This is a genomic window from Arthrobacter pascens, from assembly GCF_017052465.1.
Lineage (GTDB): Bacteria > Actinomycetota > Actinomycetes > Actinomycetales > Micrococcaceae > Arthrobacter > Arthrobacter pascens.
The window spans coordinates 397,185-510,203 of record NZ_JAFHKT010000151.1; the positions used below are offsets into that span (position 1 = coordinate 397,185).

Below are 113,019 nucleotides of genomic sequence, written 5' to 3' on the forward strand. Positions count from 1 at the left end.
CAAAACGGGCCGGCGTGCGCTGCTCCTTGCGGGCGACGGCCGGAGCGAAGACTTCAGCACGAAGATCGTGGATGACGCCGTGGCAGAGTTCGGGCGGCTTGACGTCGTGGTGCTCAATGCCGCTTACCAGAAGAACCGGGACAGCTTCGAGTCCCTGCCCACGGAGGAGTTTGACCGCGTCTTCCAGACCAATCTCTACTCCCTGCTGTGGACGGCACGCGCTGCCGTGCCGCACCTGACGGCGGGCGCGGCGATCATCACCACGGCCTCCATCCAGGCGTTCAACCCGTCGCCCGGACTGATCGACTACGCCATGACCAAGGCGGCGCAGGTGGCGTTCACCAAGGCGCTGGCACAGGAACTGGGACCCAAGGGCATCCGGGTCAATGCCGTGGCGCCCGGCCCCATCTGGACCCCGCTCATTCCCGCCACGGAATGGCCGGAAAAACTGCCCACGTTCGGCCAGGACACGCCGCTGCAGCGCGCAGGCCAGCCTGCAGAGCTCGCCGCGGCCTATGTCCTGCTGGCGTCCGACGCCGGCTCGTACATCTCCGGCGCGGTGCTTCCCGTCACCGGCGGCAAGGGGTTGTGAGCCGCCATTGAAAGAGCGCGGACCGGCATGCAGCTATGTCCGCCAACTGTATTGTCAGCCAACTGTATTTACGCCAACTGTATTTCGAGCCAATCAGGAGGAACACATGAGCCAGGACAACCAGCACGCAGCCCCTGAAGAGGAAGCGGGAGGTTACGGCACCCCCACCGTGGAGCAGGAGATGGGCGGCAAGCAGTTTGCCCAGCCACGCGAGGAGGAGGACTTCGACGCGGCGGGCCTGAACGAGAACAGCCCGGACGGGGAGACCTTCGGCACCGGCGCCCCGAACCTCAGCCACCTTGCGGAAGAGGACCAGGACAGCGCCGGCGAACCGGGTGCAGGCCGCTTTGGCGGAACCGACGAACAGCTCCACGCGGAGGGTGACTCCTCCGGCCCTGGCTTCGACCCGGTTCCCGGGGAGTCCCCGGTTCCCCGCGACGCCGATACCGAAGTGCCCTCGGCTGATGCCGAAATCGACGAGGGCAATGCCGATGAGTCGGATTCCGGCCAGTTCTCCTCGGAGCCGGGCCAGGAGGCCGCTGGCCTGCCGGACGGCAGCGGCAACGATTTGCCGCAGGAGAAGTCACCGAACGACGAGGACGAAACGTTCGACGCCGGATAATCCCATTTTCCCGGCCGCAGAGCCGCATTTCTGCACCACTTTAGAAGCGGCAAGGCCTTGGGCGCCCTTGGAATTCCGGGGCGCCGGGGGCTGGCCGGCACTGAAAAAGGTGCAAAAGTGCGGCCGGCTGAGCCCTGGAAGCCGGGCCTACCGCTTCTTGGAAGACCGCTTGGCGGCCGCGTTGATGGCTGCCTTGGCGGCCGGGGGCAGGTTGGGCTGCACCGGCCCCTCGGCCTCCGGCTCGGCCGCAGTGCCCCGGGCCTTGGCGATGGCTTTCATGCCGTGGTAGATCACCAGGGCGGCGGCGGATCCCAACGCGATGCCGGTGAACTTCAGGTCGCCGATGGTCCAGGTGTAGTCCGCGATGCCGATGATCAGGGCGACCGCGGCGGTGGTCAGGTTCACGGGGTTGGAGAAGTTCACCCTGTTCTGGACCCAGATCTTCACGCCCAGAATGCCGATCATCCCGTACAGCATGGTGGCGGCGCCGCCCAATACGCCCGGCGGCACCGTGGCGATCAGTTCGCCGAACTTGGGCGAGAAGCTCAGCACGATGGCGAAGACGCCGGCCACCCAGTACGCGGCCGTGGAATACACCTTCGTGGCGGCCATGACGCCGATGTTTTCCGCGTAGGTGGTGGTGCCCGATCCGCCGCCGAACCCGGCCAGCACGGTGGCGGCGCCGTCGGCAACGAGGGCCCGGCCCGAGACGCCGTCCAGGTTCTGGCCCGTCATCGCGGATACGGATTTCACGTGCCCGATGTTCTCTGCCACCAGCACCAGCACCACGGGGACGAAGAGGCCCACGACCCCCAGGTGGAATTCGGGCGTCTGGAAATGCGGCAGGCCGACCCAGGCCGCAGCGTCCATCTTGGCGTAATCCACCTCGCCCCGGACCATAGCGGCCAGGTAGCCCACCACCACCCCCACGAGGATGCTCAGGCGGCCGATGATCCCGCGGAACAGGACGCTCACGAGGATGATGGTCACGAGCGTGATGAGCGCGGTGACCGGGGCGGCGTCGAAGTTGTTCTTGGCCGCGGGGGCGAGGTTGAGGCCGATCAGCGCCACGATTGCGCCGGTGACGATGGGCGGCATGAGCCGGTTGATCCAGCCCGCGCCGAACTTCTGCACGATCGCACCAATGACTGCCAGCCCGGCCCCGGCCAGCACCACCCCGCCCAGGGCGCCCGGAACGCCAAACTGCTGCTGGGAGGCCATGATGGGCGCGATGAACGCGAAGCTGGAACCGAGGTAGCTGGGCACGCGGCCCTGGGTGATCACGAGGAACAGGAGCGTCCCGATGCCGGAGAAGAACAGCGTGGTGGCCGGCGGCATCCCCGTGATGATGGGCACCAGGAAGGTGGCGCCGAACATGGCCACGACGTGCTGCATGCCCACGCCGATGGTGATGGGCCAGGTGAGCCGTTCTCCGGGGGCCACCACTTCGCCGGGCCGGACAGCCTTGCCGTTGCCGTGCAGCTTCCATTTGGTTCCGAGCATGCTCATTGCCGGGGGCCTTTCAGAGGGGTAGCCCGAGAGAGGGCTGGGATCTTCCGGTGCAACAATACCGCGCTGCGCCCGCAGGCGAGAGGGTCCGTGCGGCTCAACCCGGGCGTCGCTGGAGGGGCACCGGGCACTGTGCCAAAGCTCACGCCCCGTAACGGGCCGTCACGGGAAGAGCATGGCTCCGCCCGGGGTTGCAACCATGGATAGCAGGAGTAGCTGCCAGCGCCCGGAAGGGACGGCGGCAAAGCGAAAGGAAACGAATGACCATCGCACATGAAGAAGCCGTGATCGATTCCGCTGCCGTGGATGCGATCTTCGCCGAAGCCCGCACCGCCAACGCCTTCACCGGCGAGGTCACGGAGCAGCAGGCCCGCGCCATCTATGAACTGACCAAGTTCGGTCCCACGGCGTTCAACTCCCAGCCGCTGCGCGTCACGTACGTGCGCTCGGACGAGTCCCGCGCCAAGCTCGTGGACAGCCTCTCCGCCGGGAACCGCGCCAAGACGGCCTCCGCCCCCCTCGTTGCGATCCTCAGCTACGACACCTCGTGGCAGGAGCAGTGGGATAACTTCCTGCCTGGCTACAACGCCCCCAAGGCCATGTACGACGCCTCCGCAGACCTGGCCGCGTCCACGGGAAACAACAACGCGCACCTGCAGGCGGGCTACTTCATTCTCGCAGTGCGGTCCCTCGGTTTCGCCGCAGGCCCCATGACCGGCGCGGACTTTGCCGCCATCGACAAGGAGTTTTTCCCGGCCGGAGACCAGAAGAGCTTCCTGGTGGTCAACATCGGCCAGCCCGGACCGGACGCCTGGGGCGAGGCCAAGCCAAAGTTCGCCTATGAAGACGTCGTCCGCACCGTCTGATTGGCCAGGCCTGGCTAAGGCCGGCAAAACCGCGCCAAGACGCGCGATTGCCTCCGGCAACATGGGGGACATTCCGGAGGCAATCGGGGCAGTATTTCTGCAGCCGAAGCTGCAAGGCATGCATCCGGGCCTAGTCCAAGTTTAGCCCTGATGCGCCCGGTTGACCCCTAGGAAATTACTCCGTCAACCAGCGCCTTGGCTTCTGCCTGGACCTGCTTCAGGTGGTCCGCGCCCTTGAAGGATTCGGCGTAAATCTTGTAGACGTCCTCGGTGCCGGACGGGCGGGCGGCGAACCAGGCGTTCTCCGTAACCACCTTCAGCCCGCCGATGGATGCCCCGTTGCCCGGGGCCTCCGTCAGCTTCGCGGTGATCGTCTCGCCAGCCAGTTCGGTGGCCGTGACGTCCGACGGCGAGAGCTTGCCGAGCGCAGCCTTCTGCTCACGGGTGGCCGCGGCGTCGATGCGGGCGTACACCGGGTCGCCGAACTGGTCCGTGAGCCCCTTGTACAGCTGGGACGGCGACTTGCCCGTGACCGCGGTGATCTCCGAGGCGAGCAGCGCCAGCAGGATGCCGTCCTTGTCGGTGGTCCAGACGCTGCCGTCCATCTTGTTGAATGAAGCCCCGGCGGATTCCTCGCCGCCGAACGCGCCTTCGCCGGACAGCAGCCCGGGAACGAACCATTTGAAGCCCACCGGCACCTCCACGAGCTTGCGGCCGAGGCTTTCGGCGACGCGGTCGATGATGGAGGACGACACGAGGGTCTTGCCGATCACCGAACTCGGGTTCCAGCCGGTGCGGTGGCGGTAGAGGTAGTCGATCGCGACGGCGAGGTAGTGGTTCGGGTTCATCAGCCCGCCGTCCGGCGTGACGATGCCGTGCCGGTCGGCGTCGGCGTCGTTTCCGGTCGCCACGTCGTAGTTGGCGCCATCGGACATCCGGTTGATGAGTGACGCCATGGCGGACGGCGAGGAGCAGTCCATGCGGATCTTCTCGTCCCAGTCCAGGGTCATGAACGCCCACTGCGGGTCCACGGTGGGGTTGACCACGGTCAGGTTCAGGTGGTGGCGCTCGCCAATCTCGCCCCAGTAGTCCACGGACGCTCCGCCCATGGGATCGGCGCCGATCCGGACGCCTGCCTCGCGGATGGCGTTCAGGTCCAGCACCGAGGGGAGGTCGTCCACGTAGCTGCTGAGGAAGTCGAACTTGCCGGTGGTTTCGGCCTCAAGGGCTTCGGCCACGGGAATCCGCTTCACGCCGCGGAGGCCGTTTTCCAGCAGCTCGTTGGCCCGGTTGGCGATCCATCCGGTGGCGTCCGTGTCTGCGGGCCCGCCGTGCGGAGGGTTGTATTTGAAGCCGCCGTCGGCGGGTGGGTTGTGGCTGGGCGTGACCACGATGCCGTCAGCCTGCGGCGCGCCGGCCGGGGCGTTGCGGTTGTAGGTGAGGATCGCGTGGCTGAGGGCCGGGGTGGGGGTGTAGCCGTGGCGGGCGTCGATGAGGACCTTCACGCCGTTGGCGGCCAGGACTTCGAGGGCGGAGTTCTGCGCCGGTTCGCTGAGCCCGTGGGTGTCCTTGGCCAGGAACAGCGGGCCAGTGATGCCCTGCCCCGCCCGGTATTCCACGATTGCCTGCGTGATGGCCACGATATGCGCCTCATTGAAGGACGCCTTCAGGCTGGAGCCGCGGTGTCCGGAGGTTCCGAAGGCCACACGCTGGCCGGGATCACCCAGGTCAGGCTGGACGTCATAGTACGCATCCAGAAGAGCGGTCAGGTCAACAAGGTCTTGGGGTTGGGCAACTGTGCCCGCGCGGCTAGCCATGGCACCAGCATGCCAGACGGCGGCGGGACGGCACACGGAATGTCCGAAATCCGGTCCCTGTGACGCCGATAAGTCGAAAACCACTGCGCGCTTACCGGAAATGCGATGCCGAAAACTGAGTAGTCGGCTCAAAAGTACCTATATACCGGCTCTTTAGCCGGCTGCTACGGTCAAAAAACAATGACGACGGCGGTTATTGCCGCGGACGCAAAAGCACCGGGGTGCGATAAGGAGTGCGATAAGGAGCACATCCCGGCAGCGGGCGTTTGCAGGCGTTTGAACGCCGCCCGTCCGGATTGCGAAGAACGGGGGTGGGCAATGGGCGCGGCAGACCGGGCATTTGAACAGTCGCGGTTGTCCCCGGAGCGGATTGCCCGGCTAAAACGGGACCTCGACACAGCAGAATGTGCCGCTGCAGGCTCTCACCGGCGCGTGGCAGGAGAGCTTGGCCGGCTGGGTCCCGACGGCTGGTTCCTCCTGCACGATGTCCATTGGCCCGGCCGGCCCCTGGCCCGGCTGGACCACGTGCTGGTGGGCCCCGGCGGCGTGGTGGTCGTCAGCACCAAGACCTGGAACGGGCACGTCGATGTCCGGGATGGGGTGCTGCGCCAGAACGGCTACGCCAGGAACCCGGTTATAGAAGTGGCGCTGGGGCAGGCCGCCGCCGTGGCCGCCCTGCTGCCGGCAAACCGGCGGCGCTTCGTCCGCTCAATGGTGTGCATGGCGTCGCAGCCGGACCTTTCCGGGACGACCCTAGCCGGCGTCGAGGTGCATGGAACCGAGCGGCTGGTGGCTGCGGTTGCCGGACTGCCAGGGGTGCTGGACCCGGATTCCGTGGTCAGGCTGTATGCCCTGCTCGGCCGGATGCTGACGGAGCCGCAGGCTCCGGAGGTGCCCGTGGTGCCTTTGCCGGCACCCCCTGTGTCCGGCGCGGCCGGGCGCCCTGCCAGGAAGCCTGCAGCGCCCGGTACTAGCGGCCACCGCTCCGGGCGGTACCCGACCCCATACCGGAGCCGGAGCCGGCGAAATGCCACCCAGGCGGGCGTGGCCTGGGTTGCCGGTACCGTGTCGGCTGCCCTGCTCGCACCCGCACTGTGGGTCGCATGGGAGTATCTGTCCGGATAAATCCGGATAGAACCGGACAAATCCGGATAGAGCCAGACAAAGCGAGATAACAGCCCCAGCAAAATCATCCGAACCGAATTCGGAGGCTGTGAAGGCACAGGGCGGCTGTAATGTTTTGCTTAGGACATTGCAGAGGGGATTCCCATGACAGAGCAGCGCCACAACGGAACGGACGGCGACCCAACACCGAGCGGCTACCAGCCGCCGTCGTATATTCCGCCGCAGGGTTCGGACATTCCCGCGCCGCCGCTCTACACGCCCTACGGCCGGCAGGGCCAGGAATACGGACAGCAGTACTACCCGCAATACGAGCAGCAGTACGCCGGACCCTACGGCCAGCCCCGCTACGGCCTGCGGGCGGAACCGAAAACGCTGAGCATCGCCAGCCTGTGCTGCGGAATCGCCGTGTTCGTGGGATTTGGGTTTATCCTCCTGCCGCAGATTGCAGCCGTCATCCTGGGCCACATGGCCTGGCGCCGCGAACCCTCGGGCCGCGGGCTCGCCACAGCGGGTTTGGTGATGGGATACCTCGGAATTGCCCTGACAGTGCTGGCCATTATTGGGCTGGCGCTGCTGTTCAGCGTCGCGGCCACCAGTTCCTACACCACCGCGTGAGGCTCGCCGGGGCCCAGCCGGAGCCTAGTCAGTCAGAGCGCTGACCAGGCGCCCGCTGTTGGCCTGCAGCCACGCCCGGCGGCGGCGGATCATGCCGCCCACACCGTCGGCCCACATCCTGGCCCAGCCGCCGCCGAGCGTGCCGGCGTTGTGCTCCATCCGTTCGTAGGACAGGCCGGCGGCGTCTGCGCCGAACTCCGGCAGCCGCCGTCGTTCCTCTGCTGTCCAGCCGCACGCGTCGGCGAAGATGCGGAGCCGCCGGAACGGATCAAGGGTTTCCCAGCCGGGCCACGCGTCAACAGGATCCCGTAACGGCACCCAGTGCATCGCCGTGTTGAAGGAGTCCCTGAAGGCGGTAGCAGGGCCGGCGAGGTCAAAATCGATCAGCCCCACGGCCAGTCCGCCGCGGACCACCACGTTCTGCGGGGTCACATCCAGGTGGCAGACCAGCCTGTCCTGCCCTGCGTGCAGGCGTTCCGCCGGGATGGGATGCCGCGGAAACGGATGCTCTGACGGGATGAACCCGGCCGAGGCGGCATGCAACCGGCGCAGCAGCAGCGCCACCGACGCCAGCAGGTCCTCCGACTGCACCCATTGCTCGGGCACTGCCGCGGAGCAGTCACCCGGCGTGAACGTCAGGACATCGCGGCCGGACGGGTCGCGGCCCAGGAACCGCGGAGAGCCTTCGAAGCCGGCATTCTCCAGCCAGTCCAGGTAGTCCGCCACGGCGAAACTCTGCGTCTGGTGGGGACGGCGGACGGTGCCGCCGACGCGCAGCACGCCGTCGGTGACGTCGCCCGCCGGCAAGAGTTCGACGTCGGACGCCTCGTCGGGGGAGGGGATGTACATGCGCTGCTCGACCGGGAAGCGCATCGCTGGTGTCACCGGGATAGCGTACGCCGTGCGGTTTCCCTGCCGCGAGGCAGTCCCCGGAAGCCCGCATTCCCCTGGAGGCCCATCTCCCTAGAACCCCAGTTGAGCCGCGACCTGCAGCAGCAGCGCTTCGGAACCCATCGGGCCGATGAGCTGTATGCCCATGGGAAGTCCGTTCCCGGGCCCGCGGAGGCTGGGCCCCTCGCCGGCCGATGCGGTGGTTCCGCCAGTCGCGGGCGTCCCTTCGGTCCAGTGCACCGGGATGCTGACGGCCGGCAGGCCGCAGACGTTCACCATCGAGGACCAGGGTGCGAACTCGCACTGCTTCCGGTAGTCGCCGTCGGCGTCACCGGCCCATTCCGACACCGGCCAGTGGCCGTCACCGTGTGCGGAGCCCGTGAACCAGCCCACCGGCCGGGGCGTCTGTGCGAGGGACGGCGTCAGGATCAGATCCCAGGCAGCGTACTGCGCCACTGTGTCGCGCTGGAACTGGCGAAGAAAGGCCAGCGACTCGTTCAGCTTTGAGGCGCTGCGCTGCTGTGCCCGGCGGCGGAAGGTGCGCGTGAGCGGCGCCAGCAAAGCCTCGCGCTGGGGCGGTATCCGGGCCGCTCCGACGCCTGCCGTCCAGGCGGTCGTGAAGGCGTCCGGATAGCGGTTGTCGTAGCGGATGGTGGTTTCGACGACGTCATGCCCGGCGGCCGTCAGCATCCGGGCACCGGTGGCCAGCGCGTCCAGCGCCTCGGGATCGGGTGCGAACGGAAAAATGCCGGCCCACGGGCTGTCCAGGCTCATGCCGATGCGCAGCCTGGGCGGGGCGTCCGCGACAGTCTCCAGGTATCCCGTGCCGGCTGGGCCGGCGCTCGCGGTGCTGGTGCCAGGGGGCTCGGCGGCCGTCAGCGCATCGAGCAGGAGCGCCGCGTCCGCGGCGGAATGCGCGAGCGGCCCGGCGACCACCAGGCCGGCCGGATCGCCGTTGCTTTCCCCGGCGGGAACCAGGCCGCGTCCGGGTTTGAGCCCCAGCAGTCCACATGCCGCTGCGGGAATCCGGACGGACCCTCCGCCGTCGGATCCCGGGGCGAACGGCAGGAGTTTCGCGGCCACCGCCGCGGCGCTGCCGCCGGACGAGCCGCCCGAGCTGCGGCTGAGGGCATGCGGATTGCGCGACGGCGGGGCGATGCGGTTTTCGCTGTACGCGGTGAGTCCGAATTCCGGGACCTGCGTCTTGCCCAGCGAGACGGTTCCGGAGGCCCTCAGGGCTGCCGCGAGTGCGCCGTCCACGGGAGCGGGGCGCCGGTCCAGGGCGGCGGAGCCGTGTGTGGTGACCACGCCTGCCACGTCTGTCAGGTCTTTATAGGCCACCGGCATGCCGTGGAGTGCGGGAAGCTCTTCCGGGCGAAGCCGGGCATGCCTCTGGTCCGCGGCTGCAGCCTCGTCCATGGCCATGTCCGCAGTGACCGTGATGAAGGCGCCCAGCCCGGGGTTGGCGGCCTCAATCCGCTGGAGGAAGTGGGCCGCGGCCTCCCGCGCGGAGATTTCCCCGGACCGCAGCGCGTCCCTGAGGCGGACGGCGGAGAGGCAGTGGATCTCAGTCAAGGGTGCTCGCTTCCTGCATGGTCCAAGAAGCGTAACGTGCCGCCCAGGGGGCGCGGCCCCGTCCGCTGGCGATACGCTGGTGCTGAGAGCTTGCGGCCAAGGAGAGGACTCCCATGAGCGACCATGAAACTGTCACCGTCAACGACGTTCCGTCGGACGCAGCCATCCTGGATGTGCGCGAAGACTACGAGTGGGTGGCAGGGCACGCCGAGGGCGCGCTGCACATTCCCCTGGACCAGCTGCCGGGCCGCCTTGAGGAGCTGGACCCCGACGAGGATCTGTACGTCATCTGCCGCACCGGTGGACGCTCCCACCGCGCTGCCCAGTGGCTGGTTGGCCAAGGGTACTCCGCCGTCAATGTGGCCGGCGGCATGGACCAGTGGCTCGAGTCCGGCAAGCCGCTGGTCTCCGACAACGGCCTCAAGCCCGTGGTGCTCTGAATCATCATTGACCGCCGGCACCGCAGCTCCGAAAACGTTCCGGACCTGCGGAGCCACCAGGCCTTTCCATTCATGACTAATAAGGAATACTGATGCCCGCCTCCCGCGCCACCTACACCTTCCTTGGACCCGAGGGCACGTTCACGGAGGCGGCGCTGATGCAGGTTCCTGATGCGGCCGGAGCCATCCGCATCCCGTCCTCCAACGTCAACACGGCGCTGGACAAGGTGCGCGACGGATCGGCCGATGCCGCCATGGTCCCCATCGAGAACTCGGTTGAGGGTGGGGTAACGGCCACGCTCGATGCCATCGCCACCGGCCAGGAGCTGCGGATCATCCGCGAGGCGCTCGTCCCCATCAGCTTCGTGCTGGTGGCCCGTCCCGGCGTCGACATCACGCAGATCCGCCGTATCTCCACCCACGGCCATGCCTGGGCTCAGTGCCGCCTGTGGGTCGACGCGAATATTCCCGGCGCTGAATATATTCCTGCCTCCTCCACAGCCGCCGGGGCGCTGGGGCTCCTGGAAGACGACGCGCACTACGATGCCGCGATATGCGCCCCCATCGTCGCAGCGGAACAGCCCGGACTCCATGTGCTGGCCGAGAACATCGGGGACAACCCCGGGGCAGTCACCCGCTTTGTCCTTGTGAGCCGTCCTGGTGTCCTCCCGGCAAGGACTGGTGCCGACAAGACCACCGTGGTTGTGCCGCTGCCCGAAGACCGCCCTGGCGCGCTCATGGAGATCCTCGACCAGTTCGCCACCCGCGGGGTGAACCTCAGCAGGATCGAATCACGCCCGACGGGACAGTACCTCGGCCACTATTTCTTCAGCATCGACGCCGACGGCCATGTCGCGGACGCCCGCGTGGCGGACGCCCTCGCCGGGCTGCACCGCATCAGCCCCGCCACGCGTTTCCTGGGATCGTACGGACGGGCAGACGCCCAAAGCCCGGTGGTGGCGCCGCACACCTCCGACGAAGCATTCCGTGCCGCGCATGCTTGGGTCGATGAAATTCTGGCTGCGGAAACTCTGGGGTCGGGAATGGCCGCAAATGCTTCGCCCACAGCGTAGACAAATGCTTCTGGCGGTACTTCCCTGCCCCTAGGACTGTGCGTATGCTTGCCTGATCAACAGGGGGGGGTGGCCCAAGCGAGAGGAGCGGGTCATGTCAGATAACGCCAGGACCGAAAATGACGGCCAGGGAATGATCGTCAACCCCAAGCCGACAGCAGAAAACCAGGACTGGGACGGGGACGACGCGGACCGGGCGGACCGCCTGCGCTTCGAAGAGGAGCAGGCCATGATCCGCGAGCAGTCCGAAGCCCGCGCGGCAGCCAAGGCGGCAGAGGCCGCCAAGCAAACAGGCACCGCCAAGTCCGCTTAGGCCACGCCGCCCGCGCCGATGCCGGGCAGCGCCCTGACCCTGATCAGCAGCGATCTGGGATCCACCTGAACCGTGACCTTGGTGGCTTCGCCTGTGATGTCGCCGTCCAGTTGGGTGGGCATTGGCTCCGGACACTTGATGACCACCCTGCCGGAGCGGTACACGCTCATCACGGGCAGGTGCCGCTTGTGCTTGAACAGGATCTTGGCATACATCGCCATCCACCCCACCGCGCTTCGCGGGCTCATGACCACCACGTCCAGCATCCCGTCGTCGATCATGGCCTGCGGAATCAGGTCGATGCCGCCGGGGACAAGTCCGCAATTGGCAAACAGGACACTGCGGATCTTGCGCGACTGTTCGGGCTGGCCGTCCAGCGAGATCGAGACCTTCTTCCTGCGCCCCTGCAGGTGACGGACTCCCGCTTCGGTGTAGGCGAGCCATCCCACGGCCCGTTTTAGGCCGTCATTTGTATCCCCCACCACCTCGGCGTCCATGCCGATGCCCGCAATCACCAGGAAGGCATGTCTCGACGTGCGGCCGGTCTGGGCGTTCTCGATGGCCATCCGTGCTGTATCGATGTAGCGCTGATGGCCGAAGAGCGCCGTCTGCACATTGCCCTGCAGGTCGTAGATGTCCAGGTCCACGTTGCGTGCCAACAGGTTTCCGGTGCCCAGCGGAATCAGGCCCATTGCGACGCCGGTGTGCGCCAGCGATTCCGCCACCACCCGCACCGTGCCGTCGCCGCCGCCCACAAGGACGACGTCGGCCCCGAATGCCAGCGCCGCCCGGACCTGTGAGTGGCCGGGGTCATCCGCTGTCGTCTCAAAGAACCGCGGAGCCTCCCAGCCGGCCGTGAGGCAGGCGCGCTGGATGGCGGCGCGGGCCTCGGCGGACTTTGCCTTTGTAGGGTTCAAAACCACCGCAACGCGCTGGCGCCCCAGGCCATGGGCGTGGGGATCCTCCTGCACCGCGCTTCGCGCGTGCAGGGCCTTGAGGCTGCGCACGCCCCACCAGCTGGAGACGGCGAATGCCAGGGCTCCAACGATCAGGACGTAGAGAAACAGGTCGCTCATGGTGCTTCAACACTATCCCGCCGGGGGATGCGCCGGGCTGCCCGCCGCATTCGATACTCTTGTGTGGTGATCGACGTAAAAGACCTCAGCGAAAATCCGGACAAGTACCGCGCCAGCCAGCATGCACGAGGGGCGGACGAAACCGTGGTGGACGCGATCATCGATGCGGACGCCACCCGCCGCGCGGCGTTGATCCGGTTCGAGAACCTCCGTGCGGAACAGAACGTGTTCGGCAAGAAGGTGGCTCAGGCCAAGGGCGAGGAAAAGCAGGCGCTGCTCGCTGAGGTCCGGGAGCTGGCCGGGGCCGTCAAGGCGGCCTCCGCCGAAGCGGACGCCGCGCAGGCCAAGCAGGAGGAACTGCTGCGCACCATGCCCAACCTCATCGAGGCGGGCGTGCCCGAGGGCGGCGAGGACGACTACGTGGTGGTCAGGAGCGTCGGCACGCCCCGTGAGTTCCCCGACTTCGAGCCCCGGGACCACCTGGAAATCGGCGAGCTGATCGGTGCCATCGACATGGAGCGCGGCGCCAAGGTCTCCGGTTCACGGTTCTACTTCCTGCGCGGCGTCGGCGCCCGGCTGGAGATGGCCCTGCTGCAGATGGCAATGGACCAGGCCGTCGAGGCTGGCTTCGTCCCCATGATCACCCCCACGCTGGTCCGCCCGGAGATCATGCAGGGCACGGGCTTCGATGTAAAGCACGACGCCGAGATCTACCGTCTCGCCGAAGACGACCTCTACCTTGTGGGCACTTCGGAGGTGTCCCTGGCGGGATACCACGCGGACGAGATCCTGGACCTCACGGCGGGCCCGATCCGTTTCGCAGGCCAGAGCTCCTGCTACCGCCGCGAAGCCGGATCGCACGGCAAGGACACCCGCGGCATCATCCGCGTGCACCAGTTCAACAAGGTGGAGATGTTCATCTACACCACCGTTGAAGAAGCGGCCGCGGAACACGAGCGCCTGCTCGCCTGGGAAGAGGAAATGCTCGCCAAATGCGAGCTCCCGTACCGCGTGATCGACACTGCAGCCGGCGACCTCGGCATGTCCGCTGCGCGCAAGTTCGACTGCGAAGCCTGGGTTCCCACCCAGGGCGCCTACCGCGAGCTCACCTCCACCTCGAACTGCACCACGTTCCAGGCCCGCCGCCTGAACATCCGTGAACGCGTCCTGAACGAGGACGGCGCCCCGAAGGGCACCCGTCCGGTGGCCACGCTCAATGGCACTCTGGCCACCACGCGCTGGATCGTCGCCATCCTGGAGCACCACCAGAACCCGGACGGCTCCGTGAACGTGCCCGCAGCGCTGCAGAAGTACCTCGGCGGGCTCCAGGTCCTGCCTGTCCTGTAGCCACGGCCCATAGCCAGGACGCGTACCAGGCGCGTATGTAAACACTCACACTGGGGACAGCCCTGTGAGTATTTACCCGGTGTTCATTCGCTGCTGTGGCCTGCGTCCTAGCGGGTGCCAGGGGTGTCTGGTCTACTAGGGAGCATGACTACACTGACTGAATCCTCAGCCGCTGGCATCGAAGACCAGCAAGAAACCGCACAGAAGCTCATGATTGCCCTGGACGTGGACGGCACCCTCGTGGACCACGACGGCCACATGTCCGCCCCCGTCCGTGAGGCCGCCCAGGCGGTGGTGGCGGCAGGCCACGAGGTCATGATCGCCACGGGCCGTTCGCTCAACGCCACCCTGCCGGTGATTGAGCAGATCGGCATCGACCGCGGATACGCCGTCTGCTGCAACGGCGGCGTCACCCTGCGCCTGCACCCCGAACTGCCGGACGGCTACGAAATCATCCACAAGGCCACGTTCGATCCCGGCCCCGCCCTCCGCGCCCTCCGCAAGCGCCTTCCGACCGCCAAATACGCGCTGGAGGATGAGGACGGCAACTTCCTGTCCACGGAACGATTCCAGGACGCGAGTTTTGGCGTCGAGGCCATCGGCGTCGACTTCCAGACCATGCTGGAGGCCACGGCCGTGCGTGTCGTGGTGTTCAGCGCCGAGAACACGCCGGAGGAGTTCAACGAGGCCATTGAGCACATCGGCCTCGCTGGCGTCACCTACTCGGTGGGCTGGACTGCCTGGCTGGACATCGCCGCGGCGGGGGTCACCAAGGCCAGCGCCCTTGAAAATCTCCGCAGCAGGCTCGGCGTGGAGGCGTCCAGCACGGTGGCCATCGGGGACGGCCGCAACGACATTGAGATGCTCACCTGGGCGGGCCGCGGCGTGGCAATGGGCCAGGCACCGGACGAAGTGGTCGCCGCCGCGGATGAGGTCACCAAGTCCGTGTACGACGACGGTGCGGCGCTGGTTCTGCGCGGCCTGCTGTAACGCGGGGGTGCCTGCGCCAAAGCGCTAGTTCACCTCTAGTACTAGTGCACCTCGAGTATGAGGGAGAGCAGCCGGGCCGCTGCGGGCCGGGCGGCGTGTTCCTCGTTCCACTGGGCGCGTGCCACGGCCTTGCTCACGGCCTGGGACGTGATGCCCAGTTCCTCAGCCACCGCTTTTTGCTGGCCGCGGACGCCGGGGGTCAGCAGATCCAGGACGCGCCATTCGGCCTCGCTCCTGTCGTGGACGATGTGGCCCAGCAGCCGGAGCACCGACTCGGCTTCCGCGGCCAGGTCCGCCAGCGGCCCCTCTACGGCCACAGGAACTCGCTCCTTGCTGTTGTGGAGCCGGTCCACCGCCCTGCGCGCGTAGATCAGCCCATGCCCGGAGGCGTCCTTGATCTGGTTGGGCAGCGGCTCGTTAACGGGCCCAACGCCGATGCCCACGTACCAGCTGCCGCACCGCAGCGCGATCATGGCGGCTTCCACCGTCTGGTGCGGGCACTCCAGGATCCCCTGAACCTCGTCCTCCACGGAGCGGTCGAAGTCCAGGCGCGCCGGGATATGCCGGAGGTCCTTCAGGAGGTGCGGGACCCGGTCGCCGTCGCGCCGGCTGTCTGTTTGGTTGATAGTCAGCGTGAACATGGTGGAAATCAGACTACCCGGTGGTAGCTCGGAGGCAAGATCTCCGGTCCGGGGACGTTACGGAACTCACGCCGGCCGCCGGATGCCTGCGTTATGCTGCCCCGGGCGGACGGCCCCGGTGCCGCCGCGGGTCGGGAAAGTGGGTCCGGAAAAACGCGACGGCGGCAGGTGCGGTTCACAAGGAACCGTACCTGCCGCCGTCGTAGGTGAAGCGGTGCGTCAGTGTGCCGCGGGCACGTAACGCTTGATGGACGCCTCGAGCTCGGCCTCCGCTGCGGCGCGGTCGGCCCAGCCCTCGGCCCTGACCCACTTGCCCGGCTCCAGGTCCTTGTAGCGGGTAAAGAAGTGCTCGATCTCCTTGATCAGGAACTCGTTGACGTCGCTGACTTCCTGGATGTGGTCGAACCGCGGGTCGGCCGGAACGCACAGGACCTTGGCGTCCCCGCCGCCGTCGTCGGTCATGTTGAAGACGCCGATCGGACGGGCTTCAACGATGACGCCCGGGACCAGGTCGAAGTCCTGCAGGAGCACCAGCGCGTCCAGCGGGTCGCCGTCTTCGCCGAGGGTGTTCTCGAAGAAGCCGTAGTGGGTGGGGTACTGCATGGACGTGAAGAGGACGCGGTCCAGGCGGACTCGGCCGGTCTCGTGGTCGACTTCGTACTTGACGCGCGATCCCTTGGGGATCTCGATGGTCACGTCATGCTTCATGGAAATGCTCCTTGACGATTGGTGTTCGCGGCACGCTGACGTTCAACAAAAAAGGGCAGTCGCTGCCGCCGACTACTATTGAGGATATAGCGAGAGGCCCAGGTTTCAGGAACTAATGGGGTAATTTCAGGACTTTGAGGATCAGCGGCATGAGGGGCACCACGGGCATGGCAACCAGCCGCGAAAGGCTCACAGGGCAGTTTCAGGCGCTGGTCCGGGCGTGGCCCACCCTGCTCCTCACGGTGCTTCTTGCCGCACTTGCCCTTCCTGCCGGGATGCTGGTCGCGCCGGGCCTGACCGGGACGGCCCAGTCGGCGCCGGGACCCGTGCAGACCCCCGCATGGCAGCTCGTGCCGGAACGGTTGTCCGTTCCCCAGGGCATCGGCCCATTGAGCACGACGGCGCCCGTTCCCGCACCTGCCGAGGTGGCCGCCCGGCTGGACCCGGTTCTCAGGACCGACGGCGGCGGCACCTTTACCGGGGTTGTCCAGGACGCCGCCACCGGCAAAGTGCTGTTCGACCGGGACGGCGCGGCCAACAGGGTCCCCGCCTCGAACATGAAGCTGCTGACGGCCGCCGCGGCGCTGCGGGCGATCGGTCCGGACGCGCGCTTCACCACCAAAGCTGTTGCGGGACCGGCAACCGGGCCGGCAGGCGCCACGTCGCGGACCGTGGTGCTGGTGGGCGGCGGGGACGTCCTCCTTGGCCCGGGCGAATCTGCAGAGGACAAGGTTCTCGGCCATGCCGGGCTTGCCACGCTTGCCAAACAGACTGCGGAATCGCTGCGCAAGGACGGCTTCGCCGGACCGGTGGAGGTGCTCGTGGACGACTCCCTGTTCACCGGCCCTTCCCTCAGCCCGGCGTGGAGTCCGGATGACGTCGCCGCAGGGGAGGTGGCTCCGCTGTTCCCGCTGGCGTTGAATGCGGCGCGCTTCGACCCCGCCGTCACCACCGGGCCCCGGCCGCAGGACTCGGCCATCTCCGCGGGGGAGGCGTTCGCTGCCCAGCTCAAAGCGGCCGGTGCCGCCGCGGGCCTCAAGGTGGCCACCGGCGTCGGACGCGTGGAAGGGAAGCCGGCGGCGGACGCCGCGGTGCTGGGCCGGGTGGAATCGGCAACAGTCAGCCAGCAGGTGGACCTGATGCTCCAGACCTCGGACAACTACCTCGCCGAAACACTGGGGCGGATGGCCGCGGTGGCCGCCGGGGGACCCGCAAGCAACGAGGGCGCCACTGCCGCCGTGCTCCAGCAGCTCACGGACCTGGGCATCCCCACCGGCGGCATGACGGTGGCGGACGTTTCCGGGCTGGCCCTCGCGAACCAGGTTTCCGCCCGCCAGTTTGCCGAAGTGGTCCGTGCCATCACCTCCGGGCCTGACGCCCGGCTGCGGGCCGCGCTGGGCGGATTCCCCGTGGCCGGCCTCACGGGGACATTGGACGACAGGTACATCGACGACTCCAGTGCGGAGGGTGCGGGGCTGGTCCGCGCCAAAACCGGCACCCTGAATAGCGTCATCGCGCTGAGCGGCTATGTGGTGGATGCCGACGGAAGGCTGCTGGTGTTCTCCTTCATCGGCAATGAACTGACACCCGGGGCGGCGGGCAACAAGCCGGCGCTGGACGCCTCGGCCACTGTGCTCGCGGCCTGCGGCTGCAGCTAGGCCCGGTATCAAGGGGCGTGCGCCGACGGGGAGCCCGCTGCTGTTCGCCAGTCGGCGAACTTAAGGCGCAGAGCCGGAAGCGTGTGGTGTGATGGAGCGTATGGAGTCAACAGCAGGCCAGACAGGGGCCGAAGGCCAGACCGCAGCCCAGACCTCAGCCCAGACCGCAGAACCGGCCCAGACCCTGATCAACTGGGAGCTGGCCGCGTCGGCTGCCGCCCGCCTGGCTCCCGCCGGCCCGCCCCTCAGCGCCCGGGAGATCGGCGAAGCCGTCGACCAGCTGCGCTGGGCCGCCGACGCGTCGGTTGCCCACGTGCATCACATCACCGGCCTGGACGCCGCACGGGATCTCCGGGATTCCTCGGTCCTCGTCGTTGACCGGGCGTCCTGGGCCAGGGCGAACACCCAGAGCTTCGCCGTCATGCTCAAGCCCGCCATCGAACGGATGCTGGAGAACCGCAAGGGCACCATCAGTCCCGGGGCCGCCAGCGTCAGCGGCGCCATCACCGGCAGCCAGCTTGGCGCGGTGCTGGCGTTCCTTTCCAGCAAGGTCCTGGGCCAGTACGACCCCTTCGCCGCCCTTGCCGAAGGTTCCACTGCGCCGTCGGGCGGCCGGTTGCTGCTCGTTGCGCCGAACATCATTGCCGTGGAGCGGGAGCTCAACGTGACGCCGGAGGACTTCCGGCTCTGGGTCTGCCTGCACGAACAGACGCACCGCGTGCAGTTTGCGGCGGCGCCCTGGCTGCGGCACCACATGCTCAACGAAATCGACAACCTCAGCAGCCATCTCCTCGGCAACGTCGACTCGCTGATGGAGCGGGCGACCGCGGCCGCCCGCTCCCTGAAGGACCGCACGGTGTCCGGCGACACCCCCGGCAGGGGCGCCATCCTCGATCTCCTGCAGAAACCCGAGGAAAAAGCTGCGCTGTCCCACCTCACCGCCGTGATGAGCCTGCTCGAAGGGCACGCCAACGTGGTGATGGATGCGGTGGACGCCAGCATCGTTCCTTCCGTGAAGACCATCCGGCAGCGGTTCAATGACCGGGGCAAGGACCGCGGCGTGATCGAAAAGTTCATCCGCAACCTGCTGGGCCTGGATGCCAAGATGCGCCAGTACAGCGACGGGGCCAAGTTCGTCCGCGCCGTGGTGGAAGTTGCCGGGATGGAAGGCTTCAACCGCGTTTGGGACGCAGCCGGGAACCTCCCCACCGAGCCGGAAATCCACGACGCGAAGATCTGGCTCGACAGGATGGGGCTCTAATTTCCGTGCAGGACGTTTCCGGCGGACCGGCCCCCGCCCCCGGCGGAGAGCCACACCCGGGCGGAGAGCCGCTCAAAAGCGGACGACGGCGGCCCGGCCGCCTGGCGCCGGTGGTTGGCACCGCGCGGAAAATGCTGCAGGACGCCCTGGCCCAGGCAGGCTACCCGGACAGGATCCTCGTGGCCTGCAGCGGCGGGCCCGATTCGCTGGCGCTGGCTGCCGTGGCTGCCTACTTCGCGCGCCGTGGCCATGTTGACGGGCATCCGGTGGCCGTGGGTGCGGTGGTGGTGGACCACCAGCTGCAGCCGGGATCCGCGGACGTGGCAGCCCGCACCGCCGAAACACTCAAGGAACTCGGTCTCAACCCTGTACTCGTGCGCGCGGTGGACGTTGCCGCCAGTGGATTCGGACCGGAAGCGGCGGCCCGGGACGCGAGGCACGCGGCGCTGGACGAGGCCGCGGCGGAATGGGACGCGGATGCGGTGCTCCTTGGGCACACCCTCGACGACCAGGCCGAGCAGGTACTGCTGGGCCTGGCCCGCGGTTCCGGGACCAGGTCCCTGGCGGGCATGAGGCCAGCGCGCGGGAAGCTGCTGCGGCCCTTCCTCGGGCTGCGCAGGGCGGACACTCTGGAAATCTGCCGGGCAGAGGAACTCGATCCCTGGCACGACCCCACCAACGCGGACCCCTCCTTTGCACGCTCGCGGACCCGGGTTGAGGTGCTGCCCCTGCTTGAGGAAAAGCTCGGCCCGGGAGTCGCGGAATCCCTGGCCCGGACCGCCGCCATTCTCCAGCTGGACGCGGACTATCTGGAGGAGGTGGCCAACAGCACGTTCAGTGCGCTCGCAGAGCGGTCCGGCCGGGACGTCAGCCTGTCGGAGGAAGCCCTGAACGGACTGTCACCGGCCATCAGGTTCCGGGTGATCGCCAAGGCAGCGGCCGACGTCGGCGGCCAGCAGCCCAGCTACCAGCGGCTCCTCGCGGCCGAAGCCCTGCTGCGGCGGAAGGGCTCCGCGGGCCCGGTGGAACTACCCGGCGGAGTGAGCGTCTACCGCCTGTCGCTGGCGCAGTTGCTGGCGGACGGGGCGGGCACCGAAGGGGCCGGGGTTCCCCGAGGGGGCGCCCGCTGTGGGAAGCTAGTATTCCGGCTTCATAAACCGACCCGTTCATAGCCGCACCAGCATCTCGGCACCCGCATCTACACAGGAGCATTTGGTGGATTCATCCGACGTCCAGGCAGACCTCAAGCACGTTCTCTACACCAAGGAACAGATCCAGCAGCGCATCACTGAACTCGCGGCGGAGATCGACAAGGACTATGAAGGCCGCGAACTCCTCATCGTCGGCGTGCTGAAGGGCGCGGTCATGGTCATGGCCGACCTCGCGCGTGCCCTCCACAGCCACGTGTCCATGGACTGGATGGCCGTTTCCTCGTACGGCTCCGGCACACAGTCCTCCGGCGTGGTCCGCATCCTCAAGGACCTCGACACCGACCTCATGGGCAAGGACGTGCTCATCGTGGAAGACATCATCGATTCCGGGCTCACCCTCTCCTGGCTCAAGACCAACCTTGAGTCCCGCGGCACCGCGTCCGTCGAAGTCTGCACGGCATTCCGCAAGCCGACGGCGGCCAAGGTGGAGATCGACGTCAAATACGTCGGCTACGACATCCCCAACGAGTTCGTGGTGGGCTATGGCCTGGACTACGCCGAAAAGTACCGCAACCTGGACTTCGTGGGCACCCTGGCACCGCACGTCTACGAGTAAGCTCTGCAATTCGCCGGGGCTCTGCATTTCTGCACCGCTTCGGTGACCGCGCCGCCGTCGAACCCTCTGTGTGAGGGCCCGCCGGCGGCGCGACTGCTTTAGGGCGGGGTTAAAGACGAGCAAAAATGTGGCGCCGGGGCCGACGCGTGGGCGGTGCCAGGCAGTCTGCGCCGCGCAAGAGGGCGCGCGGCGTCAGCGGGTTGACCGCGGGGGAGTGGCCAGAGTCAGCCGGATCTGTTCCAGCATCTGCTCGGGGCGGTGCAGCACGTCCTCGTAAAGGTATCGCAGCACCCGGTAGCCGGCTGCTGCGCCAACATTGTTCCGCCGGATGTCCTTCTTGAACTGGGCCTTGTTGAAGTGGAAGCCCACCCCGTCAATCTCAACAATCAGGCATCCGTTGATCAGGAAGTCCACGTAGCCGATGCCCTCAAGGAATACCTGCGTCCGGACCTCGAATCCGTGGCGTCGAAAGAGGACGCGGGCCACCGTTTCCAGCAGCGAATCCGCACCGCGCTCGGCAAGATTCAGAACAGCCCGAGCGCGGCCGTTCCGGTTGCCGGGCAGCAGCCGCCGCAGGAAATCGGGATCGGTCTCGCCGCGATTGTAGGCACATTCGACCATAACGAGGGCTTCCAGTTCGGGGAGGCACTGGAGTGCATGGACCAGGACGTCCCTCAACGGAAGCACCGGAGGCAGCAGCGTCGAGATATTTCCGTTGAACCGATGGGCCACGACTTGGGAGGGAAGGCGCCGGTGGTTGGCCGCCAGGTGTGGCCGGCCAGGATCCCTCAGCGTCCAGAGCGAATAGTGGCCCGCCGCCGACACGCAGGTAACGGCTGCGTTGACTTCGTAGGCGCGCACGAAGTCATCGCTGGCTCCGGGCGAGCGGTAGACACCGTGCCGGGGTTTCAGCACCTGCCCTGAGTTCACTGCCTGGCCTATTTGGCTCCGGGTGAAGCCAGCACTCCGGAGGTGCGCCAGCCTGGCCACGCCGCCCTGCCGGGTGAGGAAATCCGAAGGCTGCATAGCGTCCAGCGTGCCCGGCCGCACGGCCAACCCGGAACATGGACAGCACGCTATGTGGAGAACCTGCCGGGCAACGTGCGTGGCGGCAGCCAGGCGGCAGCCGTGACGCATTTCTGCACCACTTTGGCGGACCGCGGATAGGACGGACTCAGGGGTTACGCAGGAGCCGGATCTGGCGCGGCGCCAAAGTGGTGCAAAAATGACTTGGCGGCACCGGGCGGCTCCGGTAACAGCGGGCTCGAGGCCCCCGGAGACTACGCCCATAGGGAACTTTTGCTGTACACCGTGCGTGAATTAGGGCGGCGGTGTAATGCTAGAAGCTGAAGCAGCACCACACGCGCGCAGACCACGCGCCGTGCAGCACTACCAGGAGGGACGGGGCCAGCCCCGAACAGATGAAAGCTAAGAGTTTCTTCAAGGGCCCGGGCATCTGGATCATCGTTGTTGTCGGTATGCTCCTGCTGGCTTTTGCAACGTTGGCTCCGGGCGGTGCGACGCGGATCGACACCCAGCCGGGCCTCGAGCTGCTTGCCGAGAGCGGCAAGGTTGAACAGGCAAAGATCTTCGACGGCGAGAACCGTGTGGATTTGGTCCTGAAGGACAACCTGGTCATCGACGGGCAGGACAAGGGCAAAAACGTCCAGTTCTTCTTCGTCAACGACCGCGGGCCGGACGTGGTCAAGGCCGTCACCGACTCCAACCCCTCCAAGGGATACACGGACCAGCCCGTGGAGAGCAACTGGCTCTCCGGGCTGTTCTCCCTGCTGATCCCCGTGCTGCTGCTCGGTGTCCTGTTCTGGTTCCTGCTGTCCCGGATGCAGGGCGGCGGGTCCAAGGTCATGCAGTTCGGCAAGTCCAAGGCCAAGATGGTCAACAAGGACATGCCGCAGGTGACCTTCGCGGACGTTGCCGGCGCCGATGAAGCCGTCGAAGAGCTTCAGGAAATCAAGGAATTCCTGGCCGAGCCGGCCAAGTTCCAGGCTGTGGGCGCCAAGATCCCCAAGGGTGTGCTGCTGTACGGCCCTCCGGGCACCGGCAAGACCCTGCTGGCCCGCGCCGTCGCGGGCGAGGCCGGTGTGCCGTTCTTCTCGATCTCGGGTTCGGACTTCGTCGAAATGTTCGTCGGTGTGGGCGCCTCCCGTGTCCGCGACCTCTTCGAACAGGCCAAGTCCAACTCGCCCGCCATCATCTTCGTCGACGAGATCGACGCCGTAGGCCGCCACCGCGGTGCCGGCATCGGCGGCGGCAACGACGAACGCGAGCAGACCCTCAACCAGCTGCTCGTCGAAATGGACGGCTTCGACGTCAAGACCAACGTCATCCTGATCGCCGCCACCAACCGGCCCGACGTCCTTGACCCGGCGCTGCTGCGCCCCGGCCGTTTCGACCGGCAAATTTCGGTCGAAGCCCCCGACCTCGTAGGCCGCGACCAGATCCTCCACGTGCACGCCAAGGGCAAGCCGATCGCGCAGGGCGTGGACCTCAAGGCCGTTGCCAAGAAGACCCCGGGCTACACCGGCGCAGACCTTGCCAACGTGCTCAACGAGGCCGCGCTGCTGACCGCCCGCTCCAACGCCAACCTGATCGATGACCGCGCCCTGGACGAGGCCATTGACCGTGTCATGGCCGGCCCGCAGAAGCGCAGCCGCGTCATGAAGGAACACGAGCGCAAGATCACGGCCTACCACGAAGGCGGCCACGCCCTGGTGGCGGCAGCACTGCGCAACTCGGCGCCGGTCACCAAGATCACCATCCTGCCCCGCGGCCGCGCCCTCGGCTACACCATGGTGGTCCCGGAAAACGACAAGTACTCCGTCACCCGCAACGAGCTCCTCGACCAGATGGCCTACGCCATGGGCGGCCGCGTCGCCGAAGAGATCGTCTTCCACGATCCCTCCACCGGCGCCTCGAACGACATCGAAAAAGCCACCGCCACGGCCCGCCAGATGGTCACGCAGTACGGCATGAGCGAACGCGTCGGCGCGGTTCGCCTGGGCCAGGGCGGCGGCGAGCCGTTCCTCGGCCGCGACGCCAGCCACGAGCGCAACTACTCGGACCAGATCGCCTACATCGTCGATGAGGAGGTCCGCCGCCTCATCGACCAGGCCCACGACGAGGCCTACGCCATTCTCACCGAGAACCGCGATGTCCTGGACCGTCTGGCCCTGGAACTGCTGGAACGGGAAACCCTGAACCAGGCCGAGATCGCCGACGTCTTCCGCGACATCCGCAAGCGCGACTTCCGCGAAGTGTGGCTGTCCAAGGAAACCCGTCCCGTCCAGAAGGCCGGCCCGGTGGAGTCGCGGCTGGAGAAGGCCGAACGCGAGGCCCAGGAAGAAGCCAAGGAGGCCCGGCTGGAGGAGCCGCTGGACGCCCTGCCGCCGCATCCGCAGGGTGTTCCCGAGGATGCCACCTTCCAGGGCGGAGTCACGGAAGCGGGCCCGGACGGCCACCACGGCTAAGCTCTTTGCTGTGACTCACTTCGACGACGATGACTTTTCCGCCTCCGCCGACCACTCGGCGCACGGCGGATCCGGCAAGCACCACAAGGTGGACAGGCCACGGATTGAAGCGGCTGTGCGGGAAATCCTGCTGGCCATCGGGGAGGACCCGGACCGCGGCGGCCTGCAGGACACGCCCAAGCGTGTCGCCAAGGCCTACGCCGAGGTCTTCGCCGGCCTGCACCAGGATCCGGCCACCGTGCTGTCCACCACCTTCGACCTCGACCACGAGGAACTGGTGCTGGTGAAGGACATCCCGTTCTACTCAACGTGCGAGCACCACCTCGTGCCGTTCCACGGTGTGGCCCACGTAGGCTACATCCCGTCGCACGAGGGCAAGGTGACGGGCCTGAGCAAGCTGGCACGGCTGGTGGACATCTACGCCCGCCGTCCCCAGGTGCAGGAACGGCTCACCACGGAGATCGTCGAAGCGCTCGTCACATTCCTCAAGCCGCGCGGTGCCATTGTGGTGGTGGAATGCGAACACATGTGCATGTCCATGCGCGGCATCCGCAAGCCCGGGGCCAAAACCGTCACAAGCGCGGTCCGCGGGCAACTTCATGACCCGGCCACCCGTGCCGAAGCCATGAGCCTCATACTCGGAAGGTAAACAACAGACTATGGACTCCCTAGCTGCAGCACCTGGAACCGGACCCGCAACATCCCCGCTGCCCGTTCTGCGCAAACCGCGGCCGGCTGCCAAATTTGAAGACCTGCCCACCGGCCGGTCGCTCGTCATGGGCATCCTGAACGTCACTCCGGATTCGTTCAGCGACGGCGGCAAGCACGCGACGGCGGACAACGCCATTGCTGCCGGCCTCCGGATGTTTTACGCCGGCGCGGACATCATCGACGTCGGCGGCGAGTCCACGCGCCCCGGCGCGGAGGACGTCAGCCCCGAAGAGGAGCAGCGGCGCGTCCTGCCCGTCGTTGCCGCGCTGGCCAAGGCCGGCGCCCTGGTCAGCATCGACACCACCCACGCCTCCACGGCGGAAGCCGCCCTTGAAGCGGGAGCGGCGATCATCAACGATGTCTCCGGCCTGACCATCGAGCCGGGCATGGCCGAACTCGTGGCCAAGAGCAAAGCGCCGTACGTTCTGACCCACCGCCGCGGCGACGCGAAGACCATGACGTCCCTGACCGACTACCAGGATGTGGCGGATGACGTCGTCGCCGAGCTCAGCGGCGTGCGGGACAAGCTGTATGCCGCAGGCGTGCAGCCTGAACAGATCATCATTGACCCGGGCATCGGCTTCTCCAAGACCGACGAGCAGAACTGGGAACTCCTGGGGAACCTTGACCGGCTTGAGGCGATGGGCCACAAGGTGCTCGTCGGGGTCTCCCGCAAGCGCTTCCTGGGCACCCTGCTGACCGTGGCCGGCAAGGCGGCGCTCCCGGAGGAGCGTGACGCCGCCACCGCCGCCATCACTGCGATCACCGCCGCCCGCGGCGCCTGGGCCGTGCGCGTGCACGACGTCGGCCCCAGCCTGGACGCCGTCAAGGTCGCCGCCCGCCTGGGCGCACCGAATCCCGGCCGCTGACTAGGAGAGGCTGAGCAGGAAAACGATGGACAGGATCTCACTGCGCGGTGTCACCGCGACCGGCTATCACGGGGTGTTCGACTTTGAGCGCCGCGAGGGCCAGCCGTTCGTGGTGGACGCCGTCCTGCACCTGGACTTCGGCCGGGCTGCTGCATCGGATGACGTCAGGGATACCGCCCACTATGGGGAAGTGGCAGGGCGGATCAAAGACTGGATCACCGGTGAGCCCCTGAACCTGATCGAAGCCCTGGCTGTGAGAATGGCCGAAGGCCTGCTCAAGGAATTCAACATCGAAGCCGTGGAGATCACTGTGCACAAGCCGAAGGCGCCCATCGAGGTTCCTTTCGGCGACGTCGCGGTCAGCGTTTACCGGGAGCGCACATGAACACGGCCCCCACCAACGGCCGCTACACGCGGTCGGTCCTGGCCCTGGGCAGCAATCTGGGGGAGCGCAACGACACGCTGTCCGGGGCCGTTGCGGACCTCGTGGACCGGCCGGAAGTGCGTCTCCTCGCGGTCTCGCCGGTGGTGCAGACCAAAGCGGTAGGCGGGCCGGAAGGCCAGCCTGATTTCCTCAACATGGTGATTTCGGTGGAAACCTCGCTGGAACCCCTCGACCTCCTCAGGCACTGCCAGGCGGTTGAAAACAAGCACCACCGGGTCCGCGAGGTGCGCTGGGGACCGCGGACCCTTGACGTGGACATCATCGTCTACGGGGACCTGGAAAGCTCAGATCCCGAGCTGACCCTGCCGCACCCGCGCGCGGCTGAACGGGCCTTCGTGCTCTACCCCTGGTCGCTCATCGAGCCCACCGCAATCCTGAACGGGGAGCGGGTCGGCGCGCTGGCAGCCCGGGCCGCCGATTTCGCGGACCTCACCCCGTTTGACGGTTTCGGCGACTTCAACGGAATCCCCACGGCGGGGGCGGTGGAATAGCAGTGAAGCCCCTGAACCCGCTGCTGCTCGCGGTGGTCGGCCTGGCTCTGGCCATCGCCGGCTGGTCCGCGGCCGTGCTGGGTGGCCGGTACGGACTGGCCACCCCGGTGCTGCCTCCCACCGGCCTGGTGACGATGGGCGTGATCGTGGTCCTCACCCTGGTGCTGGGCATCCGTGTGCTGCGCTGGCGGAACGGCAAGAAGAAGAAAATGCTCAACCCGATCCTGGCCGCCTGGACCCTGGTCCTCGCGCAGGCCTGTGCCTACACAGGCGCCATGCTGCTCGGCTGGCACGCGGGGATCTTCGTTGAGCTGCTGCAGATCTGGAGCCTGCGGAACAGCCAGGAACTCACGTGGCTCGCTCTCGGCATGGCCGGCGGCGGGCTGGTCATGATCGTGGTGGGGCTCGTCGTCGAACGCTTTTGCAAGATTCCGCCGGAGGACGGCGACTCCGAGGCCGGGAACGGGCTCCCGGGCCGGCCGCGCCCAGGCAAGGCCAAGGGGGAAGGCGAATATGCCTACCGCGGCGATTGATCCCCCCGGGGTCGCGTGGCTGCGCGTTTCGCCCAAATATGTCACGGTCCGCGTGGTGGAATGGGCCGTGGGAAACCTGATCACGGTGGCCGTCCTGAGCCTGCCTCTGGCGTTCGTCCTGCTGGGCTGGTGGCGCTGGCCGCCGTTGTGGTTCGCCATCGCGGTGCCGGCGTTCATACTTGTCCTCGCGCTGTGGCGCCTGGTCCTGATTCCGCGGCAGGTCCGGGCCATCGGCTACGCCGAGCGCGACGACGACCTGCTGATCCGCGGCGGCATCTTCTTCCAGCGCGTCATGGTGGTCCCGTACGGCCGGATGCAGTACGTGGACATCAGCGCGGGCCCGGTCGAACGGAGCCTGGGGCTGTGCACGGTCAAGCTTCACACGGCGTCCGCCGGGACGAACGCCACGATCCCGGGACTGCCCACCGCGGAAGGTGCGCGGCTGCGGGAACAGCTCTCGGCGCGCGGTGAAGCCAGGCTGGCCGGACTGTGACCGCGGCCGGGCACCCTTCAGGAACGCCCGACGGCGAGTGGCTCCGGGTGCATCCGGCGTCCCCCTTCGTGCGGGGCTGGTTGGCGCTCGTGGCCATCGGGTACTTCTTCGGGCGTGACTCGTTCGAGAGGATGCTGCAGGGCGGCCCGCTCGTTGACGACCGGATAGCCGGCCGCACGCCGTGGCTCCTCGCCGGCGGTGCCGCCATGCTGCTGCTCGCGGTTTCCGGGTTCATCCTGTCCTGGTACTTCACCCGGTACCAGGTGGCCGAAGGCTACGTCCGCGTCAACACGGGCTTCCTGTTCAAGCAGCAGCGCCAGGCCCGGCTGGACCGGGTCCAGGCGATCGACATTGTCCAGCCGCTGCTGGCGAGGATCTTCGGGCTCGCGGAACTGAAGTTCGAGGTGGCGGACGCCGGCGAATCCGCGGTGCGGCTTGCCTATCTCCGCCTGGACGATGCCCGGCAGCTGCGCGCCGCCATCCTGGCGCGCGCCTCGGGCGTGCAGCTGGAGCCCGGGCAGGTCGAAGCAGCCCCACCGGAGGCGCCGGAGCACCAGGTGCTGCGCGTCCCGCCGTCGCGCCTCATCGGATCCCTGCTGCTGAGCGAGCAGAGTGTCTTCATCATCCTCGGCGGCGTGGCGTCCGTGGTGCTGTCCGCGATCACCGAGAACCGGGGATTTTTCCTCTACCTGATTCCCGCGGCGCTGGGCCTGTTCGCCGCGTACTGGGCATCGTTCCATAAGGGATACAACTTCACGGCTGCCATCTCCCCGGACGGCATCCGCCTCCGCTACGGCCTGCTGGACACCCAGGCGCAGACCCTGCCGCCAGGCAGGGTCCAGGCGCTGAGGGTGGTGCAGCCGCCTCTGTGGCGCATCTTCGGCTGGTACCGGATGCAGGTCAACGTGGCGGGGTACGGGGCCGTCGGGAACAACGGCGAGGGGGGATCGCGGACCACGCTGCTGCCCGTCGGCGGCATCGGCGACGTGCTGAACATGCTGGCAATGGTCCTGCCGGACCCGGGAACCGCCGACCCCGTGGGGGTTTTCCATGGCGGGCTGAACGGCCTGGATTCCGACGGAGGCTTTGTGACCACGCCGCGCCGCGGCCGTTTCCTCGCCCCGCTGGGATGGCGGCGGAATGGCTTCACCGCCACGGACACCGCCCTGCTCATGCGGTCCGGCCGCTGGTGGCGGCAGCTTGTGGTGGTGCCGCATCAGCGCACACAGTCGATGGCGCTGCACCAGGGTCCGCTGGCGCGCCGGTTCGGACTCGCGGATCTCGTCCTGCACACCACCGCCGGCCCGGTCACCCCGCGCGTGATCCAGGCCGACGTGGACGAGGCGCGGGGACTCTTCGACCAGCAGGCCGCCCGCGCCCGGGCCGCCCGGCGTCGCCAGACCAGCGAGCAGTGGCTGGCGCAAGTGGCCCCGCTGGTTGAGCAGCCGCCGCTGGTTGAGCCTGGGGCCACGACCGCTGGGTTCCCTGGCCGAGCTGGCGAGGTTAGGGAGCGGATGGGGAGCGAAACCGATCTCGACAAACTCAACCAGCAGACTTCTCCATCACCCCAACAGGAAGGCCCGCAACGTGGCTAAGCCCGGACGCCTTGGCGTTGGAATCATTGGGGCCGGCAAAGTAGGCGCCGTCCTTGGCGCTGCGCTGCGCGCGGCCGAACACGCCGTCGTCGGGGTTTCCGCCGTGTCAGAGGCCAGCCGGGAACGGGCGGAGACGCTGCTCCCCGGCGTTCCCGTCCTGGAGGTGCAGGACATTGTGGAGCGCTCGGAACTGGTGATCCTGGCCGTGCCGGACGACGCCCTGGGCGGGCTGGTGGAGGGGCTGGCGAAGCTCGGCGCCTGGCAGCCGGGGCAGCTCGTTGCCCACACGTCGGGCCGCTTCGGCGTGGGCGTCCTGCGTCCCGTCCGTGCCGCCGGTGCCGTGCCGCTGGCCCTGCACCCGGCCATGACCTTCACCGGCATGAGCCTTGACCTGACCCGGCTCCTGGACTGCACGTTCGGGGTCACGGCGGATGCGGTCATGCTGCCCATCGCGCAGGCATTGGTGGTGGAAATGGGGGCCGAGCCGGTGGTGATCGCCGAAGCGGACCGGATCATTTACCACGCCGCCCTGGCGCACGGCTCGAACCACCTGGTCACGCTCGTCGCACAGGCTTCCCAGCTGCTGAGTGAAGTGGGCGTGGACGCTCCCGAACGCATGCTCGGCCCGCTGCTGAGGGCCACGCTCGAGAATGCCCTCGCCTCCGGCGAGTCGGCGCTGACCGGCCCGGTGGCCCGGGGAGACGCGGGGACCGTCGCGGCACATGCGCGGGCACTTCGCGAGCAGGACGCCGGTGCCGGCGGCGACATCCTCGCCGCGTACCTGGCGATGGCGCGGGCAACGGCGCGGCGGGCCGAAAGCAGGGGGCTGCTGAAGGCTGACCAGCTGGACGACATCCGCCAAGCCCTCACCGCCACGGCTGAAGACGGACCAGACGAAGACGGCCCCGGGGCCAAGGGAGGACACTGACATGGCAATCCGACTCGTTACGACCGCGGCATCCCTGCGCGCCCAGAGCCGCCTGCTCCTGACCCAAAAGGAGGGTTCCTCCCAGGGACTCGTACCTACCATGGGCGCCCTGCACGAGGGCCACGCGCGGTTGGCGCGCACCGCCGTCGAACAGAATGACGTGGTGGTGGCGTCCATCTTTGTGAACCCGCTGCAGTTTGGCGATGCGGCGGACCTCGACCGCTATCCGCGCACCCTGCAGGATGACCTGGCGCTGCTCGAGGCGCAGGGGGTCGACCTGGTGTTCGCCCCCTCGCTGGAGGAGATGTACCCGGACGGGCAGCCGACGGTCCGGATCACGTCCGGCAGGCTCGGTGAAAAATGGGAGGGAGCGTCGCGCCCGGGGCATTTCGACGGCGCCCTCACCGTGGTGGCCAAACTGCTGCACCTCGGGATTCCGGCCACCGGACTGCCCGGGGCCAACGCATTCGTCACCGGCTCCGGGGGAGGCCTCCCCGCCTACCGCGCCTACTTCGGGCAGAAGGACGCACAGCAGCTGGCACTGGTCAGGCAGATGGTCGCGGATCTGAACTTTCCGGTGGAAATCGTCGGCGTTCCCACCATCCGGTCAGCAGACGGGCTGGCGCTGTCCAGCCGCAACCGCTTCCTGTCCGCCGAGGAGCGCGAGGCTGCGCTGGTCCTCTCCCGCGCGCTGCGGCTCCTCGAGGAGCGGGCCAATGCCCGCAAGCCGCTGGAGGTCGAGTCTGCCCTGGCCCTGATCGAGTCCCAGCCCCTGGTGGAGCTGGACTATCTGGAGGTGGTGGATCCCCGGACCCTGGAACCGCTGGCCGAGAACTGCCGGGAGACGCCGTTCCGGGGTGAGGCGCTGGCCATCGTCGCAGCCAAAGTCGGTCCGGTGCGGCTGATCGACAACCTCCCGCTGAGCTCCTAGGGCGGGCTTTCGGGCGCCCTTAGGGCCCCGTGCCCCGTGTACGGGAATGTCCGGGGACACTAGACTGTTGGAGTCTGCAGCGGCGCTGCCCGCCGGCAATCCTTTCCAACTCTCTGAGGGTCTCTCCATGTCTACCGAAGTCACGTCAAATTCGTACGGTGAGCCCGGGCGGGAGCCTTCCGGAACGCAGGCCGCCACTCAGCAGACGGACACCTCGACGGTCCGGACGCCGGAGGCCCACAGGCCTGCTCCCTCCGGCGACAAAATGTCACGCGAGTCCGTCACGGTCATCGTCACGCTGCTCGTGGCCACCTTCGTGGTGATCCTCAACGAGACCATCATGAACGTTGCCCTGCAGCGCCTGATGGTGGACCTTCGGGTGGACGCCCCCACGGTGCAGTGGCTCTCCACGGGCTTCATGCTCACCATGGCCGTCGTGATTCCCACCACCGGCTTCATTCTGCAGCGGCTGTCCACCCGTGCCGTGTTTTTGCTCGCCATGGGGCTTTTCTCCGGCGGAACCGCGCTGGCCGCGCTGGCACCCGGCTTCGGGATCCTCCTGCTGGCAAGGGTCATCCAGGCAGGCGGTACCGCGATCATGCTGCCGCTGCTGATGACGACCATCCTCACCCTCGTTCCGCTGGCCCGCCGCGGCGCCGTCATGGGCAATGTCAGCATTGCCATCTCCGTGGCCCCGGCGATGGGCCCCACGGTGTCCGGCCTGATCCTGGAACACTTCTCGTGGCGCTTCATGTTCGTCTTCGTCCTGCCGATCGCGCTGGCAGCGTTGGCGATCGGTGCCCGCTACCTGACGAACGTCGGCGAGACCGCCAAGGCCAGGCTCGACTTCCTGTCCGTGGTGTTGACCGTCCCCGCATTCGGCGGGCTCGTGTACGGACTCAGCCAGATCGGCGGAGGCCATGGTGCCGGCGGCGGACCCAGCACGGGCGCGCTGGTTGCCCTGGCCGTCGGCGTCGCCGGGCTCGTGGCGTTCGTGCTGCGCCAGCTGCGGCTGCAGAAGTCCGAGGCGCCGCTGCTGGACCTGAGGGCCTTCAATTTCCGGATGTTCACGGTGTCGGTGCTGCTGATGGTGGTGGCCATGATTGCCCTCTTTGGCGCCGTGATCCTGCTGCCGCTGTACCTGCAGGAGATCCGAGGCCTGAAATCCCTCGAGACCGGCCTCGCGCTGCTGCCGGGAGGACTCGCCATGGGCCTGCTCGGCCCGGTGATCGGCCGGCTGTTCGACAGGGTGGGGCCGCTTCCCCTCACCGTGACGGGTTCGTCCCTGATGGTTCTGGCGCTGTGGCAGTTTTCCATGCTCGACGCGGGCACAGCGGTGTGGTGGATCGTCACCCTGCACGTCGGGCTGAGTTTCGGTCTTGCGCTGCTGTTCACGCCGGCTTTCACCACGGGACTGAACCCGCTGCCGCCGCACCTGTACTCGCACGGTTCGGCCATCATGAGCACACTGCAGCAGGTCGCAGGTGCCGCGGGCACGGCGCTACTGGTGTCCATCTTCGCTGTGGTCGCTGCAGGGTCGGGGCTCGTTGCGGGAATGAGCGCCGCGTTCCTGACGGCAACAGTGATCGCCGTTGCCGCCGTCGTCCTGTCCGCCATGATGCGAAAGACGGCAGGCGCCGAAGCGGCCCCCGCCCCCACCCACTAAACCCCGCTCACTAAGCGCGAACTGGCAGGTAACGCCCTGTTTTCCCCTGCTTGGGGGCGTTATCTGCTTGTTCGCGCGGGGCCAGGATCAGCCGGCGAAGAAGTCGCTCAGCTCGGTGATGAGCCTGTCCGGGGCGCGGTTGACGCCGTCGTGCCCGAAGCCGGGGAGGATGGTGTAGCTGGACCCGGAGAGGACGTCGTGGATCTGCCCGCACGCCACACCGAAATAGGCCGGGCTCTTTTCGCCCACGATGATGAGCGTTTCGAGTGGCAGTTCCAGGAACGGTTCGGCGGGCATGTCCGCCGCGATGATCGCCTTGATCTCGCGGACGCCCGTGCGCATCATCTCGCGCTGCTGCTTTCCCACAGACGTTCCGGCCGTGAGCTTGTTGGCGAGGGTCAGCATGGACAGCGGCATGCGCGACGAGAAGGGCCCGCCCGCCTCCAGCCCCCGCTGCAGGACGGCGAGGGCGCGGTCGTCGTCTCCCGCCGCCGTCGCGCGCTCATATTCCGTGGTCCAGTCGGCCTTGACACTCTGGTTGACGGAGACCGCCGGATCGTAGACAGCGAGCCGCTCCACCGGCAGGTGGCGGGCCGCGTGAATCGCCACTGCACCGCCGAAGCTGTGCCCGAAGACGTCCGTGCTGGCGGTGTGCTTCATCACGGCTTCGAGGTCGCGGATGTCAACGTCCAGCGTGTAGTCACCGGGCTGCTCGGACGAACTGCCGCGGCCCCGCCGGTTGAATGTGTGCACCGGCCGGCCCAGTGAAGCGCTGAGTTTCTGGGCGAAGCGCGTGTAATCGGCTGCCGTGACCATAGATGCTGTCACCACAACCACGCCGGAGCCAGCGGAGGCGAGTTCAGCGCCCGTGCTGAACAACTCGAGAGTGCCGCCGTCGGGTGTGCTGATGATCTCGCGCGTCATGCTCCGAGCCTATCGGAGGTGGCGGTCCTCTGACAGCCAGGTCGCGTCCGGAAGCACTGGGAGATATCGCTCACGAACGAGATGGCGATTGCCTACCGGCGCCGGCGCCGCCTGCTGAGCGACTGGATGCTGCCGTCGGTGCCGTTCAGGAAGCGTGCCATCCGGACGGCCAGGCGTTTCCCGGGACGGATGGGACCTTCGTGCAGCTGCCCCGGCACCACAGCGAACTCGATCGCGGGAACGGCCGCGGCCAGCTGGCGGCCGGTATCGGCGAAGTATCCCGGGCTCCAGCCGCCGCTGAGCATCAGCGTGGGGGTGGTCAGCCCGGTGAAGTCGTTGAGCTCCGCGTTGGCGTCGAGCACCGCCCGCATTTCTGCGACGGCGGTGGGCAGGAGCTGCCGCATCTCTGCGCCGAGGTTGGTCCGGGCGGACAGGATGCTCAGCATCCGCAGGGCCCCCAGCGGCAGGTAGGACACCGGTCCCGCCGTGGCGAGTCCCTGCACCAGGTGCGCCCAGGCGTGGTTGAGCTGGCCATCGGTGACGGCCTGCTCCAGCTCCGGGCGCCACCGGTGGTCCAGGTTGCCGGACAGGGACACCGCGGCGTCGTACGTCACGAGCCGCCGGATCGGCATGCTGCGGGCAGCCTGCAGTGCCACGAAGCCGCCGTAACTGTGGGCCACCACATCCTCGGACCCGGTGGCCCGCATGACGGCGGCAAGGTCGCCCACCTCGGTGGCCGCCGAGTAGCCGTCCGGCTGCGGCGGGGATCCGGCCCGGCCACGGCGGTTGTAGCAGTGCACCGGGCGGCTGAGCAGGAGGCTGAGTTTGCGGGCGAACGGCCGGTACAGGGCATCGGTCACCAGGGTGCCGTGGATAACGACGACGCCGGGAGCCTCCGCCGGGGGCGCGTCACCGGAGGCGCTGGCGGCCTCGGGAGCGGTGCGGGACGCTGCCGGGCCGCCGTCAGCGGAGGTGAGCAGCCCGGGCCGGAAGGAATGCACCTCCAGCCGGCCGCCGTCGTCCGTTTCAACAGTCCAAGTCTCCACAGCCCGAGTCTATGCCCCGCCCCTGATGTGATTGCGGCAGCCGAACGGGTGCCGCGGAAGCCCGAAAGCCGCGCAGGCGAAGTCCCGGTAAACTTGATGCTTGTGACTTCCCAAAACACCCCCGCCCCCAAAAATGCCCCAGAGCCGCTCGACGCCAGCGAGCAGATGCGCATCCGCATGGAAAAGCGCGCCAAGCTGATCGAACGCGGCACCGAGGCGTATCCGGTGGGTGTTGAGCGGACGCATTCGCTCAGCGAAATCCGTGAAAAGTACGCACACCTGGAAGCCGACGACACCACCGGGGACGTCGTCGGCGTGACCGGCCGCGTGGTCTTCGTCCGCAACACCGGCAAGCTGTGCTTCGCCACGCTCCAGGAAGGCGGCGTTGACGGCAGGGGCACCCGCCTCCAGGCCATGCTCAGCCTGGCCAACGTCGGCGAAGAAGCGCTCGCGGACTGGAAAGCCCTGGTGGACCTCGGCGACCACGTTTTCATCAAGGGCGAGGTTATTTCCTCCCGCCGCGGAGAGCTCTCCGTCATGGCCGACTCCTGGTCCATGGCGTCAAAGGCCCTGCGTCCGCTGCCGGTGCTGCACGCCGAGCTGAACGAGGAAACCCGCGTCCGCCAGCGCTACGTGGACCTGATGGTGCGCGACGAGGCCCGCGAAATGGTCTACACCCGCGCAGCCATCACCCGCTCGATCCGCGAGAGCCTGCACCGCCACAGCTACGTTGAGGTGGAGACCCCCATCCTCCAGCTGGTCCACGGCGGCGCCCTGGCCCGCCCGTTCGAGACGCACATGAACGCGTTCGACCAGAAGATGACCCTGCGCATCGCCACCGAGCTGTACCTCAAGCGCGCGGTGGTGGGCGGCATTGACCGTGTGTACGACATGGGCCGCGTCTTCCGCAACGAGGGCGTGGACTCCACCCACAGCCCCGAATTCACCACGCTTGAGTGCTACGAGGCCTGGGCCGACCAGTTCGTCATGGCGGACCGGATCAAGGAGATCATCCTCGATGCGGCTGACGCCGTGGGCGCCGGCCGCATCCTGCAGACCGAAGCGGGGGAGATCAACCTCGACGGCGATTGGACCTGGCTGTCCGTGTACCCCGGGCTGTCCGAGGCCGTCGGCCAGGAGATCACCCCGGACACTCCCTTGGAGGAGTTGCGTGCGGTCGCGGAGAAGCACGACGTCAAGATGGACCCCAAGTGGGACGCCGAGAAGCTCGCCGTGGAACTCTTCGGCGAGATCGTGGAGCCCACCCTGCTGAACCCGACCTTCGTCTACGACTACCCGCCGTCGGCCCAGCCGCTGGCCCGCCCGCACCGTGAGGACGGCCGGCTGATCGAGGCCTGGGACCTCATCATCGGCGGCATGGAGCGCGGCACCGCCTTCTCCGAACTCATTGACCCCGTCATCCAGCGGGAACGCCTTACCGAGCAGTCCCGGCATGCGGCGGCAGGCGACGTCGAAGCCATGCAGCTGGACGAGGACTTCCTGCGGGCCCTTGAGTACGGTGCGCCTCCCATGGGCGGCATAGGCCTGGGTATTGACCGCCTCGTCATGCTCTTCACCGGCGCCGGCATCCGGGAGACCATCCTCTTCCCGCTCCTGAAGCCCGAAGGCCACTGAGCGTGGAGTACGTCGCGGTCCTGCTGCCCTCACTAGTGGTGGGCCTGCTGTTCTGGTTTGCCATGAAGGCGATCTTCAACGCTGACAAGGCCGAACGCCAGGCCGAGGCCAAGGCGCAGGCCGAAGCGGATGCGCGGTCCGCGCAGGCCGCCCCGCAGAATAAGTCGCAGCCCTCAACGCCGCCGAAATCGCCGCAGGACCGCCCGCAGGCATTTCCGCCGGCAGGTACTTCGGGCTCTCCGGACGAATCTGACAAATAGCGGCCGCCATTTCTTCTCCGGCTACGCCAAGGAACCAATGCGTGTTTTGACGCGTTGCCTTAATCGGGGAGATACTTTAGGTGGAAACATCCTGCTTATCTGATCACACGTCCCTTTCCAAAAGAGAGAATTTTGATGGCACAGAAAGTAAATATCGTCCTCGTTGACGATCTGGATGGGGGATCGGCGGACGAAACCGTCCGCTTTGGGCTCGATGGCGTCAGTTATGAAATTGACTTGTCATCGGCCAATGCTTCAGAACTGCGCTCGGCGCTGGAACGCTTTGTTTCCAGCGGACGCAAGACGTCCGGCGGCCGCCCTGCCCGTACCAGGGCAACCGGCGGACGCAATCAGGACTCTGCGCAGATACGCCAATGGGCCAGGGATCACGGCTACACGGTTAATAGCCGCGGCCGTATCCAGGCTGAAATCCAGGAAGCGTACCAAAAGGCAAATGCCTAGATTGCTGTGGCTCTGAGCATAAAAGGGCGGCGCCCCCGGTCTACACCGGGGGCGCCGCCCTTTAATCATGCAATCTCGCCGCCGGAGCCTTATTCCGCGGCCCGTTTTGTGGGGACGGATTCTTCCGGCGCGAAAAAAAACTCCTAACCCCCACGAATCCCATTGACCCCTCGATTCTCCTGAGAAGCAGGAATCGCGGCGGGTGGTCAAAGTTTTCGGCGGAATGGCCCGGCATGAATCCCTCGCGCCGTACGTGCCATTGGTACGGAACCGGCAGTTTCAGCCTGCTTCCAGCGGGCAGGGGAGCTGCTTCCAGCAGGCAGGATGCGCAGCCGTTCACTCGGTGCGGTTTCCCCTGTGGCGAACAAGCTCCCCAAGTCGCACCTTGCCCACGTAGCATCAAAGTACGTCGTAGCTAGGAGTGTGGCGAAATGTTTGAGCGATTTACGGACCGTGCCCGTCGCGTAGTTGTGCTTGCCCAAGAAGAGGCACGCATGCTGAACCACAATTACATTGGTACCGAACACATCCTCTTGGGTCTGATCCACGAGGGTGAGGGCGTTGCCGCCAAAGCTCTTGAGTCCTTGAGCATTTCGCTCGACGGCGTCCGCGAGCAGGTGCAGGAGATCATTGGCCAGGGACAGCAGGCTCCCTCGGGCCACATCCCCTTCACCCCGCGTGCAAAGAAGGTGCTGGAGCTTTCGCTGCGCGAGGCCCTGCAGCTCGGCCACAACTACATCGGCACGGAGCACATCCTGCTGGGACTCATCCGCGAGGGTGAGGGTGTTGCGGCCCAGGTGCTGGTAAAGCTCGGCGCCGACCTCAACCGCGTCCGCCAGCAGGTGATACAGCTGCTGTCCGGGTACCAGGGCAAAGAGGCCACCGGCGCCGGCGTTGGCCAGGGCCAGGCCGAGGGGACTCCCGCAGGCTCAGTGGTCCTGGACCAGTTCGGCCGGAACCTGACGCAGGCCGCCCGCGAGAACAAGCTGGACCCCGTCATCGGCCGCGAGCAGGAAATGGAACGCGTCATGCAGGTCCTTTCCCGCCGTACCAAGAACAACCCCGTGCTGATCGGTGAGCCCGGCGTCGGCAAGACGGCCGTCGTCGAAGGCCTCGCCCAGGCGATCGTCCGCGGCGATGTCCCCGAAACCATCAAGGACAAGCAGCTGTACACGCTGGACCTCGGGTCCCTCGTGGCCGGCTCCCGCTACCGCGGTGACTTCGAAGAGCGCCTGAAGAAGGTCCTCAAGGAGATCCGCACCCGCGGCGACATTATCCTCTTCATCGACGAGATCCACACCCTCGTGGGTGCCGGTGCCGCCGAAGGCGCCATCGATGCGGCCTCGATCCTGAAGCCCATGCTGGCCCGCGGCGAACTGCAGACCATCGGTGCCACCACCCTGGATGAGTACCGCAAGCACATTGAGAAGGATGCCGCGCTTGAGCGCCGCTTCCAGCCGATCCAGGTCAAGGAGCCGTCGGTTGCCCACGCGATCGAGATCCTCAAGGGCCTGCGTGACCGCTACGAGGCGCACCACCGCGTCACCATCACCGACGGCGCCCTCGCCTCGGCAGCGAACCTCTCCGAGCGCTACATTTCGGACCGCTTCCTGCCGGACAAGGCGATCGACCTCATCGATGAAGCCGGAGCCCGCCTCCGCATCCGCCGCATGACCGCTCCGCCGGAGCTCAAGGAAATGGACGAGCGGATCTCCGAGCTGAAGATGGAGAAGGAGTCCGCGATTGACGCGCAGGACTTCGAAGGCGCAGCCGCGCTGCGTGACAAGGAGCAGAAGCTCATCACGGAGCGCTCGGAGAAGGAACGCCACTGGAAGACCGGCGGGATGGATGACATCTCCGAAGTTGACGAGGACCTGATTGCTGAAGTCCTCGCGAACTCCACGGGCATCCCGGTGTTCAAGCTGACCGAGGAAGAGTCCTCACGTCTGCTGAAGATGGAAGACGAGCTGCACAAGCGGGTTGTCGGCCAGGACGAGGCCATCAAGGCGCTGTCCCAGGCCATCCGCCGCACCCGTGCGGGGCTGAAGGACCCGAAGCGCCCCGGCGGTTCGTTCATCTTCGCCGGCCCCACCGGCGTCGGCAAGACCGAGCTCGCCAAGGCCCTGGCCGAATTCCTGTTCGGTGAAGAGGACGCCCTCATCACGCTGGACATGTCCGAATACTCCGAGAAGCACACGGTATCGCGGCTCTTTGGCGCCCCTCCGGGCTATGTCGGCTACGAAGAAGGCGGGCAGCTGACCGAGAAGGTGCGCCGCCGTCCGTTCTCCGTGGTCCTGTTCGACGAAGTGGAGAAGGCCCACGCGGACCTCTTCAACTCGCTGCTGCAGATCCTGGAAGATGGCCGCCTGACCGACTCCCAGGGCCGCGTGGTGGACTTCAAGAACACCGTGATCATCATGACCACCAACCTGGGTACCCGGGACATCTCCAAGAGCGTCGCCACCGGCTTCCAGTCCGGCACGGACACCCAGACCGGCTACAACCGGATGCGTGCCCGGGTCACGGAGGAGCTCAAGCAGCACTTCCGCCCCGAGTTCCTGAACCGTGTTGACGACGTCGTGGTGTTCCCGCAGCTGACGCAGGACGAGATCATCGAGATCGTGGACCTGTTCGTGGGCCGCCTCGAGAAGCGCCTCAAGGACAAGGACATGGGTATCGAGCTGACCAAGGCGGCCAAGGTGCTCCTGGCCACCCGCGGCTACGATCCTGCCATGGGTGCACGGCCGCTCCGCCGCACCATCCAGCGCGAGATCGAGGACCAGCTCTCCGAGAAGATCCTCTTCGGCGAGATCCACGCGGGCGACATCGTGGTGGTGGATGTGGACGGCGAAGGAGACGACGCCAAGTTCACCTTCGCCGGCAACGCCAAGCCCCGCATCCCGGAGATCGCTCCGAGCGCATAGCGGCAGCAATCCGACAGCCGCACTCCAGCGCCAACGAAGCCCCGCCTGCACCCGCAAGGGAGCCGGCGGGGCTTCTGCGTGTCCCGGTTCCCTGATGGTGCTTGCCGCGGGTCCCGGAGCCGCCGCCGTAAGATGGGGGCTGTGACTGACTCCTTCACCATCCGCCCCGCCCGCACCAGTGATGTGGCCGCCATCAAGAGACTTGTGGCGCCGCTCGCCGAGGAGCGGATCCTCATGGCCAAGGAGACGGTGGCGTACTACGAAAGCCTCCAGGAATTCCGCATTGCAGAGTCGGACGACGGCGAGGTGATTGGCTGCGGCGCCCTTCACGTCATGTGGGAGGACCTGGCGGAGGTCCGCACGCTTGCGGCCTCCAACGCCTGGCGCGGCAGGGGGGTGGGCCATGCCCTGGTGGAAAGCCTCCTGGCGGAAGCCGCGGCCCTCGGCGTCTCGCGTGTGTTCTGCCTGACGTTCGAAGTGGACTTCTTCAAGCGGCACGGCTTCGAGGTGATGGCCGATCAGTCGGCGCTGGATCCGCAGGTGTACTCGGAACTGCTGCGCTCCCATGACGAGGGCGTGGCGGAGTTCCTGGACCTCGCGCGGGTGAAGCCGAACACCCTCGGCAACACCCGGATGATCAAGGCCCTTTAGCGGTTCAGTTCCCGACCACCCAGATGGCTTCGGCGGCCGAGGACCCGAGGTCGATGTCCACTTCGCGGCCATCCAGATGGATTGTGGTGATGTCGGCGTAGGGACGGTGTGCCCGGACCGTGAGCTGGGTGTCCGGGGCTAGTCCGAGTTCGGCAAAGTAGCGCAGCATGTCCGGATCGGCGTCGGAAATCCTGGTGATCGTGACCGGCCGGTCCGGGTCGGCCGCGGCAAGGCGGACACCCTCTGGAGGGTTGGGGAGACCTCCCGGGGAAGGTATGGGGTCCCCGTGGGGATCGCGCGTCGGGTGTTCGAGCAATTCATCGATGCGCCGGATCATGGTGGCAGACACGGCGTGTTCGAGAACTTCGGCCTCCTCGTGCACCTCGTCCCAGCCGTATCCCAGGATCTGGACCAGGAATGTCTCCAGGAGGCGGTGCCGGCGCACCATCTCGACCGCGTGTTCCCTTCCCGCGTCGGTCAGTTCGATGCTGCCGTACGGGGCATGGGTGACCAGCCCCTGTTTGGCGAGCCGCCTGATCCCGTCCGATACGGTCGATGGCTTCACTCCCATGCGCTCAGCCATCGCACCGACGGTAATGGGCGATTCAGACCACTCCGTGGCCGACCAGATCATCTTCAAGTAGTCCTGGGCAGGGGCGGTCAGATCGGAGACTGTCATGCTTCGATGTTACCAACAAAACCTGAATGTTAGACTGACCTAACGGGAGTGTTTGATCATTGGAGATCTGATGGACGGGTTGCCGAAACCAGTCGTGGAGGTGCTGCCGAGCCGGCGCAGCATGCTCTCCGGGGCGGCCTCATTCGCCGCAGTTCCGGCACTTCTCGGCTGGACACCACAGGAAGCAAAGGACGCTCACGGGAGCGGCCCGCATCACGGGGCGGGGGGTCAGGCGCCGGCCAGCCATGCCGGACATGCGGGCTTCGCCGGCGGTTCCGTTCCGCCGGAGCGGGCGGGCATTGACCCGACCGCCATCCTGCACGACTTCGACCGCGGCAGGACCAGCACATTGCCTGACGGCCGGACGCTGCGGGAGTGGGACCTCGTCGCGGTGGACAGGGAGTTCGAGATCGCCCCGGGAGTGACGTTCCCGGGCTGGAGCTACAACGGCAGGATCCCCGGACCGACCCTCTGGGCCCGGGAGGGAGATGCGCTGCGGATCCACTTCGCCAACGCGGGAGCGCACCCCCACACGATCCACTTCCACGGCATCCACCGGGCAACCATGGACGGAACCCCGGGAATCGGCGCCGGATCCATCGCCCCGGGGCAGAGCTTCAGCTACGAGTTCGATGCCACCCCGTTCGGCACCCACCTGTACCACTGCCACCAGTCACCGCTGGCCCCGCACATCGCCAAGGGCCTGTACGGCGGCTTCATCATCGAACCCAGGAAGGGCCGGCCCAAGGCCGACAACGAAATGGTCATGGTGATGAACGGCTACAACACCGACGGCGGGGACGACAACGAGTTCTACTCCGTCAACGGCCTGCCCTTCCATTTCATGGACTACCCCGTCCACGTCAGGCAGAACGAGCTGGTGCGGATCCACCTGATCAACGTTTTGGAATACGACCCCATCAACTCCTTCCACATCCACGGGAACTTCTTCCACTACTACCCGACCGGAACGATGCTGACGCCCAGCGAATACACGGACACCATCTCCCAGGTGCAGGGCCAGCGAGGCATTCTGGAGTTGCGCTTCCCGTACCCGGGCAAGTACATGTTCCACGCCCACAAGACAGAATTCGCCGAACTGGGCTGGATGGGCTTCTTCGAAGTGACCGCATCATGACCCGAACAGACATCCCGACGGCGGCGGGAGCGGCAGAGGGCGCGGCGCCGCGGCGGCCGAAGCCGCGCTGGCTGCTCGGGCTCGGGCCGCTGGTGCTGATCGCCGTCCTGCTGGGCCTGTTTTCCCTCCTGAACGGACCGGGACTGTCGCGCCTCGGCGAGGGTGTGCCGCCCAAGGAAGACGTGGCGGTCGAAGACATCCGGCTGACCCCGGGCCAGATCGTCCTCACCGTCCGCAACCAGGGACCCGACCCTGTCAGCATCGCCCAGGTCAACGTTTCGGACTACTACGCAGCCTTCACCCAGACGGATGACGTGCTCGATCCGATGGAGGCCAGCACCATCACCGTCAGCTACCAGTGGATCGACGGGGACCCCTATGACATTGCCCTGGTCACCTCGGTCGGCGGAAAAATCAGTTCCTCCATCGACGCCGCGGCGCCCAGCCCGGAGCGGAGCAGCTCCTTCTTCGGACTCATGGCCCTGCTGGGCATCTACGTGGGCGTCATCCCGGTGGCCATGGGAATGCTCTGGATGCCGTTCGTGGGACGCTCCTCGGCGGGCTGGATCCGCGCACTGCTCGGTTTCACCGTCGGCCTGCTGGCCTTCCTGACCTTCGACGCAACACTCGAGGCGTTCGAACTCGTCGCCGGCAACAGCTCCTTCGGCGGCCCGCTCGTCGTCATCCTGGGAGCCCTCATCTCCTACCTGGTGCTTGAAGCCACCGACGCATGGATGCGCCGCCGCCAGGACCCCGCCGATGTCCGCCAAAAGACTGCCCTGTCTCCGGGACGGCTGGCGCTGCTGATCGCGATCGGCATCGGCCTGCACAACCTCGGAGAGGGGCTGGCCATCGGCTCGGCCTACGCCGTCGGATCGCTCGCACTCGGCGCGTCGCTGATCGTCGGTTTTGCCATCCACAACACCACTGAGGGCCTGGCCATCGTCACGCCCCTGGCCCACGAGCGGCCGGGCCTGGGCCGCCTGGTGGTCCTCGGCCTCATCGCCGGGGCGCCGGCCGTGCTCGGAACCCTGATCGGCGCCACCGTCTACCAGCCCACCCTCGCCGCGTTCCTCCTCGGCCTGGGCGCCGGAGCCGTCGGCCAGGTCGCCGTCAAACTCCTGCCCATGCTCAAGGACGGCACGGGCCGCACCCTCACGCCGCTCACGGCCACAGGCATCATCCTCGGCATCGCCGTGATGTTCGCCACCGGACTGCTCGTCCAGGCCTAGCCGGGAGCCGATCCGGCAACCGAGGGCCCGACCCTGGGCGGCGCAGCCGCGGCACCAGATCCAGCATCTTTGTGAGTCAACGGACGCCTTCCCTTTTGTACATTTGCTGGATAAACTGTCCGGGATCGGAAGGGACAGTTATTGGGGGCTGTCCCTTCCGCTGTTCCCGGCGCTGTCCCAGCCGTGTCCCTCCGGTTCATCGGCCGCCTGCAGCCGGAACTACCGCCGGGCGGGTGCCGGTAGTAGGGTCAAAGCACATCCTGACGGATGTCCAAGTCGAAGCACCGAGAGCCCCCAGGAGCCCGGCCGTGAAAAAGCTCATCAATGACCCGCGTGCTGTGGTGGACGAATCAGTGGAGGGATTTGGGCTAGCCCATGCCGACCTCGTGACAGTCCATCCAGAACCAAAGTATGTGACCCGCCGGGATGCTCCCGTGGCAGGCAAAGTAGGCCTGGTCTCCGGCGGCGGCAGTGGTCATGAACCGCTCCACGCAGGCTTTGTCGGCCTCGGAATGCTCGATGCCGCCGTGCCCGGCGCGGTCTTCACCTCGCCGACGCCCGATCAGATCATCCCCGCCACGCTCGCGGTCAACTCGGGCGCGGGCGTGGTCCATATCGTCAAGAACTACACGGGTGACGTCCTGAACTTCGAGACCGCAGCCGAGATGGCCCAGGCCGAAGGCGTGGAGGTCCGTACGGTGCTGGTCAATGACGACGTCGCCGTCGAGGACTCCCTCTATACGGCCGGCCGCAGGGGAGTGGGCGGCACGGTGCTCGTCGAGAAGATCGCCGGCGCCGCAGCCGAGCGCGGCGATGACCTTGACGCGGTTGCGGCCATCGGGGACAGGGTGAACCAGAACGTCCGGACCATGGGCGTCGCCCTCTCGGCGTGCACCGTGCCGCACGCCGGAACGCCCAGTTTCGACCTCGAGGACAATGAAATGGAGATCGGCATCGGGATCCATGGCGAGCCCGGCCGGCACCGGATTGCCATGGAAGCCGCGGATGCCATCACCGACCGGCTGCTGGAACCGATTCTGGGGGACCTCGGCGTCGCCTCCGGGGACAAGGTGCTCCTGTTCGTCAATGGCATGGGCGGCACGCCGCTGAGCGAGCTCTACATTGTGTACCGCCGGGCGGCCCAGGTTCTGGCCGGCAGGGGCGCCACGGTGGAGCGTTCGCTCGTGGGCGACTACATCACCTCGCTCGAAATGCAGGGCTGCTCCATCTCGGTGCTGCGGCTTGACGACGAACTCACTGCCCTGTGGGATGCGCCCGTGCACACTGCTGCCCTCCGCTGGGGGGTATGACGTGGGGCTCGACGTCACATGGGCCGTCAAATGGCTGACGCTGTCCGCACAGGCCATGGCCGAGCACCGCGTGGAGCTCATTGAACTGGACCGGGCCATCGGGGACTCCGACCACGGGGAGAACATGGACCGTGGCTTCCAGGCTGTACTGGACAGGTTGGCCGAAACCCCGCCTGACACCCCCGGTGCCGCCCTCAAGCTGACAGCCATGGCCCTGATGTCCAAGGTGGGCGGCGCCGCCGGCCCTCTCTACGGCACCGCGTTCCTGCGGGCAGCGACGGCCCTCGGCGATGCCGCCTACATCGATGCCCCGACCCTGGCAGCGGCACTGGGCGCCGCGAGGGACGGCATCGTCGCCCGGGGGAAGGCCGAGTCCGGTGACAAGACCATGGTGGATGCGTGGACTCCGGCCGTCGATGCGGCCCTGGCGGCGGCAGCCGGCGGGGATACGCTGTCCGTACTGATCGCGGCGGCAGAAGCCGCTGAGGCGGGCGCTGTGGCCACCGATCCGCTCGTGGCCCGCAAGGGACGCGCAAGCTATCTCGGCGAGCGGAGTGCCGGGCACCGTGATCCTGGCGCGGCGTCCAGCGCACTCATCCTCCGGGCAGCGGCCGGGGCCGCGGCGTGACGGTGCGGATCGTTGTGGTTTCCCACAGTGCCAAGATCGCCGAGGGAGCCGTGGAACTTGCTGCCCAGATGGCGCCGGACGTGCTGATGGTTCCGGCCGGCGGCACCTCGGACGGACGCATCGGCACCAGCCTGGAGAAGGTGATGGCTGCGCTCGACGAGGCGGCCGGAGGCGACGGCGTGGTGGTGCTTGCGGATCTGGGGTCGGCCGTGATGACCGCGGAATCGGCCCTCGAATTCGCTGACGGTCCCGCCACCGTCCTCCTGGCGGATGCACCGGTTGTGGAGGGCCTGGTGGCGGCAGCCGTAGCGGCCCAGGGCGGGGCCAGCGTGCACGACGTCCGGCGTGCGGCCGAGGCTGCGCACGGCGGCCCGAAGGATGAACACGCAGGCACCATTGCTGCCGACGGCCAACGGGTGCCGGACGCAACCGGTGACTTCGAGCTCATCAACCTGGCGGGCATGCACGCCAGGCCGGCGGCCAAGATCGCCGGAGGCCTGTCCGGAATGGACGTGATGGTGACCGTGAACGGGGTGGACGGAGCGTCGATGACAGGGCTCATGACCCTTGGAGCAGGCAAGGGCTCGGTGCTGCACGTCGAGGCATCCGGCCCGGACGCCGAGCGTGCCGTCGAGTACGTGGGGGGCCTTGTCCGGGCGGGATTCGGGGAGCCGTGACCGCGCGATAGGGCAGGGCGGAGGCTAGCCGGCAGGGCGGTCCTGGCGGAGGCCGGCCTCATCAAGCACCACGGAAGCGGAGACAAAGCGCCCGCACGGCTCGCCGAACGGGTAGTCGCTCCTCGGTGTGAAGCGCAGCGTGCGCACGGGCAGGGGACTTCCGTCTATGGAGGTTCCCGACGTCGTGACGACCATCGGCGACTCCGTCAGGATATCCAGCATGAGCATTCCCCGCTTGGTCCCGTCAGGTGCTGCCGTGGCTGAGCACACGCGGTCGGGTCCGCGGCCGCCGGACTCCGGAACGGCGGGCTCTGGGACGACGGACTTCGGAACGGCAGGATCGGGAACGGCGGGCTCGGGAACGCCCTGCCCTGGCACGGCGGGCTCGGGCACCCCTTGCCCTGGAACGCCTTGCCCTGGATCAACTTGCCCTGGAGCGCCGGGCTTCGGAACGCCGGGCTCCGGAACATAAGGCTCACAGCCCTGGTCCACGGAGATGCTGCCTGGGACCAGTTCCAGATAGCCCTCCCTGCACACTCCGTCCTGGCATGCCTTGAGGTGGAGGGCCTTCACCGCCGGGGCGTAGCTGGCCGCCACCGTCACCGACACCCCGGACGCCTGGGCGATCGCCGGGCACGCCACCTCGAACACGTGGCATCCGGAGACAAGCACAGTCGTTGCAATTGTGGCCAAAAGTACCTTTGTCCTGCCCATGACTTCAGGGTAGATCCGGCCCAATGATGTGCGGACGTGTAGGCGGAAACTGGTGCAGACATCGTTACCCCTGACACCGGATCGACTGCCAATTCGAGATCAAAACCCGGCTCAGCGGAACGCGTGTTTCGGTCCACTATCCCGGCAGCCGGTACCCGCCCTGGTGCAGCTCTGCAAGGCCGTCCTCCAGAAGTCCGGCCAGCGCCCGTTCGAGCTGTTCCGGCGCCGAGTTCAGCCTGTGCAGGGCGGCGAGCGGGACCCCGGTCCCGGAGGGCTCGAATCCGAGGTCGGCGGGAGCCTGCTGGAACATTTCGGCGGGTACGGGGGAATCCGCCAGCCGCAGGACGGCCATCACGGCTCCGCGGACCTGCCGGTCCGTGCCGTGCCAGGCCTGCCCCTTCGGCACATACGACGGCGGCGGCTCGCCGGCCGCCCGCCACGAGCACCTGTCGCGCACGGGGCATGCGGAACACTTCGGCGCACGCGCCGTGCAGACCAGGGCGCCCAGCTCCATGACCGCAGCGTTCCACCGGACCGACCTTCCGGCGTCGTCCGGCAACAGTTGCGCCGCAAGCCGCATCTCCGCAGCCGTCAGGGCCGGCGACGGCAGCGCCGCTCCTGAAAAGAGGCGCGCGTGGACGCGCCTGACGTTGGTGTCCACCACCGTCTCGCGCCGGCCAAAGGCAAAGGCGGCGACGGCGGCGGCCGTGTAGCTGCCCACGCCGGGTAGGGCGAGCAGTTCGGTGTAGTCGGCCGGCACCTTTCCGCTGTGGTCCTGCCCGATGGCAACGGCTGCGGCGTGGAGCCGGAGGGCGCGCCGGGGATAACCGAGGCGGCCCCAGGAGCGGACAGCTTCCCCGGCTGGTTCGCGGGCAAGGTCGGCGGGTTCAGGCCAACGACGAAGCCATTCTTCCCAGACGGGCAGAACACGCACCACGGGAGTCTGCTGGAGCATGATTTCGCTGACGAGGACGCCCCACGGCGAGCAGTCAGGCAGGCGCCACGGCAGGTCACGGGCTTCGGCCGCGAACCAGCCCAGCAGCGACTGGTGGATGTCGGTCAGCTCCGGGCTGGCGCAGGCGGGCGCGGCAGGTGCATCGGTTGTGGTTTTGATGCCAACACTCTAGTTGAAATCCCGGCGGTCCGGGCCGGCCGCCTGCGGTCAGCTGGCCTCTTGCTGCAGGTCCGGGCCGGTTTCCACCCTCGGGCGGAGGCGCTTCACATGACCGTGGATGGTTTCGCCGCCGCGGCCGTTCGGAGCCGGCACGGCGAGGGTAACCACGAAGCTGGCCCCGTCCGGATCCACGGACCGGATGGTCAGGCTCCGCGTTCCTTCGGGGATCGACGGCGAAAAGAACTGCAGTTGCCGGGAAGCGACCGTGGCAACCTCGTCCAGCTTGTACTCGGTACCGAAATGGTCCTGGACGACGATGTCCGGGGTTTTGGGTTCGGTTCCGTTGGTTGACGCCAAATGCAGGTTTACCACGATGCCGGTATTCCAGATTTCCACTGCCAGCACCGTGAACTCCGATCCCTGGCTCTGATGCTTTCCAAACGTCAGGGGCAGTACGACGCGTTCAAGGTGACCGCCAGACACATGATCTACCATCAGTGGTCCTCTCCTACTCGACCCCGATAAGTGGTAACCGGGATTCAATTTTAGTAAGCCTTGCTGACAGTTGTCACGGGAAATCAGGCAACGAATTGGACATGGTTAAACCGTGGCCACGGCGTGGTGGTGCAGGGGAATCCCCGCCATTCCCTAGCCTATAAAGACAGGCAGGCAGGGAGCCCGGCATCAGTCGAGCTCCGCCTCCGGGCGCATCGAATGGCCGCGCCAGCAACACAAACACAATGGGGACGACGGAGCAGTGAAGACACCGCAGGGCAAGACACAGCAAGGCAAGCCACCGCAAGGTAAGTCGCAGCCAGGGAAGAAGGCGGCGCGCAGTGCCCGCCCGCAGGGCGCCGTCCGCAAGCCGAGCGCCGCCGTCTACCGCCGCCGTCGGCAGTTTGCCGGGGGAGCGCTGCTGCTCGTTGTGGGCCTGACGGCCGGCGGCATTGCCACGGTGTCCGGCGCGCTGAACCCCACCAGCGAGCAGGCTTCCTCTACCGGCGCAGACGGCTCGCCCGGCGCCAGTGCCCAGCCCTCACCGTCGGCCACGCCTTCCGCCACGCCGTCGGCCTCACCCACGTGCGACCAGAAACTCGTGACCGTCACGGCGGGCACGAACAAGGCCGCTTACGGACCTGGTGAGAAGCCGGTGCTCACGCTCAAAGTGGCCAATGGCGGAAAGCTCCCGTGCAAGGTGAACATCGGAACGTCGCAGATGGAGTTCCTGGTCACCAGCGGTTCGGACCGGGTCTTTTCGTCCAAGGACTGCCAGGCTGAGAGCGACGACCTCGTCAGGACGATCGAACCCGGCAAGAGCGAAACGGCCAACTTCCCCTGGCCCCGCAACCGCTCGCTGCAGGGCTGTGGGGAGATCCCGGACGGTGTAGGTGCCGGCTACTACGTGTTCATCGCCAAGCTCGGCCCCAAGGTGAGCCCGCCGGCGGTCTTCCAGCTGGGTTAGAGGAAGCGGTCCAGCAGGCTGGCTTCGGCCATGCGGCTGAGGCCTTCGCGGACCGTGCGGGCGCGCTGGTCGCCGATGCCGTCCACGGTCATGAGATCGTCGATGGTGGCGGCCATCAGGTGCTGCAGCCCGCCGAAGTGGTCCACAAGCCGGTCCGCCACAGCCTTGGGCACGGCCTTGAGCCCGGACAGCAGGCGGTAGCCGCGCGGCTGTACGACGGCGTCCAGGGTTTCCACCCCGCCCGCGAAGCCGATGATGCCCGCGATCTTGCTGAGGTCGATCAGCTCGGTGGGGCCGAGGCTCAGGAGGGCATTGACGGCGCCGTCAATGTCCTCGGGAGAGGCATTGGGCCCGGCATAGTCGCGGATGATGATGTCGCTGCCAGGGCCCCGACCCACCGTGAGCTCGTCCAGCTGGAGGGACAGGAGCCTGCCGTCCTCGCCCAGCTCCAGCACATACTGGGAGATTTCCTCGGAAATGCGGCGCACCATCTCCTGCCGCTGCAGGGTGACGGCCACGTCCCTGACGGTGACCATGGCCTCGATTTCCAGCGCCGACAGTGAGCTGGTGACCTGGTCGAGCCGGGAGCGGTAGCGTTCAAGCGTTGCGAGGGCCTGGTTGGCGCGGGCCAGGACCTTCTCGGAGCCCTCGAGCACGTGCCGCAGCCCGTTCACGTAGAGCGCGATGATCTGCATGGACTGGCTCACCGAGATCACGGGGACGCCGGTCTGGATGGCCACGCGCTCGGCGGTACGGTGGCGCGTGCCGGATTCCTGCGTTTCGATGCTCGGGTCCGGCACGAGCTGGACGGCCGCGCGGAGGATGTTGCCGGCGTCCCTGTCGCAGATGATGGCACCGTCCATTTTGGCCAGCTCCCGCAGCCTCGTGGGGGAAAAGTCGATGCCGATGTCGAAGCCGCCCGAACAGATCGAGTCGATGGTCCGGTCCGAACCCAGGACAATCAATGCGCCGGTGCGGCCGCGGAGAATGCGTTCCAGCCCGTCCCGCAGCGGGGTTCCCGGGGCCACCCTCCCCAAAGTCGCTTTCAGCGATTCTTCAGGGCTGCGAGCCATAGACATTCCCTTCAAAGGTGCAGGCGTGGCCTGCAGGTATGCCGGTTTTCACGAGTCCGCCGGCAGGATCAAAAGTACTCGGTTTCCCGCATGCACCATCCTAGACGTACATTACCCCAAGAACCGCAGGGGCAAGCCTCAAAGTGGCCCGTTTGGGACCTGCATGGAGGGCTTGCGGAGTACGTCCGACGGCGGCCGGCAAGTCACCATTTTGGCCCCCCTTCCGTCGGGCTTCCGCCCCTGCGATAAACTTGAACCCTTGGCTTGCGTGCCCTGCTGCCGCCCGCCTTCCAGACTCCAGAACCCTGTTTCGAGGAATCCGGTCCAAAGTTTTCCATTTCCACACCCAGGGTCCTCCGCGGATCCCAGCGAAAGTAGCACCGTGTCCCAAGAAGTCCTCAGCCCCGCCCGGGTCCACGAGATTCACAAGCAGGCGTCCCGGCGCCGGACCTTCGCTGTCATCTCCCACCCGGACGCCGGCAAGTCCACGCTGACCGAGGCGCTGGCCCTGCATGCCAAGGTGATCGGCACCGCCGGCGCGTCCAGCGGCAAGTCCAACCGCAAGGAAACGGTCTCGGACTGGATGCAGATGGAGAAGGACCGCGGCATCTCCATCAGCTCCGCCGCGCTGCAGTTCTCCTACCGGGACACCGTGATCAACCTGCTGGACACCCCCGGCCACGCCGACTTCTCCGAAGACACCTACCGGGTGCTGGCCGCCGTCGACTGCGCCGTGATGCTGGTGGATGCCGCCAAGGGCCTGGAAACCCAGACCATGAAGCTGTTCGAGGTGTGCAAGCAGCGGAACCTGCCCATCATCACGGTCATCAACAAGTGGGACCGTCCGGGCCTGGACGCGCTGGCGCTGATGGACGAAATCACCGAACGCACCGGCCTGCAGCCCATGCCGCTGACCTGGGCAGTCGGCATCTCCGGGGACTTCCGCGGGGTCTGGGACCTGCGCAACGACCGGTTCGCGCGTTTCCAGCGGAACAACGCCGGTGCCAACATCGCGCTGACCGAGTACTTCACCCCGGAGGAAGCGGCCGAGAGCCAGGGCGACGACTGGTCCAACGCCGTCGACGAAGCCGGACTCGTCATCGAATCCAACCTTGAATTCGACGTGGAAAGCTTCCACGCCGGCAAGGCCACGCCCATCCTGTTCAGCTCCGCCGCGCTGAACTTCGGCGTCAAGGAGATCCTGGACGCCCTTGTCGACTTCGCCCCGCCCGCTGCGCCGCGTCCGGACGTGGACGGCCAGCCGCGCGCGGTGGAGTCGCCCTTCGCAGGGTTCGTTTTCAAGGTCCAGGCGGGCATGAACAAGGCCCACCGGGACCACGTGGCCTTCATCCGCGTCTGTTCGGGGGTGTTCGAGCGCGGCATGGTGGTCACCCAGACCCGCACTGGCAAGTCCTTCGCCACCAAGTACGCCCAGCAGGTGTTTGGACGCGAACGCGAGGTCATCGACGAGGCCTTCCCGGGCGACGTCGTGGGCCTGGTCAATGCCTCATCGCTGCGCGTGGGGGACAGCCTCTTCCTTGAGGAGCCGGTGGAGTTCCCGGCCATTCCGCTCTTCGCGCCGGAGCACTTCCAGGTGGCCCGGTCCAAGGACCCCAGCCGCTTCAAGCAGTTCCGCCGCGGCATCGAGCAGCTCGAGCACGAGGGCGTCATCCAGGTGCTGCGCTCCGACGTCCGCGGCGACCAGGCGCCGGTGCTTGCCGCCGTCGGCCCCATGCAGTTCGAGGTGGTGGAGGACCGCATGGCGCACGACTTCAGCGCGCCCATGCGCCTAGAGCGCCTGCCGTATTCCATGGCCAGGATTTCGACGGCGGACGCCATGCCGGCTCTGGCCAACGTGATCGGCGCAGAGGTGCTGTTGCGGTCCGACGGCGAGTACCTTGCCCTGTTCAACGACGTGTGGGCGCTGCGCCGCATCGAGAAGAACCACCCTGACCTCACGCTCGTGCCGATCGGGACGCACAACCCCGCCAAGTAGCGGCCGGCAATCCGCATGCCGTTCTGATCCGAATACCCACGGGACTTCAGCTCCAGTTCCAGGAAGCAAGGTGTGTCATGTCTGCAGTTCCCCGGGCGGTTTCTCCCAAAGCGGTCGTTACCGGAACGGGCACACTGAACCCGCTCGGGTCCACCGCCGCCGCAACGTGGAATGCCATGCTGGCCGGGACGTCGGGCATCGCCGTGCTCGACGAGGACTGGGCACAGCAGCTTCCGGTGCGGATCGCGGGCCGGGTCACGGCTGACCTGGCCGCACTGCTGACCACCCGCGAGTTCAAGCGGATGGACCGCTGCGGGCAACTCGCGCTCGTCGCCGCCCGCGAGGCCTGGGCGCAGGCCGGAACGCCCGACGTCGACCCCGACCGGCTCGCTGTCGTCATCGGATCCGGCTATGGGGGACTGGACACCACGCTCGCCCAGACCCGGGAGTTGGACAACGGCGGCCCCCGCAAGGTTTCCCCGCACACGCTGACCCGCATCATGGTCAACGGCCCGTCCGCCTGGGTTTCCATCGACATGGGCGCCCGCGGCGGGGCGCGCACCCCCGTCAGCGCCTGCGCGTCCGGCGCCGAAGCCATTGCCCAAGGTGCCGAGATGATCCGGTCCGGAGCGGCCGACGTCGTCATCGCCGGCGGCGTTGATGCGTGCGTCAACGACCTCATCATCAGCGGATTCGCGCAGATCCGCGCACTGTCCACGCGCAACGACGACCCGCAGGGAGCCTCCCGTCCCTTCGACCGGGAACGCGACGGCTTCGTCATCGCGGAAGGCGCCGCAATCCTGGTGCTCGAGAGCGAGGAACATGCGCGTGCCCGCGGGGCGGAGGTCCTCGGCGCGATAGCCGGGGGCGCCGTGACCTCGGACGCCAGCGACATCGTGGCCGCGGACCCGGACATGCAGCGCCGCGTCATGGAGAAGGCGCTGGCTTCGGCCGGCCTGAGCGGCACGGACATCGGCTTCGTTCATGCCCACGCGACGTCCACTCCGGTGGGCGACCGGCTGGAAGCGCAGGCCATCAAGGCCGTGATCGGCAACACCGTGCCGGTGACGTCCACCAAGTCACTCACCGGCCACCTGCTCGGCGGCGCCGGGGCGCTCGGCGCCATCGCCACGCTGCGGGCCCTCAGGACCGGCGATCTGCCCGGAACCTGCAACATCGGCGGCCTCGACCCGGAGGTGGACCTCAACGTTCTCACCAAGACCGTGCACGGCAGCACCGCGGCGGCAGGGATGGTCAACGCCTTCGGTTTCGGCGGGCACAGCGTGGCGCTGGTGGTTACCGGAGCCTAGCGGTTGCCGGTGCCAGCGGTGCCGTTCGGTGCCGGTGCCGGGCTGGAATGCTTTGTCACTCTGCCTCAGCGCCTGGGCCGAAACCCGGAACGTGTATTCCACCGGCGAGGATCCACCAGTAGGAGTCGGCTGTTTCCAGACGCCTGGCGATGATTTGCTGGTCCGAGTTCTCGGCGGGACGGCGGCCACCTGCCTGAGACCGTTCCGTTTGAGGGAACCGCCATCCCGCCGGCCCACCCGCCACTCTTTGCGCCCACTTCAACGGTTACCCCTCCCGCCCGCCGTCAACGAGCCGCGGCAGTGCCAGGGGGTTGTCCTCATGGAGGGCATCGGGGAGGACGTGTTGCGGGAAGCCCTGGTATGCGACGGGGCGCAGGAAGCGCTCGATGGCTGCAGTTCCCACCGAGGTGCTTCCCGCGGCGGTGGTGGCCGGGTAAGGCCCGCCGTGCTGCTGCGCGTAGGTCACAGAGACCCCGGTGGGCCATTGGTTCCAGACCACCCGCCCGGCCTTGCGCGCCAGGACGCGCACCAGGCCGGTGATGTCGCAGGAGTCGGTTCCGTGGATAGTGGCCGTCAGCTGCCCCTCGAAGGTCTCGGCCAGCGGGGCGAGCTGGGACTCGTCGTCGTACGTCACCACCACCGCGGTGGGACCGAAGCACTCGGTCTGGAGGGAGCGCGGCTCGGCGAGCACGTCCGCGGCCGTGGTCAGCAGGAGCGTGGGTGAGGGCGGATCGGCAAGGGGCGCGGCACCCTGTGCCAGCACCGTAAGCCGGGCATTGGACTGCAATCCCTGCAGCACGTCCACGTAGCCAGACTGGATCCGGTCATTGAGCAGCGGTGCTGCCGGCGGCAGGGCGGCATTCCGAAGGGCCTCCACGAGGACTGAGTCGACCGGAACGAACAAGGTGCCGGGCTTCGTGCAGAACTGTCCGGCCCCAAGAGTGAAGGAGCCCACAAAGCCCTCGGCGATCTCAGCGCCGCGTTCCGCAGCTGCGGCCTCGGTGACGAATACTGGGTTGTTGCTGCCCAATTCTCCGAAGAAGGGGATGGGTTCAGGCCGCGAACAGGCAATGTCGAACAACGCCCTCCCTCCGGGGATGGAGCCGGTGAAGGCACCGGCCTTGATCCGCGGGTCGCGCAGGGCCGCGGCTCCCGCTGCGGTGCCGGTGATGAGCGCGAAGGTTCCCTGCAGTGCGCCTGCCCCCCGGAGCGCGGTGAGAACGATGTCCGCCGTGAGCCGGGAGAGCCCCGGGTGCCCGGAATGCGCCTTGAGCAGCACCGGGCTGCCTGCGGCGAGCGCGGAGGCGGTGTCACCCCCGGCCACGGAGAAGGCGAAGGGGAAGTTGCTGGCGGCAAACACCACCACGGGGCCCAGAGGCACGAGCATGCGCCGCAGGTCCGGCCGAGGTGCGCCCATCGGCCAATCGGGGTCCGCATGGTCGATGCGGGCGTCAAGGTAGCCGCCGTCGCGCAGCACCTCTCCGAAGAGCCGCAGCTGGAAGGTGGTGCGCTTGAGCTCGCCCCGGAGCCGTGCTTCGGGCAGGCGGGTCTCGTGCCGGGCTGCCGGAACCAGTTGGTCCGCCGAGGCGTCCAGCGCATCGGCGACTGCGTCCAGCAACCCTGCGCGTTCGGCGGGGCGCAGGGCCGCGAGCGGCGCTGCGGCAGACTGGGCTGCCGCGAGCAGTGATTCGAGCTGGGCTTCGGTTGTCGCAGGCAGGGCGTCGGGCAGGGTCTGGCTGATCGCGGTCATGCGCGTTCTCCTTCGCAGTACGAGGTTCAGTGGTCAGGAAGTTCTTTAGCTGTCTGAGGGTTCGAGGGCGGCCAGTTCGCCGATGCCAACAGGCGCGGCAAGGGGGCGCCTGGCTGCACTGGACAGCGATTCGGCGCTGGGCGGGGCTGCCGGCCCCTGGCCAAGGCAGGCCGCCGCAAATCCGCAGACCCGTCCCTGGCACCAGCCCATTCCGGCGCGGGTGAAGGATTTGATGGTCCGCGCGTCCCGGGCTTCCAGCATCTCCCGGGCTTCCGTGATCTGGCCTGCCGTAACTTCCTCGCAGCGGCACACCACGGTGGCAGGAGTGAGCCATTCCTGCCAGCCGGCCGGCACCGGATGGGCGCGGTGCATGGCCTCGGCGAAGCGCCGGTGCCGCGCCATGGCGTGGAGGCCCGGAGCCGCACGGGCTGCGTCGTCCCTGACGGCCGCCGCAGCGCCTGCCGCCAGGCCCTCCAGGACGGCAAGCTTTGCGCCGCCGACGCCGGTCACCTCCCCTGCGAGGAACAGCCCGGGAACGCTGGATTCCTGGCGCTCATTGACGACGCCCACGAGGGAACCGTCAGCATCCAGGCGGGTCTCGGCTCCGAGGGAGAGGGGCAGCTCCATTTGGGGCGTGAAGCCCCAGCCGAAGCCCACCACGTCCACGTCCGCGTACCCGCGTTCAGTGCCGGGCCGGACCTTGCCCTTGGCGTCGACCTTGGCACTGCGCACGGCGGTGACCCGGCTGCTGCCGCGGGAGCCGGATCCAAGGACTTCGGTGACAACATTGCGGGTGCGGTAGGGGATTCTGTGCCGGGCGAACACGGCAGCGTACTCCGCACCCTCGAGCGCCTTCTCCGGCACGCCCGCGGCCGCGCCAAGGTGCGGAAGCCAGGCGGCCGGGGATGATGACTCAAGCACTGCCACGACCTGCCCGCCGGCCTCGGCGATACCGGCGGCGACCGGCAGCAGGAACGGTCCTGTGCCTGCGATGACGAAGCGCCGCCCGGGCAAGGACCCGTTGCCTTTGAGGAAGGCCTGGATGCCGCCGGCGGCCATGACGCCCGGCAGGTCCCAGCCCGGGACGGGCAGCTGGCGGTCATAGCCTCCTGGGGACAGAATCAGGCGGCGCGCGGCGACGGCCGGCCCGCCGACAGGCCCAGCTACGGTGGGCGTTGTGCGCAGGGTGAAGCCGGCGTCGTCCTTTTCCGCCATCCAGACCTGCAGGCCGGGAAGGTAGGTGATCTGCCCGCGTTCGCGTCCGGCGTCGAAACGTGCGCGCAGGTCCAGGTAGGTCTTCCAGCCGTGGTGCCCCCGCCCGTCCCGCTCTTGCACGATGCCCTCGGGGCGGTGCCGCCAGAACTGGCCGCCCGGCTGGGCCGCGGCGTCCACGAGTACGACGGCGGCTCCGGACTCCGCGGCGGCCACCGCCGCGGCAAGCCCGGCCGGTCCGGCCCCCACGATGGCGACGTCGGCCCGCTCGGTTCGGCCTGTCGTGGTGTCGTTCATGCCCTGCTCCCGTCGTCCGGCGTGCAAGAGCCCTCAATCTGCATGCCTTCGCACACCTCGACGAGGCAGGCGCGCTGGTTGGTAGCGCCGTCGACCGTTAAAAGGCAGTCGAAGCAAATACCGATGCCGCAGAACAGTCCGCGGGGTCGCGCTCCTTTGCGCGTGCTTCGCCAGGCCACGATGCCTTGGGCGACCAAGGCGGATCCGATGCTTTGGCCGGGTGCCGCCGTGAGCGGGCGCCCGTCGAAGCTGATGGTGACAGTTTCCTGTGGGCTCCCCGGCTGTTCTGCTGCGGCGGGGCCGCCAGCACCTCGTTGTGCCTTGGTGCTCATGCGGTGGCCTCCTCTCTGTGTGAGGTGTTCCGGGCCTGCTCGCCGAAACGGGCAGGAGTGAACGGGGAAACATCAAGGTCCGGCGTCATGCCGGCAAGTGCTTGGGCCAGGAGCTTTCCAGTCCCGGCGGACAGGCCGATGCCTGCGCCCTCGTGTCCGGCTGCATGCCAGAGCCCTGGGGCACGCTCGTCGTGGCCAATCACCGGAAGGTGGTCCGGGCAGTAGGGCCGGAAGCCGTGATAGTGCCGGATCGCCTTGACTTCGGCCAGGAAAGGGAACAGCGCCGTGGCGTTTTGGGCCAGCAGGCGCAGCGCATCAATGCTCACCGTGCGGTCAAAGCCGACGCGTTCCCGCGTTGAACCGATGAGGATGGACCCGCTGGGGGTGCCTTCGACCACTGGCGAGGCCTGCAGGCCGGCGTCGGAGCTTCCGACGTTGTCGATGTATTCGGCCGCATAGACCTTGTGGTGGACCATCGGGGGCAGCGGCTCCGTCACCATCACGAAGCCACGCCGGGGGAGGACCGGAACATCCACCCCGGCCAGCGCCGCGAGTTCGCCCGCCCAGGTGCCCGTACAGTTCACAACGGCGCCTGCCGCGAAGTCTCCACGGGTTGTGGTCACACCCGTGACGCGCTTGCCGGCGCGGAGGAACCCGGTGACGGCCGTGTCAGCGACAAATCGGGCGCCCGCTTCGGTTGCCAGCCTGACGAGATGGGCCGCGACGAGCATTGGCTGAACCTGGCAGTCCTCCGGATAGCTCGCCCCGCCCAGGGCGTCAGGCGTGATGTTTGGTTCGGCCTGCCGCAGGGCATCGGGATCCAGCTTCTCCACGACCACCCCATAGCTGGCCTGCGCGGCCATCACACGCTCCAGCGACGTGAGGCTGCTTTCCCGGGATGCCACGATGATCCCGCCTTTGGACTCGAACTCCCAGAGCTTCTTGTGCTCGGCCAGGTCCCCGTGCCAGACGCCGAGTGAGTATCGTGTGAGTTCGAGTTCGGGCCCGAGTTCCTTGTCCGAGACGAGGATGTTCCCTTCACACGCTGAGGATGTGCCGCTGGCGGGTAGTCCCTTGTCGAGGACAGTCACCGTCAGGCCTTGCTGGGTTGCGAAGTAGGCGGTTGCGGCGCCGATAACCCCGGCGCCGATGATGATCACGTCACTCGTTTGATTCATGTCTGGTGCTCCTGCGGTGTCTCGTTCTCGCCGGTGGCCCACAGGCCGCGGGCGTGGCCGATGTGGCGGCGCATGAAGTCCCGCGCGGCGGGGCCGTCTCCGGACTCGATGAGGTCGAGCAGTTCATGGTGTTCCTGGGCCGAGTCAGCGAGGCGGTTGCTGTCGCTCAGGATCTTCAGGCCGTACAGGCGGGTCCGTACCCGCAGCTCAGTGGCCAGTGCAACAAGCTGGCCGTTGCCTGAATGGCGCAGCAGCTCTGCATGGAACTCGCGGTCTGCGGCCAGGTATGCGGTGAGGTCCCCTCCGCGCGCTGCATCCACAATGGCGTCCGCCAGGGAGCGCAGTATCTTGATGCCCGCCGGCGGGACGGTTCCCGCAACGTTACCGACGACAGGCGGTTCAAGGAGCAAGCGGATCTCCGTGATTTCGTCCAGCTCGCGGTCGCTCATGCCTGTGATGCGGAAGCCTTTGTTCTTCACGGTCTCCACCAGGCCTTCGCGTGTCAGGTCCATCATCGCCTCGCGGACAGGAGTGGCCGACACGCCAAAGGCCGTGGCAAGCGCGGGCGCGGAATACAGCGTGCCTTCCTTGAGCGTGCCTGCGATGATTGCTGCGCGCAGGGACTCGGTGACAGACTCCCGGAGGCTGTAGTGGCGGCCGAGCGGGGCGATCGGAAGCTGGTTACTGGTTGGCACGGTGAGCACTCCTTGGGCGGATTTCATGATCGGGTGCCTCTTTCATACACCACGGCAGCAGTCACGAGGTCCTCCCAGGCCATGCCCACACCTGCGTACAGGCAGGGCTTGCCGGGGGAGCGCTTGAGCTCGCCGCTGACAAGGTCGCGCAGGTTGGCGGGACGGATCCCTTCCCATTCCTCCGCGCTGCGTGCGGGTATCAGGTCGCCGGCTTCACGCAGTGCGGAGGCCCGTCCCTCCACCACGACGTCGCTCCGCAGCACCAGGCCGGCGTCGACTTCCCGGGCGCCCAGTCCGTGCTGGCCCACGGCGGCGACCACGGCACCCGGAGCAACAAGACCGCCGTCGAACAGCGGGGTACGCGAGGACGTGGTGCAGAGTACAACGTCTGCGTCCGGCACATCGGTCACGCCCGCCGGATCAACCCGGATACCCTCTGCGGCCAGCTTGGTGATCATCGACTGCACGCGTTCAGGGCGCCGCCCGACGACGGCTAGGCTCGCCCCCGGGAGTACGGCATGCGCAGCACGGACATGGTTGAGCGCCTGGACTCCCGCGCCGAACACGACGACGCGCGGTGCCGTCGGCGCACCACCCGGCGCCGCCGCGAGGATGTGCTTGACGGCGAGGAGCGTCGTGGCGGGGGTACGGATGGCCGTGAGTTCGGTGCCATCCATCACGGCCACGGGCGCGAGGGTTTCCGATTCGAAGAGAACGTAAACGCCTTGGATCTTCTCCAGGCCGCGCGCGGGATTTCCTGGGGCTACGGTCAGCGCCTTGATCCCGCTGTACCGGCGGCCGGAAGCAGGCATCAGCAGGAACTCACCGCCCGGGGCCGGGCTGAAGAGCCGCGGGCTGTCCTCTTCCGGGTCCACCCCGTCCAGGAGTGCGCGCTCAAGGGCCTGGACTGCCGTCATCCATGGAGCCGCCGCCCGCACCGCGGACGCATCAAAGTACGGAAGGCTCACAGCAGGAACCCTGCCGGAAACGGGTCGGTGGGGTCGAGGAAGTATTGGGCGGTTCCCGTCAGCCATGCCCGCCCGGTCACCGTGGGGACGACTGCAGGACGCCCGGCCACTTCCGTTTCCTCGATCAGGCGACCGATAAAACGTGAACCGATGTAGGACTCGTTGACAAAGTCGGTATGGAGCGGAAGTTCGCCGCGTGCGTGCAGTTGCGCCATCCTCGCGCTCGTGCCGGTGCCGCAGGGTGAGCGGTCGAACCAGCCGGGGTGGATCGCCATGGCGTGGCGTGAGTGCGCGGCTGTGGAGCCCGGGGCCTTGAGGTAGACGTGGTGACAACCCCGGATGTCCTCCCGCTCGGGGTGGACAGGTTCATCCGTTGCGTTGATGGCGTCCATGACGGCCAGTCCGGCCTTGAGGAGCTCGTCCTTGCGCTTCCGCTCAAAGGGCAGGCCGAGGCTGTCCAGGTCCACGATCGCATAGAAGTTCCCGCCGAACGCCAGGTCATAGGACACGGCACCCAGGCCCGGGACCTCTACCTTTGCGTCCAGCCGGTCCACGAACGACGGAACGTTGCGGATGGTCACGGCTTCGGCGTGGCCGTCCTTCACAGCCACGTCGGCCACCACCAGGCCGGCGGGGGTGTCGAGCCGCACGGTAGTGACCGGCTCGGCCACGTCCACCATGCCCGTCTCCACCAGGACGGTCGCGACGCCGATGGTTCCGTGGCCGCACATGGGCAGCAGCCCGGAAACTTCGATGAAAAGGACGCCGTAGTCCGCATCGGGCCGGGTGGGCGGCTGGAGGATGGCACCGCTCATGGACGCGTGCCCGCGCGGCTCGGTCATGAGGAGCGTGCGGATCCAGTCCTGGTGTTCCATGAACCACAAGCGACGCTCCGCCATCGTGGCACCGGGGATCGTCCCCACGCCACCGGTGATCACGCGCGTCGGCATGCCTTCGGTATGCGAATCCACGGCGTGGAAGATGTGGCTGGTTCTCATGGGACTCCTTCTGTTTCATGAGGTTGTGGGCCGGTGGTCGAGCCTGTCGAGACCCTTGCTCGACAGGCTCGACCATGGGGGCGCTGGTTACTTGTAGCCCTTGGCGAGGGCGGCCTCGGTATCGCGGACGACGGCGTCCCGCACGTCATGTGGAAGCGGTCCCCGCGGCGGGCGGCAGGCCCCGCCCTGGAGGCCGACGACGTCCATGGACAGTTTGATGGACTGGACAAATTCCGTCTTGCTGTCCCAACGAAGCAGGGAGTGCAGGTCGCGGTAGATGGCGCGGGCACGCTCCAGGTCTGCGACGTCGCCGGACGTTGAGAGCCGGTAGAGCTCGAGGGTGGACTCCGGAATCGCGTTTGGGTAGCCGGCCACCCAGCCCACGGCTCCGGCCAGGCCCATTTCGACGACGGTATCGTCGGTTCCGATGAGCAGGTCCATCTCGGGGGCGAGTTCCTTGATCTCGTAGGCGCGGCGCACGTCACCGGTGAATTCCTTGACGCCGACGATCAGGCCTTCGCCGTGGAGGCGGGCGATGATCCGGGGTGTCAGGTCCACCTTGGTGTCGATCGGGTTGTTGTAGGCCACGACCGGGAGTCCGGCTGCGGCGGCCAGGCGGTAGTGCTCCACAACTTCGTCTTCGTTGGCCCGGTAGGCGTTCGGTGGAAGCAGCATGAGGGCGCCTGCTCCGGCTTCCGCGGCCTGTTCGGCCCACTTCTGGGTCTGAAGGCCGCCGTATGCGCCGACGCCGGCCATGACGGTGAATCCCTCGGGCGCTACCTCCACCGCCGTCGTGATGACGCGGGCGCGTTCTTCTTCGCTCAGGGTTTGATATTCGCCTAGGGAACCGTTGGGGGCGACGCCGTCGCAGCCAGCATTGGCCAGGAAGCGAACGTGCTCGGCAAAGGCGTCGTAGTCGATGCTCAGGTCATCCTTGAACGGCAATGCGGTGGCGACGAGGACGCCGTGCCAAGGCTTTCGGGTTTCGGTCATGATGGGTGGTCCTTTCGGTCGGGCGCTCGGCGCCGTGGAATCGGCCGTGAGGTACCTCACAGCTCAACTTACCATGTGACATTGCACAGGGGCTAAGGGTCTGGCGAGCGAGCCTGTCGGGATCCGTTGGGCTCATTCACTAGGGGATCAGCTGGCGGGGACTACGTACTGCTTCTCGGCAACCTTGCCGAGTCCTTCGGAGAGTCCGGCATCCGTCAGCAACTTCGTGATGGTGCCGTCTTCGCGCTGGGCAATGATCCCGGCGTCGAGGGCTTCCTTGAGGCTGGTATTTCCCTTGGTGATCGGGAAGGCGGCCTCGGGGGCGTTCTTGATGGCGCCGACCCTTGGGTCGGGCTTGTCGTTCGACAGGGCCACGGTCACGCCGTCGGCTCCCTTGAACTGCAGCACCTGAACGCCGTAGGCGTCGACGTCCGCATCCAGCCGCCCGGCGTCGAAATCGGCCTTCAGCTCCACGCTGCTCGGGTACGTCACCAGGCGGTCGCCCAGGATCTTCTTGAGGTCCTCGACCCAGAGGTATCCGTCAATGGTGCCGATCTTGTCCATCTTCTCCAGGTCCGCAACGGTAGTGGCGCCGGTCTTGGAGACGATGCCCATGCCGTCGAGGTACAGGGAGGCAGAGAAGTCCACCGCCTTGAGTCGCTTTTCGGTGGCATCAATGGTTCCGAGCGCGAGGTCGATGTTCCCACCGGAGATGGACTGGACGGCGTCGGCATACGTGGCCTGCTGGTACACGGGTTCGAGGCACTCGTCCTTGGCGATCTTGTTGACGATCTCGATGTCGATACCGGAAGGCGTTCCGCTGTTGTAACTGCTGAACGGCGGAATGTCGATAACTCCGACGGTGAGCTTGCCCTGGGCGACGGTCTGGATCCCGGCATGCTTGGGCGTGCACCCGGAATTGGCCGCGTCCGAGGTCCCTCCGCAGGCGGAGAGGCTGAGGCCGAGGGCGAGTGCGCTCGCCGTAAGGAGTCCTGCTGTCTTGAGGCGGGTGTTGATCATGATTGCTCCTGTGGTGTTCAGATGGGGACTGTTGGAACGTTGGGTAGGGCCTGATGGTCAGGCGTGGCGGGCCAGGCGTTTTTCGAAGAAGACGGTGATCCACGTGGCCGGCATTGATATGGCGGCGTAGCAGAGGCCGGCGAGGGTGAAGATCTGCAGGTAATTGAAGTCCTGGCTGCCGATGTTGTACGCGGACTTCATCAGTTCGGGGACTGCGATGGCGTAGGCCAGGGATGTGCCTTGGAACATCTGGATGGCCACTCCCATCAGGCCCGGGATTGCCGAACGCAGGCCCTGCGGAAGGACCACCCTGAAGAAGGTGTGCCGCTGGGCGAGCCCCAGGGCGTTGGACGCCTCGAGCTGTCCGCGGCCCACCGATTGGATGCCGGCCCGCATGATCTCGGACGAGTACGCGGCCGAGTTCCAGATCAGGGCCAGGCACGCGGCCGTGATGCTCTCGAAGGCGATGCCGAACTTCGGCAGTCCGTAGTAGAAGAGGTAGAGGATCACCAGGGCCGGTGCCCCCCGGCCGATTTCGACGACGGCAAGCGCCAGCGTGCGGACGGCCAGGTTCTTCGCGCTCACCATGACGCTGAGGATCAGCCCCAGGGGATAGCCGGCGACGATTGATACCCCTGCGATCAGGAGGCTGACGCTCAGGCCTGACATCATCTGCGGGAGGTAGCCCGCCCATTCGGTAAGCCATGTCATGCGTAAACCGCCTTCCTCATGCGGGAATCGAGTCTGCGGGACAGGTAGGCGACCGGCAGGCTGAGGGCGATATAGAGGATGCCCACCAGGATGTAGGGCAGGATCCCCTCGACTGTCGGGTGCTGCCGGGCGAAGGACTGGGACTGGAAGACCATCTCGGCAACGATGATCGTGGAGGCGATCGAGGAGTCCTTGAGCAGGCCCGTCAGGTACGTCGCGATGGACGGGGACACAATGCGGAAGGCCTGCGGGACCATCACGCCGTAGAACGTGGTGCCGCGGGTCAGGCCCAAGGCATGCGCGGCTTCGCCTTGGCCGCGCGGAACTGCCTGTAGCCCGCCGCGGTAGATTTCGGCGAGATACGCCACGGAGACAACCCCCAAACCGACTATTGCGGCCCCGACGGGGTTGAACTTGAACGTGCCGATCTGGATGCCGAACTTGAGCAGGAACAACCAGACGATGATCGGCACGCCGCGGACCAGGTCCACGAAGAGCCGGCACGCCAGCCGCACAAGAATGTTTGACGACGACAAGCCCACCGCCAGGGGCACGGCGCCGACGATGCCGATGGCGAACGCCGACAGCGTCAGCACGATGGTCATGGGGAGCCCTTGAAGGACCGCCGAGAGTGCGTCCATGTCAGCGCTCCAGCACGGCCCGGAGGAAGCGGCGGGTGCGGGCTTCCTGAGGATCGCTCATGATGGCGCGTGGATCTCCCTGCTCGATGATCCTGCAATCCGCCATGACCACGAGGGTGTCCGAGACGTCCCGGGCAAACTGCATTTCATGGGTGACCACGATCATCGTCATGCCGTCGGCTGCCAACTCGCGCATCACGGCCAGGACCTCGAGCCCCACCTCGGGGTCCAGGGCCGACGTCGGCTCGTCAAAAAGCATGATGGACGGATCGAGCGCCAGCGCCCGGGCGATCGCGATGCGCTGCTGCTGGCCGCCCGAGCACCGTCCGGGGTGCTGGTGCGCCTTTTCCTTCAGGCCCACCCGTTCCAGCAGTTGCATCGAGCGCTCGTCGGCCTCGTCCTTGCTGCGTCCCAGGACCTTCTGCTGCGGGAAGCTGATGTTCTTAAGTGCCGACATATGCGGAAACAGGTTGAAGGACTGGAACACCATACCCACCGTGCGGCGCAGCGCGGCAAGGTCTCGGCTGTTGACGTCCTTGCCTGGCTCGATCGTGTGCTGATCTACCTGGATGGTGCCGGAATCCGGCCGCTCAAGGAGATTGATGCACCTCAAGAAGGTGCTTTTTCCGGCTCCCGAGGGGCCTATCAGTGCGGTGACCGTCCCGGGTTCAACGTGGAGGGACACGTCGTCAAGGACAGTGTTGTCGCCGTAGCGCTTCGAGATGTTGTCTAACTTGATGCCCAGACGGGGCGCGAGCTTCCCGTCTGCGATTTCTGAAAGGGTCATAGCGATCTTCCATGTGGGGACCGAAGAGGCCGTCGATGTGGGCTATGTCACGTGATATGTGAAATGGTACATGTCACTGTGAGCTAAGGGAAGCCCCCAAATAGTTGCGGCCGTGAAGCCCTGACCCTGGCCCTGAAGCCGGGACCGCGGAACCCCGGACCGCTGAACCCGCCTAGCTGATCAGCAGGCTCAGCGCCTCGGCAAGGTGGCCGACCTCGCGCACCGAGAATCCCGGCGGAATGGGGCCCGGACCGTTGTGGCTGGACGGAACCACGGCGTGCGTGAAGCCCAGCCGGTGCGCCTCCTGGATGCGCTGGTTGATGCCCGGAACAGGCCGCACCTCACCGGCGAGCCCTACTTCACCAAAGGCGATCAGCCGCTGAGGCAGCGGCTTCTTGGCCTTGGCGGACGCGACGGCGAGGGCAACCGCCAAGTCCGTCGCAGGCTCGCTCAGCTTCACACCTCCCACGGTGGCCACGTACGAGTCGTCCTTGTGCAGCAGGCAGCCGGCGCGCTGCTGCAGCACTGCCAGCAGCATGGCCACGCGGGAGCTGTCCAGACCGCTGGTTGCCCGCCGTGGCTGCGAATTGGGGCTCTCGGCCAGCAGGGACTGCACTTCGGCGAGCAGAGGCCGCCGGCCCTCCATGGTGACGGTGATGCAGGTGCCGGACACGGGATCCTTGGTGCGGGTGACGAAGAGCCCGCTGGGATCGGCCAGGCCCACGATGCCGTCCTCGTTGAGGTCGAAGCAGCCCACATCGTCAGTGGGCCCATACCGGTTCTTCACTGCCCGGAGCAGCCGGAGCCGGGAATGGCGCTCGCCTTCGAACTGGCACACCACATCCACGAGGTGCTCGAGCAGCCGCGGGCCGGCAATGGAGCCGTCCTTGGTCACGTGTCCCACGAGCAGCGTGGTCATGTTGCGGCGCTTGGCGGCGGCGATGATCGAGGCAGCCACTTCGCGCACCTGGGACACGCCGCCGGAGCTGCCCTCCACGTCCGCGCTGCTCAACGTCTGGACCGAGTCCACCACGAGAAGCTTCGGCTCGACCTTCTCCACCTGGCCCAGGGCCTGGCCGAGGTCCGTCTCGGCGGACAGGTAAAGGGTGTCTGCAATGGCGTCAATGCGCTCGGCGCGCAGCTTGACCTGGGCGGCGGATTCTTCGCCGGTGACGTACAGGACGCTTTGGCCTGTGCGGGCGAATTTCGCGGCAACGTCCAGCAGCAGGGTGGACTTTCCGACGCCGGGTTCCCCTGCCAGCAGGATGACGGCGCCGGGCACCACTCCGCCGCCCAGGACGCGGTCGAGTTCGTCCACACCCGTGGGAAGGAAAGCCGCCGTGGTGGCGTCCACCTCGGCGATGGGGCGGGCGGGCTCCAAAACTGAAGTGGCCGCCGTCGTACGTGCTACAGCGGTGCCGGTTTCCTCAACGGTGCCCCATGCCTGGCACTCGCCGCAGCGCCCCACCCATTTGACCGTGGTCCAGCCGCATTCCGCACACTTATAGCCCGGCGCCTTGGCGGCCCGGGACGTCTTTGTAGCCATTGCTCCACACTATCCGGCGGGTATGACATTCATGTTCCCCCGGGTTTCGACAAGCTCAACCAGCGGGACGGCTACAGCGGCGGAAGGATGTCGCGGGCCTCGCGGGAATCGATGCCGGTTGCTTCAAGCAGGTCCACCATCAGCGGCCGGAACAGCATCACCACGGTTTCTCCCTCCAGCCGCTCCACCTTCAGCAGGCGCGGATGCAGCCGGGCGGCGATCACGCTCAGGTCCGCCCGGGCCGTGCGCAGGTGGGTGCGGCGGACGCCGTCGTGGACTTCTGCCAGTCCGAGCGAGAGCTCATCGATGGCGGCCGCCGTCTCCTGCAGGACCTCGGCGATGTTGTCGATGGCTTCATCGGAGAGCGCCGCATGATTGATGGCACTGGTCAGCCGGCGCGCGAAGACCCGGCTGTTGCGCAGTGCGAGGTCGATGAAGTCCAGCGACTGCTCCAGCCGGTCCAGCTCGTCCCTGTGCCTGCGGTAGGCCGGCGCCAGCGTGGCCACCTCGCCGGACGCCCGCAGCGACTGCCGCATCGCGTCCACCAGCGGCTGGCAGTTCCGGCCGCGGACGAGCGCATGCCACGCCTGCGTGGAATCGCTCTCCACCAGCGCCGAGGCGCATTCGCGGAGCACTTCGGCCAGCTCGTGCAGCAGCTTCCGGACGTCCTTCCGCGGTTCCCTCCGCGGATCCTTGGGCATCAGGATGGTGACCAGCAGCGCGAATACGCCGCCCACCACTGCATCGATGCTGCGGGTGAACGGCCCGCCGGGCGGTGCCGGGAGCAACACGACGAGGAGTGACTGCAGACCCAGCTGTGTGGTGAAGATGGTGCCGCTGTCCAGGAAGCGGGCCAGCAGGATGGAAAACAGAAGCACGACGGCGGCCTGCCAGATTCCGGCGCCCAGCCAGTGGAGCAGCAGGTCACCAACGGCAATGCCGATGGTGCAGCCCAGCCCCACTTCGATCACCCGCCGCAGCCGCGGATCACGCGAGAACCCCAGTGCAATCAGGGATGAGGTCGCGGCGAACAGGGGACCGGAGTGCCCCAGGACGTACTCCGCGAACGCGTAGGCGCCCACAGCGCAGACCGTCATCTGGATGGCCGGGACCAGCGAATTGCGGCTCCGTACTATGCCTGTGCGGATCCTTCCGCGCAGGAACCGTCTGCTTGCGGAGAGTCCTGTCTGGGCCATGGCTTCAGTCTATTGCCCGGTACAGCCACGGATTCTCCAAGAGGCGCCGCGGCGTGCGCACCCGTCAGCATGTTTGTTCTTTTGACGCCGTCGGCGTTGGCCTACGGGTTTTATGCCGTTGAGGGCTCTCCGATGCCCTGCCCGGTGCAGCCGAGCTGGTAGTTCCCGACGCCCGACCGGTACGTACTTCGTGACGATCCTCGGAGCACAGGATCCTGACCTGTGAAAAACCACAATGGGCCGAGGGGATGTCTGCACCTGGAACGTCGGGCAGAGATCGGGGGTTTAGGCGATGGCGAAGTCGTTGACCGCGGCGTTGATTGCTTCCGGGGAGAAAACCTTCCGCATGACCAGGGTTGCGAGACCCTGTGATGCGGACTGGTCGCCGGGGTCACCTGCTTCTATGGTCAGTCCGTCGGCGATCCGTTCGACGACGATGGCCATGACCGTGGCTCTGACCTGGTCGACGAAGCCCGGAATGGTGCCGATTATTCCGCCGAGGACGAGGCGGTCCGGATTCAGGGTAGTGATCGTCGCGGATAGCGCGCGGCCGAGGACGGCCGCGGCCGAACCAATAATCGGGGCGACACGCGGATCGCCGGCCCGGGCAGCGTCGCTGACGGCCTGGAGATAGGTTATGCCCTGGTCGGAGAGGCGGTCTGAGATGGCGCGTCCGGAGCTGTAAGCGGCGAGGCAGCCTTGCCGGCCACAGCGACAAACCGGGCCATCTTCAGCCATTCGGATGTGTCCGATGTCCCCGGCCGCTCCGCGGGCGCCGCGCAGGATTGACCCTTCCACGACGATGCCACAGCCGATACCTGTTGCCACCTTGACGTAGACGATGGTTTCAGCGTCGCTCGTACGCTCTCCGAGGGCCGCCGCACGGGCGTCATTTTCGACGACGAAGGGCACGTCCCAGGCATCTTTAACTGCCCGGGCAACGGCATCGGGCGGCCACCCGGGGATGGTGGTGGCGTGGGCGACGAAGCCTGTTCCCGCTTCAACGGGAGTCGGGAGGCTAACACCCACGCCGGTCAGGACTTCGTCGAATCCTTGGGAGAGCAGTGATTTTCCCGCCTGGATCAGGGGCGAAAGGACGGAGTCCGCAGGCCCGCTGATCTCTTGGCTCGTGGTAACGGAGCGCAACGGGGTGCCCCGGGTGTCTGTGACGCTGACCGTGGCGTGGGTCTGGCCAAGGGCAATGGCCAAAACGACCCGGCCTCTGTCATCGAACCGGATCTTGCGCGAGCGCCGTCCTCCCGTTGCCTGCAGGGATTCTGCTTCGTAGATGAACCCTCGTCGCAGAAGAGTCTCGAGTCGTTCATAAAGTGTCGCCCGGGACATGCCGGTGGCAGCCAGAAGCTGTTGACGTGACAGGCCGCCAGTGGAACGGATCAGCTCCAGCAGGTGCCCGTGCGAGGTCGCTCCACCATGACTGGCAGGCATTCTTTCCTGCGACATGTAATCCTTCCGTTCCCTCATTCAACTTACTTCATGCAGCCGGACGGTTAAGGTCATTAGACCTTGGCCCCGTCCGCAAGGTAAGACACGCCGAAGACGGGGTCCGTAGCGAGGACTCGGACATCCTTGATTCCCTGCGCTGACAGATGGGCGGTAAAGGCCTCGGCAAGTGCCGGTTGGTTCATGCCAAGTCCTCCGCCGAGTATTATCGGTCCCGAGATCATGAGCCGCTTGGAGACTTGCAGAGCTTGTTCGGCGAGGTGTTGTCCGGCCCGCTGAATCAGGGCCCGGCTTGCTAACTCGCCCCAGGAGGCGCATTCGAACACGGTTCGGGATTTGTCCGCCCAGTAGGTTCTGTCTGTGTCACCGTGAAACTGCCTGATGAGTTCCTCGGCGGATCGCAGGTCGCATTGCCGCAAAAGGGCAACTGTCAGCTCGTCTTCCGGTAGGCCAAGGTTTGCCCTGTGGAGCGAGTGACGCACGGCTTCACGTGCCAGCCAGTATCCGCTGCCTTCGTCTCCTAAGAGGTAGCCCCAGCCTCCGGCTCTGGCTTCAGCTCCGCTGGCGTTCACGCCCCACGCTGCCGAACCCGTGCCTGCAATGACGGCGATACCCGTCCGGACTCCGGCGGCGGCCAGAATCAGGCGGGTGTCATGGACAATGGTGACCGGTGCCTGCGGAGCATGCGGTGAGATCAGGCATCGGAGTGCTTCCTGGTCCTCCGGCGTGTCCACGCCTCCAGCGCCGACATAAACGGCTTCTGCGTTGTCCGCACCGAGGTCGCTGAGCAGGTGAGCCAGGTTGCGGGCTGCTGTCGAAGTGCTGACGTTTTGCGTGTTGGCGCTGCCGGCGGTCCGGTCGTCGGTGACGTTACCGCCGACGATTCGGATCCCGCGGGTTTTGGATCCGCCGATGTCCAGACCGATGACTGTGCGGGGCGGGGGATAGACCATCGGGGCAGGGTGTACGGGGCTCATTTCTTGATCCATTCCCGTGCGAGCTCTTCCGCTGCGGACGTCAACAGGGCGGCTGCTGCGGAAATGCATCGGTCTATATGGGCTTCGCGATCGGTGAGGGCGTAGGCTCCGCGAACGCCGATGCGGGCAAGGTCCAGCGAAGCCAGCTGCCGTTGCCCGCAGACGGCCACGACCGGTACACCTGCGTTCCGCGCCGCCCGGGCGATGCCTGAGACTGCTTTGCCGTTCAGGGTTTGGGTATCGAGGGATCCCTCACCGGTGATGACGAGATCACCGTCGGTCAACCCGCTCAGGGCGGCACGGTACCCGGTGATGTCCATGACGACGTCGACTCCCGCACGCGTGGTAGCGCCCAGAACGCACTGTGCGGCGAAACCGACACCTCCGGCGGCGCCAGCGCCCGGGAGGTTCTCGGCGCCGGGTGGCAGTCCCGCTGCGCGCAGCATCTCTACGTAGTGCTGCAGTCCTTGCTCCAGGAGGCGCACCTCTGATTCGTTGGCACCTTTTTGTGGCGCGTAGACGGCGGCAGCGCCTTGCGAGCCCAGAAGCGGATTGTCCACATCGGAGGCCAGGATTAGCTCACAGCCGGCCAGCCTCGGATCCAGCGTGTCCAGGTTAACGGCGGCCAAATCGCCGAGCGCACCTCCTCCTTGTCCCAGCGCTGAACCGTCGGAGCGTGTCAGTGCGGCTCCAAGCGCCTGAAGAAAGCCGGCGCCTCCGTCTGTGGAGGCACTGCCGCCGACAGCCAAAATAATGGTGCGGGCACCGGCATCAAGGGCAGCCTGGACCAGTTCGCCGGTGCCGAAACTCGTCGCACCCAATGGGTTGGGAACACCGTCAGTGAGCCGCAGAAGACCCGAGGCCCGGGCCATTTCGACCACCGCTGTACCACCAGGACGGTCCAGAGCAAACGATGCCGTGACGGGCTGCCCGCTGGGTCCGGTTACCGTTGCAGTGACTTCTTCATAGCCGGCGCTGACGGCAGCGGCAGCGGTGCCGTCTCCGCCGTCGGCGATTGGTATCGATATCACCTCGGTTTCCGGACTTGCTGATCGGATGCCGGCCTCGACGGCGGCGCATACCTCGGCGGCCGTGAGGCTGCCCTTGAACTTGTCGCAGGCTATGAGCGTTGTTGTCATCGGTTTTCAGCCTGAGCGGGACTCGGCGTCGTGTCGGACGTTTGAGGGGATCCGAGCCATTCCAGTGCGGCGGCCGCGGTCCACGCCTGCGCGAGGCTACCCAAGGGTTCTGCCGTGAACGGCTCGTAGTATTCCCCAAAGGCGAGGTCGTTCAGCTGCTGCAGAGATTCTGACCGGAGTGTTTCGTATAGATCATCCTGGCCGTCACGGGCGCACGCCCAGCCGAGGAGCAGGTTCAGGAACGGCCACACCGGTCCGCGCCAGTATGTGCGGGCCCGGAACGCCGCGCTGGCCGGTGAAGTGGACGGAGGTAAGGCGAACCGCAGCCCGGGGAATCCCATCCAGTCGCTGCCCTGCAGGATCTCCCGCTGGTGGGCGAGGAGCCTGGGATCGCCGCCGGCGACCAGCGGCGCGAAGCCGGAGACGGTGTCGGTGGCGATCCACTGGTCCGCAAGAACGTCGTAGTCACGTGCCAGCCCCGTTTCGGGGCTCACTGTTGAATCAACACCATCGCGGAAGCGTTTGGCCACTTCGCGCAGTTCCGCGGCCTCCGGGCGTCCGATCTCGTCTGCCAGATCTGCCAGGACCCAGGTGGAGGCGGCCATGATTCCTGAGAAGAACACGTCCCGGACCCGGAAGTCCACGATGTCCTGCACGGCCTTGTCGTCGAAACCGACGGATGCCATTTGCTGAACGAGCCAAAGGTACTTGGCGTATTCTGCGTCATCGGGGCGTTCGCTGACGTCCGCGACATGCAAGATGTCCCGGCGGGTGAATGGATCCAGCTGGCCGGGCTGGATCGCCGCGTAGGGACCGTCCCACCGCGGGGAATTATCGAAGCCTGATTCCCAGCCGTGATGAATTTCGATGAGGCCGACTCTGCCGGGGTCGCGGACATCGGCCAGCCACCGGTGCCAGGCGAGCCAGCCGTCAAAGGACTCACGGAGGAACTGTTCGGCTGCGGCCTGGTCGGCACCTCCGTTTTCCCGGCCGCGGTCCAGGATGTGCCGAAGGGCGATAGCGTGGACCGGTGGCTGGCAGATTCCGCTGCTCTTGATGCCGGCAGGACGCGCTTTTGCCCCGGCAGTTCCCCAGCGGTCAAAGCCCGGGAAATAGCCGGTGTCGTTGTCGCTGAAAACGATGTGCGGGATCATTCCGGTTGACCACTGGGCATCGAGGAGCGTTCGCAGTTCGGTGATGGCGCGTGGCACGTCAACCCGGGCCAGGCCGATTGCGACGAAGGCAGCATCCCAGCTCCACATGTGCGGATAGAGGTCGGGTGCCGCACTCGTCATCGTGCCGAGGTCATTCCTTCGGAGCACCTCGATCGCCGCGGTGCGGAGCTGTTCGGTGCTGACATAGTTGTTGTCGGTCATTTGGCCTCCAGTGCCATTGAGGTTTCGCGATCGTAAAAGCGCATGGTGTTGGGTGAGAAGCTGAGCCAGATGGTCTGGTGCGGTGCGGTGCGGAACGTCGGCGGGGCCTGGACCTTGAGTGTCTGCCCTTCGACGTCGACCGTGAGCAGGACGGTGGAACCCATCGGTTCGACGACGAGTACTGTGGCGGCGATGTCGCCGGAGGAACGCTGTGTTCCGACGGCGACGTTCTCGGCCCGGACGCCAAGCACAATGTCCGAGGCTTTGAAGGACCTCAGCAGCGAGGGCGCCATGAGCTTCTGGTCCCCGACGACCAGCGTGTCGCCGTCGGCGGTGACGGCGGCGTCGATGAAGTTCATCGGAGGCGAACCGATAAACCCTCCGACAAAGCGGTCGCTCGGAGCGTCGTAGACGTCGAGCGGGCCGCCGAGCTGGGCGATGCGTCCCTTGCGCATGACGGCCACCTGATCGCCCAGTGACAGCGCCTCGCTCTGGTCATGAGTGACATAGACAGTTGTGGTGCCGAGGTCCTGCACGATTTTCTTGAGCTCGGACCGGAAGTTCAGGCGCAGGAGGGCATCCAGGTTTGACAGGGGTTCGTCCATGAGCAGCACGTCGGCGTCTACCACGATGGCCCGAGCAACTGCGACGCGCTGGCGCTGGCCACCGGAGAGCTGCGCCGGCAGCCTGTCGAGATAGGGGCCCAGCTGCAGCAGCTCGGCCGCCCACTGCACCTTCTTTTCAATGTCGCTCTTGGGCATTTTTGCCATCTGCAGGCCAAAGCCGATGTTGTAGCGGACCGAGCGGTGCGGGAAGACGGCGTAGGACTGGAAGACCATGGAAATGTTGCGTTTGTTCGGGGGCAGGTAGGTGACGTCGCGGCCGCCAATGGAGATGGAGCCGGAGTCCGGGAGCTCAAGTCCTGCAAGCATGCGCAGCAGGGTGGTCTTTCCGCAGCCCGAGGGGCCGAGGAGGACGGTGAAGTCGCCGTCGGCTATTTCGAGGGACACGTCGTCGGTGGCCCGCTCGGTGCCGCCAGGGTAGGTCTTTACGAGGTTGGATATGGAGATGTCAGCCATGGGATCGGCTCCTTGAATGAATTCTGAATCAGGGACGGTGCTAGCGAATGGTGGAGCCCCACATGTTGGTGAGGTACCTGCGCATGAGGGCGATGAAGATGATGGAAGGAATCACGAGGGCGAATCCTCCGGCGAATCTGTAGGCCAGGGGAGAGTCGGCGAGTGAGGTCAGTACCTGCGCGGGAAGTGTGCGGTGGTCCAGGGTCAGGATCGACGCACCCAGGACTTCATTCCATGACATGACGAAGGTGAAGATGGAGGCGGCGGCTATGCCGGGAAGGGCCATGGGCATCACTACCCTCATGAAGGCCCCGAGCGGGCTGCAGCCGAAGACCCGGGCGGCCTCCTCGACGTCCTGGGGGACACCCAGAAAGACGCTTGCCGAGATCAGGATGGTGGTGGGAAGCGCCAGGGCCGTGTGCAGCAGAATGACGCCGTAGGTGGTGTCGTAGATGTCCACTGTCAGGAAAAGCCTGGCCAGGGGGACCGACAGCACCACGATGGGAAGCGCGCGGGTGAAGAGCAAGAAGAGCTGGTACGGTTCCTTGCCGGGGAAGGCAAAGCGCGCCAGAGCGTATCCTGCGGGAACGCCGATCACCGCCGAGAGCAGCAGCGTTCCCACTCCGACGATCAAGGAGTTTCCCAGGGCGCCGAAAACGCCGGTGGATCCCAGGAAGGCAGCGAGCGTTTCGAACGAGAAGCTCGTGGGCAGCAGGCTCAGGGGGAAGCGGTTGAGTGATTCCCTGGTGGACAGGGCCGCCAGGGAGATCAGGTAGATCGGGATCAGCATGAAGAGCGAGATTGCGATGCAGCTGAGCTGGAGGAGAACGCGGTTGCGTTTCTGCCGTTTCAGCGGTGCGGTGTCGACGGTTGTTTCGGTCATCGGGTGCCTCCCTGGTTCTTTTCGCGGAGAGCCCGCAGGTAGAAGATCGACGTCAGCATTGACACGACGAGGATGACCAAGGCCAGCGCCGCTGCAACGTTGGGGTTCTGCAGGCCGGTGTACCAGCGGTAGGTTTCGCCGACCACAAGGGGGAAGTTCTGTCCCGTCAGGGCCTGGGCAACCGCAAACGTCTGGAACGCCAGGATGGTGCGGAGGATAAGGGCCACCTGCAGGCTTGGTTTCAGCAGGGGCAGTGTCACGTGGCGCAGGCGCTGCCAAAATGTGGCTCCGAAGACCTGGGCCGCCTCGTCGTAGTCCTTGGGAATCCCCTGGAGGCCTGCGACAACGATCACCAGGACCAGCGATGTTGCACGCCAGAGTTCGGCGATGAGAACGCAGATGAACATCGTGGTCTGGTTGTCGTAGGCGAGCCAGGAGCTGCCTTCGAGGCCGAGCCAGGCCAAGACGGAGTTGAGGTAGCCGCGGTCATTGAAGATGGACAACCACACCAGGCCCGCCGCGAGGTCACTGAGCGCCAGCGGGATGGCCCACACAAAGAAGTGGACCTTGTGCAGCCGGGGATTGGCGCGCAACAGCAGGGCCATGCCGATGGCGAAGGCAAACTGTATCGGGATCATCACCACGATCAGGAGCAGCGTATTGCGGACGGCCGGCCAGAAATAAGGGTCCTGCACCATGCGGGTGACAAAGTCGAGGGTGAAGCCATTTTCGTCCTGAAAGGCCTGCAGAACGCCTTCGACCACTGGCCATCCGAGCAGGAGGATCATGAAGATGACAGACGGTCCGATGAGCCACACTGCCGCGGGAACGCGTCGGCGCGGGGCCCGAACCGTGGCTTTGGTGGGGGCGGCGGGCGCTTGAACGGTCATTACGCTACCTCGCATTTCGCGGAGACGGGGTCAGGTGCCCAGCACGGCACATTGAGTGTTTTCAATATGGTGTTGAGTTCCGTGGCCTGGCGGTCGAGGACCGGCTGGATCCCCTCGTTGTTGAGGCAGATCTCCTGGAAGCAGTTCTTGAAGACCTGGGACACCTCGCCTTCCTTGGTTCCCAGCCCGACCGGCGGAAGTGCCAGGAGTGCGCCCGCGGATCTCTGCTGGCGCCGGACGGCTGCCGCTTCGAGTGCGACCGCTCCCGCCAAATCTGTGGGAAGTTCGGTTTGAACGACCGGGAAGAAGGCGTTTTGGCGCAGCGTCTCGACTTGAGTCAGCGGTTCGGACAGCCCGCGGATGACCTGTTCGGCCAGATCGCGGTCCCGTCCGCCGGTCGGCAGGGCGAGGCCGGCGATGATGAGCATGTAGCCGCGGCCCTTGGGTCCGCGCGGAGCAGGAACCATCAGCCAATCATCCGGGTTGTCTGCGGGCGCATTGACGAGCCGGGCGACGTGGTCCCATGCCACGAGTACCTCGCCTCTGCTCAACGGTTCCTGCATCGCGTCGTAGTTTGTTGACGCCGGTGCCATGTTGTCCCACAGTTCCTGCATGTAGGTCCAGGCAGCGACGGCGTCCGGGCTGCGGAACGTTGTGATTTGGCCTCCTGTGAAACTCGGCAGCAGGAACCCCTGGTAGAAACGGTGGTGGAGCCCCTTTGGTCCGGCAGGCATTCCGAAGACTGGACGTCCTGCCCCCTGTTTGGCTGCCTTTGCCCAGGCCAGGTAGTCCTCATAGCTCAGGTCGTTGACGTCCACGCCTGAGGGGAGCCATTCCAATGCCTTCTTGTTGACGGCAACAACGTACGTTGCCTGCATCCAAGGGACGTATTTCGACGCAGAGCCGCCGGCCTTGGTCAGCTCCAGCATCTCTTTGGTGAATCCGCGTCCCGACAGATCGGTGAGGATGCTGTCGACGGCTTCAAGGGAACCTGCCAGCGGCGCGAGTTCACCGTGCAATCCGCCGAGCAGCGACGTGCGGATATTTCCGGCGGCCGCCTGTGATTTAACCGTTGAAGCGAAAACTCCGGGATCGACCGAGTTGTATGCAACAGGAACCCGGACGAACTTTTTCAGCACTTGCTCGTAGCGCTGCTTTTCCTCCACTGGGGTGAACTGCGTTGAAAGGAACCCAACAGTGCCCTGCCCCGCCGCGGCTCCGCTGGTATCAAAACCGGCGCACGCGGACAGAAAGGGAACTGATAAAGCCGTGCCCAAGCCGGCGAGGAGCATACTGCGGCGGGAAGGGAGGGCTGTGGATGCGAATCTGTCGTTCATTGACTACTCCATTCGGTGTGCGTCTCTGCACAACTTTCGTTCAATCATTAGACAAAAGTCTGGATGTGTCAAGGATCACTACCTGCGAAGGGAGATGTTGGAAGTCATTTCTCTGGGCGAGGGGTTCACGGGCCTACGTGGCCGGAGCCTCTGAGGGCCAGAGAATCCGGCGCCCAGAGCTACACAAGGCTCTGCACCCCAGGCGGCAAGTGCTAATGCAAAAATACTGAGAGGATGTTGGGATGATTTGCGGGTCCAACAAGCGGACCGAGGAGATCCTGGACCGGACGAAACGTCCAGCTGAGCTAGCGCACTTGAGGCGTAAGGGAGAATCACAATGACTGTTCAACCGTCAATGGTTGATCCAAGCCATCCGATTCCCGTCTATGCCCAGCTGAAGTCCCACATCATGGAGATGGTCCTCAACGGACGGTACGGAGTCGACGGGCAGCTGCCCACTGAATCCGAGCTGTGTCAGCATTTCGGCTTGAGTAGAACGCCGGTTCATCGCGCGCTGGCTGAACTGGCCTCGGACGGCGTGGTGATCAGACACCGCCGCCGCGGAACGTTCGTTGCGCCGGAATGGCTTGAAAAGCAGGCGGGGAAGCGCGTGCTGACGGTTGTCGTGCCCAAGGGGCCGTGGTCGCGTCTCTTGCAAACAGAGGCGCCGGCCGACCTTACGGTGTCGATCACCGTTGTCGAGCTTGACTCGTTGCATGACTACCTCGCCCAGGCCGTGGCGAGCGGCGTCGCCCCCGACCTGGCGTTGGTCGATTCCGTATGGGTGCCGGAGTTCGCCGCAGCCGGCTACTTTCGGGCGCTGGATGACTTGGATGCCCAATGGGCTCGTGAGGAGTACCGCGAGCGCTTCGCCCAGGCGTTCGTGGTCGCGCAGACTATTGGGGACTCTTCGGTTGCCGTTCAGCTGGAAGCGGACGTGGCCGGGCTCTGGTATGACCGGAACGTTCTCCAGAAGGCCGGACTTCGGTCCCCCAAGACCTGGGCGGAGCTGCTGGATGCCTGCGCAACGTTAAGTCGTGGAGGCATGACGGCGCCGCTGGTGCTTCCAGCAGGTCCCGCTTCAGGCGAGGCGGCAACATACTGTCTCCTCGCGCTGTTGGCATCAAACGGTTCAGCGATCCTGGGCCCGACCGGCGTATTGCCTGACCGGGCTCAGTTGGTCGAGGCGTTGGAATACCTCCAGAAGCTCGTGGCTGCGGATGCCATACGGCCGGAATCAGTTGAATACACCAGAGACCAGCCCATCAAAATGTTGGCTACGGGCCAGGCCGTCTTTGCCTTCGGCGGCAGCTACGAACTACCGGCGCTCGCGGCGAATGCGGGTCTGGACCAGGAGCGCGCATGGAAGCGATTCGGCTTCCTGCCGACCCCTGCGGGTCCCTCCGGCAGTCCGGCTACGCTCGCCGGGGGTATGGCCCTCGGGATCTTCCGCCAGGCAAAACGACCTGACCTCGCTCTGCACCTGATCCAAGCGCTTGTGTCTTCCGAGGCCCAATCCCGCATGGCCTTATCGACGGGACAGATTCCGACCCGTACGGCGGTTATCTCCCGTGTCGCAGCGGAGGACTCACTCCTCGCGCAGTCCTCGGCCATGCTCGAAGGGGCAGTGGTGCGGCCGGCCGTGCCATCCTACGATCGGGTTTCCCAGCAACTCCAGAAGATGTTCGCCGATATTATTCTCGGCCGAATCAGCCCAGCCGCTGCAAGTGAATACACGGCGGAGCTGATCTCCGCCATCACGGGGCTTCCCGTGGCCCAAAGCTAGTTCCCCTCTCATCTCCCCAAAAGATCCACGCGCGCTCAAGCGCAGACCCGTACGCACAGCCGACTGACATCTGCCATAGGGCGGCAGGCCGCTTTTGATCACGCGGGCGCAGGAGGCTTCGGCCCGAGCTGTTGCCCCGATGGGGTGGACTCTGCACTGATGTCGGTCTCGCAAACCTTGATTTAGCAACAGAAAGAGCCCTTGGGGGTTGACACCGGCAGCGGACTCCACTCATATTTGTCACTACGCAGTGACAAATCACACACCCTCTGACTGGAGACACGGATGATCAACTTAGGAACAGGGCAGGCAAAGCGGCGTTCAGCTATCGCCCTCCTCGCAACCGTCGCACTCGGCTTGGCAACAACGAGCTGCAGCCCGGGCAATGACGCGCCGAAGGCGGATGGGCCCCCGTCGGGAGACATCCGGGTGCTCTCTAACTGGAGTGGTCCGGAGGCAGAAGCGTTCGACGCCGTGGTCAAAGGCTTCTCGGCGAAATACCCCGACGTTTCCGTCAAGGTGGAAAGTGTTCCCTTCGACCAGACACAGTCTGTGCTGACCCAGCAGTTCGCGGCTGGAAGCCCCCCCGACGCTGCTGTTGCCCTCCCCGGGATGGTCCGTCAGCTCTCGCAGCAGGGCCTCTTGATGGACGTTGACGGGATTTGGGACACCTGGGTCAAGAACGGTGAATACAATGACTCGCTGCGCGCGATAGCGGCCGGCAGCGACAATCACACGGACGCGGTCTACGTGAAGGGCAATGTCAACGGGCTGATCTGGCACACCACCGCCCGGACGAAGGCTCTCGGTATGTCAGCGCCGCCCGCCACATGGCCTGAACTGACGACCATGCTGGACAAGTACAAGGCCAGCGGGGTTGCGCCGTTCAGCGTCGGCGCAAAAGATGTCTGGGTCCCAACTCAGTGGATGGATCCCATTCTCCTAAACGTTGCTGGGGAGGAAAAGTTCAATAAACTCGCCCGGGGCGAAATCGGCTGGGACGATGCGGATGTCGCTAAGGCCGTCACCGTATTTTCCACCATGATTCGGGACTACTGGCCCAAAAACGCACTCGACACCGGCTTCTCCGACGAAACCTGTGGATGGGTGAAGGGAAAGAATGCGTTCGCAAACAACGGTGCGTTTGTGAACGGCATCGTCGCCTCGTGTGATCCGTCCTTGAGGCCGGGTACCGACTACACCTTTTTCACTCTCCCCCCGTTCGAGGGCACTGACAAGCCTGCCCAGGCCGTCAGCGGCGACCTCTTCGTGGGCGCGAAAGAATCAAAGAACCCTGTTGCCACCCGGGCGTTCCTGGAGTACCTCGGATCGGTTGATGCCCAAACGATCTGGGCCAAGCGCGGAGGGTACATTGCTCCGAACATGAAGGTCCCTTCCAGCGTCTACCCCACCGCCAACGACAAAGCCGCAGCGGAGCTCTGGCCTAAGGACGCCGCCAGCCAGGCCGGGTACGACCTCGATGACTGGATTGGCGGGGAGCTGCAGAGCAAGTACCGTAACGCCCTCGTTGAACTCGTACGGTCCCAGGACGCGGCTGCCTTCATCGACACGATGAAGGCAGCGGACACCCGCTCGAACGGATAGTCGTGACTGTCACGAAGAAGGAAAGCATGACGACCACGGAAAAGGTGGCGGCGCCCACCCTAAAAGCAGCCCGCACTCCTGGAACCCGCCGAAGGCAGGGCCGCGCAAAGATCACGCCCTACTTGTTCGTCGGACCCATTCTCCTTGTATTCGCTGGCTTTTACCTGTGGCCCGCGCTCAGCACTATCGCCTCGAGTTTGTTCACGTGGGGGATGCTCAACCCGTGGGAGCTTGGTGCACCCTCGGAGTGGGACTATGTCGGCCTTTCCAATTACTCTTCGACACTATCGAGTGCAGATTTTTGGAACGCGGCACTGAACAGCGCCATCTGGCTCATCGTCTTTCCGGTCCTCGTGCTGGCCGTGTCCTTTCCGTTGGCACTGTTGGTGTGGAACGCGCGGCGTGGTTCTGGCATCTTCCGCAGTATCTTTATCCTGCCCATGACGATCTCGCTGTCAGCCGCTGGCATCATCTGGTCATTTATCTACAACCCCGATCCGAACAAGGGCGTGTTGAACGCACTCTTGCGGGTGGTGGGCCTCGAAGATGCCTCGTTTACGTTTGGGCCCCTTGAAGTCCACGCCGGACAGTGGCTGTCCAACCCTGGCATTTTGCATCTGGGCATGGCCGACGTTCGTTTTGCCAACCTGTTCGTGATTATCCCGGCCGTGTGGGCTTTTGCAGGCTTTGGTGTCATAACCTTCACCGCCGGGCTGACATCGGTGCCCAGCGAACTGCTGGATGCGGCTCGAGTCGACGGGGCAAAGCAGTCCCAGCTGGTTCGGCACGTCGTCATTCCCAGTCTCAGGCCCTCCATAGTGGTGGTTGCGGTCGTCAGCGTGATCTTCGCCCTGCGCACCTTCGACATCGTCCTCGTCACAACCGCGGGGGGTCCGGCCAAGGACACCGAGGTACTCGCCATGCTCCTGTGGAGGCAGGTGTTCCAGTATTTGGACACACCTCAGGGCGGGCTCGCTGCCGCCATAGCGGTCCTCATGTCGGTGTTCATGATCATCATTTCCCTTCCCTATATCCGCGCGACACTGAAGGAACAGCAATGAGGCAACGTCGGTGGACAGTATTCGCCCTGTACGGCATCTTGACGCTGGCCAGCATTATTTGGTTGGTGCCTGTCGTGACCGCAGCCATGATCTCGATACTCCCGCTGGACCAGAGCGGCACAGGATGGTGGCGCGCCGATCTTTCCACTGCCACTCTGGAAAACTACGGCCGCGCCTGGCAGCAGGGGCTGTCGACATACACGCTCAACAGCTTCATCATCTCCATCAGCTCCGTCGCACTCACCGTAGTACTGGGAACGTCCGCGGCGTATGCGTTCGCACGGATGAAATTCCGGCTCAAAGGGCTGCTGTATTTTCTTCTGATCACCACCATGATCGTTCCCGTACAGATCATCCTCATCCCGCTCGTTCCCTGGTTCCGGACCCTGAACCTGAATGAAGGGCCCGCACAGTTCCTCGGAATCGCTCTCGTGCACACCGCCTTTGGTGCAGGCTGGGCCCTGTTCATGCTCATAGGCTTCTTCTCGCAGATACCGGAGGAGGTCCTTGAGTCGGCCCGGCTGGACGGGGCAAGCGAATTTCAGGCTTTTCGACGTATCGCACTTCCCTTGGCAGTTCCCGGAATCGTGTCGTTTATCATCATCGACTTCGTCTTCGTGTGGAACGACCTCCTCATGGGGCTGACCCTGCTCGACAGCAACCACCGGCCGCTGACCGTGGGTTTGGCGAACCTACAGGCTCCCCAACTTAACCAGGACGACCTGATCTCCTCAGGGTCCATCCTTGCCATCATCCCCCCATTGCTTCTGTTCGCACTCCTGAACCGCTACTACGTCCGCGGGCTCTACGCCGGCGCCGTGAAAGGCTAACCAATGACCCCCAAATCTGATGAGACAGTCAGGGCCGCCATCATCCAGTTGGAACTCCCCAACGGTGACCTGGACGGCAACCGCGCAGCGTACCGAGACGCCCTCCTGTCCCTTGGTGACGCCGACCTGGTCGTCACCCCTGAACTGTTTATCTCCGGCTACGACCTGAAGATGATCGACGATCGAGGCGATGACCTCAGCGAGTCCCTAAACGGTCCAACCGTGGAAATTACACGGGAGATCGCCGCCGAGAAGAATTTCACCGTCGTGGTCGGGCTCCTTGAGAAAGGTGACGACGGCAAACTCTATGACACCGCGGTCACCGTCACCCCGTCAGGTGAGGCCTGGCCCTACCGTAAGAGCCACCTCTTCCCGACCGAATTCGAGCGGTTCACTCCCGGCGACGAACTTTTCGTCGTGCCTACTCCAGTTGGGGTCCTGGGCCCGCAGATCTGCTTTGAACACGCGTTCCCGGCAATTGCCACCACCCTGGCCATGGAAGGAGCCCAAATCATTGTCATCCCGTCAGCGGTCGGGGACGGATACGACCACCTGCTGACCTTGCGCTCACGCGCCCGAGCACAGGACAACCAGATCTTCGTCGTCGCCGCCAACCTGAACGGGAACGGCTTCTGCGGACATTCCCTCATCGCAGGGCCACGCGGAAACGTGTTGGCGTCCGCATCACACGAAGACGCCATCCTCCGGGCCGACCTCGACCTGAGCCTTACCGGGCTGGAGCGACAGCAGGAGCAATCACTTCGGCTTGCCCGACCCGAGCTGTACGTGTCAAAACGGGCCACGGCACGCTGACCTCGTTGCTCTTCAATATGGCCACACCGCCGATGACCGTGGCTGCTCCGCTGCGGGAGGCGGAGCAGCCTGCCGGCAGCCTGGGCCTGCACGGCTAGACGGCTGAGGTGGACAGGCCGGGCCCTCCTGAAAGACGGCGGGATTCTGCGCCGGCCCGGCGGGGCAGAATCTGGTCCACCCCCGCCGGGCGGTCACCTGCCGTTGGATGGTGGATGGTGGATGGTGGATGTTGGCCATGCTGGCATCGAAGCCGTGCTCGCATTGTCCATTCGACTCCCACGTGTGTTCGGACAGGAACCGTGGGTCAGCCTCGAAGCGCGCCAGCCGTGAATGGCTGTGGGCCGTTGGCTGTGACGGCGGGTTCACGTCCTCCAGCCCGCCCAGCCGCGATCTTCTCGGTTATGAACCTTCCGAACTGCTGGGACAGCACTGCAGTGACGTTATCGACTTCGATGAACTTGCGGCCGCAAGGAAGGCGACGTCGGCGCTGGAACACGATGCAGGAACTTGGTCAGCGCTTCTTACGGTCTGCTGCCATCGCGACGGGACCCGAGGCCCGGTCGAAATCGCCAGCAGGCCAGGACAAGGGCTGGAATGCCTGCGGGATACGAGGGCATAACAAGGCCCTTGGATCCGCGAAGAGCCAATGCGGATGCGGCCAAAACGGTCAGGACCCGCATCAACCGTGTGCTCTCCCAGAAGACCCTGCAGCCTTGGTTCCAGCCGATCCGCTGCCTGAACACGGGAACTGTTATCGGCGCCGAGGCCTTGACCCTCGGCTTCACTGGGAAAACCGTCAGACAACCCAGAAGTATGGCTGAAATGGCACACTGAGACTGCCCTCGATGACTGGCCGTCTCCCCAGGATCACTAAACGCACCGGACGCGATGCAACGTACCGGATCGATTTACTCGGGTCCACCCCTGCTCACAGGATTTGGCCTTCGCGACCGCCTCAAGGCAAGGAAGTTGAAGGGCTTTCCGTGCCCGGGCAAAGCGGCACCGGGATGGACATTGCAGATGCTGGCGCCTTTTCCGGGCGCATCAGCGTTGAACAAGGGAGGTTTCATATCCGAAACGGTCCGCGCGGTAGGAGTGTTTGCCATATGTTATTGGGCGTCCGGTGGCATCGGAGGCCACGCGTTCGATGCTCACCAAAGCCATGCCCGGATTCAGCTGCAGAAGTGACGCCCGGTTGGCATCAGCGGTACTGGCCCCAATGCGTTGAAGAACAACCTTCGGCGTTACGCCAGCGTCCCGGAGAATTTCTCCAAGTTCATTCGTTCGCAACGTCACTTCGTCAAGATCCTTGACCCCGTCTCTTACCCAATCTTCCAAGATAGCCAAGGTTTCGCCACCGGTTCTGCGTAGGCGTGTGAAGTGGTGAACCGTGTCATCGGGTCGGAGCCCGAGGGCCTGCCGGACCCTCTCATCCGGTAACGTCCGGCAGTACGACAGGACTTCTGTTGTCGATGGATGTGCGCTTTGCTCTGAGTCCTCTATGAGGCCGGACAGCTCCCGGCGGCGGCTAACGGAGTTCGCAACGACTCGCGTTCCGATTCCGCGTTGTCGGACGAGCACTCCAGACCGGACGAGTTCGTCCAGGGCCTGACGGATCGTGGGGAGCGAGAGCCGCAGCCGCGAGCTCAGAGCTGATTCACTTTGCAAAAGATCTCCGGAACTCAGCGCCCCGCTGGATATCGCGGCTTCGATTCCGGAGGCCACTTGCTTGTAAAGCGACACGGGAGACGCCTTGTCAACAGAGAGCAACAGTGGGGTCGGCAACTTCCGCTCCTTCTTGGCGTGGATTGGCATTGCAGCAGGCCGCCGTAACGAAAGGCGCGGTTAGCGGCGGACGTTAAAACGTCTTCCACTAACCGCGCCCGAGTGCCGCCCTATGGGCGGGTTCCCCCCCGGTATCGACACATCGGCCTGGCCTGCGTGAGCCTTCACGGTGCCGGGATGGAACTTTAGAGTTGCCTGCCCGAAGCCCCTACATTCAGCCGTTTACCGGGTCCCAGGCGAGTTCGTGAACGGGGTGCCCCCGCGGAGTTCACCCAGCCATCCTTGGAGCAGCTTCTTGCTGAGGATGACATCTTGCACGGGGTCGGAATGTTCAGGCTCGTGTTCGATGCTCATCGGACCGGTGTATCCAATCTCTGAAAGAGCCGACAGGCAGTCAACGATCGGTACGATGCCTTCACCCAGGACGCAGGTGTCGTGTGCGCCCTGAGCGCGGACGTCTTTCATGTGGATGTACATTACGTGCTGGCCCAGTTCTCTGATTGCTTGGGCGGCGTCCACGCCGTTTGTGCCCCACCACCCAGTATCGACGGCGGTGCCGATGAGTCCCTGTCCGTCAGTACCGATCTTCTTGACGATGTCCTGCGCTGACATGTCTTCCGGATGGTTCTCAATGGCCAAAAGCCGCCCGGAGGACTTGAGGATGTCAATGAGTCCACCCCTGTTCGTGGTCAGCAACGAAGTTCCTCCACCCAGGATCGGCGCTCCGATTGCTGCCGCTACGTTGCAGGCGGCCTCAAACTCGGCGGGTGTGTCGCCGAATCTTCCCGCATAGCTGTTGACCGTCAGCCCTGAGTTCGAAAGCACCCTCCGTGCAGCTTCAAGGTGCGCCGGGGTGGCCCAAGTCCAGTTCAACTGCGCGGTCCAGACATCCAGCGCGTCGAATCCTGCATCGGCAACCAGGTCGACGAATGCCTGAAACCTTTCCTCAAACGTCGCGATCGGCTCGTAGTAAGCGTTTGCGGCATTGTCGCCCTGCATCCAGCCTTCCGTCATTGACCAGTCAAGCTGCTGTGCAACCAGGTTTGCTCCCATGAAGGAGATATTCGCCATGTCGTCTTCCTTTGTGTTCGGTTTAGAGGGTCGAGCCTGTAGCGGGGAGGGAAAGCTGGACATAACTTCAACCCGAATACCCTTATCAGCTGACTGAGCAATCGCTTCAAGCACCTCGACCACGTGAGCTGCGTGTTCGCCGCTGGTCCGGTGCGGGCGGTTTTCGCGGATGGCCGCCGCGAGGTCAGCCAAACCGAGGCACCAGTCCAAAGGGACGTCCTCACCGGCTGCCTGCGCCTGGTACTGGTTGCCGAACTCTGCCTGATGGGTCGAAGAACCCGGCAACAGCCAGTCATCGAGCCGGAGGCTGCCGTTATCTCCATGAAACTCGATGGCACGCGGGCTGGTGTCGGCATGAACGTAGAAATTACAGCTCAGACGCAACATGGGGCCGGATTCAAATTCGGCTATAACAATCCATGCGTCGGCCGTCGAAGGATTGAACGTTCCACCGTCGATCGTGGACCGTTCTTCCAACAGCCTGCGCCCAACAGCCGTGACACCCCGGATGGGGCCGAAAATGGCCGTGAGGTAGGTCAGGGGGTAAACGCCGGCGTCGACAACCGGACCGACCTGGTAAAAGGAGTGGGGTGCCGGGTGCCAGGTTTCGATACGTCCCTGGTTCACTTCGGCGTTGATCAACCGGACGGTTCCGATGGTCCCGTTTTGAAGGGCATCAGCTGCGGACAGCGACGCCGCACCGAGCCACAGCGACGGTGCACACGCCAGGCGGACGTTTTTTTCTTCCGCGCGCTTGACCAGCTCTCTGGAGTCGTTGTGGTTCATAGCCAGGGGCTTCTCACTGAACACCGTCTGACCGCGGTCAATGAGTTCCAAGGTTGTGGCGTAGTGGTACGGCGCGCTGGTCAGGTTCACGACGATGTCGGGCGAATCAGCGCACAGCTCATCCAGGCTGGAATATGGAGCACAGTCGTGGTCTGCAGCAAACTCGAGGCGTTTGGACTCGTCAAGATCGAAGACACCCACCAGAGTCAGTTCTTGGTGCCGGGATAAACTCTCGGCATACGGACCCGCTATGTTTCCGCATCCGATGAATGCAATTCGGGACGGCGAGGGGATAGTCATTTGGTAGAAAGCCTTTCTTTTTGGATGAACCCGGGCTTTGTTCAGTCAGCCTGTATAGCGGTGGGAAGCAGAATTCTTGGACGGGCCGTGCTGCACACCTCGGGTATCTGGGAATCAAGCGGTGCATGCCGGGATGAGCGTCATTTCACGCCGCCGGCGGTAAGGCCGGCGACAAAGTTGCGCTGGAGCAAAAGGAACGCCACCACGATGGGGATGCTAACGACCAGCGATGCTGCCATGATCTGGTTCCAATAGACATCGGACTGGGTCGAGTAGAGCTGAAGGCCGACGGCCAGGGTCCGGTTCGCTTCGGTGGTCATGACTGATGCAAACAGGACCTCACCCCAGGAGGTCATAAAGCTGAAAATGGCCACGGCGATGAGCCCCGGCCGGGCTGCCGGAAGGACCACACGTACCAGAGCACCCACGGGCCCGCATCCATCGACCTTCGCTGCCTCGTCCAGCTCATGCGGGATTCCATCGAAGTAGCCTGCAAGCATCCAGATGGAAAACGGCAGAGAGAACGTCAAGTAGGTGATGATGAGCCCGCCCATGGTTCCCACCAGCTGAATGCCGGTAGCTGCGTTGATATTGACGAATATCAGGAACAGCGGAAGCAGGAACAACACGCCAGGGAACATCTGGGTCGACAGGATCGTGGTCGAAAAGATCGAGCGGCCGAAGAACTTATATCGTGACATGGCGTAGGAAGCGAAGACAGCAATGATCAGGCTCAATATTGTCGCCGCGCTTGCCACCATCACGCTGTTAATGAAATAGCTGGCCAAAGGGACGGTCGTCCACATATCAACGAATGGCGCAAGCGTGATTTCAGATGGCCACCAGGTAAATGGTCCCTGGACGTCCCGGAGCGGCTTCATGGACGATGTGATCATGACATAGACGGGGACCGCGGTGAAGATGGCCAGGACCGTTATTACGGCAACGCGGAAGACTTTGACTCCGGTTGTTTCATGCACGGCGGGACCTCCTGTTGACGACGATCAGATAGATGCCGGTGACCAGCAGCAGGAACAGCAGCAGTAGCACCGACATGGCCGCTCCCAAACCGAAATTCCATGTCAGGAAGGAGGCGTTATAGATATGGAATGCGATCAGGTCGCCTGCGGGGGGCTGGGAGTTTCCGAAGAGAACGTAGGGGGTGTTGAAGTCGTTGAAGGTCCACAGGAACATGACCAGGATCAGCACCACGTTCACCGGTTTGAGCATCGGAAGGGTTATCGATCGCCATTGACGCCACGGCTTCGCACCATCCACTGCGGATGCTTCGTAGACCTCGCTCGGAATGGATTGAAGTCCTGCCATCAGCATCAGGAAGGCAAAAGGCCAGAGACGCCAGATTGCGACGATCAGCATGGCTACAAAGCTGCTGTCCCCAATGAGCCAAAAAGGCTTCTCGCCCCCGACGTGCAGATTATCGAACAGGAAGTGATTGATGGCGCCCGTGTCCTTTTGGAACATGAACTTCCAAGCGATGATCCCGGCATACACCGGAAGGGCATATGGAATCAGGAAGAGCGTGCGGATGAAACCCCGGCCCCAGAATTGCTTTTGAAGGACTACGGCCGCTGCCATCCCTAGCATCCATGACAGACCGACCACCAGAACAGTGAAGCCGCACGTAACGAAAAAGGATGAAAGCAGCGATTTTCCTACGGCACTGTTGAAGTCCACCGTGATCGAGTAGTTGGCCAGGCCCGCAGCGGGGGCGCTTCCCCAGTTTGCGATGAAAGCCTTCGTGAGCTTGATGAAGCTCATGCAGATACCGATGACCATAGGCAGTACCTGAATGGCGAGCACAAACATGACTGCCGGTGCAAGCAGTGCGTAGGGCATCCACCAGCCGGAGGACTTGGGCCGGCGATTTTTGCGCTGGGGGCGGACTGTGGGTTTCTGAGCCGGTGGCTCAACAGTAGTTACAGACATTCGAGGTATTTCCTTTTTTTGTGGTGTCCCGGCAGGACGGGGTCCACCGCGAGGGACTGCGGTGGACCCCGAACGTGAACTACCCTGCGGAAGCAGCGACCTGCTGCTGGGCGGTCTCCAGCACCCCGCGAATTTCCTCTTCGTTGACGGTGCTTCCAGACGCCACCTTCGAGAAAAGCTGGGTCATTGCCTTGCCAACGGTGCTTTCGAACTGGTCTTCAGCTGCGACGAGCGGCAGTGGCTTGGACTGGGTGGCGTAGATGTCCAGGAGCACCTTAGCCTTCTCGGTATCAGCGAGGAACGTGGGCTTCGCCCCCTTGAGCACAGGCAACGTACCGAATTTGTCGTTGAGTGCCGTCTGAGTCTCAGAGCTGGTCATGAATTCAACGAACTTCAGGGCACCATCCTTGTTTTTGGTGTTCTTGAAGACTGAGAGGTTGATGCCGGCCGGGAAGCTGGCAATGTCCTTTGCACCCGCGGGAGCGGGGTATGGGACAACGCCGTACTCCTCGGCCTTCATGCCGTCTGCCAGGATGGCGCTGTCAATGGTTGCACCAAGGATCATCGGGACCTTGCCTGCAGCAAACTCGTGGACTCCCTGGCCGCTGTCGACCTGCACGTCGGACGGCTTGACTACCTTCTCGGACTGCATCAGGTCCAGGTAGCGCTTGACGCCAGCCACAACACCATCTGAAGCGAATGTCGGTTTCCCGTCGGCATCAAACAGCTCTGCACCGTTCTGGGCTGAGTTCAGGAAGGCGAAGTGCGCATTGGTGCTGTAGGAGCCGGCCCGCAAGGAAAGACCGAATTGTCCGCCCTTCGTGAGTTTCTTGGCTGCACTCACCATTTCTTCATAAGTTTTGGGGGGCTGGAGGCCTGCTTCGGCGAACATGGCCTTGTTGTAATAGAGGCCGTAGACCATGCCGTACAGCGGCAAGGAGGTGGGTACCTGCCCGGGGGCTCCCGCGGTCTCGAGCGCTGCCTCCAGGAATTTATCGGATCCTCCTACAGCCTTCATGGCGTCCTCATCCATAGGCAGGAATGCGCCTGTGGACTGCAGCGAAGATGCCCAAGTATTTCCGATGTTGACAACGTCGGGAGCCTGGCCCGACGTCACCGCTGTCTGGATGCGTGTCTGCAGGTCGTTCCAGCCGATCACTTCCAGGTCAACCTTGATTCCCGTCTTCTCCTCAAACTTCTTCAGCTGGGGAGTAAGAACCTCCTTGTCATGGTCCAAGCTGGTACCTGTATTGCTGGCCCAGTAGGTCAAAGTCTTGCCGCCCTCCGAATTTTGGGACGAGGACGAGCTGGGGCTGCCACATGCTGCGGTTGCTAGCGCCAGAGCGGCGATTGCCGCCGCGGCGGTCAGGGTACGAATGGTCACTGTCTGACTTCCTTGTCGATCAAGAGGCCCGTGGAACAGTAGGCGTATGGTGTGCGAGTTGCGGTGGGCGGGTTTACCTGTTGCCCACATCACAGATGATGCTAGTGGTATCAAGTGTGATGTGGCAAGGGCTTGCTCGGGGGTGGTGACATCCGATGCGGCCAGCAGGTGCATGTCGCTTACGCCTAAACTTTGTGGCGATCCTTGCTAGCCCGTCATCTAGCGAGCTGAAGATGGACCCCAGGGGTGGTGCCGCGTCGCCAACTTTGCATGGTCACTGCGGCTGGCCCCAGGCCGCGCAGAAGAATACGATTACATTTGATAGGCTAAGCGACAGATGAGATGAAGGCGCAGCATGATTGTCGGCACGAGCCATAAATCTGTCTACGCGAGGCTGGAAGTCCGCATTTTGCATGAAGGAGCAGCATGAACGAGAGTGTCAAAGAAGTCGGTCTCCCTTACGGTCGGGTGGACTCACATAATCCCGTCCTCAAATCCAAAATTGAGGCTGCTCTGGAGATACCTGAATTCAACAGAACCATTCCTGTTGGCCTGGTGGGATGCGGGTGGGTCGCCGGTCAGCACCTCCGGTCGTACCGCGCGGCGGGCGTGAACGTGGTAGCGCTTTGTGACTCCGATATAGAACGCGCGAAGGCGTACCGCGAAGAGTTCTATCCCGATGCCGTGGTCTACCGTGACGAGCAGGCCATGCTCGCGCATCCCGGCCTTGAGGTGGTTGACATAGCGACCCACGTGGCCGTTCGCCCGCAACTGGTGCGCCAAGCGGTCAGGGCAGGAAAGCACGTACTGAGCCAGAAGCCGTTCGTGGAGGACCTTAGCGAAGGACTGCAACTCGCCCGGGAGGCCAGAGACGCCGGCGTCATCCTGGCGGTGAACCAGAACGGGCGCTGGACTCCGCATTTCGGTGCGCTCCTTGCGTGCATTGGCGCCGGACTTATCGGCGACGTCGTGTCCGCCGATTTCTTTGTGGCGTGGCCTCACGACCTGTTTGTTGAGGACAAGCCGGCCTTTGCCGCGATGGAAGACCTCGTTCTCTACGATTTCGGCGCGCACTGGTTTGACCTCATCGGAACACTGGTGCCCGAGGGGGCACTGGAAGTACGTGCGGTGACTGCGTCCAGAAAAGGACAATCGGTACCCGTGCCAATGCAGGCCCACGCCCTGATCTCGGCCGACAACTTCATCGCTTCGGTCGGATTCCGGGCTGCCGAACGATATGCAGAGTCTGGCACTTTCCGCGTATCGGGCACCAGGGGCGTCATCACCCATGAGGGTCTTAGTCTTGGCGGCGACAGCGTTGTCGTAAGCACGGACGACGGCGAAGCCCGCATCTCGGTGAGCAATGACTGGTTCGGCCACGGCATGATCGGAGCCATGCGGCCGCTCCTCATTGCCATTGAGTCCGGGCTGGAACCCTTCAATTCCCCGGCCTCGTCCCTCACCGGGCTCTCACTGTGCTTCGCCGCAATAGAGTCCGCCGCCACGGGGAATGCCGTAACACCGGATCCTGCTTCTGCGCGCAGACGGTAGTCCGCCTACTGTCGTAAACATACCCACCTCATTGTCGCCTTGGTCCCACGCCAGCGCATGAATGAACAAAATGAAATGAGCGTTAGTGATGAAACCAAGCGCGAGCACGCAGCAGAACGGTCCCGACGAGAATCGGCTTATTGTCGACGTATGCCGACTTCACTTCATTGAGGAACTGCCCAAGAGTGAAATCGCTGAACGGATGGGCATATCGCGGTTCAAGGTGGCTGACCTTATCCGATACGGCCGCGATCGCGGGGTCGTCCGCATCGAAATTTCAGACCCGTCAAGTTCCGTGCGAGACCTGGAGAACAGGCTCAGGGACAAGTACTCGCTCGAGCGCGTTGCCGTGTCGGGACTGACGCCGACGACTGACCTAAGCCTCGTCGGCGTGGCGGCCGCGGACCTGCTGCTCGATGAGCTCAGGGATGGAAGTCTCCTTGGAATCGGCTGGGGGGCAAGTGTCTTCCACGTCATCAATTCGCTTCAAACGCGCAGCGGGCTGCCGACGGTCGACGTCGTGCAACTGGCCGGAGGCGTTGACGGCGTCAGCCTCCCGTTAAACGCGATAGGGCTGGCCGCGGAAGCCAGCAAAGTCTTCCGGGGCCGGCTGTACTCTTTGCACGCGCCAGCCTTTGTTGAAAACCAGGCGACCGCGGATGCCCTTCGGGAGGAAGGATTCCTCCGACGTACGTTTCATATGTTCGCGCTCATTGATGTTGCAGTTGTGGGCATCGGCGGATGGAAAGCTGGGACATCATCTTTGCGCCAAGCATCGGCTTTGGCGCCTTCGTCCGCGAAGCGGCTGCGGGATGCTGATGTCACCGCGGACATCCTGATGCACTTCACTGACGCGAACGGTTCGGTGATTACCGGCGGCCCGACTGTGATGGGCCCGACTGTGGAGGAATTTACCGCGATCAGGCTCAGGGTTGCCGTCGCTGCGGGTATTGAAAAGAAGGACGCCATATTGTCCGGATTGCGCAGCGGCCTCGTGAATGCGCTGGTCACGGATGCCGCCACGGCCTCGGCACTGCTCAGTCAGGATTGACTGGGCGCCTGCAACCTCGCAGATACAAAGGCTTTCACGCGCGCGACCGGATCACTTCCCAGCCCGGCATCGGTCAGGATCGATCCAATTCCGACAGCCGAGCATCCGGCCGAAATGAGGGCGGTGACGTCGGAAGCTCTGACGCCTCCCGTCGCCATCAGCCTCAGTTCGGGCATGGGGGCAAGAAGATCTTTGATGTACCGGGCACCTCCCAGCCGCGCAATGGGAAAGACCTTGATCAACTCGGCGCCGTCCTGCCTGGCTTTGAAGATTTCGGTGGGAGTCGCACATCCCGGCACGGCGAGAAAGCCGCCTCGCCGGCCCTCGTTGATGAGCCATCGGTCGTAGATGGGCGAGACGAGGAAGTCAGCCCCCGCCTCCAGGGCGGCGGTGGCCTGTGCCGGATGCAGGACAGTTCCAGCGCCGATTGTTAGCCCCGGCCAGCTGGACAGCTCTTTGATCACCTGTTCCACATCCGGAATGCTAAAAGTCACCTCGACGACGCTTAGCCCGCCTTGGGACAAAATACGCGCATCTTCCAGTGCCGTCTCTGGGTCCGCCGAACGCAGCACAGGGATCGCCTGCGCACTAGCTATCCGCTGCAGGACGTCGTGGGTCGGTGCAATCATTTCTTGCCTCGGTCCGTCGTTTCCTCTGCCTCTTTGACGTTTCTCCAGGTTAAAGCCTGAACAGCGTTGTCCCTCAAGACGCGGCCAGCCTCGGAGGCGGACAGACCGGCCGCATGCAGTCGTGAAGGCAACGTGGAAGCTAGCCAGCTGAGCCCGGGGTTTCCGTTCAGTGAGCGCCACAAGGATCGTCTGGCACCGTCAGTCCCTACGATGATCTGTTGACCGTAGCCGGCGTCGACGAGGGCTGTGATCAGCTTCAGACCGGGGGAGTCGAGACCCCTACCATGTTCACGGAGCGTCTGGTCGCACTCCAGGATGGCGCCGGTGGCTGCAATATCTTTGAGGTAGGTGAGGTTGCGGTGTTTGTCCACGTGGCTCAGAATGATCGAGCCTGCCGGTACGCCAGCCTTGGTGAGTGATTCGATCTGCGCGAGGGCGCCCTCGCCATTTTCACAATGCGTGAGAATCGGGGCGCCGGTGCGCAGGCTGGCCTGCGCCGCGGCGCGAAGGTTGCGTTCGTCGCGGATGTCCAGCCGCTCCCCGCTTGTTGCCACTTTGACGATGCCTGCCCTCCATTTTGTCCTGCGAACAATGGGCCCGGTGTAGTCGAAGGCGTCGACGCCCTCTTCCAGGTCCGCGACAAACAGATCCGCAAGTTCATCGTCCGAGACGCGGTTCGACCAATGCAGTGGACCGTAGTACCGGTCGTGATGAAGGCCTGTTGCTGCGATGACAGGTGTTCGTGTGCGTTCGGAAATCTGCGCGAGCCTCGTGATGTCACGTCCGGCGGAGCACGGCATGCAGTCGACGAAAAGGGCGGCTCCGGCAGCAACTGATTCGTTAACTTCTGCGACTGCTGCGTCGACGCTGTCCAGATGGATGTGCGGGAAGCGTTCTGCGATCAGCGGCGAATCGATGATCAGGTGTTCATGGGAGTAGACGACGCCTTTGGGCACTTCGGCGATGTCGCCGAGCACGGTGCGGATCCAGGCAGACGGGGAGCTGTCGGTGACGTCCTGTGTGCGGGTTTCTGTGAAGACTTGTGAGCTAGACAATGGCTTGCGCTTCCTTTAGTCGTGCGCGGAGAAGGGCGCGGTCGATGTCCCTCGGCTCGAGGCCTGCATCTGCGGCCATCGCTGCTGCTGTGCCGGCTGCCTGACCCATGGCGGTGCACTGTGCGATCGAGCGTGCGGAGGCGTGGGCCTCATGGGTGGCCGAGAAAAAACGGCCCGCGACGAGGAGACCATCAGTGTCAGCAGGCAAGAGTGTGCCGTAGGGGATTCCATAGGTGCTGTCGTCGGGTTCGGAGATGCCCCCGACGTACTCCCAGCGCGTCACTGCACCGGTTCCATGATCTTCGATCGGGGCGCCGCAGCGTGCGATGTCGTCGGAGTGGGACAGGCCGCCAAAGAAATCCTCGCCGGACAGCACGTATTCACCCACCAGTCGCCTTGTTTCCCGGACCCCGATCCGGGAGGACGTGTGGAGGAGGTAGGACTGCGAGTAGCCGGGTACCTTGTCCTGGAGGAACCGGACGTATTCCCAGCTCTGCCGACGGCCTTCCTGCTCGGCCCATGACAGGTCCCACGGGTCGGTAAGGTCTTTCCCCGAGACCCGGGTCATGTTGGCGTGCTTGACGCCGGGAATGTTGGTTGCGTGGATGGAGCCTTCCAGCCGCGGAAGCGCGTATTCTCCGGACTTCACCGCCTTAGCGATGAGTGAGTGGATCTCCTTTGTCGAGGCGGTCTCGTCGGCGACTCCGCCGACGCGAAAGGTGGCCGTTGCGGGCTGCAGCTTATCCAAACCTTCGCTGTTGTCGAGCGTGGCACCGGCACGCCAGGCGAGTTCGCCTTCACCGCTGGAGTCGATGAGAACCTTGGCCAGTACGCGGCGCGGCCCCTGTTTGGTCTCAACGATGACTCCCACAATTCTGCGGTCCTCCGAGATGACAGCCGTGACCAGGCCATACAGCAGCGTTTTTGCCCCAGATGCCAGGAGCAGGTCATCCCATATCAACTTGAGCGCCTCCGGCTCGTAGGTGACACCAGTGCCCGCACCGTACGTATTGGGTCGCTCGAATGACATGCCCATGGCGGCAAGCCGTTCACAGACCTCCCACCCGATGCCGCCGACAACCCGTGTATTTGCGGGCCCAGGCGCGTAGAAGCCGTAGAAGGTGTCAAGAACTCGGGTCCCGGTTCCCCCGAGGTAGCCGCCGGATTCGATCAGAAGCGTCGACGCCCCGGAGCGTGCGGCCGCTGTAGCGGCCGTCGATCCTGCTGATCCTCCACCGATTACGGCAACATCACCCTGCCAAAGAAGGGGAACGCCGGCGACGTCGTCCGGGTGGTACTTTGTCTGTAAATTCATCATTGTCCGTTCTAAGTTGTTGTGGAGGTCCCTTGGAACCTCCAGGCCCGTCGGGCGGGGCGTTACCTAAGGAGCCAGCCGCCGTCGACAGGGATTACCGCGCCTGTTGTCTGAATGGCTTTGCTGCTGGCTAGCCACTGGACCGCGTGGGCGACTTCGTCTGCCGTTGACGGCCGCTTTGTGAGGGGCATCAGTTCTGGGAACCTCGATCGGATGTGTTCATCGTTTAGGGCTCGCTGAGCCATCCGCGTGTCCACGAGACCCGGGGAAACCATGTTCACCCGGATGCCGCGGCGGGCACCCTCGTAAGCCGCAGCCTCCAGAAGCGGGTGCATGCCGGCCTTGGCGACGCGATAGGCTGCGGTCAGGAAGTCCTCGTCGAGCCCTTTGGCCAGGGCCGAGCCGATCAGCACAATCGATGAGCCGTCCTCTGCGTACTGAAGGCATGCGCGCAGAAACCGGAAGGCTGAGGTGAGGTCGACCCGGATGACTTCTTCCCAGGCTTCATCAGTACATTTTCCGACGGGGCCGTCGCCAAGCCGGCGTCCGCTCATGCCGATGGTGTGGACTGCGACGGAGAATCCGCCGTCGGAGGCGAGTCTCCGAGCGACGTCCTCGGCTACGCCGGGTTGGGTAATATCCTCCTCCGGACGGTTCGATGCGTGCACACGGAGACCGGAGGCTTCGAAGGATCTCACGCAGGACGCGCCGATTCCGCCGGTCCCGCCGATGACCCACGCCTGAGCGGTCATGCGTTAACCCGAAGTACGTCGGACTTGCGCTTGGCATGTTCCAGGTAGGCGTTCTCGAACAGCTCTTCTGACACTTCCCGTCCGACAATTTGGGCGCCGGTGAGGACGGGCAGTTCAATTCCGCGATCCGCCAGTTTCTGTGCCGTCAGGACTTTGAGGCTGTTGACAATTGCCACATTCGCAACGGTGCTTACAGGCCCTACTTTGTTCGACCAGCCGTTGATAGAGACGGCGGCGTCGCCCAGGGGCGTGCAGAGGTCGATGACGACGTCTGCATGGTCACTGAGAGTGGTGCCGGACGCATGCGTGGCAGGCACAGTCTTGCTTTCACTTCCGGAGGTAACAGCAATTACTTTGAGCCCGGCTGCCTTTGCAACCATGGCTGTTTCAACGGGCACAGCGTTGCGCCCGCTGGCGCTGAAAATCATGATCGCGTCGGTGGGCCGCAGCTTGAAGTTGGACAGGATGACCTCAGCCAGGCCGGGAACACGTTCAATGAACATGGCCTGCCGCTGTCCATTGGCACCGGAAATTTCGGTGTGGAACGTCATCGAAAGTTCGACGATGGGGTGGAAACCTGGAAAAGAGCCGTACCGGGGGAACATCTCCTCGACAGGGATGCGCGAGTGTCCGGTGCCAAAGGTGTGTACGACGCCGCCACCTCCGATGGCATCTGCAGCAATCACAGCAGCCTTTTCGATATTTTCCGATTGTTCGTTCTGAATGCGGTTCAAGACCAGAACCGCTTCGTCAATCCACGTCATGGGTATGTCTTCCTAAAGTGCTAGTTCTTGGCTGGAAAGTTTTGCTTCTAGTTCTGTTCTGATGCCGGCGTACAACGCGGCGCCGAGTGATCCTGACTCCGAGCCGAGGTGCGCGGCGTTCAGCGCGATTGCTCCCGTCACGCTGGTTCGCTCTGCTAACGCGGCGGTCATTGACGGTGCTATATGTCGGAATGCACCCGATATCCCGCCTCCGACGACGACGCATGAGAGTTGCATGAGGACACAGGCGGTTCCGGCCGCAAGACCCAAGTGCCGGCCGATCTTCTCGAAGGCCGCCAGCGCCCACGGGTCCTTCATGTCGGCTGCCTTGGCTATGGACTCAGGTGTGAGCGCCTGGAGCCCGCGGTCCCCGAGGACAGACGTGAGCGCGGGGGAAAGGGATGTCAACGCCGCCCTTGCCATGTATCCCACGAGTGCAGACCCTGAGGCGACGGTTTCCAGGCAACCAACGCCGCCGCAGCCACACATCTCCCCGGCCGCATCGATATTGACGTGCCCCATCTCACCGATGGAATCAATTTCCCCGACCAGGATCCGTCCGTCCCTGGCAATGGCGCCGCCCACCCCGGTTCCAAGTGTCAGAAAGAGCGTATTCCTCTCTCCGCGGCCCGCTCCGACGATCAGTTCTGCATGGCCGAAGGCCCTGGCGTCATTCAAGATGAAGACGGGAACGCCACAAGACCTTTCGAGCTCCGCCGCTATCGGATAGTTCATCCAGTTGCCCGGGATGTTCGGAATAAAGATCGTGGATTTAGTCTGTGTGTTGACAAGCCCCGGCAACGCCAAGCCAACTGCGCGAGTTGTGGGATCCAGGCTTGCCGTGAGGTCCTTCAGAAGGCTGATGAGTGCTTCGCCCCCTTGCCGGGGGGTCGGGACGTCCCCTGCGGCGACGACATTGGTGTCTTCAACCATTGACCACTTGATGCGGGTACCGCCGACGTCAATACCGAGGTATCGGCCAGATTCGGCCATCATGTCCCTTTCGGTAGCGCGCCGGAATTATTCGAGTTGGATGCACTTTGATCTCGGAGTGTCCTCACTGCCGAGCCGCCGAGGTCGGTCAGGCGTACCCTTTGGCCCGTTTCGGCGCCGCGTACAGCGGCTTCCACAATGGCATGCCCGATTCGGGAGGTAGCGGCGCTCAACGGCGAATCCAACGGGCGGCTAGTCCGCAGGTGAGCGACAACGTTTGCCAGCGCAGTCCTGTCCTCAAGGGCAATCTCATCGACCCCAATGCGCTCGGGTGCTGAACCGTTGCCCCTGGTCAGGGTCACTTCAACGTCGTAATCCCACGAAGTGATACTCCCGGTGGCACCGGTGATCACGAACCCGCAACGCGGGCTCGGCTGAAGACTCCACGGGTCACTGAGGGTTCCCCATCGGGTTTCGAAGACCGAAAGACCCGTAGCGTAGCGGGCGATCACCACGGATTGCTCGTCAACCTCAAGCCCTTCAGGAATGAACCAGTCCGCCGTAACTGATTCGGGAAGGCCGCCATTACGGAACCAGGTGCCTAAAGTGACTCCGTAGCCCAGATAGTCACGAAGGCTTCCGCCGCCCGCATCGCTCGAATAGAACCAGCTGGAGGCCTTTTCCTCGGTCGTGGGGGAGGTCTCCACCTTTCCGTGGGAATGGAACAGCGGTCCTCGATTGCCGTCATAGAAATGAACAGCTTGGACGTCTCCAATGGAACCCTCAGCGATCAGGCGTTTGGCTGTTCTGTGCGATGGGAGCCAGGCCAGGGGCCAGTTCACCGTCAGCAGAGTGCCATTGGCTTGGCTGCTGGAGATCATTCTGTCAACGGCCTCAAGGGAGTCAGCAAAGGGCTTCTCCAGAATGACATGAATGCCGGCACTGGCCAGCGCTTGGACAACATCAGCGTGGGCTGCGGTGGTTGTGCACACAAATGCGATGTCAGGATCTGTGACGGAGATGAGGGCGTCCAGTTCCTTCAAGCTGCCGAAGCTTGGCACGTCTAGGTTCAGGCTGAACGCCACGTCGCTGACCCGGGACAGGTCATCCCCGATGAGACCAACCACTGCTGTGTCGGGGTGGTCGATCGCCGTCTGGAGCTGGTCCCCGATATGCATGTGATCGAAGCCAACACCAATGACCCTCAATGGACTTGTCACTCTCGATTTCCTTACGTACTCGCTATCGAACTCAAATGAGATCCTATATCTCAAATGATACCTCTCGATGGTATGTGCGCTATTTGATACTGTCAACGGCGCGAGATCGAGAAGGCTGGGCGCGGTGGCACAGGTGTGAGCCCGTTCGGCAAATGTTAGTCAACGACAGTCCGGCGGGACCGGGAATGCCGCCGGTCGCATGCGCGCAGCGATCAGGCAGTGCGCCGGGCGGGCCGGGCAAGTCCTGCGCCGCGGGAAGCCTTCGGGCTGAAGCCTGCGCCGCCACCTCTCGGCTTGTGGAAGAAGACTTCTCCACGGCCTGGGGGATTCGGACCCTTGCGGCAGGCCGGCACTACTACCAGCCGATGTCTCACCACAGCGGCTCTGTGTGGCCGCCGACACCATGCTGGCCGCAGAGGGCGCGCGCGACGCGGCAGACCACTTCGGGAATGCGCTGCCGGAGCTTTTTGGCGGATTCGCCCGCGCCGAGTTTCCCATGCCCGTGGAGTACCACCATGCGGGATCACCGCAGGCCTGGGCCGCCGCCGCGAGGATGTCAGCTAACCGGCCGATTTCCGACCAGGACCAGCATGGTAGAGGCATCGGCCGGTGGCCGTGAGCTCACCACTGCCTGGGGTGTGGTTCTTGTCCCGCCGGCTGTCAGCGCGCCCGGCCCTACGATCATCACTGAAGAGTCGGAAGTTTCCCTGTGAAGATCACAAGCATCGAGCTCTATCAGGTAGATCTGCCCTACTCGGGCGGTGTCTATCAGCTCTCCAAAGGCCGGTCCTATGATTCCTTTGACGCATCCATCGTCAAGATCACCAGCGACGACGGAACCACGGGCTGGGGCGAAAGCACACTTTTCGGCTCGACTTACATCGCCGCGCACGCACTTGGCACCCGGGCCGGCGTCGCCGAACTGGCCCCTGCGCTCCTGGGCCGCGACCCGCGCCAGGTCGACCGGATCAATGCCTGACGAACGACACCCTCGTCGGACACAATCACGCCAAAACACCGCTCGACGTCGCGTGCTGGGACCTGTTCGGCTAATCGGTCGGACTGCCCGTCTGCGAACTGCTCGGCGGCTCCACCCAATCCCCATGCCCATGATCTCCTCCATCTATGCCGGGGACCCTGAAGACACGCGCCACCGGGTCGCCGAACACCGGGCCCGGGGCTACCGCGGACACTCCATCAAAATCGGAGCTCTGGACAGCGAAGGAGGACCCGCCCTCGACGCCGAACGCATTGCCGCTAGCCTTGCAGACAAGCAGCCCGGCGAATTCTTCCTCGTCGACGCCAACGGCGGGCTGCTGCCCGAGACTGCACTGCGGATGCTCGCCATGCTCCCGCCGGGACTCGATTTCGTGCTCGAAGCCCCGTGTGCCACGTGGCGGGAAACCCTGTCCCTCAGGCAGCGCTGCCGCTACCCCGTCATCCTCGACGAACTCGCCCAACAGGACGAGGACCTCGCCTGGGCAGCCGCCCACGACGTGGCCGACGGCATCGGACTGAAAATCTCCAAAGCAGGTGGGCTAACTCCCGGCAGACGCCAACGTGACATTGCCCGTGCCAACGGGTTCACCGTAAGCGTCCAGGACACGGTTGGTTCGGCCATCGCCTTCGCAGCGATCACCCACCTCGGAGCGACCGTACCCGAACGACTGCTCCGCTGCGTCCTGAACTGCGAGGACATGGTTTCCCTCAACACTGTGAAGTTCGACCCCATCCACAAAGACGGCGGAATCCTCCCGCCCGACGCACCAGGCCTGGGCATCACCGTCAATGAAGACGTCCTCGGCGACCCCGTAGCAGCGTGGGGCGAATAGCCCGTGCCGCCGCCTATTTCCGGGCGGCCCAGGGGTCGGCGATGCCGATGTACTGGGTGGTGGTGTATTCGGCGATGCCTTCGGATCCGCCTTCGCGGCCGAGGCCTGACTGTTTGACGCCTCCGAAGGGTGCTGCCGCGTTGGAGATGACGCCGGCGTTGAAGCCCACCATGCCGAATTCGATCTGTTCGGCCACGCGCAGGAGGCGGTTGAAGTCCCGGCTGTAGAGGTAGGACACCAGGCCGTATTCGCTGGCGTTGGCCAGCCGGACCGCGCCCTCCTCGGTGGCAAAGGTGGTCACGGGCGCCACCGGGCCGAAAATTTCCTGGCGGAGGATCTCTGCGCCGTTCGGGACGTTCGCGAGCACGGTGGGGTGGTAGAAGTAACCGGCGCCTTCCACCGGTGAACCGCCGGTGACGGCGGTGGCGCCGGCGTCGACGGCGGCGCTCACCAGCGCGTGCACGTCGTCGCGGGCGCCGGCGTCGATCAGGGGTCCCACCTGGGTGCCGGGGTCGGTGCCGCGGCCGGTGATCAGGGCGCCCATGGCGGCGGCGAACTTTTCGGTGAATTCGGCGGCGACGGACTCCTGGACCAGGAAGCGGTTCGCGGCAGTGCAGGCCTCGCCCATGTTCCGCATCTTGGCGGCCATGGCGCCGTCGACGGCGGCATCCAGGTCGGCGTCCTCGAAGACGATGAACGGGGCGTTGCCGCCCAGTTCCATGGAGGTCCGCAGCACGTTCTGTGCGGCGTCGGCGATGAGGCGTTTGCCCACCGGGGTGGAGCCGGTGAAGGAGACCTTGCGCAGCCGCGGGTCCGCCAGCAGCGGGCCGGAAATGCCTGAGGCGCTGCTGGATGAGACGACGTTGAGCACGCCCGCGGGGAGTCCGGCGTCGAGCATGGTCTGGGCGAAGAGCTGGGCGGTCAGCGGGGTGAGTTTGGCGGGCTTGAGCACCATGGTGCAGCCGGCGGCGACGGCGGGGGCTACTTTGCGGGTGGCCATGGCGAGCGGGAAGTTCCATGGCGTGATGAGCAGGCACGGTCCCACGGGTTTGTGCTGGACGAGGATCTTGTTCTTGCCCTCGGGGGTGGTGAGGTAGCGGCCGTAGTCGCGGACGGTTTCCTCGGAGAACCAGCGCAGGAACTCGGCGCCATAGGTCACCTCGCCGCGGGCTTCGGCCAGCGGCTTGCCCATCTCCAGGGTCATCAGCAGCGCGAAGTCCTCGGCGCGTTCGGTCACGAGGTCGAAGGCGCGGCGCAGGATTTCGGCACGTTCCCGGGGCGCCGTCCGGGCCCAGGAGGCCTGGACCTTGTCCGCTGCGTCGAGCGCGGCGAGGGCGTCCTCGCTGGTGGCGGAGGCCAGCGTGGCGAGCACCTCCCCGGTGGCGGGGTCGTGGACGTCGAACGTGCCGCCGTCGGACGCGTCCCGCCACTGCCCGCCGATGAGCAGGCCGGTGGGGACGGAGGCGATCAGCGCGTCCTCGCGCTCAGCGGTGACGGCAGGGGAGATTACGGGGGACGTGGTCATACGGGGGTCTCCTCAGGAAAGTATGGGCGGGGCAGTCCGGGGTTTCGGCAGGCTCAACCCCCGGGGGCAGGTCAGTAACTGTCAGCGGTTTCGACAGACTCAACCCCCGGTGGGGGCAGGTCAGTAGCTGTCGGGGGTTTCGACGGGCTCAGCCACCGGGTCGTTGGCGATGTATGTGGACGCGAGGGCTTCGGAGGCCCGGGCAAGGATCGCGACGTCGGCGCCCACGAGCACAAACGAGGCGCCGCCGGCAAGGTACGCCCGTGCGGTGCCCTCGTTGAAGGCGTTGACGCCGGCAGGTTTGCCGGCCGTCTTCGCCGCGGTGAGGCAGTGTTCGACGGCGGCACGCACTTCGGGGTGTTCCTGCTGTCCCAGCAGGCCCATGGACGCGGCGAGATCGGCGGGGCCCAGGAAGATGGCGTCCACTCCATCGACGGCGAGGATGTTCTCCACTGCGGCCACGGCCGCTTCGGATTCGATCTGCACTGTCACGCTGACGGTTTCAGCTGCCCGGGCGAGGTAGTCCGGGATGCGGTTCCAGCGCGCGGCGCGGGCCAGTGAGGACCCGACGCCGCGGACGCCGTGGGGCGGATACCGCGTCGCGGCCACGGCGGCCTCGGCTTCCGCTGCGGAGTTGACCATGGGAACCAGCAGGTTCTGCACGCCAAGATCCAGGTACTGCTTGAACACCACGGTGTCGTTCACCGGAGGCCGGACCATGGCCTGGACGGGGTAGCCGTTGACGGCCTGGAGCTGGGCGAGGATGGATTCGAGCCCGTTGGGGCTGTGTTCGGCGTCGATCAGGAGCCAGTCCAAGCCTGCCCCGGCGCAGATTTCGGCCACGAGCGGGCTCCCGGAGCACACCCACATCCCGGCCAGTGGGCGGTCAGCGGCGGCGAGGGCCTCGCGGAAGGTGGCGTCAGGTTCTAGACGAAGCGGCATGTCACAGCTCCCAGCGGTCCGTAGTCGGCGTGGACGGTGTCGCCCTTGTATACCCAGAGCGGCCGGGTGAAGGAGCCGGCCAGGATGATGTCGCCGGCCTTCATGCTGTCCCCGTGGGCGGCGATCTTGTTGGCCAGCCAGTGCACGCCGTTGGCAGGGTGGTCCAGGACGCCTGCGGCCACGCCGGTTTCCTCCACGGTCTGGTTCTTGTACAGGATGGCGGAGACCCAGCGGAGGTCGACGGCGTCCGGCTTCACCGGGCGGCCGCCCACCACCATGGCGCCCATGGCGGCGTTGTCGGAGATGGTGTCCACGATGGTCCGGCCCTCCATCTCGATCCGCGAATCCAGGATCTCGAGCGCCGGAACCACGTAGTCGGTGGCGTTCAGGACATCGAAGATGGTGCAGCCGGGGCCCTTGAGACTGTCCTTGAGGACGAACGCCAGCTCCACCTCCACCCGCGGGTGCGTGTACTTGTCCCATTCCACGGAGCAGCCGGTGTCGAGGACCATGTCATCGAAGATGGCGCCGTAATCCGGTTCGGTGATGCCGGTGGCGGCCTGCATGGCCTTCGACGTGAGGCCGATCTTGCGCCCCACCAGGGTCCTGCCGGCGTCCTCGTTGCGGCGCCGCCACAACTGCTGCACCGCATAGGAATCCTCCACCGTCATGTCCGGATAGCGGGCAGTCAGGCGCGGGACGGGGGTGCGGCTGCGGCCGGCCTCCACCAGCTCGTCGGCAATGGCCTCAATCGTCTTCGGGTCAAGCATTCGTACGCTCCTCAATGATGGGACGGGTCGGTTCGCGGGACAGGTGGCCGGGTCCGCACGTTCGGTGCGGGGCCGGCCGCGCTGCCACGCTAGACCTGTGCCCCGAGCTTGAAGCCGGTCTTTTCTCCGGCGGATCCGTCCTCTTCCTTGCGGGTGTAGGAGAAGCCGTCGGCGCCCACTGTCACGGCCATCTCGGATGCGTCGGTGCGCTCAATGACGGGTTGCGGGTTGCCGTCGAGGTCCAGGACCAGGGAAGCCTCGGTGTACCAGGACGGGACCACGGGGTTGCCCCACCAGTCGCGGCGCTGGTTGTCGTGCACGTCCCAGGTCACGGTGGGGTTGTCCGGGTCGCCGGTGTAGTAGTCCTGGGTGTAGATCTCCACGCGGTGGCCGTCCGGGTCCAGGATGTAGAGGTAGAAGGCGTTGGACACGCCGTGCCGGCCGGGGCCGCGCTCGATCCGGTCCGAGATGCGCAGGGCGCCCATCTTGTCGCAGATCTGGATGATGTTGTGCTTCTCGTGGGTGGAGAACGCGATGTGGTGCAGGCGCGGGCCGTTGCCGCCGGTCAGGGCGGTGTCGTGCACGGTCTGCTTGCGGTGCATCCACGCGGCGTAGGTGACGCCGTCGGAGTCCTTGATGTCCTCGGAGACGCGGAAGCCGAGGTCCTCGAGGTACTTGCGGCCGCGGGGGACATCCGGGGTGACCTGGTTGAAGTGGTCCAGGCGGACCAGCTCACCTGCGGAGTAGAGGTCGTAACGCTGGGTGAGGCGTTCCACGTGCTCCACGTCGTAGAAGAATTCGTAGGGGAAGCCCAGCGGGTCCTCGACGCGGACCGAGTCGCCCACGCCCTTGGTGAAGCCGTCCTTGCGGCGTTCGGTGCGGCAGCCCAGTTCCTTGTAGTAGGCCTCGGCAGCATCCACTTCGGCCGGCGACTTCACGCGGTAGGCGAAGGCCGCGGCGGCGGCCACCGGGCCCTTGCGGAGCACCAGGTTGTGGTGGATGAACTCCTCGAAGGAGCGCAGGTAGATCGCGTTCTCGTCTTCCTCGGTGACGTGCAGGCCCAGCAGGTCCACGTAGAACGCGCGGGACTTGGCGAGGTCAGTGACCACCAGTTCCAGGTACGCGCAGCGGACGATGTCCGGGGCAGGGACAGAGGGGGTGGGTACAAAGTTAGTCATGATGTTCTCTCTTCGTTGAAAGGGGTCGGGTTGGCGCTGGCCTGAAGGCCTAGGCGCCGAATTTGGGGGTGTGGACTGAGCCGAGTGTGATGTGCACGGCCTGCTGGTCGGTGTAGAAATCGATGGAACGGTAGCCGCCCTCGTGGCCCAGGCCGGAGGCCTTGACGCCGCCGAACGGGGTGCGGAGGTCGCGGACGTTGTGGCTGTTCAGCCACACCATGCCGGCCTCGACGTTCTGCGAGAAGTTGTGGGCCCGGGTCAGGTTCTGGGTCCAGATGTAGGCCGCCAAGCCGTACTTGGTGTTGTTCGCCAAGGCGAGGGCTTCGTCGTCGTTCTCGAACGGCGTGATGGCGACGACCGGGCCGAAGATCTCCTCCTGGAAGATCCGCGCGTCCGGGGCGACGTCGGCAAACACGGTAGGGGCGATGTAGTTGCCTTCCGGGAGGTGCTCCGGCCGGCCGCCGCCGGCCAGCAGCCGGCCCTCGGACTTGCCGATCTCCACGTAGGAGGCCACCTTTTCGTAGTGCTCGGGGTGGACCAGGGCACCCACCTGGGTCTTGGGATCGTGCGGATCGCCGACGACGATGTTCTTCGCGCGGGCCGCGTACTTCTCACAGAACTCGTCGTAGATGGGGCGTTCCACGAGGATCCGGGAACCTGCGGTGCAGCGCTCGCCGTTGAGCGAGAAGACGCCGAACAGGGCGGAGTCGATCGCGGCGTCCAGGTCTGCGTCGGCGAACACCACGCACGGCGACTTGCCGCCGAGCTCCATGGACAGGCCCTTGAGGTTGGCGGCGGCGTTGCGGAAGATCGTCTGGCCCGTGGTGGTCTCGCCGGTGAAGGAGATCAGCGGCACGTCCGGGTGCTTGACCAGGGCGTCGCCGGCCTCCTCGCCGAGGCCGTTGACCAGGTTGAAGACGCCGTCCGGCAGGCCCGCGTCCTTGAAGATCTGTGCCCACAGCGAGGCCGAGAGCGGGGTGAACTCGGCCGGTTTGAGGACCACGGTGTTGCCGGTGGCCAGGGCCGGGGCGAGCTTCCAGGACTCCAGCATGAACGGGGTGTTCCACGGCGTGATCAGGCCGGCGACGCCGATCGGCTTGCGGTTCACGTAGTTGATCTGCGAGCCGGGGACCTTCATGGCGTCGTCGAACTGGGCCACGATCAGGTCCGCGAAGAAGCGGAAGTTCTCCGCCGCACGCAGGGCCTGGCCCTTCGCCTGGGTGATGGGCAGGCCGGTGTCGAAGGTTTCCAGCTCGGCGAGCCGTTCTTCCTGGGCTTCGACGGCGTCGGCGATCTTGTTCAGGACACGGGCACGTTCGCGCGGCTTCATCTTCGGCCACGGACCGTTGGTGAACGCTTCGCGGGCGGCGGCGACGGCGAGGTCGATGTCCTCTTTCTGCCCGGCGGCCGCAGTGGCGTAGTTGGTGTTGGAGACCGGATCCAGGACATCGAAAGTCTTGCCGCCCACGGAGTCGACGAATTCGCCGTTGATGTAGTGCTGGATATGGGAGGGCAGGTTCTCGGGGATGTAGTGCGTCTTGGTTGCTTCGGCAGTGAACGTCATCGTTTTCTTCCTTACTGCTGTGGGGTCTGTTGGTCGGTTGCGGCGGCCAGGTAGGCGTCCAGGGTGGCGCTGCGGTGGAGCCGTGCTGCTTTTTCGATGGTGTCGGCGTCGGCGCCGGTTTCAATGAGCCTGAGGAGGGCTTCGTGTTCGTCCACAGATTGGTGCGCCCGGCCGGGGACGAAGCGGAACGTGGAAGAGCGCAGGGACGCCAGCCGGTTCCAGCCCCGGTGGACCAGGTCCAGGATGTGCGGGTTGGGGCAGTGCTCGAACAGGACGCTGTGGAAGTCCTGGTTCAGCCGGGTGAAGCGGACAGGATCGAAGTGCTGCAGGCACTCGCGCATGTCCTCGTTCACCGCACGGGCGCGGGCGATGTCCGCTTCGCCGATCAGCGGTGCGGACAGCGCGGTGGCTGCGCCCTCGACGATGCTCAGGGTCTGCATCGTGTACAGGTACTCTGTGGGGTCGATGCCGGACACCGTGGCGCCGACGTTCCGCTCGAACTTCACCAGGCCCTCTGCCTCGAGCCGGCGGATTGCTTCGCGGACCGGGACCACGCTGACGCCCAGGTCCTCGGCGATCTTGGCCAGCACCAGCCGGTAGCCGGGGGAGTAGGTCCCGTCAACGATCCGGCCCTTTACGGCTGTGTAGGCCTGCTCCGATTTGCTGCCGGCAGTCTTGCTGGCGGTGCTGGTGGCAGCCGCCCTGCCCGCGGCTGTGACAGTCTCAGTCATTGGCCTTGCCTGCTTCCCATGGCTTGCCATTCCAAGTACCTGGTGCGCCACTCGGCGTTCAGCGGGTAGAGCCCGTCCACGCTGTGGCCCTGCTGCACCATTTCGGCGATGAAGACTTCCTCGCGCTCCTGGGCGATCGAATCCTCGGCAAGTTCCTCGGCCAGTGCCGGCGGGATCACCAGGATGCCGTCCGAGTCCGCCACGATGATGTCCCCCGGCTGAACGGTGGTGCCGCCGCAGGCGATGGTGATGTCCGTGTCCCACGGGATGTGCCGGCGCCCCAGCACCGCGGGGTGCGGGTTGGAATAGTACGTGGGCATGTCCATGGCGGCCACGGCCGCGAAGTCGCGGACCCCGCCGTCGGTGATGATGGCTGCGGCGCCGCGGACCTGGGCACGCAGGGCCAGGATGTCGCCGATGGTGCCGGTGCCCTTTTCGCCGCGGGCCTCCATCACCAGGATCTCGCCCTCGTTGACGGAATCGATGGCCTTCTTCTGGGCGTTGAAGCCGCCGCCGTGGGCCTTGAAGAGGTCCTCGCGGTTGGGCACGTAGCGCAGGGTCCGGGCCAGGCCCACGATCCGCTTCTCCGGCCGGGTGGAAGTCAGGCCGTCGATGCTGACGTTGTTCAGGCCGCGCTTGCGCAGCTGGGAGGACAGGGTTGCTGTGCAGACGCTTTCCAGCTTCGCCTTCAGCTCCGGGGTCAGGACGGGCCCGACGGCAGCGGCCTCCACAGCGGCGAGCCCCGCCGCTTCGCGCGAACCGTAGGCTTCCTCCCGTTGCAGGTCATCGGTCTTGGGCCGGGCGCCAAAGTCGCCGAACGGCGTCGTACCTTCCGTCACCTTGGTGGCGAGGCGGCCGGTGCTGAAGTCACCGGCCGTGACCTCAACCTCGACGACGTCGCCCGGCTTGGCGACGGAGGCGCCGGCCGGTGTGCCGGTCAGGACGATGTCCCCCTCTTCGAGGGTGAGCAGCTGGGACAGGTCGGCGACGAGCCGGGCGAACGGGAAAAGCAGGTCTTCGGTGGTGTCGTCCTGGACCAGTTCGCCATTGTGCCAGGTGCGGATGCGAAGCGTTGCGGGGTCCACCGTGTCGGCCGGGATCAGTCCGGGGCCGACGGGGGTGAACCCGTCGCCGCCCTTGGACCGGAGGTTGGAGCCCTTGTCCGCGTAACGGAGGTCGTAAACGCCGAGGTCGTTGCTGGCCGTGACCCACTCGACGTGGCTCCAGGCGTCCTCGAGGCCGACCCGCCGGGCAGGTTTGCCGATGATCAGGGCGATTTCGCCTTCATAGCCGAGCAGTTCGCAGCCGGCTGGCCGCTCCACGGTTGACGGGGCCTCTGCCGAACCGAGCGCCAGGGATGACGACGGCTTCAGGAAGTAGGAGGGCTGCTCCGGCGTGCGGCCCCGCTGGGCCGCCCGACTGGGGTAGTTGATATGCACCGCGATGACCTTGCGGGCCGCGGCCAGGAGGTGGTCGGTGACCTGTTCCAAGAGTTACTCCTCATCGAGTACGAAATCGTATACGAAACACTATGGACCCGGATCGCGGATCCGTCAACACCCTGATTGGGCCCGGAAGTCCACCCATATCCGGCACTTGTCGTCCCGGTCACATCTGCCGTACAGTTGTGATTCACATCCCAGATTTCTATTATCGAACTCCAAGTTCTAATATCGATCACCCTTTAGGCGATAAACAGCCACACAGCGAAGTGAGGAAAGCCCGTGCAGTTCCACCACCACGGTTACGTATCCGGTGACCCGCGAGTCCAGCCGGCCGCCGGCGTCGGCATCGACCGGCCCGCGCAGCTTCCCGACGAAGTGGATGTCCTCATTGTGGGCACCGGGCCGGCGGGCATGCTGACGGCCGCGCAGCTGTCCCAGTTCCCCGGCGTCACCACCCGGATCGTGGAGCGCCGCCCCGGAAGGCTCGCCATCGGCCAGGCCGACGGCATCCAGGCGCGGAGTGTCGAGACGTTCCAGGCTTTCGGCTTCGCCGAGCGGATCATCGCCGAGGCCTACCGCATCACCGAGATGGCATTCTGGAAGCCGGACCCCGCGGATCACTCCCGCATCGTCCGCGCCGCCCGCGCCGTCGACGACCCCGCCGGCATCAGCGAATTCCCGCACCTCATCGTCAACCAGGCCCGCGTGCTGGATTACTTCGCCGAGTTCATGGCGAACTCGCCCGCCCGGATGTCACCTGACTACGGCTTTGAATTCCGCAGCCTCGAGGTCACCGGGGAGCGGGAGTTCCCCGTCACCGTGACGCTGCTCCACACGGCGGGCCCCGACGAAGGCCGGGAACGCACCGTCCGGGCCAAGTACGTCGTCGGTGCGGACGGCGCCCGGAGCAAGGTGCGCGATGCCATCGGCTGCACGCTCGCCGGCGACCAGGCCAACCATGCCTGGGGCGTCATGGATGTCCTTGCTTCCACCGACTTCCCGGACATCCGCCTGAAATGCGCGATCCAGTCCGGGCAAGGCGGCAGCATCCTGCTGATCCCGCGCGAAGGCGGCCACCTCTTCCGCATGTACGTCGACCTCGGCGAGGTCGCCGCGGACGACCACGGGGCCGTCCGCAAGACCACCATCGAACAGATCATTGCCAAGGCCAACGCGATCCTCCACCCCTACACGCTCGACGTGCGCAACGTCGCCTGGCACAGTGTGTACGAGGTGGGCCACCGGCTCACCGACCGGTTCGACGACGTCCTTCCGGACGAGCTCGGCACGCGCACGCCGCGCGTGTTCATCACCGGCGACGCCTGCCACACGCACAGCGCCAAGGCCGGGCAGGGCATGAACGTCTCCATGCAGGACGGCTTCAACCTGGGCTGGAAGCTGGGCCACGTGCTCGAGGGCCGCAGCCCGGAGAGCCTGCTCTCCACCTACTCGGCCGAGCGCCAGGTCGTCGCGAAGAACCTCATCGACTTCGACAAAGAGTGGTCCACGCTCATGGCGAAGAAGCCCGAGGAATTCGACAGCCCCTCGGAACTCGAGGACTTCTACGTCAGCACGGCCGAATTCCCGGCAGGCTTCATGACCCAGTACGCCCCGTCCATGCTCATTGGCGAGCCGGCGCATCAGGACCTGGCCTCCGGGTTCACCATCGGCAAGCGCTTCAAGTCCGCTCCGGTCGTGCGGGTCTGCGACACCAACCCGTTGCACCTGGGCCACCAGGCGAAGGCGGACGGCCGGTGGCGCATCTACGTGTTCGCGGACGCGGCAGCGCCCGCCCTGGGAAACAATAGCGCCACATCGCCGGCCACGGACTTCGCCGAGTGGCTGGCGAACGCGCCGGATTCGCCGCTGGCCGCTACGCCGTCGGCCGCCGACCGCGACGCCTGGTTCGACGTGAAGGTCATCTACCAGCAGGACCACACGGGCATCGACATCGGCACGGTCCCGGCAGTGTTCAAACCGGAAGTCGGCCCGTTCAAGCTCACCTACCTGGAGAACGTCTACGGCACCGATCCAGCGGCGGACATCTTCGAACTGCGCGGCATCGACCGCGGCGGTGCCGTCGTCGTCGTGCGGCCGGACCAGTACGTCGCGAACGTCCTGCCCCTGACGGCGACGGCCGAGCTCGCCGCATTCTTCGCGCCCCTCCTGCCGGACCGGCTTCGGACCGCTTAAGCGGCAGCGCTGAAACAAAGGAGTTTTAATGACACAGTCCCACACCACAGGTGCGCCCCCGCACCGCCAGCGCATGAGCCAGGATGACCGCCGCGTCGTCGCCGGCACCATGGTCGGCACCACGATTGAGTGGTACGACTTCTTCATCTTCGCGCAGGCAGCGGGAATCGTCTTCGCCAACCTCTACTTCAAACCCCTGGACACCGACAGCCCCGGACTTGCCCAGCTCGTCTCCTGGGCCACCATCGGTGTCAGCTTCTTCTTCCGGCCTTTGGGCGCGGTGATCGCCGGGCGCCTGGGCGACCGGGTCGGCCGGAAGGCCATGCTCGTTTTCACCCTGGTGATGATGGGGGCGTCAACGGCCCTGATCGGGTTGCTGCCCACCTACGCCCAGATCGGAGTCTGGGCCCCGATCCTGCTCATGGTCCTGCGTATCCTGCAGGGATTCTCCGCAGGTGGTGAAT

Annotated in this window: 107 protein-coding genes (2 of these 107 running past the window's edge); 51 read left to right on the top strand and 56 right to left on the bottom strand. The window is 65.5% G+C overall.

Translation table 11 applies throughout. The features are described from left to right. Both JYA52_RS20000 and JYA52_RS20005 read left to right on the top strand, forming a co-directional pair. Positions 1 to 592, top strand: partial view of an SDR family oxidoreductase gene (locus JYA52_RS20000; RefSeq protein WP_205655098.1) — the 3' portion only. It extends 308 nt beyond the left edge of the window; 592 of the gene's 900 nt are visible here — the last part of the coding sequence; its start codon lies off the left edge, out of view; the stop codon is at positions 590 to 592. A gap of 106 nt (positions 593 to 698) precedes the next feature. Next, complete coding sequence (locus JYA52_RS20005) at positions 699 to 1,214, top strand: hypothetical protein (protein WP_205655100.1); 516 nt, start codon at positions 699 to 701, stop codon at positions 1,212 to 1,214. A gap of 147 nt (positions 1,215 to 1,361) precedes the next feature. On the opposite strand, the gene JYA52_RS20010 is transcribed toward JYA52_RS20005, so the two are convergent. Further along, the gene (locus JYA52_RS20010; protein ID WP_205655102.1) at positions 1,362 to 2,723 is read right to left on the bottom strand and encodes a uracil-xanthine permease family protein; all 1,362 of its coding nucleotides are present in this window, start codon (positions 2,721 to 2,723) and stop codon (positions 1,362 to 1,364) included. Positions 2,724 to 2,983: 260 nt separating this feature from the next. On the opposite strand from JYA52_RS20010, the gene JYA52_RS20015 reads away from it, so the two are divergent. Further along, a complete protein-coding gene (locus JYA52_RS20015) occupies positions 2,984 to 3,589 on the top strand; it encodes a malonic semialdehyde reductase (protein WP_205655103.1) in 606 nt (201 codons plus the stop codon). Positions 3,590 to 3,756: 167 nt separating this feature from the next. Here the strand turns inward: JYA52_RS20015 and pgm are convergent, their stop codons facing one another. Continuing rightward, positions 3,757 to 5,406 carry a phosphoglucomutase (alpha-D-glucose-1,6-bisphosphate-dependent) gene (gene pgm / locus JYA52_RS20020; protein WP_205655105.1) on the bottom strand — a complete coding sequence of 550 codons (1,650 nt, stop codon included), beginning with the start codon at positions 5,404 to 5,406 and terminating at the stop codon, positions 3,757 to 3,759. Positions 5,407 to 5,838: 432 nt separating this feature from the next. On the opposite strand from pgm, the gene JYA52_RS20025 reads away from it, so the two are divergent. Both JYA52_RS20025 and JYA52_RS20030 read left to right on the top strand, forming a co-directional pair. Then, the gene (locus JYA52_RS20025) at positions 5,839 to 6,531 is read left to right on the top strand and encodes an NERD domain-containing protein (RefSeq protein WP_307869467.1); all 693 of its coding nucleotides are present in this window, start codon (positions 5,839 to 5,841) and stop codon (positions 6,529 to 6,531) included. A 144-nt stretch (positions 6,532 to 6,675) separates the two neighbouring features. Next, positions 6,676 to 7,146 (top strand): DUF4190 domain-containing protein, encoded by a 471-nt coding sequence (locus JYA52_RS20030; RefSeq protein ID WP_205655109.1) that lies wholly within the window; start codon positions 6,676 to 6,678, stop codon positions 7,144 to 7,146. 24 nt (positions 7,147 to 7,170) lie between these two features. Here the strand turns inward: JYA52_RS20030 and JYA52_RS20035 are convergent, their stop codons facing one another. After that, positions 7,171 to 8,031: a phosphotransferase gene (locus JYA52_RS20035; protein ID WP_205655111.1), complete on the bottom strand. Its 861-nt coding sequence runs from the start codon at positions 8,029 to 8,031 to the stop codon at positions 7,171 to 7,173. A 78-nt stretch (positions 8,032 to 8,109) separates the two neighbouring features. Next, the gene (locus JYA52_RS20040) at positions 8,110 to 9,612 is read right to left on the bottom strand and encodes an amidase (RefSeq protein ID WP_205655113.1); all 1,503 of its coding nucleotides are present in this window, start codon (positions 9,610 to 9,612) and stop codon (positions 8,110 to 8,112) included. 113 nt (positions 9,613 to 9,725) lie between these two features. Here JYA52_RS20040 and JYA52_RS20045 point away from each other — a divergent pair, with 113 nt between their 5' ends. From JYA52_RS20045 to JYA52_RS20055, 3 genes are all read left to right on the top strand, one after another. Further along, positions 9,726 to 10,052, top strand: coding sequence for a rhodanese-like domain-containing protein (locus JYA52_RS20045; protein ID WP_205655118.1), 327 nt, complete (start codon positions 9,726 to 9,728; stop codon positions 10,050 to 10,052). Positions 10,053 to 10,144: 92 nt separating this feature from the next. After that, entirely contained in the window at positions 10,145 to 11,125 is a 981-nt protein-coding gene (gene pheA, locus JYA52_RS20050; protein ID WP_205655119.1) for a prephenate dehydratase, read from the top strand. Positions 11,126 to 11,219: 94 nt separating this feature from the next. Continuing rightward, a complete protein-coding gene (locus JYA52_RS20055; protein ID WP_205655120.1) occupies positions 11,220 to 11,438 on the top strand; it encodes a hypothetical protein in 219 nt (72 codons plus the stop codon). Here the strand turns inward: JYA52_RS20055 and JYA52_RS20060 are convergent. After that, a complete protein-coding gene (locus tag JYA52_RS20060; protein WP_205655121.1) occupies positions 11,435 to 12,514 on the bottom strand; it encodes a diacylglycerol/lipid kinase family protein in 1,080 nt (359 codons plus the stop codon). The two genes, JYA52_RS20055 and JYA52_RS20060, sit on opposite strands and share 4 nt — an antisense overlap. 66 nt (positions 12,515 to 12,580) lie before the next feature. Here JYA52_RS20060 and serS point away from each other — a divergent pair, with 66 nt between their 5' ends. Further along, a complete protein-coding gene (gene serS / locus JYA52_RS20065; RefSeq protein WP_205655122.1) occupies positions 12,581 to 13,861 on the top strand; it encodes a serine--tRNA ligase in 1,281 nt (426 codons plus the stop codon). A 144-nt stretch (positions 13,862 to 14,005) separates the two neighbouring features. After that, positions 14,006 to 14,851 carry an HAD family hydrolase gene (locus JYA52_RS20070; RefSeq protein WP_205655123.1) on the top strand — a complete coding sequence of 282 codons (846 nt, stop codon included), beginning with the start codon at positions 14,006 to 14,008 and terminating at the stop codon, positions 14,849 to 14,851. Positions 14,852 to 14,892: 41 nt separating this feature from the next. Here the strand turns inward: JYA52_RS20070 and JYA52_RS20075 are convergent, their stop codons facing one another. Both JYA52_RS20075 and JYA52_RS20080 read right to left on the bottom strand, forming a co-directional pair. After that, positions 14,893 to 15,492: a MarR family transcriptional regulator gene (locus JYA52_RS20075; RefSeq protein ID WP_205655124.1), complete on the bottom strand. Its 600-nt coding sequence runs from the start codon at positions 15,490 to 15,492 to the stop codon at positions 14,893 to 14,895. Positions 15,493 to 15,711: 219 nt separating this feature from the next. Continuing rightward, complete coding sequence (locus tag JYA52_RS20080; protein WP_205655125.1) at positions 15,712 to 16,200, bottom strand: inorganic diphosphatase; 489 nt, start codon at positions 16,198 to 16,200, stop codon at positions 15,712 to 15,714. A gap of 167 nt (positions 16,201 to 16,367) precedes the next feature. Between JYA52_RS20080 and dacB the strand changes: the two genes are divergently transcribed. From dacB to hpt, 4 genes are all read left to right on the top strand, one after another. Continuing rightward, the gene (dacB, locus tag JYA52_RS20085) at positions 16,368 to 17,858 is read left to right on the top strand and encodes a D-alanyl-D-alanine carboxypeptidase/D-alanyl-D-alanine endopeptidase (protein ID WP_372433959.1); all 1,491 of its coding nucleotides are present in this window, start codon (positions 16,368 to 16,370) and stop codon (positions 17,856 to 17,858) included. A 100-nt stretch (positions 17,859 to 17,958) separates the two neighbouring features. Continuing rightward, complete coding sequence (locus tag JYA52_RS20090; RefSeq protein WP_504739521.1) at positions 17,959 to 19,119, top strand: Rv3626c family coenzyme F420 biosynthesis-associated protein; 1,161 nt, start codon at positions 17,959 to 17,961, stop codon at positions 19,117 to 19,119. 131 nt (positions 19,120 to 19,250) lie between these two features. Next, entirely contained in the window at positions 19,251 to 20,291 is a 1,041-nt protein-coding gene (gene tilS, locus JYA52_RS20095) for a tRNA lysidine(34) synthetase TilS (RefSeq protein ID WP_205655290.1), read from the top strand. Positions 20,292 to 20,334: 43 nt separating this feature from the next. Next, positions 20,335 to 20,886 (top strand): hypoxanthine phosphoribosyltransferase, encoded by a 552-nt coding sequence (gene hpt / locus JYA52_RS20100; RefSeq protein WP_205655128.1) that lies wholly within the window; start codon positions 20,335 to 20,337, stop codon positions 20,884 to 20,886. A gap of 192 nt (positions 20,887 to 21,078) precedes the next feature. Here hpt and JYA52_RS20105 read toward each other — a convergent pair whose 3' ends face one another. Continuing rightward, positions 21,079 to 21,912: a type IV toxin-antitoxin system AbiEi family antitoxin domain-containing protein gene (locus JYA52_RS20105; RefSeq protein WP_205655129.1), complete on the bottom strand. Its 834-nt coding sequence runs from the start codon at positions 21,910 to 21,912 to the stop codon at positions 21,079 to 21,081. A 395-nt stretch (positions 21,913 to 22,307) separates the two neighbouring features. On the opposite strand from JYA52_RS20105, the gene ftsH reads away from it, so the two are divergent. The 11 genes from ftsH to JYA52_RS20160 all read left to right on the top strand — a co-directional run bounded on the left by ftsH (position 22,308) and on the right by JYA52_RS20160 (position 33,036). Beyond that, positions 22,308 to 24,374: an ATP-dependent zinc metalloprotease FtsH gene (gene ftsH / locus JYA52_RS20110; RefSeq protein WP_205655130.1), complete on the top strand. Its 2,067-nt coding sequence runs from the start codon at positions 22,308 to 22,310 to the stop codon at positions 24,372 to 24,374. 10 nt (positions 24,375 to 24,384) lie between these two features. Further along, positions 24,385 to 25,023 (top strand): GTP cyclohydrolase I FolE, encoded by a 639-nt coding sequence (gene folE, locus JYA52_RS20115; RefSeq protein WP_205655131.1) that lies wholly within the window; start codon positions 24,385 to 24,387, stop codon positions 25,021 to 25,023. 10 nt (positions 25,024 to 25,033) lie between these two features. Next, entirely contained in the window at positions 25,034 to 25,954 is a 921-nt protein-coding gene (folP, locus tag JYA52_RS20120; protein ID WP_205655132.1) for a dihydropteroate synthase, read from the top strand. 25 nt (positions 25,955 to 25,979) lie between these two features. Continuing rightward, positions 25,980 to 26,339, top strand: a complete 360-nt coding sequence (gene folB, locus JYA52_RS20125; RefSeq protein WP_205655133.1) for a dihydroneopterin aldolase — start codon at positions 25,980 to 25,982, stop codon at positions 26,337 to 26,339. Beyond that, positions 26,336 to 26,890: a 2-amino-4-hydroxy-6-hydroxymethyldihydropteridine diphosphokinase gene (gene folK, locus JYA52_RS20130; RefSeq protein ID WP_205655134.1), complete on the top strand. Its 555-nt coding sequence runs from the start codon at positions 26,336 to 26,338 to the stop codon at positions 26,888 to 26,890. Before folB ends, folK begins: the two co-directional genes overlap by 4 nt. 2 nt (positions 26,891 to 26,892) lie before the next feature. Next, on the top strand, positions 26,893 to 27,423 hold the full coding sequence (locus JYA52_RS20135; RefSeq protein ID WP_205655135.1) for a DUF3180 domain-containing protein: 531 nt from the start codon (positions 26,893 to 26,895) through the stop codon (positions 27,421 to 27,423). Then, the gene (locus JYA52_RS20140) at positions 27,404 to 27,916 is read left to right on the top strand and encodes a PH domain-containing protein (RefSeq protein WP_205655136.1); all 513 of its coding nucleotides are present in this window, start codon (positions 27,404 to 27,406) and stop codon (positions 27,914 to 27,916) included. The genes JYA52_RS20135 and JYA52_RS20140 overlap by 20 nt, the downstream gene beginning before the upstream one ends. Further along, positions 27,913 to 29,511 carry a PH domain-containing protein gene (locus tag JYA52_RS20145; protein WP_205655137.1) on the top strand — a complete coding sequence of 533 codons (1,599 nt, stop codon included), beginning with the start codon at positions 27,913 to 27,915 and terminating at the stop codon, positions 29,509 to 29,511. The genes JYA52_RS20140 and JYA52_RS20145 overlap by 4 nt, the downstream gene beginning before the upstream one ends. After that, entirely contained in the window at positions 29,504 to 30,439 is a 936-nt protein-coding gene (locus tag JYA52_RS20150; protein ID WP_205655138.1) for a Rossmann-like and DUF2520 domain-containing protein, read from the top strand. Before JYA52_RS20145 ends, JYA52_RS20150 begins: the two co-directional genes overlap by 8 nt. Position 30,440: 1 nt before the next feature. Then, positions 30,441 to 31,370 (top strand): 4-phosphopantoate--beta-alanine ligase, encoded by a 930-nt coding sequence (locus tag JYA52_RS20155; protein ID WP_205655139.1) that lies wholly within the window; start codon positions 30,441 to 30,443, stop codon positions 31,368 to 31,370. A 127-nt stretch (positions 31,371 to 31,497) separates the two neighbouring features. Next, positions 31,498 to 33,036 (top strand): MDR family MFS transporter, encoded by a 1,539-nt coding sequence (locus tag JYA52_RS20160; RefSeq protein ID WP_205655140.1) that lies wholly within the window; start codon positions 31,498 to 31,500, stop codon positions 33,034 to 33,036. Between the two features lie 87 nt (positions 33,037 to 33,123). Here JYA52_RS20160 and JYA52_RS20165 read toward each other — a convergent pair whose 3' ends face one another. Next, complete coding sequence (locus JYA52_RS20165; RefSeq protein ID WP_205655141.1) at positions 33,124 to 33,960, bottom strand: alpha/beta fold hydrolase; 837 nt, start codon at positions 33,958 to 33,960, stop codon at positions 33,124 to 33,126. 92 nt (positions 33,961 to 34,052) lie between these two features. Further along, on the bottom strand, positions 34,053 to 35,006 hold the full coding sequence (locus JYA52_RS20170) for an alpha/beta fold hydrolase (protein ID WP_205655142.1): 954 nt from the start codon (positions 35,004 to 35,006) through the stop codon (positions 34,053 to 34,055). A gap of 96 nt (positions 35,007 to 35,102) precedes the next feature. Between JYA52_RS20170 and lysS the strand changes: the two genes are divergently transcribed. From lysS to JYA52_RS20195, 5 genes are all read left to right on the top strand, one after another. Further along, a complete protein-coding gene (gene lysS / locus JYA52_RS20175) occupies positions 35,103 to 36,641 on the top strand; it encodes a lysine--tRNA ligase (RefSeq protein ID WP_205655143.1) in 1,539 nt (512 codons plus the stop codon). 2 nt (positions 36,642 to 36,643) lie between these two features. Further along, complete coding sequence (locus JYA52_RS20180) at positions 36,644 to 36,901, top strand: hypothetical protein (protein WP_205655302.1); 258 nt, start codon at positions 36,644 to 36,646, stop codon at positions 36,899 to 36,901. A 135-nt stretch (positions 36,902 to 37,036) separates the two neighbouring features. Beyond that, positions 37,037 to 37,363 carry a histone-like nucleoid-structuring protein Lsr2 gene (locus tag JYA52_RS20185; RefSeq protein WP_205655144.1) on the top strand — a complete coding sequence of 109 codons (327 nt, stop codon included), beginning with the start codon at positions 37,037 to 37,039 and terminating at the stop codon, positions 37,361 to 37,363. Positions 37,364 to 37,794: 431 nt separating this feature from the next. After that, entirely contained in the window at positions 37,795 to 40,287 is a 2,493-nt protein-coding gene (locus JYA52_RS20190; protein ID WP_205655145.1) for an ATP-dependent Clp protease ATP-binding subunit, read from the top strand. Positions 40,288 to 40,428: 141 nt separating this feature from the next. After that, positions 40,429 to 40,938, top strand: coding sequence for an amino-acid N-acetyltransferase (locus tag JYA52_RS20195; protein WP_205655146.1), 510 nt, complete (start codon positions 40,429 to 40,431; stop codon positions 40,936 to 40,938). Between the two features lie 4 nt (positions 40,939 to 40,942). Here the strand turns inward: JYA52_RS20195 and JYA52_RS20200 are convergent, their stop codons facing one another. Next, positions 40,943 to 41,617, bottom strand: coding sequence for a metal-dependent transcriptional regulator (locus tag JYA52_RS20200; protein ID WP_205655147.1), 675 nt, complete (start codon positions 41,615 to 41,617; stop codon positions 40,943 to 40,945). Between the two features lie 70 nt (positions 41,618 to 41,687). Here JYA52_RS20200 and JYA52_RS20205 point away from each other — a divergent pair, with 70 nt between their 5' ends. The 5 genes from JYA52_RS20205 (at position 41,688) to dhaM (ending at position 46,602) form a co-directional block, all read left to right on the top strand. Then, complete coding sequence (locus JYA52_RS20205; protein ID WP_240460559.1) at positions 41,688 to 42,755, top strand: multicopper oxidase domain-containing protein; 1,068 nt, start codon at positions 41,688 to 41,690, stop codon at positions 42,753 to 42,755. After that, positions 42,752 to 43,987, top strand: a complete 1,236-nt coding sequence (locus JYA52_RS20210; RefSeq protein WP_205655148.1) for a ZIP family metal transporter — start codon at positions 42,752 to 42,754, stop codon at positions 43,985 to 43,987. The genes JYA52_RS20205 and JYA52_RS20210 overlap by 4 nt, the downstream gene beginning before the upstream one ends. Before the next feature lie 308 nt (positions 43,988 to 44,295). Further along, the gene (gene dhaK, locus JYA52_RS20215) at positions 44,296 to 45,297 is read left to right on the top strand and encodes a dihydroxyacetone kinase subunit DhaK (protein WP_205655149.1); all 1,002 of its coding nucleotides are present in this window, start codon (positions 44,296 to 44,298) and stop codon (positions 45,295 to 45,297) included. Position 45,298: 1 nt separating this feature from the next. Then, a complete protein-coding gene (dhaL, locus tag JYA52_RS20220; protein WP_205655150.1) occupies positions 45,299 to 45,925 on the top strand; it encodes a dihydroxyacetone kinase subunit DhaL in 627 nt (208 codons plus the stop codon). Further along, positions 45,922 to 46,602, top strand: coding sequence for a dihydroxyacetone kinase phosphoryl donor subunit DhaM (dhaM, locus tag JYA52_RS20225; protein ID WP_205655151.1), 681 nt, complete (start codon positions 45,922 to 45,924; stop codon positions 46,600 to 46,602). Before dhaL ends, dhaM begins: the two co-directional genes overlap by 4 nt. Before the next feature lie 24 nt (positions 46,603 to 46,626). Here the strand turns inward: dhaM and JYA52_RS22980 are convergent, their stop codons facing one another. The 3 genes from JYA52_RS22980 to JYA52_RS20240 all read right to left on the bottom strand — a co-directional run bounded on the left by JYA52_RS22980 (position 46,627) and on the right by JYA52_RS20240 (position 48,925). Next, positions 46,627 to 47,316: a hypothetical protein gene (locus tag JYA52_RS22980; protein WP_307869471.1), complete on the bottom strand. Its 690-nt coding sequence runs from the start codon at positions 47,314 to 47,316 to the stop codon at positions 46,627 to 46,629. A 136-nt stretch (positions 47,317 to 47,452) separates the two neighbouring features. After that, positions 47,453 to 48,250 (bottom strand): iron-sulfur binding domain-containing protein, encoded by a 798-nt coding sequence (locus JYA52_RS20235; RefSeq protein ID WP_504739522.1) that lies wholly within the window; start codon positions 48,248 to 48,250, stop codon positions 47,453 to 47,455. 228 nt (positions 48,251 to 48,478) lie between these two features. Beyond that, positions 48,479 to 48,925: a hypothetical protein gene (locus tag JYA52_RS20240; RefSeq protein ID WP_205655152.1), complete on the bottom strand. Its 447-nt coding sequence runs from the start codon at positions 48,923 to 48,925 to the stop codon at positions 48,479 to 48,481. A gap of 262 nt (positions 48,926 to 49,187) precedes the next feature. Between JYA52_RS20240 and JYA52_RS20245 the strand changes: the two genes are divergently transcribed. Next, the gene (locus JYA52_RS20245; protein WP_205655153.1) at positions 49,188 to 49,892 is read left to right on the top strand and encodes a hypothetical protein; all 705 of its coding nucleotides are present in this window, start codon (positions 49,188 to 49,190) and stop codon (positions 49,890 to 49,892) included. On the opposite strand, the gene disA is transcribed toward JYA52_RS20245, so the two are convergent. Then, complete coding sequence (gene disA / locus JYA52_RS20250) at positions 49,889 to 50,965, bottom strand: DNA integrity scanning diadenylate cyclase DisA (protein WP_205655154.1); 1,077 nt, start codon at positions 50,963 to 50,965, stop codon at positions 49,889 to 49,891. The two genes, JYA52_RS20245 and disA, sit on opposite strands and share 4 nt — an antisense overlap. 382 nt (positions 50,966 to 51,347) lie before the next feature. Here disA and JYA52_RS20255 point away from each other — a divergent pair, with 382 nt between their 5' ends. After that, complete coding sequence (locus JYA52_RS20255; protein WP_205655155.1) at positions 51,348 to 52,961, top strand: peptide chain release factor 3; 1,614 nt, start codon at positions 51,348 to 51,350, stop codon at positions 52,959 to 52,961. A 77-nt stretch (positions 52,962 to 53,038) separates the two neighbouring features. Continuing rightward, complete coding sequence (locus JYA52_RS20260) at positions 53,039 to 54,271, top strand: beta-ketoacyl-[acyl-carrier-protein] synthase family protein (RefSeq protein WP_205655156.1); 1,233 nt, start codon at positions 53,039 to 53,041, stop codon at positions 54,269 to 54,271. 265 nt (positions 54,272 to 54,536) lie between these two features. Here the strand turns inward: JYA52_RS20260 and JYA52_RS20265 are convergent, their stop codons facing one another. From JYA52_RS20265 to JYA52_RS20370, 22 genes are all read right to left on the bottom strand, one after another. After that, entirely contained in the window at positions 54,537 to 56,021 is a 1,485-nt protein-coding gene (locus JYA52_RS20265; protein ID WP_205655157.1) for an aldehyde dehydrogenase (NADP(+)), read from the bottom strand. Between the two features lie 45 nt (positions 56,022 to 56,066). Further along, a complete protein-coding gene (locus JYA52_RS20270; protein ID WP_205655158.1) occupies positions 56,067 to 57,530 on the bottom strand; it encodes an FAD/NAD(P)-dependent oxidoreductase in 1,464 nt (487 codons plus the stop codon). Further along, positions 57,527 to 57,862, bottom strand: a complete 336-nt coding sequence (locus tag JYA52_RS20275) for a (2Fe-2S)-binding protein (protein WP_205655159.1) — start codon at positions 57,860 to 57,862, stop codon at positions 57,527 to 57,529. The genes JYA52_RS20270 and JYA52_RS20275 overlap by 4 nt, the downstream gene beginning before the upstream one ends. After that, positions 57,859 to 59,040 carry an NAD(P)/FAD-dependent oxidoreductase gene (locus JYA52_RS20280; RefSeq protein WP_205655160.1) on the bottom strand — a complete coding sequence of 394 codons (1,182 nt, stop codon included), beginning with the start codon at positions 59,038 to 59,040 and terminating at the stop codon, positions 57,859 to 57,861. Before JYA52_RS20280 ends, JYA52_RS20275 begins: the two co-directional genes overlap by 4 nt. Then, positions 59,037 to 59,735 carry a GntR family transcriptional regulator gene (locus JYA52_RS20285; protein WP_307869472.1) on the bottom strand — a complete coding sequence of 233 codons (699 nt, stop codon included), beginning with the start codon at positions 59,733 to 59,735 and terminating at the stop codon, positions 59,037 to 59,039. Before JYA52_RS20285 ends, JYA52_RS20280 begins: the two co-directional genes overlap by 4 nt. A gap of 23 nt (positions 59,736 to 59,758) precedes the next feature. Further along, positions 59,759 to 60,703, bottom strand: a complete 945-nt coding sequence (locus JYA52_RS20290; protein ID WP_205655162.1) for an ornithine cyclodeaminase family protein — start codon at positions 60,701 to 60,703, stop codon at positions 59,759 to 59,761. After that, the gene (locus JYA52_RS20295; RefSeq protein WP_205655163.1) at positions 60,700 to 61,701 is read right to left on the bottom strand and encodes a proline racemase family protein; all 1,002 of its coding nucleotides are present in this window, start codon (positions 61,699 to 61,701) and stop codon (positions 60,700 to 60,702) included. The genes JYA52_RS20290 and JYA52_RS20295 overlap by 4 nt, the downstream gene beginning before the upstream one ends. An 87-nt stretch (positions 61,702 to 61,788) precedes the next feature. After that, positions 61,789 to 62,694, bottom strand: a complete 906-nt coding sequence (locus JYA52_RS20300; RefSeq protein WP_205655164.1) for a dihydrodipicolinate synthase family protein — start codon at positions 62,692 to 62,694, stop codon at positions 61,789 to 61,791. Positions 62,695 to 62,841: 147 nt separating this feature from the next. Beyond that, positions 62,842 to 63,714: a substrate-binding periplasmic protein gene (locus JYA52_RS20305; protein WP_205655165.1), complete on the bottom strand. Its 873-nt coding sequence runs from the start codon at positions 63,712 to 63,714 to the stop codon at positions 62,842 to 62,844. Between the two features lie 57 nt (positions 63,715 to 63,771). Beyond that, the gene (locus JYA52_RS20310) at positions 63,772 to 64,425 is read right to left on the bottom strand and encodes an amino acid ABC transporter permease (RefSeq protein WP_205655166.1); all 654 of its coding nucleotides are present in this window, start codon (positions 64,423 to 64,425) and stop codon (positions 63,772 to 63,774) included. Beyond that, the gene (locus JYA52_RS20315) at positions 64,422 to 65,066 is read right to left on the bottom strand and encodes an amino acid ABC transporter permease (RefSeq protein ID WP_205655167.1); all 645 of its coding nucleotides are present in this window, start codon (positions 65,064 to 65,066) and stop codon (positions 64,422 to 64,424) included. The genes JYA52_RS20310 and JYA52_RS20315 overlap by 4 nt, the downstream gene beginning before the upstream one ends. 1 nt (position 65,067) lies before the next feature. Next, entirely contained in the window at positions 65,068 to 65,853 is a 786-nt protein-coding gene (locus JYA52_RS20320) for an amino acid ABC transporter ATP-binding protein (protein WP_205655168.1), read from the bottom strand. Positions 65,854 to 66,025: 172 nt separating this feature from the next. Continuing rightward, the gene (gene radA / locus JYA52_RS20325; protein ID WP_205655169.1) at positions 66,026 to 67,399 is read right to left on the bottom strand and encodes a DNA repair protein RadA; all 1,374 of its coding nucleotides are present in this window, start codon (positions 67,397 to 67,399) and stop codon (positions 66,026 to 66,028) included. A gap of 71 nt (positions 67,400 to 67,470) precedes the next feature. Further along, positions 67,471 to 68,595: an FUSC family protein gene (locus tag JYA52_RS20330; protein ID WP_205655170.1), complete on the bottom strand. Its 1,125-nt coding sequence runs from the start codon at positions 68,593 to 68,595 to the stop codon at positions 67,471 to 67,473. A 285-nt stretch (positions 68,596 to 68,880) separates the two neighbouring features. Beyond that, a complete protein-coding gene (locus JYA52_RS20335) occupies positions 68,881 to 70,056 on the bottom strand; it encodes an ROK family transcriptional regulator (protein WP_205655171.1) in 1,176 nt (391 codons plus the stop codon). A gap of 56 nt (positions 70,057 to 70,112) precedes the next feature. After that, on the bottom strand, positions 70,113 to 71,033 hold the full coding sequence (locus JYA52_RS20340) for an N-acetylglucosamine kinase (protein WP_240460562.1): 921 nt from the start codon (positions 71,031 to 71,033) through the stop codon (positions 70,113 to 70,115). Further along, entirely contained in the window at positions 71,030 to 72,172 is a 1,143-nt protein-coding gene (locus JYA52_RS20345; protein WP_205655173.1) for a glycerate kinase, read from the bottom strand. Before JYA52_RS20345 ends, JYA52_RS20340 begins: the two co-directional genes overlap by 4 nt. After that, positions 72,169 to 73,548, bottom strand: coding sequence for a glucosylglycerate hydrolase (gene ggh, locus JYA52_RS20350; protein WP_205655174.1), 1,380 nt, complete (start codon positions 73,546 to 73,548; stop codon positions 72,169 to 72,171). The genes JYA52_RS20345 and ggh overlap by 4 nt, the downstream gene beginning before the upstream one ends. Beyond that, positions 73,545 to 74,627 carry an ABC transporter ATP-binding protein gene (locus JYA52_RS20355; RefSeq protein WP_205655175.1) on the bottom strand — a complete coding sequence of 361 codons (1,083 nt, stop codon included), beginning with the start codon at positions 74,625 to 74,627 and terminating at the stop codon, positions 73,545 to 73,547. The genes ggh and JYA52_RS20355 overlap by 4 nt, the downstream gene beginning before the upstream one ends. Before the next feature lie 40 nt (positions 74,628 to 74,667). Beyond that, entirely contained in the window at positions 74,668 to 75,510 is an 843-nt protein-coding gene (locus tag JYA52_RS20360; RefSeq protein ID WP_205655176.1) for a carbohydrate ABC transporter permease, read from the bottom strand. After that, positions 75,507 to 76,400, bottom strand: coding sequence for a carbohydrate ABC transporter permease (locus JYA52_RS20365; RefSeq protein ID WP_205655177.1), 894 nt, complete (start codon positions 76,398 to 76,400; stop codon positions 75,507 to 75,509). The genes JYA52_RS20360 and JYA52_RS20365 overlap by 4 nt, the downstream gene beginning before the upstream one ends. Then, the gene (locus JYA52_RS20370; protein WP_205655178.1) at positions 76,400 to 77,737 is read right to left on the bottom strand and encodes an ABC transporter substrate-binding protein; all 1,338 of its coding nucleotides are present in this window, start codon (positions 77,735 to 77,737) and stop codon (positions 76,400 to 76,402) included. The genes JYA52_RS20365 and JYA52_RS20370 overlap by 1 nt, the downstream gene beginning before the upstream one ends. 337 nt (positions 77,738 to 78,074) lie before the next feature. Here JYA52_RS20370 and JYA52_RS20375 point away from each other — a divergent pair, with 337 nt between their 5' ends. From JYA52_RS20375 to JYA52_RS23130, 6 genes are all read left to right on the top strand, one after another. Further along, entirely contained in the window at positions 78,075 to 79,523 is a 1,449-nt protein-coding gene (locus JYA52_RS20375; protein ID WP_205655179.1) for an extracellular solute-binding protein, read from the top strand. 429 nt (positions 79,524 to 79,952) lie between these two features. After that, positions 79,953 to 81,128 (top strand): extracellular solute-binding protein, encoded by a 1,176-nt coding sequence (locus JYA52_RS20380; protein ID WP_205655180.1) that lies wholly within the window; start codon positions 79,953 to 79,955, stop codon positions 81,126 to 81,128. Positions 81,129 to 81,154: 26 nt separating this feature from the next. After that, positions 81,155 to 82,189 carry a carbohydrate ABC transporter permease gene (locus JYA52_RS20385; RefSeq protein ID WP_205655181.1) on the top strand — a complete coding sequence of 345 codons (1,035 nt, stop codon included), beginning with the start codon at positions 81,155 to 81,157 and terminating at the stop codon, positions 82,187 to 82,189. Further along, the gene (locus tag JYA52_RS20390; protein ID WP_205655182.1) at positions 82,186 to 83,019 is read left to right on the top strand and encodes a carbohydrate ABC transporter permease; all 834 of its coding nucleotides are present in this window, start codon (positions 82,186 to 82,188) and stop codon (positions 83,017 to 83,019) included. Before JYA52_RS20385 ends, JYA52_RS20390 begins: the two co-directional genes overlap by 4 nt. Before the next feature lie 3 nt (positions 83,020 to 83,022). Then, positions 83,023 to 83,832, top strand: coding sequence for a carbon-nitrogen hydrolase family protein (locus JYA52_RS20395; protein WP_205655183.1), 810 nt, complete (start codon positions 83,023 to 83,025; stop codon positions 83,830 to 83,832). 235 nt (positions 83,833 to 84,067) lie between these two features. Beyond that, positions 84,068 to 84,451: a PAS domain S-box protein gene (locus JYA52_RS23130; RefSeq protein ID WP_372433960.1), complete on the top strand. Its 384-nt coding sequence runs from the start codon at positions 84,068 to 84,070 to the stop codon at positions 84,449 to 84,451. Between the two features lie 425 nt (positions 84,452 to 84,876). Here the strand turns inward: JYA52_RS23130 and JYA52_RS20405 are convergent, their stop codons facing one another. The 5 genes from JYA52_RS20405 to JYA52_RS20425 all read right to left on the bottom strand — a co-directional run bounded on the left by JYA52_RS20405 (position 84,877) and on the right by JYA52_RS20425 (position 91,279). After that, positions 84,877 to 85,575 carry a GntR family transcriptional regulator gene (locus JYA52_RS20405; RefSeq protein ID WP_307869475.1) on the bottom strand — a complete coding sequence of 233 codons (699 nt, stop codon included), beginning with the start codon at positions 85,573 to 85,575 and terminating at the stop codon, positions 84,877 to 84,879. A 264-nt stretch (positions 85,576 to 85,839) separates the two neighbouring features. Beyond that, on the bottom strand, positions 85,840 to 87,774 hold the full coding sequence (locus tag JYA52_RS20410) for a Gfo/Idh/MocA family oxidoreductase (RefSeq protein WP_205655185.1): 1,935 nt from the start codon (positions 87,772 to 87,774) through the stop codon (positions 85,840 to 85,842). Between the two features lie 140 nt (positions 87,775 to 87,914). Then, complete coding sequence (locus JYA52_RS20415; protein ID WP_205655186.1) at positions 87,915 to 88,754, bottom strand: carbohydrate ABC transporter permease; 840 nt, start codon at positions 88,752 to 88,754, stop codon at positions 87,915 to 87,917. Then, on the bottom strand, positions 88,747 to 89,721 hold the full coding sequence (locus JYA52_RS20420) for a carbohydrate ABC transporter permease (protein WP_205655187.1): 975 nt from the start codon (positions 89,719 to 89,721) through the stop codon (positions 88,747 to 88,749). Before JYA52_RS20420 ends, JYA52_RS20415 begins: the two co-directional genes overlap by 8 nt. A 79-nt stretch (positions 89,722 to 89,800) precedes the next feature. After that, entirely contained in the window at positions 89,801 to 91,279 is a 1,479-nt protein-coding gene (locus JYA52_RS20425; protein WP_240460565.1) for an ABC transporter substrate-binding protein, read from the bottom strand. Positions 91,280 to 91,531: 252 nt separating this feature from the next. Here JYA52_RS20425 and JYA52_RS20430 point away from each other — a divergent pair, with 252 nt between their 5' ends. Together JYA52_RS20430 and JYA52_RS20435 are read left to right on the top strand one after the other, a co-directional pair. Then, complete coding sequence (locus tag JYA52_RS20430; RefSeq protein ID WP_205655188.1) at positions 91,532 to 92,656, top strand: Gfo/Idh/MocA family protein; 1,125 nt, start codon at positions 91,532 to 91,534, stop codon at positions 92,654 to 92,656. 88 nt (positions 92,657 to 92,744) lie between these two features. After that, the gene (locus JYA52_RS20435; protein ID WP_240460637.1) at positions 92,745 to 93,707 is read left to right on the top strand and encodes a sugar-binding transcriptional regulator; all 963 of its coding nucleotides are present in this window, start codon (positions 92,745 to 92,747) and stop codon (positions 93,705 to 93,707) included. Here the strand turns inward: JYA52_RS20435 and JYA52_RS20440 are convergent. From JYA52_RS20440 to JYA52_RS20470, 7 genes are all read right to left on the bottom strand, one after another. Next, a complete protein-coding gene (locus JYA52_RS20440; protein ID WP_205655190.1) occupies positions 93,698 to 94,336 on the bottom strand; it encodes a bifunctional 4-hydroxy-2-oxoglutarate aldolase/2-dehydro-3-deoxy-phosphogluconate aldolase in 639 nt (212 codons plus the stop codon). The two genes, JYA52_RS20435 and JYA52_RS20440, sit on opposite strands and share 10 nt — an antisense overlap. Then, positions 94,333 to 95,391, bottom strand: coding sequence for a phosphotriesterase family protein (locus JYA52_RS20445; RefSeq protein ID WP_205655191.1), 1,059 nt, complete (start codon positions 95,389 to 95,391; stop codon positions 94,333 to 94,335). The genes JYA52_RS20440 and JYA52_RS20445 overlap by 4 nt, the downstream gene beginning before the upstream one ends. After that, on the bottom strand, positions 95,384 to 96,706 hold the full coding sequence (locus tag JYA52_RS20450; RefSeq protein ID WP_205655192.1) for an FAD-dependent oxidoreductase: 1,323 nt from the start codon (positions 96,704 to 96,706) through the stop codon (positions 95,384 to 95,386). Before JYA52_RS20450 ends, JYA52_RS20445 begins: the two co-directional genes overlap by 8 nt. A 62-nt stretch (positions 96,707 to 96,768) precedes the next feature. Beyond that, positions 96,769 to 97,458 (bottom strand): SDR family NAD(P)-dependent oxidoreductase, encoded by a 690-nt coding sequence (locus JYA52_RS20455; RefSeq protein WP_205655193.1) that lies wholly within the window; start codon positions 97,456 to 97,458, stop codon positions 96,769 to 96,771. Next, a complete protein-coding gene (locus JYA52_RS20460) occupies positions 97,455 to 98,222 on the bottom strand; it encodes a sugar isomerase domain-containing protein (protein ID WP_205655194.1) in 768 nt (255 codons plus the stop codon). The genes JYA52_RS20455 and JYA52_RS20460 overlap by 4 nt, the downstream gene beginning before the upstream one ends. Before the next feature lie 12 nt (positions 98,223 to 98,234). Next, complete coding sequence (locus JYA52_RS20465) at positions 98,235 to 99,218, bottom strand: ROK family protein (protein ID WP_205655195.1); 984 nt, start codon at positions 99,216 to 99,218, stop codon at positions 98,235 to 98,237. Continuing rightward, complete coding sequence (locus tag JYA52_RS20470) at positions 99,215 to 100,363, bottom strand: Gfo/Idh/MocA family protein (RefSeq protein WP_205655196.1); 1,149 nt, start codon at positions 100,361 to 100,363, stop codon at positions 99,215 to 99,217. Before JYA52_RS20470 ends, JYA52_RS20465 begins: the two co-directional genes overlap by 4 nt. 400 nt (positions 100,364 to 100,763) lie before the next feature. Here JYA52_RS20470 and JYA52_RS20475 point away from each other — a divergent pair, with 400 nt between their 5' ends. The 3 genes from JYA52_RS20475 (at position 100,764) to JYA52_RS20485 (ending at position 102,207) form a co-directional block, all read left to right on the top strand. Then, positions 100,764 to 100,994 carry a hypothetical protein gene (locus tag JYA52_RS20475; protein WP_205655197.1) on the top strand — a complete coding sequence of 77 codons (231 nt, stop codon included), beginning with the start codon at positions 100,764 to 100,766 and terminating at the stop codon, positions 100,992 to 100,994. A gap of 90 nt (positions 100,995 to 101,084) precedes the next feature. Continuing rightward, entirely contained in the window at positions 101,085 to 101,354 is a 270-nt protein-coding gene (locus JYA52_RS20480; RefSeq protein ID WP_205655198.1) for an enolase-like domain-containing protein, read from the top strand. 124 nt (positions 101,355 to 101,478) lie between these two features. Then, positions 101,479 to 102,207 carry a mandelate racemase/muconate lactonizing enzyme family protein gene (locus JYA52_RS20485; protein ID WP_205655199.1) on the top strand — a complete coding sequence of 243 codons (729 nt, stop codon included), beginning with the start codon at positions 101,479 to 101,481 and terminating at the stop codon, positions 102,205 to 102,207. Between the two features lie 13 nt (positions 102,208 to 102,220). Here JYA52_RS20485 and JYA52_RS20490 read toward each other — a convergent pair whose 3' ends face one another. From JYA52_RS20490 to JYA52_RS20520, 7 genes are all read right to left on the bottom strand, one after another. Continuing rightward, complete coding sequence (locus JYA52_RS20490; RefSeq protein WP_205655200.1) at positions 102,221 to 103,732, bottom strand: NAD-dependent succinate-semialdehyde dehydrogenase; 1,512 nt, start codon at positions 103,730 to 103,732, stop codon at positions 102,221 to 102,223. A gap of 120 nt (positions 103,733 to 103,852) precedes the next feature. Further along, the gene (locus tag JYA52_RS20495; RefSeq protein WP_205655201.1) at positions 103,853 to 104,674 is read right to left on the bottom strand and encodes an HpcH/HpaI aldolase family protein; all 822 of its coding nucleotides are present in this window, start codon (positions 104,672 to 104,674) and stop codon (positions 103,853 to 103,855) included. Continuing rightward, entirely contained in the window at positions 104,659 to 105,444 is a 786-nt protein-coding gene (gene hpaH, locus JYA52_RS20500) for a 2-oxo-hept-4-ene-1,7-dioate hydratase (protein ID WP_205655202.1), read from the bottom strand. Before hpaH ends, JYA52_RS20495 begins: the two co-directional genes overlap by 16 nt. Before the next feature lie 89 nt (positions 105,445 to 105,533). Further along, complete coding sequence (gene hpaD, locus JYA52_RS20505) at positions 105,534 to 106,622, bottom strand: 3,4-dihydroxyphenylacetate 2,3-dioxygenase (RefSeq protein WP_205655203.1); 1,089 nt, start codon at positions 106,620 to 106,622, stop codon at positions 105,534 to 105,536. A gap of 49 nt (positions 106,623 to 106,671) precedes the next feature. Continuing rightward, positions 106,672 to 108,186 (bottom strand): 5-carboxymethyl-2-hydroxymuconate semialdehyde dehydrogenase, encoded by a 1,515-nt coding sequence (gene hpaE / locus JYA52_RS20510; RefSeq protein WP_205655204.1) that lies wholly within the window; start codon positions 108,184 to 108,186, stop codon positions 106,672 to 106,674. An 11-nt stretch (positions 108,187 to 108,197) separates the two neighbouring features. Continuing rightward, positions 108,198 to 108,917, bottom strand: a complete 720-nt coding sequence (locus JYA52_RS20515; protein ID WP_205655205.1) for a GntR family transcriptional regulator — start codon at positions 108,915 to 108,917, stop codon at positions 108,198 to 108,200. Further along, positions 108,914 to 110,407 carry a fumarylacetoacetate hydrolase family protein gene (locus JYA52_RS20520; RefSeq protein WP_205655206.1) on the bottom strand — a complete coding sequence of 498 codons (1,494 nt, stop codon included), beginning with the start codon at positions 110,405 to 110,407 and terminating at the stop codon, positions 108,914 to 108,916. The genes JYA52_RS20515 and JYA52_RS20520 overlap by 4 nt, the downstream gene beginning before the upstream one ends. Positions 110,408 to 110,641: 234 nt before the next feature. Here JYA52_RS20520 and JYA52_RS20525 point away from each other — a divergent pair, with 234 nt between their 5' ends. Together JYA52_RS20525 and JYA52_RS20530 are read left to right on the top strand one after the other, a co-directional pair. Continuing rightward, positions 110,642 to 112,555, top strand: coding sequence for an FAD-binding monooxygenase (locus tag JYA52_RS20525; protein WP_205655207.1), 1,914 nt, complete (start codon positions 110,642 to 110,644; stop codon positions 112,553 to 112,555). Positions 112,556 to 112,583: 28 nt separating this feature from the next. Then, positions 112,584 to 113,019, top strand: the start of a protein-coding gene (locus tag JYA52_RS20530) for an MFS transporter (protein ID WP_205655208.1). Its footprint extends 962 nt past the window's final position; the window shows 436 of its 1,398 coding nt (coding positions 1-436); the start codon lies at positions 112,584 to 112,586; its stop codon lies beyond the right edge, outside the window.

What these genes read in the sequence shown, in the direction of transcription:
- JYA52_RS20005 (WP_205655100.1), top strand. Translation starts at nt 699, where the DNA reads ATGAGCCAGGACAACCAGCACGCAGCCCCTGAAGAGGAAGCGGGAGGT.
- JYA52_RS20010 (WP_205655102.1), bottom strand. Translation starts at nt 2,723, where the DNA reads ATGAGCATGCTCGGAACCAAATGGAAGCTGCACGGCAACGGCAAGGCT.
- JYA52_RS20015 (WP_205655103.1), top strand. Translation starts at nt 2,984, where the DNA reads ATGACCATCGCACATGAAGAAGCCGTGATCGATTCCGCTGCCGTGGAT.
- pgm (WP_205655105.1), bottom strand. Translation starts at nt 5,406, where the DNA reads ATGGCTAGCCGCGCGGGCACAGTTGCCCAACCCCAAGACCTTGTTGAC.
- JYA52_RS20030 (WP_205655109.1), top strand. Translation starts at nt 6,676, where the DNA reads ATGACAGAGCAGCGCCACAACGGAACGGACGGCGACCCAACACCGAGC.
- JYA52_RS20045 (WP_205655118.1), top strand. Translation starts at nt 9,726, where the DNA reads ATGAGCGACCATGAAACTGTCACCGTCAACGACGTTCCGTCGGACGCA.
- pheA (WP_205655119.1), top strand. Translation starts at nt 10,145, where the DNA reads ATGCCCGCCTCCCGCGCCACCTACACCTTCCTTGGACCCGAGGGCACG.
- JYA52_RS20055 (WP_205655120.1), top strand. Translation starts at nt 11,220, where the DNA reads ATGTCAGATAACGCCAGGACCGAAAATGACGGCCAGGGAATGATCGTC.
- JYA52_RS20060 (WP_205655121.1), bottom strand. Translation starts at nt 12,514, where the DNA reads ATGAGCGACCTGTTTCTCTACGTCCTGATCGTTGGAGCCCTGGCATTC.
- JYA52_RS20070 (WP_205655123.1), top strand. Translation starts at nt 14,006, where the DNA reads ATGACTACACTGACTGAATCCTCAGCCGCTGGCATCGAAGACCAGCAA.
- JYA52_RS20075 (WP_205655124.1), bottom strand. Translation starts at nt 15,492, where the DNA reads ATGTTCACGCTGACTATCAACCAAACAGACAGCCGGCGCGACGGCGAC.
- JYA52_RS20080 (WP_205655125.1), bottom strand. Translation starts at nt 16,200, where the DNA reads ATGAAGCATGACGTGACCATCGAGATCCCCAAGGGATCGCGCGTCAAG.
- dacB (WP_372433959.1), top strand. Translation starts at nt 16,368, where the DNA reads ATGGCAACCAGCCGCGAAAGGCTCACAGGGCAGTTTCAGGCGCTGGTC.
- JYA52_RS20090 (WP_504739521.1), top strand. Translation starts at nt 17,959, where the DNA reads ATGGAGTCAACAGCAGGCCAGACAGGGGCCGAAGGCCAGACCGCAGCC.
- tilS (WP_205655290.1), top strand. Translation starts at nt 19,251, where the DNA reads ATGCTGCAGGACGCCCTGGCCCAGGCAGGCTACCCGGACAGGATCCTC.
- JYA52_RS20105 (WP_205655129.1), bottom strand. Translation starts at nt 21,912, where the DNA reads ATGCAGCCTTCGGATTTCCTCACCCGGCAGGGCGGCGTGGCCAGGCTG.
- ftsH (WP_205655130.1), top strand. Translation starts at nt 22,308, where the DNA reads ATGAAAGCTAAGAGTTTCTTCAAGGGCCCGGGCATCTGGATCATCGTT.
- folP (WP_205655132.1), top strand. Translation starts at nt 25,034, where the DNA reads ATGGACTCCCTAGCTGCAGCACCTGGAACCGGACCCGCAACATCCCCG.
- folB (WP_205655133.1), top strand. Translation starts at nt 25,980, where the DNA reads ATGGACAGGATCTCACTGCGCGGTGTCACCGCGACCGGCTATCACGGG.
- folK (WP_205655134.1), top strand. Translation starts at nt 26,336, where the DNA reads ATGAACACGGCCCCCACCAACGGCCGCTACACGCGGTCGGTCCTGGCC.
- JYA52_RS20140 (WP_205655136.1), top strand. Translation starts at nt 27,404, where the DNA reads ATGCCTACCGCGGCGATTGATCCCCCCGGGGTCGCGTGGCTGCGCGTT.
- JYA52_RS20155 (WP_205655139.1), top strand. Translation starts at nt 30,441, where the DNA reads ATGGCAATCCGACTCGTTACGACCGCGGCATCCCTGCGCGCCCAGAGC.
- JYA52_RS20160 (WP_205655140.1), top strand. Translation starts at nt 31,498, where the DNA reads ATGTCTACCGAAGTCACGTCAAATTCGTACGGTGAGCCCGGGCGGGAG.
- JYA52_RS20165 (WP_205655141.1), bottom strand. Translation starts at nt 33,960, where the DNA reads ATGACGCGCGAGATCATCAGCACACCCGACGGCGGCACTCTCGAGTTG.
- lysS (WP_205655143.1), top strand. Translation starts at nt 35,103, where the DNA reads ATGCTTGTGACTTCCCAAAACACCCCCGCCCCCAAAAATGCCCCAGAG.
- JYA52_RS20185 (WP_205655144.1), top strand. Translation starts at nt 37,037, where the DNA reads ATGGCACAGAAAGTAAATATCGTCCTCGTTGACGATCTGGATGGGGGA.
- JYA52_RS20190 (WP_205655145.1), top strand. Translation starts at nt 37,795, where the DNA reads ATGTTTGAGCGATTTACGGACCGTGCCCGTCGCGTAGTTGTGCTTGCC.
- JYA52_RS20200 (WP_205655147.1), bottom strand. Translation starts at nt 41,617, where the DNA reads ATGACAGTCTCCGATCTGACCGCCCCTGCCCAGGACTACTTGAAGATG.
- JYA52_RS20205 (WP_240460559.1), top strand. Translation starts at nt 41,688, where the DNA reads ATGGACGGGTTGCCGAAACCAGTCGTGGAGGTGCTGCCGAGCCGGCGC.
- JYA52_RS20210 (WP_205655148.1), top strand. Translation starts at nt 42,752, where the DNA reads ATGACCCGAACAGACATCCCGACGGCGGCGGGAGCGGCAGAGGGCGCG.
- JYA52_RS22980 (WP_307869471.1), bottom strand. Translation starts at nt 47,316, where the DNA reads ATGGGCAGGACAAAGGTACTTTTGGCCACAATTGCAACGACTGTGCTT.
- JYA52_RS20240 (WP_205655152.1), bottom strand. Translation starts at nt 48,925, where the DNA reads ATGGTAGATCATGTGTCTGGCGGTCACCTTGAACGCGTCGTACTGCCC.
- disA (WP_205655154.1), bottom strand. Translation starts at nt 50,965, where the DNA reads ATGGCTCGCAGCCCTGAAGAATCGCTGAAAGCGACTTTGGGGAGGGTG.
- JYA52_RS20260 (WP_205655156.1), top strand. Translation starts at nt 53,039, where the DNA reads ATGTCTGCAGTTCCCCGGGCGGTTTCTCCCAAAGCGGTCGTTACCGGA.
- JYA52_RS20265 (WP_205655157.1), bottom strand. Translation starts at nt 56,021, where the DNA reads ATGACCGCGATCAGCCAGACCCTGCCCGACGCCCTGCCTGCGACAACC.
- JYA52_RS20270 (WP_205655158.1), bottom strand. Translation starts at nt 57,530, where the DNA reads ATGAACGACACCACGACAGGCCGAACCGAGCGGGCCGACGTCGCCATC.
- JYA52_RS20275 (WP_205655159.1), bottom strand. Translation starts at nt 57,862, where the DNA reads ATGAGCACCAAGGCACAACGAGGTGCTGGCGGCCCCGCCGCAGCAGAA.
- JYA52_RS20280 (WP_205655160.1), bottom strand. Translation starts at nt 59,040, where the DNA reads ATGAATCAAACGAGTGACGTGATCATCATCGGCGCCGGGGTTATCGGC.
- JYA52_RS20295 (WP_205655163.1), bottom strand. Translation starts at nt 61,701, where the DNA reads ATGAGAACCAGCCACATCTTCCACGCCGTGGATTCGCATACCGAAGGC.
- JYA52_RS20300 (WP_205655164.1), bottom strand. Translation starts at nt 62,694, where the DNA reads ATGACCGAAACCCGAAAGCCTTGGCACGGCGTCCTCGTCGCCACCGCA.
- JYA52_RS20305 (WP_205655165.1), bottom strand. Translation starts at nt 63,714, where the DNA reads ATGATCAACACCCGCCTCAAGACAGCAGGACTCCTTACGGCGAGCGCA.
- JYA52_RS20310 (WP_205655166.1), bottom strand. Translation starts at nt 64,425, where the DNA reads ATGACATGGCTTACCGAATGGGCGGGCTACCTCCCGCAGATGATGTCA.
- JYA52_RS20315 (WP_205655167.1), bottom strand. Translation starts at nt 65,066, where the DNA reads ATGGACGCACTCTCGGCGGTCCTTCAAGGGCTCCCCATGACCATCGTG.
- JYA52_RS20320 (WP_205655168.1), bottom strand. Translation starts at nt 65,853, where the DNA reads ATGACCCTTTCAGAAATCGCAGACGGGAAGCTCGCGCCCCGTCTGGGC.
- radA (WP_205655169.1), bottom strand. Translation starts at nt 67,399, where the DNA reads ATGGCTACAAAGACGTCCCGGGCCGCCAAGGCGCCGGGCTATAAGTGT.
- JYA52_RS20330 (WP_205655170.1), bottom strand. Translation starts at nt 68,595, where the DNA reads ATGGCCCAGACAGGACTCTCCGCAAGCAGACGGTTCCTGCGCGGAAGG.
- JYA52_RS20335 (WP_205655171.1), bottom strand. Translation starts at nt 70,056, where the DNA reads ATGTCGCAGGAAAGAATGCCTGCCAGTCATGGTGGAGCGACCTCGCAC.
- JYA52_RS20340 (WP_240460562.1), bottom strand. Translation starts at nt 71,033, where the DNA reads ATGAGCCCCGTACACCCTGCCCCGATGGTCTATCCCCCGCCCCGCACA.
- JYA52_RS20345 (WP_205655173.1), bottom strand. Translation starts at nt 72,172, where the DNA reads ATGACAACAACGCTCATAGCCTGCGACAAGTTCAAGGGCAGCCTCACG.
- ggh (WP_205655174.1), bottom strand. Translation starts at nt 73,548, where the DNA reads ATGACCGACAACAACTATGTCAGCACCGAACAGCTCCGCACCGCGGCG.
- JYA52_RS20355 (WP_205655175.1), bottom strand. Translation starts at nt 74,627, where the DNA reads ATGGCTGACATCTCCATATCCAACCTCGTAAAGACCTACCCTGGCGGC.
- JYA52_RS20360 (WP_205655176.1), bottom strand. Translation starts at nt 75,510, where the DNA reads ATGACCGAAACAACCGTCGACACCGCACCGCTGAAACGGCAGAAACGC.
- JYA52_RS20365 (WP_205655177.1), bottom strand. Translation starts at nt 76,400, where the DNA reads ATGACCGTTCAAGCGCCCGCCGCCCCCACCAAAGCCACGGTTCGGGCC.
- JYA52_RS20370 (WP_205655178.1), bottom strand. Translation starts at nt 77,737, where the DNA reads ATGAACGACAGATTCGCATCCACAGCCCTCCCTTCCCGCCGCAGTATG.
- JYA52_RS20375 (WP_205655179.1), top strand. Translation starts at nt 78,075, where the DNA reads ATGACTGTTCAACCGTCAATGGTTGATCCAAGCCATCCGATTCCCGTC.
- JYA52_RS20385 (WP_205655181.1), top strand. Translation starts at nt 81,155, where the DNA reads ATGACGACCACGGAAAAGGTGGCGGCGCCCACCCTAAAAGCAGCCCGC.
- JYA52_RS20390 (WP_205655182.1), top strand. Translation starts at nt 82,186, where the DNA reads ATGAGGCAACGTCGGTGGACAGTATTCGCCCTGTACGGCATCTTGACG.
- JYA52_RS20395 (WP_205655183.1), top strand. Translation starts at nt 83,023, where the DNA reads ATGACCCCCAAATCTGATGAGACAGTCAGGGCCGCCATCATCCAGTTG.
- JYA52_RS23130 (WP_372433960.1), top strand. Translation starts at nt 84,068, where the DNA reads ATGCTGGCATCGAAGCCGTGCTCGCATTGTCCATTCGACTCCCACGTG.
- JYA52_RS20410 (WP_205655185.1), bottom strand. Translation starts at nt 87,774, where the DNA reads ATGACTATCCCCTCGCCGTCCCGAATTGCATTCATCGGATGCGGAAAC.
- JYA52_RS20420 (WP_205655187.1), bottom strand. Translation starts at nt 89,721, where the DNA reads ATGTCTGTAACTACTGTTGAGCCACCGGCTCAGAAACCCACAGTCCGC.
- JYA52_RS20425 (WP_240460565.1), bottom strand. Translation starts at nt 91,279, where the DNA reads ATGCACCTGCTGGCCGCATCGGATGTCACCACCCCCGAGCAAGCCCTT.
- JYA52_RS20430 (WP_205655188.1), top strand. Translation starts at nt 91,532, where the DNA reads ATGAACGAGAGTGTCAAAGAAGTCGGTCTCCCTTACGGTCGGGTGGAC.
- JYA52_RS20435 (WP_240460637.1), top strand. Translation starts at nt 92,745, where the DNA reads ATGAAACCAAGCGCGAGCACGCAGCAGAACGGTCCCGACGAGAATCGG.
- JYA52_RS20440 (WP_205655190.1), bottom strand. Translation starts at nt 94,336, where the DNA reads ATGATTGCACCGACCCACGACGTCCTGCAGCGGATAGCTAGTGCGCAG.
- JYA52_RS20450 (WP_205655192.1), bottom strand. Translation starts at nt 96,706, where the DNA reads ATGAATTTACAGACAAAGTACCACCCGGACGACGTCGCCGGCGTTCCC.
- JYA52_RS20455 (WP_205655193.1), bottom strand. Translation starts at nt 97,458, where the DNA reads ATGACCGCTCAGGCGTGGGTCATCGGCGGGACCGGCGGAATCGGCGCG.
- JYA52_RS20460 (WP_205655194.1), bottom strand. Translation starts at nt 98,222, where the DNA reads ATGACGTGGATTGACGAAGCGGTTCTGGTCTTGAACCGCATTCAGAAC.
- JYA52_RS20465 (WP_205655195.1), bottom strand. Translation starts at nt 99,218, where the DNA reads ATGATGGCCGAATCTGGCCGATACCTCGGTATTGACGTCGGCGGTACC.
- JYA52_RS20485 (WP_205655199.1), top strand. Translation starts at nt 101,479, where the DNA reads ATGCCCATGATCTCCTCCATCTATGCCGGGGACCCTGAAGACACGCGC.
- JYA52_RS20490 (WP_205655200.1), bottom strand. Translation starts at nt 103,732, where the DNA reads ATGACCACGTCCCCCGTAATCTCCCCTGCCGTCACCGCTGAGCGCGAG.
- JYA52_RS20495 (WP_205655201.1), bottom strand. Translation starts at nt 104,674, where the DNA reads ATGCCGCTTCGTCTAGAACCTGACGCCACCTTCCGCGAGGCCCTCGCC.
- hpaH (WP_205655202.1), bottom strand. Translation starts at nt 105,444, where the DNA reads ATGCTTGACCCGAAGACGATTGAGGCCATTGCCGACGAGCTGGTGGAG.
- hpaD (WP_205655203.1), bottom strand. Translation starts at nt 106,622, where the DNA reads ATGACTAACTTTGTACCCACCCCCTCTGTCCCTGCCCCGGACATCGTC.
- hpaE (WP_205655204.1), bottom strand. Translation starts at nt 108,186, where the DNA reads ATGACGTTCACTGCCGAAGCAACCAAGACGCACTACATCCCCGAGAAC.
- JYA52_RS20515 (WP_205655205.1), bottom strand. Translation starts at nt 108,917, where the DNA reads ATGACTGAGACTGTCACAGCCGCGGGCAGGGCGGCTGCCACCAGCACC.